We start from the raw sequence: 112,943 nt of genomic DNA, 5'->3' as shown, positions 1-112,943 counted from the left end.
GATAGTATCTTTTATCGTTTTATTTTTTTATATATCCAGGTGGTACTACTATGACTCAAGCGGTAGGTTTGGTCGGCTGGCGTGGGATGGTGGGCTCCGTGCTCATGCAGCGCATGCGCGACGAAGGCGATTTTTCCCTTTTTCAGCCGGTGTTTTTCTCGACTAGCAATGCTGGCGGCGCAGCTCCCTCGTGGGCTGACGGCGCTGGCCCTTTGCAGGACGCCCACGATATTCACGCTTTGAAAAAGCTGCCCATTATTGTGACCGCCCAGGGTGGAGATTACACAAGCCAGATCTATCCCAAGCTGCGTGCTGCCGGCTGGAATGGTTTGTGGATTGACGCGGCCAGCACGCTGCGCATGGACGAAAACTCCGTGATCGTGCTGGACCCGATCAACCGTCCTGTTATTGATGCGGCGCTGGCCAACGGTGGCAAGCAGTTCATCGGCGGTAACTGCACGGTCAGTTGCATGCTGATGGGCCTGGGTGGGCTGTTCAACCAGAATCTGGTTGAGTGGATGACCAGCATGACTTATCAGGCCGCTTCGGGCGGTGGTGCACAGCACATGCGCGAGCTGCTGACGCAGTTCGGTCTGATCAACCAGTCCGTCTCCAGCCTGCTGGACGATCCTGCATCGGCCATTCTGGATATTGACCGTGGTGTCTTGCAGACGCAGCGCGATCCTAATCTGCCTCAGAAAAACTTCGGCGTCCCCCTGGGCGGCAGTCTGATCCCCTGGATCGACTCCGACCTGGGCAATGGCATGACGCGTGAAGAGTGGAAGGGCGGCGTGGAAACCAACAAGATCCTGGGCCGTGGTGCACAGGATAAACATATTCCTATCGACGGTCTGTGCGTGCGTATCGGTGCCATGCGCTGCCACAGTCAGGCTCTGACCATCAAGCTGACTCGTGATGTGCCATTGGACGAGATCACCGATATCCTGGCTGAAGGTTCCAAGTGGGCCAAAGTCGTGCCCAACGAGCGTCAAGCCACAGTAGACTCGCTGACTCCGGTTGCCGTGACCGGCACACTGGACATCCCCGTGGGGCGTCTGCGCAAGCTGAACATGGGTCCCGAGTACCTGAGTGCCTTCACCGTTGGCGACCAGTTGCTGTGGGGCGCAGCTGAGCCGCTGCGTCGTATGTTGCGTATTGCTTTGGGCGAGCTCTAATCATGGCTGGCCGTCTGCATCCTGTACGTACGCTGGGTTCGGCCCTGCTCGTGGCCGGGATGCTGGCGGCTGCGCCGGTTTCCGCTTTGGAGATTGGTCATAGTCGTTTGGTGTCGGCTCCGAATCAGGTTTTCAAGCTGGATGTGGGCATTCGACAGATCAGCCCTGAGGAAAGCCTGTCCCTGAAAGTGGCGCCTGCCCCCTTGTCGGCCTGGCAACAGGCTGGCTTGACCCCTCCGGTTGATCTGAATTCTTTAAAAGCCGTGATCGAGCGTGACGCGCAGGGGCAAGTGCGGCGCATTCGGCTGTCCTCTGAGCAGATGTTCTCGGGGTCTGTGGCCGATGTGCTCTTGCAGATTCAAAGTGATAGTGGGCAGTTCCTGCATCAGGTCAGTGTTCTGGCTCCGGCCCCGGTGGCCGTGAAAGCGGTGACTCAAGCACGGGCAGGCCGTCAGGCGCCTGTGTCGGTACAGGTTTCCGGTTCGGCCACGCCATCCAATGGGCAGGCTCAAAGCACGGTACGCGTGAAATCAGGTGATACCTTGCATGCTTTGGCACGTCGCCATGCCAAGGACGGTGTCAGTGCCTATCAGTGGATGATGGCGGTTCAAAAGCAGAACCCGAATGCCTTCATCGATCAGAATATGCACCGCCTGAAAGCGGGCAAAACTCTACAGATTCCTGATGCGGCGACCATGTTGTCCATGGACGATTCCCAAGCCCGCCGCTTGTATGTTGATCAGGCCCAGGCCTTGCGTTCTGCTGCGCAGGAGGGGCAGGATCAGGCTGATGCTTCCCAGGGTGTGGCGCAAAGCGGTTCGAGCCAGTCGGGTACTCAGGCCCACGGCCAGGATCGTTTGCTCTTGTCGGCCGGGACGCAAGCCCGTGACGCCAAGCAGCAATTGCAGCATCAACTGCGCGAGACGGGCGATCGTGTGTCTCAATTGGAAGAGAATGTCTCCACCCTGGGCCGTGCCTTGCAGTCTCAAGGTGAAGCTGCTAAAGACTTAATCCTGGATTCGGCACAAGAGCTGGGTCTGGGCGATGCCGGCAGCGATGCTGCTACCGGCGATACGCATTCTGGCGCTGCAGGCGCCGCTTCTTCTGCCGCCGTGGCAGGAGCGATCTCCGTGCCATCCGAGCCCGAGCAGGGCACGATGGCCGGTGCAGTTAACAAGGCAAAAAAGACCGTGTCCTGGATTCAAGAACATATGTTGGCCGTGATGGCCGTAGTACTGGCGTTGATTGTGGCCCTGGTGACCTGGGTTTTGCGCCGTGCCAATACCGAAAATCGCCACGGCGATGATTCCCCCGCACCCGTCAGTGAAGCGATGGTTCGGGAAAAACTGGAAAAAATCAATTTGGATCTGGATCAGCCGCCTTCGGATGAGCCTCCCGTGCGTCAGTAAGGCAAACCCACCATGAGACGTATCGCACTGGGTGTCTGCTATGAAGGGACGCCTTGGCTGGGTTGGCAAAGTCAGGCCGGCGGCAACACCGTTCAAGATGTTCTGGAGCAGGCACTGGGCCGTTTTACGGCCCAGCCTGTTTCTACGATCTGCGCCGGTCGCACCGACACCGGCGTTCATGCTCTCAATCAAGTGGTTCACCTGGACACGGCTGCCGAGCGTAGCCTGGAGTCATGGGTGCGCGGCTTGAACGCCTTGTTGCCGGATTCCGTTGCCGTGCAATGGGCACGTGAAGTGCCGGAAGATTTTCATGCGCGCTTCTCGGCCCAAGGTCGTCATTACGTATACCTGTTGCGTCAGCATCGGGTGCGCTCTCCTTTATTGCATGGCCGTATTGCCTGGGTGTACCGCCCGTTGGATCTGGCCTTGATGCGCGAGGCGGCCCATCATCTGGTCGGTGAGCACGACTTCAGTGCATTTCGTTCCTCACAGTGCCAGGCGGCCAGTCCGGTGCGCACCATGTCGCAGATCCAGATTGAACAGCAGGGCGACTTTTTCCTGTTCCGTTTCAGCGCCAATGCTTTTTTGCATCACATGATTCGCAATCTGATGGGCATGCTGATTTATATCGGCCAAGGCCGTCAGCCGCCTGATTGGGTGTTGCATTTATTGGCACAGCGGGATCGCCGTCTATCGGCCCCGACGTTCGATGCCAGTGGCCTGTATTTGGCCGGGGTGGATTACCCTGAGCAGTTTGGGATTCCCGCCAGCAATCCCTACGATTTGCTCTATGAGTTAAGTGGATTGCGTTTTGGTGAAACGGCCTGAAAAAAAATGATGATTTAGCGTATTTCTAAAGGGTTTATCCCCGGTATCTGAACCGGCCTCACATGTTTCAATCGTATAAAATGTGAAGCCATTTTCTTCTCTTACATTCTTATCTGTATAAGGCCGACCACCTTCTGGCATTAGCCACAAGCGAATCCAGAAGGCGACCATATCCTGAGCAAGGCCATGAAATTTTTCTTACGATTGTCTAGTTTGATCGACCGTCTGAATACGGTCGTTGGTAAGTCCGTGACCTGGCTAACCCTGATCGTGGTGTTGGTCAGTGCGATTAACGCCATCGTTCGCAAGGTGTATGGCGTCAGCTCCAATCAGTGGCTGGAATTGCAGTGGTATTTGTTCGGTGCCATTTTCTTGCTGGCGGCTGGTTATACCTTCTTTGTGAATGAACATGTACGGGTCGATGCGTTAGCGGAACGTTTTCCGCCGCGTGTTCAGGTCTGGATCGATATTCTTGGCGTGATCTTTTTCCTTTTGCCCGCAACCTTGCTGATTTTTTGGCTCTCTATTCCGTTTTTTGAGCAGTCCTATGTACTGAACGAGCAGTCCTCCAATACGGGTGGCTTGGTGCGTTGGCCCGTCAAGTTACTGATCCCCGTCGGTTTTGCCCTATTGGCTTTGGCCGGTGTGTCCCACCTGATCAAATGCATAGGCTTTTTGCGTGGTGTCTGTCCCAACCCTTTAGTAAGGAATGGCGGGCTGAGCGCAGAAGAAGAGCTTGCCCAGGAAATTCGTCAGATTGCCCAGGCAAACGATGCAACAACCTCTGTTTCTAAGGGCCAGTAACAATGGAATTTCTGGTTGATAATCTGGCTCCGATCATGTTCTTTAACCTGATCGTGTTTTTGCTCTTGGGCTTTCCCGTTACCTTCACCTTGTCGGCAATCGGGATTTTATATGGTCTGGTCGCCATTGAACTGGACATGATGCAGCCGGCCTTATTCCAGGCCTTGCCTCAACGGGTATTTGGTATTGTCGAGAACGATACCTTGCTGGCAGTTCCGTTCTTTACCTTAATGGGGCTGATCTTAGAGCGATCAGGCATGGCAGAGGACCTGCTCGATACCATTGGCCAGCTATTTGGACCGTTGCGTGGTGGTCTGGCCATTGCCGTGGTGCTGGTCGGTGCCATGTTGGCTGCTACGACGGGTGTGGTGTCGGCCTCCGTGATCTCCATGGGCTTGATCTCTTTGCCCATCATGTTGCGCTATGGCTATGACCGCAAGTTAGCCACAGGGGTGATTGCAGCCTCGGGCACGCTGTCGCAAATCATCCCGCCTTCCATCGTACTGATTATTCTGGCTGACCAACTGGGGCGCTCCATCGGTGATATGTACCGAGGTGCCATGCTGCCCGGTCTGCTGTTGGTGGCGACCTATGTTCTGTACATTGTGGTGATGTCTTACATCAAGCCCAAGTCGGCTCCTGCCTTGCCGCCTGAGGCCCGTGTGTATGTGGAGCCTAATGGCAGCCGTGGTTTGACCTCGCTGATTGTCTTGAGCATGGTGGCATCGGCCGTGGCCTACTTTGGTTCGCAGCACTATTTTGCCACTCACCCCAATATCCCCATGGACGAGCACATCGTCGTGCTGATGCTGTTGTGGGGGGTAACGGCCTGGGTGATCGCGCTGATCAACAAGTTGCTCAAGTTCAATACACTTTCCAAGATCGCCGAGCGTGTGGTTTTTGTGATGGTGCCACCGCTGTTCCTGATCTTTCTGGTGTTGGGCACCATCTTTATTGGTGTGGCTACCCCTACCGAGGGTGGGGCAATGGGGGCGGTGGGGGCCATTATTATGGCCGTATCGCGTGGTCGCCTGTCCTGGAAGCTACTGCGTCAGGCTATGGAATCGACGACCCGCCTGTCCTGCTTTGTGGTCTTCATTCTGGTGGGCTCGACCGTCTTTAGCTTGAGCTTCCGTGGTATCAATGGCGATCTGTGGGTGGAGCACCTCTTGATCGACATGCCCGGCGGGGAATGGGGTTTCCTGATTATCGTCAGTATCCTGACCTTCCTGTTGGCTTTCTTTCTGGATTTCTTCGAGCTGGCCTTTATTATTGTGCCCTTGCTCGGGCCGATTGCCGACAAGATGGGCATTGACCTGATCTGGTTCGGTGTTTTGCTGGCGGTCAATATGCAGACTTCCTTCATGCACCCGCCCTTTGGTTTTGCCTTGTTCTTCCTGCGCTCGGTAGCCCCCAAAGAGGACTACACCGACAAGGTGACGGGCGAGCGGATCAAGCGTGTGTCTACGACTGATATTTACTGGGGCTCAGTGCCGTTTATTATCATTCAACTGTTGATGGTGGCCGCCGTTCTGACCTTCCCTGGTTTGGTCACGCATTACAAGCATGGTGAAGTGTTGCTGGATGAGTCGAAGATCCAGTTCGGTACGGAGTCGACGTATGGTTCCGACAGCTATGGGTTTGGAATGGATGATGCCGCCAGCAGTTTCCAGTAAGGACGCTGTATGATTCAAACGGGGGCATCTGGCCCCCGTTTTTTTATTCAAGGATGTGTGATGTTCAGCCGTACCCGAGTCAAGATTTGTGGTTTTACCCGAGCACAGGATATCGATGCTGCCGTGCAGTTAGGCGCGGATGCGGTGGGCTTTGTTTTTTATCCGAAAAGTGCGCGTATGTTGAGTACGGAGCAAGCCGTCGCCTTGCGCGCCCGTGTACCAGCATTTGTGCAGGCAGTCAGCCTGTTTGTGAATGCCTCGGAGAGTGTTGTGCGGGAAATTCTGGAACAGGTGCAGCCGGACTTGCTGCAATTTCACGGTGAAGAAAGCCCGCAAGAATGCCGTCGCTACGCACATCCTTATATCAAGGCTTTTCGAGTGGGCGCGCCTGGTCTGGATACGGTGGATGGCCTGCTGGAACAGTGTCTGAACTATCGCGATGCACGCGCCTGGTTAATGGATGGTTATCACGATGCCTACGGTGGAACAGGAACAGCCTTTGATCCCGCGTTGATTCAGGGTTTGCAAGCACGTCTGCAAGGCCAGGATGGGCTGCCCCCATTGGTTCTGGCCGGTGGCATGCGTATCGACAATGTGGCTGAGCGGATCGCCTTGCACAGCCCATATGCCATCGATGTCAGCAGTGGGGTGGAGTTGGAGCCGGGTATCAAGTGCCACACGAAAATGGGCCAATTCATGCAGATCTTGGGCAAGGCCTCCTGACTGAGGGAATCTTTTAGCCGCGCCGCTGTCTGTCCTTAGTGCCCCGACCCGCTTATGGCGGGTCTCTTTTTACTTGGTCTTGTCAGGATTGATGTTTATGCAAAGCATACAGCTCGGCCCCTTTACCTTTGCCACCTCTTTGTTTGCTTTTATGGTCGCGGCATTGCTGGGGCTGTTTCTGGCCGCGTGGCTGGATAGACGCAGGCAGACCCGAGCCGAATCGGTCTTGTGGCGGGCGATTATTCTGGGCGTGCTGGTTGGGCGTTTGGGTTTCCTTGTTCAGCAGTGGGAGTTCTACCAAAGTGAGCCCTTGCACTGGCTGGATCTGCGTGACGGTGGCCTGATGATCCCTGCCGCTGTGACGGCTGCTTGGTTTTATGTGCTGTGGCGCGTGCTGCGTGACAAGGCGGTGTTGCCGGCCGTATCGGGCGGGCTGGCCGTGGGTGTGGCCGCTTTTTCCTTGATCATGGTCGCTGCCGGTCGAGGCGGCGTAGAGCCGACCATGCCTTTACCCGAGATAGACCTGATCCCTATGCAAGCCAGTTTCAGTGCACCGGAGAGCCTGGATCAATATAAGGGGAAGGTGACAGTGGTTAATTTGTGGGCCAGTTGGTGTCCTCCTTGCCGCCGGGAAATGCCGGCTTTCAAACAAGTGCAGTCCACGCGCCCCGATGTGAATATCGTGTTCGCCAATCAGGGTGAGGAATTGAAGGTGATACAGCAGTATCTGAGTGAAGAAAACCTGGAGTTGGGCAATATGTGGCGCGATCCGCAAATGCAGCTAGGTCAGGCCGTACGTAGCCGAGGCTTGCCAACCACCTTGTTTCTGGACGAGCAGGGCCGCTTGGTGGATGTACGGGCAGGGGAGCTGTCGGCAGCAACGTTGAGTGACAAGATCAACAAGCTTCAGTAAAAATCGGCATTCTTCTGCGCGAAAAACAAGGGCCCGAACTTCATGTTGAAGTCGGGCCATTTGTTGAGCGATTCAGCAAAATCTGATCAGGCACCTTGCAGTTGTACTTTTTCCTCTGGTGTTTTTGGACGCTGTGCATATTTATTCGCAATGAATGCACAAGCCATCAATTGAATCTGGTGGAACAACATGATGGGCAGCAGAGCCGGGCCAATGGCCGCACCGGTAAACAAGACCTGTGCCATCGGAACGCCCGTTGCCAGGCTTTTCTTGGAGCCACCGAAAACAATCGCAATTTCGTCTTCTTTATTGAAGCCCAGTTTACGAGCCAGCCAAGTGGTCAGGAACAGGATGATGGCCAGCAGGACCAAGCAGACCACGGCCAGGATAGCCAGAGACTTGGGCGGCACGGTCTGCCACAGGCCCCCAATGACCGAGGCGCTGAAAGCGGTGTAGACCACCAGCAAGATCGAGGACTGGTCCACGCTACGTAGCCATTTGCGGTTGCGATCCATCCATTTGCCAATCAGGGGGCGCATCAGGTGGCCGACGACAAAGGGCAGCAACAACTGCAGGCTGATTTTTTTGATGGCATCCAGGGTCGAGGCGGCTGAGCCACCGTCAGCATCCAGCAAAAGCTTGAGCAACACGGGCGTAAGCACAATCCCGATCAGGCTGGAGGCTGACGCGCTACAAATGGCAGCAGGGACATTGCCACGAGCAATGGAGGTAAAGGCAATGGCCGATTGCACGGTGCCGGGCAGGGCACACATGTACAGAATGCCCACAAACAAAGGCATGCCCAGCAAGGGCAGCAAGATGGGCTTGGACAGCAGACCCAGCAGTGGAAATATGACAAACGTGCAGCCAAAAACCAGCAAGTGCAAACGCCAGTGGGTGGCTCCGGCAATGATGGCTTCGCGAGACAGCTTGGCCCCATGCATGAAGAACAGCAGGGCAATGGCCAGACCAGTGATCACATCGAAGATCACCGCGCCTTGGCCGTAGGCGGGAAAGAAACTTGCCAGTGCCACCACGCTGATCAGGATCAGGGTGAAGTTGTCAAAAAGCAGTCGCAGTTGAGAGAACATGGGTTTGTGAGAGGCTTGAAAGGCTTGTGTTATGAAAGGCCTCACTGTACCGTAGACTTTTTTGGGGGTTTATCGCTAAACGGATATGGATTATCGACAAACGGACATTCTGATGCCGGCGGAGCCAATTCCAGCGAGTTTGCAGCAGTTGCGCTACCTGCCCCGGCCTTTATATGGTCAGGAGCGCACCTTGCCTAATCAGGCTATTGCTCGCCCTCATCGACATCCCTGGGTGCAGTTTTCCTACGCGCTGACCGGGGTGATTGAAGTGCGCACGGCTAGCGGCCGCTTCATGGCACCGCCTCAGCAAGCGGTGTGGGTACCTGCGGGTATTGAGCATGGGGTGCGTAGCTCTCCCGATGCTCAGATTCGCAGTCTTTATATTGATGTCAGCGCCTTGCCCGAAGCACCAACGGCATGTCGCGTGGTAATCGTAGACCGTTTGTTGCGCGAGCTGATTCGCGAGTTCAGTCTTTTGCCGGTGTTGTATGAGCGCGAGGGAGCGCAGGGACGTCTGGTGCAGGTCTTGCTGGATCGTTTGCTGGCTGCACCGGAAAGTGGCCTGATTCTGCCTTGGCCGTCGGACCCGCGCCTCTTGCAGGTGTGTGAGCAATTGCAGGCTCACCCATCGGGCGACTGGAGCTTGCAGGATTTGGCAGAGCAACAGGGCTTGTCAGAAAAAACCTTGAGCCGTCTGTTTCGCCAGCAAACGGGGCTGACATTCCGGGTCTGGCGTCAGCGCCTGCGTGTCATGAGTGCCTTGCCTCTCTTGGAGCGGCACGAAAGGGTGACTGACGTGGCTCTGGCGTGTGGCTATGACAGTATGTCGGCCTTTGTCGCGGCGTTTCGGGACTTGATGGGTCAAACACCTGGCGAATTTTTCTGGCGTCCACAGGGGCCACTAGGCGAATAAGTCTGCACAAAATTGCACAGCAAACGATGGGCATCAGGCGTATCTTGAATAGGGTCTGCCAGGGCGTGCGGGTCTATACCCTGGGATCGCCAGGATTGAGCCTTGCGCAGCACGCAGTACCGTAGCAGACCGGGGAAAAACTCAGGATGAAACTGGATCGACCATTGAGCGGGGCCATACCGCAGGATTTGATAGGGATCGTGGGCGGAACTGCCCAGCACTTGCACATGGTCGGGCAAGCTCACCACACTTTGCTGGTGCGTGAGCAGGGCAGGGAACTGCATGGGTAGATTGGCCAGCAGCTCATGCTCGTGTGCCTGCTCAGACAGGTGGATGGGTAGACAGCCCACCTCGGCCCCGTTCGGGTGGTAATCGACGCGTCCGCCCAAGGCGTGAGCCATTAATTGATGACCGTAGCAAATACCCAGCAACGGTCTTTGCGCCTGATAGCGATCCCGAATCCAGGCGGCCAGATTCTCGCTCCAGTCCGGCTTGTCAGTGACCATGCTCCAGGAACCGCTGATCACGACAGGGTCCGGGCAGTCTGCTGCGGGCAGGGCCTTGTCCTGATGGACTCGCCAGGTGTGGATATTCACTTCCAGAGGCCGCAAGGCACGTTTGAACCACGCGTTCTGATTCCCGAAACGTTGCTCTACATCGGGTGGTGGGGAGCCGGCTTGCAGAAAATGCACGTCTATCATGCTTGTCCTCGCAGCAGTCCCCAGGTGGCCATGCCCAGACCCAGCATCAGCAAGGAGCCAACGACATGGATGGCGATGCCGCCCAAGGCCCAGATATAACGCTGTTGCATCATCAGGGTCATGATTTCGGCAGAGAAGGTAGAGAAGGTCGTCAGGCCGCCAAGGAAACCGGTCATGATGAACATCCGCCAGCCTTCGTGGCCCAGTCCCAGTCCGCTGAAGTAGGCCATGGCAATACCCATCAGATAGCCGCCAATCAAGTTAGCCAGCAAAGTACCAGGGGGCAGTGTGGGGAACAGGACATTGAGCGTTTGGCTCAGGAGCCATCGCAGTAGTGCGCCCAGGGCACCACCGGCGGCGATATACAGCATGGCTACGGGCATGAAGGGCCTTCAGGTAGGGGGCAAACTGTCAGCGAGCAGTCAGCCGGTCGCGATATATACCTTAGATAGCGTGTCATTATGCGCCTCTATGGCTGAAAAGGCGACCTTGCCCAAAGCGCCGTAGCCAGCTAATGTAAGAGCGCAATTATCAGACGGACCGCCGTGGATTTCGGTTAGCCCGCCTTTTTTGGAGACTTTGTGGTGAGTATTTACGATCAGGATTTGCCCCAGACAGACGCCAATTATCGTGTTTTGTCCCCGCTGGATTTCATCGAGCGCAGTGCTTTTGTCTACCCTGACTATCCGGCTCTGGTTTACGGGCCCGCCCAAAACGGCATCAAGATGAGCTGGTCGCAGCTTTATGCGCGTACCCGCCAGTTGGGCAGTGCGCTGTCCAAGGCCGGGGTTGGCAAAGGCGACACCGTGGCAGTGATGTTGCCCAATACTCCGCCCATGGTTCAGGCACACTTTGGCGTGCCCATGTGTGGTGCTGTACTGAACACCTTGAATACTCGTCTGGATGCCAGCACCATCGCTTATATGCTCGATCACGGCGAAGCGCGTGCGGTTTTGGTGGATAGCGAATTTGCCGCCGTCATGAAAGAAGCCTTGAGCCTGCGCGAAAGCAAAGAGCCCATTCTGGTTATTGACGTCGTGGACACTTATTTTGACACTGGCGCAGAGTGTATCGGCTCGCAAACCTACGAAGAGTTCGTGGATGGAGGCGACCCGGATTACGACTGGCAATTGCCCGCCAACGAGTGGGATGCCATTGCCCTGAACTACACCAGTGGTACCACCGGCAAGCCCAAAGGTGTGGTGTATCACCACCGTGGTGCGTATCTGGGCGCCTTGTCCAACGTCTTGGAATGGGACATGCCCAAGCATGCGGTCTATCTGTGGACCCTGCCCATGTTCCATTGCAATGGTTGGACTTTCCCCTGGGTGATCGCGGCCCGTGCTGGCGTGAACGTCTGTTTGCGCAAAGTGGAGGCCCAGGCCATGGTCGACAATATGGTCGATTACGGCGTTACCCACTATTGTGGTGCGCCGATTGTGCACTCTTTGCTGGTCAACTCCGACGAAGCCCTGAAGTCCCGCCTGCCCCAGGGCGTGTCAGCCATGGTGGCCGGTGCTGCGCCGCCCGCTACCATGATTGAGGGTATGGAGCGCATGGGCTTTGCTCTGACTCACGTTTATGGCCTGACTGAAACCTACGGGCCCGCCTCGGTCTGTGCACAGCATGCTCCCTGGAGTGGGCTGGATATTCAGGAGCGCGCGCAGCGCAATGCCCGCCAAGGTGTGCGTTATCACCTGCAAGGGGCTGTACAGGTTCTGGATCCACAAACCATGCAGCCTGTACCTGCAGATGGTCAGACCATGGGCGAGATCATGTTCCGCGGCAATATCACCATGAAGGGATACCTGAAGAACGCGCAGGCTACTCAGGAATCTCTGGGCGGTGGCTGGTTCCATACCGGCGACCTGGCCGTGTGCGAGCCGGATGGCTATGTACGCATCAAGGATCGCAGCAAGGACATCATTATTTCCGGGGGCGAAAATATTTCCTCCATCGAAATTGAAGATGTCATGTACCGCCATCCGGCCGTGCAGGCAGCCGCCGTCGTTGCCCAGCCTGACGAGCGTTGGGGCGAAGCGCCGCACGTGTACGTGGAGCTGCGTCCCGGCGCAGAAGTCACCGTGGAAGAACTGCGCGCGCATTGCCGTCAGTACTTGGCTGGCTTTAAAATACCGCGATATTTCAGCTTTATAGAGTTGCCCAAAACGGCAACCGGTAAAATACAGAAATTCGCGCTGCGTCAGCAGGCCAAGCAAGCCGCTTCGGACTAAGAGCAGCGTTTTCTAAAAAGCACACAGGTCGCTTGATGCGGCCTGTCTGCACTTAAGGAACAGGACGGTTAGGAATGCCATCTTTTGACGTTGTATCCGAGGTCAACACCCACGAGCTGCGTAATGCAGTTGAACAGGCCAGCCGCGAATTGGCCACCCGTTTTGACTTCAAAGGTACGGATGCCAAATTTGAACTCGAAGACGAGACCACCATTTTGCAATCGGCTCCCAGCGTGTTTCAGTTAGAGCAAATGATGCAGATTCTGCGTGGCCGTATTTCCGCCCGTGGTATTGACGTGCGTTGTCTGGACACCGAGAAGGTCTTGGAAAACGTGGCCGGTGCCCGCCAGAAAGTGAAGGTGCGCCAGGGCCTGGACCAGCCTACATCTAAGAAACTGATTGCCGCCATCAAGAATGCCAAGTTGAAAGTGGATACGCAGATTCAAGGTGAAAAACTGCGTGTAACCGGCAAGAAACGGGACGATTTGCAAGCGGCCATCGCGTTGCTGAAACAGACCGATGTGGAATTGCCGCTGCAATACGATAATTTCCGCGACTGACCTAGTGAAACGGCACGATGGTGGCGTGACGCTACCGTGTATCAGCTATGAATGTACGAATTGAATTAATGCAGGTGCACGATCTGAGTCAGGTGCTGGAAGTCCAGGCTGATGTGTATGATGCGGATCTTCTAGAGGACCGCAGCTTCTATCAGAACCGCTTGGAACTGGCACCGGAGAGCTGCTGGGTGGCACGTGATGGCGACAATCAAATGCAGGGTTACTTGGTGTCTTATCCGTGGGCGGGGCTTTTGCCGCCGTCCTTGGGCGATGCGCTGAACAGCCTGCCTTCGCCCGCAGACCAATGGTTTATTCACGACTGCGCAGTCATGCGCCGTGCGCAAGGCCGGGGTGTGGCTGGGGCCTTGTTGCACGCCGGTCGTCGCTACGCTTGGCAGCGTGGTCTGCGTCGTTGCAGCCTCGTGTCTTTAGGACCGGCAGTAGGGTATTGGCAGCGTCTGGGCTATAAGCCTATCGAGGGTGTACCTGCACCCGTGCTGGAAGCAAAGCTGCGTCAGTATGGGGAGCAAGCCAGTTTTATGGATTGTGTCGTGCATCCTGAGTGAGTGCTCTGACTGGTCGTTCCGCATTCCGTTAAGACCAAAAAGGCCGGGATAGCTCATAGTCCCGGCCTTTTTTTTCAAGGCCGCAGCCTGTAGCCCGTTTTGAAGATCCAGGCGGCGACGCCCAGAAACAGGCTTAAAAACAGTAGCGTCATCCCCAGGCTCAGCCACACATTGACATCGGCAAGATCAAAAAAACTCCAACGAAAACCGCTGATCAGGTAAAGCACAGGATTGAGCAAGGTTACTTTCTGCCAGAACTCGGGCAGCATGTCGATGGAATAGAAGGTGCCACCCAAAAAAGTGAGGGGGGTCAAAATCAGCATGGGCACAAACTGCAGCTTCTCGAAGTTGTCAGCCCAGATACCGATAATGAAGCCTAATAGGCTGAAGGTCAGGGCAGTCAGCGCCAGAAAGCACAGCATCCAGATAGGATGGGCAATCTCGTAAGGCACAAACAAGCGCGCCGTGATCAGGATAATGGCTGCCAGAAACAGCGACTTCGTGGCTGCTGCGCCCACAAAGGCCAGGGTCACTTCAAAGTGGGAAATGGGCGCTGACAGAATCTCGTAGATATTGCGGGTAAAGCGTGGAAAGTAGATCCCGAAAGCGGCGTTGGAGACACTATGTGTCAGCACCGAGAGCATGGTCAGCCCAGGCACAATAAAGGCACCGTAGGGCACGCCACCAATTTCATTGATGCGATGGCCAATGGCAGCCCCAAACACCACAAAATACAGGGCGGTAGAAATTACGGGTGCCACAATGCTTTGCAGTAAAGTGCGTCGGGTGCGCGACATTTCGTAGCGGTAAATGGCCAGAATGGCGTACCAATTCATGATTGTGCCCCTACAAACTCAACGTAGATATCTTCCAGACTGCGTTCACGGGTATGGATGTCGGTAATCGTCAAACCTGCTTGCCCAACCGCCGCCAGCAAGCTGCTCAAGTCATGGTCTTGGTCGCGATTGTTCAAGGGGTAGAGCAGGCTCATGCCGTCCGCGGAGGCCTGCAGGCCTAGTGAACCCAGCGAGGCGGGTAGGATGCTGACTGGCTCAGCCAAATGTAGACTCAGGGTTTTGCCGCCCAGACGGCGCATCAGATTATGTTTGGTCTCGACCAGTTGCAGGGAGCCTTTATTGATAAAGCCTATGCGATCAGCCATTTCCTGGGCTTCTTCGATGTAGTGGGTGGTCAAAATAATGGTGACCCCCTGATCGCGCAATCGCTTGACCAAGGCCCACATCCCTTGGCGCAAGGCTACGTCCACACCCGCAGTCGGCTCATCCAGGAAGAGAATGTCAGGTTCGTGAGACAGTGCTTTGGCAATGAGTACGCGGCGCTTCATGCCGCCCGAAAGCGTAATCAAGGGGCTGTCTTTTTTATCCCACAAGGACAAGTCTTTCAGAATCTGTTCAATCAGGGCCGGATTGGGCGCTTTGCCAAACAGACCGCGACTGAAACTGACAGTATTCCAGACGGTCTCGAAGGAATCGGCGCTCAGCTCTTGCGGTACCAGACCAATTTTCTGGCGGGCGCGCTTGTAGTCGGCGACATTGTCTGCTCCATCGACCAGCACGGTGCCGCTGCTGCGATTGACCAGTCCGCAGATAATGCTGATCAAGGTGGTTTTGCCTGCGCCGTTGGCGCCGAGCAAGGCAAAGATTTCGCCTCGCCAGATATCCAGGTCCAAAGCATGCAGGGCTTGATGCCCGTTTGCGTATTGTTTGCTCAGGCCTCGAACACGCAAAATAGCGTGAGAATCAGGAGTGTTCTGCATAGACAGTAAAATGACCCTTTTGCTGTGCCGACAGGGTTTGAATAACGCAATGGATTTGACGATGCCAACTAGCTTACCACCGCCAACAGAGAGTGATGTTTTGAGTGATGCTCAGGCAATGGCTTTAGCCCTGGAGCAGGCTCAACTGGCGGCCAGCATCGGCGAGGTGCCCGTAGGTGCCGTACTCTTGGACGCGGACGGCAGACTGCTGTCTGTAGGCTCCAATCGCACGGTTTGCGACCATGATCCCACCCAGCATGCCGAGATCGTGGCCTTGCGTGCCGCAACACGTAAAGTCGGTAATTACCGCTTGCCTGGCGCCAGCTTGTTTGTGACGCTGGAGCCTTGCATGATGTGTCTGGGGGCTTTGCTGCATGCGCGTTTGTCACGCGTAGTGTGGGCGGCAGCCGATCCCAAGACCGGGGTGTGTGGCAGTGTGGAGTCCTTGCATCTGCATCCCACTCTGAATCATCACACGCGTGTTTCGGGTGGCTTGATGTCCGAGGAGGCGGCCCAGGCCTTGCGGGATTTTTTCCGCGAACGGCGTGATCAAAAGAAGTTGCAAAAGCAGGCTAAAACAGTCCAATCGCCGCTGGATGGCACTCCTCAGTCTCGCTAAAATATCAGCACTTTATTTTCAAGGTTCATCATGAGCAGCCCCGAGCACGACCACCATCACCATCACCACGAACATGGCCAATGCCAGTGTGGGCAGCAGGACAGTTCGGGCATTTATCTGTTTTCGCCTTCAGGACAGATCCTTGAGCCCAAACGCCTGGAGCTGGCCAGCCAGCGCCTGAATCAGTTGGGCTTTGCCGTGGACATAGACCCGGACGCCCTGGCCGTGCAGGAACGCTTTGCCGGTACGGACGCCCAGCGTCTGGCCGCTGTGCAGCGCGCCTTGCAGCAGCCCCAGCCTATCGTGATGGCAACACGCGGCGGCTACGGTTTAAGCCGGCTTTTGGGTCAGATCGACTGGCGCGCGGTGGCCGATAGCGGCAAACGCTTTGTCGGTATGTCGGATTTCACGGCCTTCAATCTGGCCTTGCTGGCGCAAACAGGAGCCATCAGCTACACCGGCCCTACCGCGATTGCCGATTTCGGCGGCGATGAAACCGATGAGCTGACCACCGAGCTGTTTGGTGAATTGATGCGTGGCGAGCTGGAGCTGTTCAGCTTTGAGTCCGAGGGTTCGGATCCCGTCGATGGTCACGGTGTTTTATGGGGCGGCAATCTGGCCCTGGTCTGCTCCTTGCTGGGCACCCCCTATTTCCCACAGATCGACGGCGGCATCTTGTTCCTGGAAGATGTGGGCGAAGCCCCGTACCGGGTCGAGCGCATGTTGACGCAACTCTGGCATGCCGGCGTGCTGAGTCGTCAAATGGCCGTCGTGCTGGGCCGTTTCACGGCTTACAAGACAGGTGCCTCGGATAACGGCTTTGATATGGACTCGGTGGTGCGCTGGTTGCGTGAAACCGTCAAGGTTCCGGTCGTGACGGGCCTGCCTTATGGCCATGTGGACGTCAAGGTCAGCCTGCCTGTAGGCAAGGAAGTGGGCCTGGCCACCGAGGACGGCATGGCTTATCTGGTCCTGGATGAGCACGAGCACTAACGGATTTCGCGCCTGCTTGATACACTACTGGGTTGAACTCAACCTTTTTCAAAGTACGTTTACGTGATCTCCACCGCTAATTTAACGATCCAGTTTGGTGCCAAGCCTTTATTTGAAAACGTCAGTGTCAAACTGGGCGGAGGCAACCGCTATGGCCTGATTGGCGCCAACGGGTCGGGCAAGTCTACCTTCATGAAAATCATTGGCGGCGACCTGGAGCCAAGCGGGGGTAATGTATCGCTGGACCCGGGCGTGCGCCTGGGCAAGCTGCGTCAGGACCAGTTTGCCTACGAAGACAAACGTGTGCTGGATGTGGTGTTGATGGGCCACACCGAAATGTGGGGCACCATGCAAGAGCGTGATGCCATCTACGACAATCCAGAGGCCACCGAAGAAGACTATATGAAGGCCGCCGAGCTGGAGGCCCGTTTTGCCGAGTACGATGGCTACACCGCCGAGAGCCGTGCCGGTGAACTGCTGATGGGTCTGGAAATTCCGGTCGAACAGCATCAGTTGCCCATGAGCGAAATTGCTCCGGGTTGGAAACTACGCGTGCTGCTGGCACAGGCCCTGTTCTCCAACCCTGATGTTCTGCTACTGGATGAGCCAACCAACAACCTGGATATCAATACCATTCGCTGGTTGGAAGATGTGCTCAACAGCTACCAGAGCACGATGATCATCATCAGTCACGATCGTCACTTCCTGAATCAGGTGTGTACCCACATGGCTGACCTGGATTACGGTGAGTTGCGTGTTTACCCCGGCAATTATGACGATTACATGTTGGCTTCAGTACAGTCGCGCGAACGCGTGATGGCGGCTAACTCCAAGGCTAAAGAGCGTATTGGCGAACTGCAGGACTTTGTGCGTCGTTTTGCTGCCAACAAGTCCAAGTCCCGTCAGGCTACTTCGCGCTTGAAGCAGATTGGGCGTCTGAAAGCGGAAACGATCGAGGTCAAACCGTCCTCGCGCCAGAACCCGTTTATTCGCTTTGAACAGAAAAAAGTTCTGCATCGTTTGGCTGTCACTATCGAGGGTTTGAGCAAATCCTACGATCACCCCGTTATCAAGAATTTCTCGGCCATGATTGAAGCTGGCGAGAAAATTGCGATTGTGGGTGCAAACGGTGTGGGTAAAACCACCTTGCTGCGCTTGCTGGCTGGTGATTTGACTCCCGACAGTGGTTCGGTGGCCTGGTCTGAAAACGCCGATATCGGCTACATGGCTCAGGACGTGTCGGACGAGTTCGACACCGAAGACAATGTGTTTGACTGGATTAGTCAGTTCCGTCAGGCCGGCGACGATGATCAGTCTCTGCGCTCTGTGCTGGGTCGCATGCTGTTCTCGGCCGATGACATCATCAAGCCCGTGAAAGTGCTGTCCGGTGGCGAGAAGAACCGCATGACCTTCTCGCGCCTGATGCTGGGCCGTCATAACGTCATGTTGCTGGACGAACCGACTAATCACCTGGATATGGAATCGATCGAGTCCTTGCAGATGGCGCTGGAAAAGTTTGAAGGCACTCTGATCGTCGTGTCCCATGACCGCGAGTTCGTCTCTGGCGTGGCAACTCGCATTATCGAAGTGATGCCTGAGGGCCGTCTGGTCGATTACCGTGGTGGCTACGAAGACTACCTGGCCAGCCGCGAGCAGGGCTGAGGCTAGGGGTGGCTGTCTTTACCCTGTGTGAGCCCGCCAGCTTCGAGCAGGACATCAAAAAAAGCCGGTTTCTGGCACTGGCTGCGCCGGTAGACAGTGCCAGCCAGGCTTTGGCCTTTTTTCAGGCCAAGGGGGTACCCGATGCCACGCATAATTGCTGGGCCTACAAGATAGGGTCTGAATACCGTTTTAACGATGATGGTGAGCCCGGCGGCACCGCTGGGCGTCCTATTTTGCAAGCCATAGAAGGTCAGGATTGCGACCGTGTCGCCGTGCTGGTGATACGCTGGTTCGGGGGCGTCAAGCTGGGTACGGGCGGTCTGGTACGTGCCTATGGCGGCGTGGCTGCTCAGTGTCTGCGCCTTGCTGACAAGCAGGAACTGATTCCCATGGCCGCCTTGCGCTGCCGCTGCTCCTTTGCCGACCTGGCTTTGGTTCAATCCCGTTTCGACAGCTTTGGTGTTCAGGTTCAGAACGAACAGTTCGACGCTGAGGGCGTGCAGTGGGTATTGAATCTGCCGGTCGAGCATAAGGCGGAGTTTCAGCAGTCCTTTATCAATATGACACGCGGCCAGGGCGAATGTGAGCCCTTGGAGCAAGCGTAAGTCATTCTCTGTTCAGCCCAAAGTCCGCAATGGACCTCTTGCCGCCATCTGTCTTGATGGGGGTTTCTGGACGCAAAGGTATCTTTTCCAGACGATTGTCCCTTCGCGCCGTCCAGGCCGTGGTCATACTAAACACTTCCAATCCCCTCTAAGTCTGTATCCAGCCTGTGCGGGTATGATCGGGTTTAGCCAGCATTGCGGGTGTATGTCATGTCCTACGAGATCCATGCCAGTCAGTGGCTCAATACGAGCGCACCATTAAGCCTGTCATCCTTGCGTGGCCGCGTTGTGGTGGTCACTGCCTTCCAGATGCTTTGTCCGGGCTGTGTCATCAACAGCCTGCCGCAAGCCAAAAAGCTCGATACGCTGTTCTCGCGTGACGATCTGCGCATCATCGGTCTGCATAGCGTGTTCGAACATCACGACGTGATGGGCCCGGCCGCATTGCAAGCCTTCGCCCATGAGTACCGTCTGAATTTTCCCATCGCTATTGACCAGCCCTCAGACAGCGGCCCCTTGCCGCGCACCATGAAGGAGTGGGGCCTGGGCGGGACGCCATCCACCATTATTTTTGATCGTGATGGCAATCTGGCTTTGAAGGAGTTGGGCCATCTGGATGATTTGCGTCTGGGTGCGTTTGTTGGGCAGTTGATTGCTCGTCGCCCGACCCAAGAAAACAAGAAAGAGGGGATGATGGAAAAGGAAGGCTCGTCCTCTTGTGGGCCTACGTGTACCTATTAGGTGTTTTGCTGAAAAGGGTTTGTCATGAAGATTGCGGTGTTTGATACCTATGTTGTGCGTCCTGACGGGCGTCGTATGCACTTTGATATTTTGGTCAGCGACGATGCCAAGGATATGGACAAGGTCCTGAGTTATGGTCGGCGGTATCTCGAGGCTAAAGGGGTGAATGTAGAGAGTTTTACTGCACGCGAGTGCCGCTTTTGCCATACGGAAATGGCTTCGGCGCCGGTCGAGAACGAAATCAAACGTAGCGGTTTTGCGATTCTTGAATTGGAAAACTGCGAGTAAATTGAACGTATGCAAAAAAAACGCCAGACGGTTTGTCTGGCGTTTTTTCTGGGGCCGGGCTAATCAGGCCTGGTCAGGCTGCTGGTTTTGCTGGGCAGCAATTTCAGCGTGGACTTTTTCCATGTCCACGGCTTGGACTTGCTCGATCAGGTCGTCCAGTTGGGCAGCAGACAGGGCTCCGGCCTGCGAGAACAGCAGAACGCGCTCACGGAATACCATCAAGGTTGGAATGGAGCGGATACGCAGGCCCGCAGCCAGTTCTTGCTCTTCTTCGGTGTTGACCTTGGCAAAGGTCACATCGGGGTGCTTGGCCGCCGCGGCGTCAAAGACGGGGGCGAATTGGCGGCATGGGCCGCACCAAGGCGCCCAGAAGTCGATGATCAGGGGTTTGCCGTCTTCTACTGCAGCCTGGAATGTTTCTTCGTTCAGTTCGACGATGCTCATGGGGGAGCCTCCGCAATAAAAAAGCGGCTGATGGTGTTCAGCCGCTTCGTTAAACATGCAATCAGTGTACTCGTTTTCCAGACAGCCCTAAAGCGCCAAACGAGTTTAAGCTGCGCTTTTTCATTCCGTAGCGATGGCGTACTTGATCACAAACAAGATGGCGACAATCAGCGTGGCCAGGTGAATACTGCGCCAGCGGCCGGTTGTCAGTTTCAGGATCACGTAGCTGATAAAGCCAAAGGCCAGGCCGTTGGCAATCGAATACGTGAAAGGCATGGAAAAGGCCGCCAGAGCCGCAGGCACAGCCTCGGTCATGTCCTCCCATTCCACTTCAGTAATTTCACGCATCATCAAACACGCTACGTACAGCAAGGCGGGAGCAGTCGCGTAAGTGGGTACGGTTGCAGCCAGGGGCGAGAAGAACAGGGCCAGCAAGAACAGCACCCCAATGGTCAGGGCAGTCAGACCGGTACGGCCGCCGGCCTGCACACCCGAGGCGCTTTCCACGTAGGCAGTGGTACTGCTGGTACCCAGCATGGAACCGGCCACAATGGCGGTACTGTCGGCCAAAAGGGCGCGACCCAGGCGGTTGGGTTTGCCTTCTTCGATCAGCCGGGCACGTTTGGCAACGCCGATCATAGTGCCGGTGGCGTCAAATACTTCAACCAGCACCAGAACCAGAATCACATGGACAAAGCCGGTGTGCAGAGCACCCAGGATGTCCAGTTGCATAAAGGTGGGCATCAGAGAGGGCGGGGCGGAGACTACACCACCGAATTCGCTATGGCCGGTCAGCATGGACAAAATAGTCACGGCCAAAATGCCGATCAGAATCGCGCCACGTATTTTCAGCGCATCCAGGGCGGCAATAATGAAGAAACCTAAAATGGCATAGAGCGCGGCTGGTTGGGTCAGATCACCCAAAGTAATTTTAGTTTCGGGGTGGGCGACCACAACGCCCGAGTTCATCAGGGCAATCAGGCCCAGGAACATGCCGATACCGGCAGCAATCGCGCTTTGCAAGGATTTGGGAATGCCCCGAATCAGCCAGGATCGGATGCCTGTTACCGTCAGGATCAGGAAGATCACGCCGGAAATAAAGACCGCGCCCAGCGCCTGTTGCCAGGTATAGCCTAGGGAGGCGACTACGGTGAAGGCAAAAAAAGCGTTCAGGCCCATGCCCGGCGCCATGCCGATAGGCCAGTTCGCCACAAAGGCCATGATGAAGGTGCCCAGAGCGGCGGCCAGGCAGGTGGCTACAAAAATGGCATTGCGATCCATGCCTGTGGAGGACAGGATGTCTGGATTCACAAAAATAATGTAGGACATGGTCAGGAAGGTGGTAATACCTGCCAGGACCTCGGTACGAACGTTGGTGCCATGCTCAGAGAGTTTGAAGAGACGTTCAAACATGGGCAGCCTCCTTGTGATTATTAGGCGATCGGAGCTTGAGATTATCGATGCGGGATTTTAACCACGAGTGTGCCACGGCGTCGCCCCTCTTTGTCGCGATGTATCGGCACAACTTCGACACTATCGGCTTATTGTACTGAGGGGATAAATTCCTATTTTCCCCAATACAGCAGGCTAAAATAAGCGCCATGAATATTCTTGGATTTGAAAGTTCCTGCGATGAAACCGGTGTGGCGCTGGTCAGCACGGAACAGGGCTTGTTGGCCCATGCCTTGCACAGCCAGATTGCCATGCACCGTGAGTACGGTGGGGTGGTGCCTGAACTGGCCTCTCGCGATCATATCCGCCGTATCCTGCCTTTGACTCGTCAAGTGTTGGCTTCTTGCCATATGCAGCTCAATCAGGTCGATGCGATTGCTTATACCGCCGGTCCCGGTCTGGCCGGGGCCTTGCTGGTGGGGGCCAGTGTGGCGCAGTCGATTGCCTGGTCGCTGAAAAAACCGACGATTGCCATCCATCACCTGGAAGGCCACTTGCTCTCACCCTTATTGGCCGAACCATGTCCCGACTTTCCTTTTGTGGCCTTGCTGGTCTCGGGCGGTCATACCCAACTGATGCGCGTCGATGGCGTGGGCCAGTACGAATTGCTGGGCGAAACGCTGGACGATGCAGCGGGCGAAGCTTTTGATAAAAGTGCCAAGCTGATGGGCTTGGGCTATCCCGGTGGCCCGGCCTTGTCGCGGCTGGCCGAACAGGGCGACCCCAGCGTCTACGAGCTGCCGCGTCCCATGATGCACAGCAAGGATCTGGATTTCAGCTTCAGCGGTCTGAAAACCGCTGTGCTCACGCGCTTGCGCAAGCTGGAAGCAGAGCAGGGCGGCATCCAGGAACAGCAACGCGCTGATCTGGCCGCCGCGACCGAGGCCGCCATTGTGGATGTGCTGGCTGCCAAGGCCATCAAGGCTTTGAAACAAACGGGCTTGAGGCGTTTGGTGGTTGCTGGTGGTGTGGGGGCCAACCGCCACTTGCGAGCTCATTTACAAAAAGCCGTGGCGCGTTTGAAAGGCGAGGTGTTTTTTCCGCCGCTGGAATTCTGTACCGATAACGGTGCCATGATTGCGTTTGCGGCGGCCATGCGGGTCAAGCATGGTCTGGTGACCTTGGATGATCACCAGCATGGCTTTGCCATTCGGCCTCGCTGGGATCTGGCCTGCGTGAATCAGCCTGTCTCCCAGCAAGAACGTTAGTATTTATTTTTTCTTGGAACCGATCTTGCTTTCTTTGCCCGTCATCAGACGACGGATGTTCTCTTGGTGACGCCACAGCAAGAAAGCACTGATCAGGACCAGGGCGGTGGCAATGGACGCATTCATGGGCCAGACCACCCTGGCACCGAGCAGGTAAAACAAAGGGGCAAATACGGCACTGATGATGGCGGCTAGCGATGAGTAACGGCTGACATAGGCAATAATCAGCCAGGTGGCTGCGGTGGCCAGAGCCAGCCAGGGCAGTAGGGCCAGGATGACACCTAAGGCGGTTGCCACGCCTTTGCCGCCTTTGAAGCTCAGAAAGACCGGGTACAAGTGGCCCAAAAAGGCAAAAAAGGCGCTGACACCCAGTAACGTGGGTGTCCAGCCCCAGTAGCTGATGGCCTGTTGGGTCAGAAAGACAGCCAGCCAGCCTTTGAAGGCATCGCCCAACAAGGTCAGAATGGCTGCTTTTTTATTGCCGCTACGTAGTACATTAGTGGCTCCCGGATTTTTCGAACCAAAGGTGCGAGGGTCCTGCAAGCCCATGATTTTGCTGACGATGACGGCAAACGGCAAAGATCCCAGCAAGTAGGATAAAAGGGCGACCAGCGGTGCAGCCACAGCAAAAGAAACGGCGTTCATGAGGATTGAGCTCCACAATTATTGTTGCGCGGATTCTACCGGCCTTGCAGCAAAATACCAAAGGCAGCGGGTACAATTTGCTACCCCTGTTAGATTTTTAACGGAAAAGTAAGCATGCGTATTCTGGTCTCCAACGATGATGGCTATACAGCAGCCGGTATCGAGGCTTTGTATGAAGCCTTGCAAGGACTGGGTGAGCTGACTGTTATCGCCCCTGAGACCAATTGCAGCGGTGCCAGCAATTCCCTGACTTTGAATCGTCCCTTGTCGCTGCGCCAGGCCAGCAATGGCTTTTATTTTGTGAATGGTACACCGTCTGATTGTGTACACGTGGCGCTGACCGGCTTGCTGGATTTCCGCCCCGATTTGATTGTGTCTGGCATCAATAATGGCGCGAATATGGGTGATGACACCTTGTATTCGGGCACAGTTGCTGCCGCGATGGAGGGCCATTTGTTCGGCATTCCCGCGATTGCCTTTTCCCTGATCGAACGCGGCTGGAAAAACCTGGATAGCGCGGCGCGTGTGGCACGGGATTTAGTGGAGCGTTGTCAGAAACAGCCGCTGGCTGCCAATACCTTGTTGAATGTAAATATTCCTTGCCTGTCATACGATGCCCTGACGGGGACGCAAGTGACGCGGCTGGGCAAACGCCACCCCTCGGAGCCGGTGGTGAAAAGCCAGACCCCCTATGGCGAGCCCGTGTACTGGATTGGTCGTGTAGGGGGAGTCTCTGATAGCGAACAGGGAACGGATTTTGGAGCGGTTGAACGTGGCGCGGTGTCGATTACTCCCTTGCGGGCGGATTTGACCAATCATGAGCAACTGGCTGGTTTGCGGGATTGGGTGCGATGACGAACAAACCCGGCAAACGCTATCCTTTTGCGGATGGGACACGAAACCGGTTTGGCAAGTCCAGCCTGGGCAGTGGGCTGTCTGCCAGCAACAGCAATACGCGTATCGTGCAACGGGGGCAGTTACAACCGACACCGTCGGTGCATTTGTCACAGCAAGTGTCAACAAGTGTCAATCTGGGTTTGAACTCGGAACGCTCGCGTGGCATGATGATTGAGCGCCTACGACGACAAGGAATTACCGACGAACGGGTGTTGGCCGCCATGCAGGCCGTACCTCGTCATCAGTTTGTTGATCAGGGTTTGGCCAGTCGGGCCTATGAAGATGACGCTTTGCCTATTGGCTTTGCGCAGACCATCTCCCAGCCTTGGGTTGTGGCCCATATGATCAGCTTGGTATGTGACCAGAAAGTACCGAATAAAGTGTTGGAAGTGGGCGCTGGTTGTGGTTATCAGGCGGCTGTTTTGGCACAATTGGTCAAAGAAGTCTATGCCGTGGAGCGCATCAAAGGTTTGTGCGATATGGCACGTGATCACATGCGTCAATTAGGCCTGTCGCAACGGGCGCGAATAATGTTTGGTGACGGAATGCAAGGTTATCCTGCTGCTGCACCATATGATGCTATTGTTGTGGCGGCAGCCGGTCCGGTCATTCCCAGAACCTTATTGGAACAATTAACATTGGGGGGGAGGCTGATCGCCCCTGAAGGCACAACGCAACAGCGCCTGGTTTTGGTGGAACGCACCGGACAGGCCACATGGCGTCGTGAAGAACTTGATGCGGTTCGCTTCGTGCCGATGCGAGCCGGAACCCAGATTTAGTCAGATATTCTCAGGAGATTTATATGCAGCATGCAGTCAGGTTACCGTTAACCGCTGCTTCCACCGGTACACAGTGGTTCTTGACGCCCCGTCAGTGCCTGGTGGCGGCTGTGGTCACCAGTACCCTGCTGGCTGGTTGTGCAAGCCGTAACGAGCGTGCCCCAGTCACTGACCTGAGTTCTTCTTCGGCGGCGGGCAGCGTCAGCACGGCGACGGGTACCTATGTGGTCCGTCCTGGCGATACGCTTTACAAAATCGCCCAGGCGCACGGCATGGACGTGAACTCGCTGATCCAGTTGAACCAGATTACCGATCCTTCCATGCTGCGCGTGGGTCAAACCTTGCGTCTGGATGGCAATACCTCGATGGCGGCAGTCAACACTCGCCCAGCCGGTAGCGGTAGCACACAGACCTCGCCCGTCAGCCCGGCCACTCCAGTCAAGACTGAAACGCCCGTGTCTGCGCCTCGCGCCAGCGACGCGGCCCTGATCGCCTGGGGTTGGCCTGCCAGTGGCAAGATCATTCAGGGTTTCAATGCGTCGACCAAGGGTATTGATATTGAAGGCAAGGTGGGTGATCCCGTGGTTGCCGCTGCGGATGGCAAAGTCATGTATGCCGGTAATGGTGTGCGTGGTTTAGGTTCGATGGTGTTGGTCGGTCACAGCAATGGTTTTATTACCGCGTACGCCCATAACAGTGTCTTGCACGTTAAGACGGGCAATCCCGTGAAGAAGGGGCAGCGTATTGCCGATCTGGGTCAGTCTGACACCACATCGCCACGATTGCACTTCGAGATTCGTCGTTCCGGTACGCCGGTCAACCCGATCTCGTACCTGCCTGCGCGTTAAGCACGGTCTATGGATTGACAAAAAAGCGGCTTTTGGCCGCTTTTTTGCATGCCGTGTTTGGTTTTTCGGTGCTCAATAACCCGTTTGATAGCGATGGCACCCCAGGTTTTGGCGTTATGCTCGCCAGCTAGTCCGGGTGGCGTGGATTGAATCGTTTTGTTGAATCGCTATTGTCGCGTTTTGCTTGTTTTTACCCGTTGTGCTGAATGCTCATTGTAAAATCAGCGATTCGCCATCGTTTGCAGCAATGCAAGTGCGCCATTTTGCCTGGCAAGGACGCTTATTTAGGTTTTTATCGAATGTCTGACGTATTGTTAATTGAATCGCTGGATCTGGAAGGACGCGGCGTCGCCCACAAAGAGGGCAAAGTGGTGTTTGTGGAAGGGGCCTTGCCCGGCGAAGAAGTGCTGGCCGAGACGGTGCGCTCCAAGGATTCATACGATAAAGCCCGCATGACGGCTTTGTTGAAAGCCTCGTCGCAGCGTGCTGAACCTCCCTGTCCCAATTTTGGTGTCTGTGGCGGCTGTGCCATGCAGCATCTGGAGCCCTCGGCCCAGGTTGCCGTCAAGCAACGCGTACTGGAAGACTCTCTGGGCCATATTGGCAAAGTACAGCCAGGCCGCGTGCTGGCGCCTTTGCACGGCCCTTACTGGGGTTACCGTTATCGCGCCCGTTTCTCCATGCGCTACGTGCCTAAAAAGGGTGGGGTGCTGGTGGGTTTCCGTGAAAAGAATGGCCGCTATGTGGTGGATATGACGGAGTGTCGCGTGCTGCCTGCCAAGGTGTCTGCCTTGCTGGAACCCTTGCGCTCCTGTCTGGCTGGCCTGTCGCGCCCGGATCGCCTGCCGCAGATCGAGCTGGCCATGGGTGACAAGATCACGACCTTGACCTTGCGCCATATGGAGCCGCTGACCAGCGAGGATATCCAACGTTTGCAGAGCTTCGGTCAGGAGCACGACATTAGTTGGTGGCTGCAGCCCAAAGGCCCGGAAACGGCTCATCCTTTGCTGCGTGACGATGCGGACAAGCTGGCGTACGCATTGCCTGAATTTGATCTACGCATGCCGTATCGCCCTACGGATTTTACGCAGGTGAACCACGACATTAACCGCAGCCTGATCTCGCGTGCCTTGACCTTGCTGGACGTCCAGCCCGAGCATCGGGTGGCTGACCTGTTCTGTGGTCTGGGTAACTTCAGCCTGCCGCTGGCACGCCGTGCCGCCGAGGTGGTTGGCATTGAAGGCAGCAGCACTTTGACCGAACGTGCCGGTGAAGCAGCTTTGGCCCACGACCTGCAGGACAAGGCAAAATTCACAACGCTGAATCTGTTTGAGGTGGACGTGCAATGGCTGCGTGATCTGGGTCATTTCGACCGCATGTTGATCGACCCGCCGCGCGATGGAGCCTTCGCGGTCGCCACCGCCTTGTCGCAGTTGGAAAAGCACGAGCGCCCCGAACGTCTGGTATATGTGTCCTGTAGCCCAGGCACCCTGGCTCGTGACGCCGGTGTATTGGTTCACCAGGGGGGTTACACGCTGGAATCGGCCGGTGTGGTGAATATGTTCCCGCACACGGCACATGTGGAGTCGATTGCCGTCTTTACACGCTAAGTACCGCTAGGCAAGCTTGATATAAAACGCCCTGTAAACTGGACAGAGCTTCAGTTTGTGGGGCGTTTTGTTTTTCCTGGGGGCTTTGTCAGCTTGTTCGCCCAAGGTGCTGCCGCTTTCAATCCCGACCATTTCGGTGGTATCACGTTTTAAAGGCTGGCTGAAGGGTCAGTCGCGTTCAGGTGCGTTTCTCGAGATGTGAGCATGAGCCAGCCCGTGTCCTTGCCAGGGAGGCCGGCAGCTATATGCTTTTTAGAACCACGTTTGAAGGCTAGGCTGGCTGATCGGTTTTGTGTGTTTGATTCAATCCGTTGCTGGTTTTACCGCTTGGTGGCAGTCGTCGCCGCTTTACCCGCATGGGCAATCAAGCCCTCATGTATCAGCTCCATCATCATCTTGAATACCTGCTCGGACTGCAGGTGCACAAAGCGTGGCAGAATCTGGCGCAGCATGGGTACGTCCTCGGCAGGCCATTGCTCCAGTTCGCTTAGTTCTTCTTCTGTGACTGGGCGGATAAGTCCACCGAGCTCGCCCTGAATCAGTCCATATAAAGCGGCATACCAGCCCACACAGGCGGCGGGGATTTCGACATCGCTCAAACCGCCATCGCGCAAGGCTCGGTATACCTGCTCAAGAACCAGATAGTCAGCTTTGCCGGTATTTAGAAAACGCTGCATTTGCTGAAAAGTCTGTGGGTGACCCAAGGCCAGCTCACGATACTGTCGGGCCAATTCATACAAACGTTCTGTCCACGACAGGCCCGTATCCACGGCCTGAATGCGGCCTGTCAAATAATCCGCCATCGCGCGCAGCAAGCCTTCCTTGGACTTGAAGTGATACAGCACAGCCATTGGGTCGCAGCCCACTCGCTCCCCCAGTTTACGTAAGGAAAAGCCGCTGTCTCCGGCTTCCTCCATCAAGGTGACGGCGGCGATGACCAGCTCGTCCTTATTCAATTTGCGTGTGCGCGTGGCGGGTGCTTGGGCCAATAGAGTTCCTTTGTCGAACCAGATAGGGGAAAGGGCAGATTTGCCAAGTTTAACTCTACAGAGTAGAATAAATTAATTCTACAGCGTAGAAGAAGATCGTTCCACCCCGTTTTTACAGCGCGGTGTTGATAACGAGACAGAACGGAACGCCGCGTTGACGGGGCGTCACCGGAGCATTCCGCTCTGTGATCCAGGCGGCCAACAGGCCGTGACAGACACAGGACATTTATGCTTATTTCTAAACCCACTCTTTTAAACGATGTTTCCAGCGCAGAGAGCTTGCTGGTCAGTAATCCCCGATTGTGGAACTGGCGACAAGGTCATCTAAAGGAGACCGTCGCGCCCGCGACGTATTACGAAGCATCGCTTGCCCCCTGGACCCGCTTTGACCCCCTACAAACCGACACGCAATGTGATGTGCTGGTGGTAGGTGGTGGCTTGCTGGGTGCCTCGACCGCCTTGCATCTGGCCCGTTCCGGTCTGGACGTGGTGCTGGTGGAAAAGGACAGTATTGGCTCTGCCGCTTCGGGTCGAAATGGTGGTCAACTGACTCCTGGTCTGGCCCGTTGGGAAGCCGCAGACATGATTGCCCATCTGCCATTGGATGAGGCCCGTCGCTTGTGGCGCTTTGCCTCGCATGAAGCCATGGATCTGCTCGATCAGATTGCTCAGGACTACAAACTGGATTTTGATCGTCGTCGCGGCCATTTGACGGCGGCGGTTCATGCTGGACATATGGGTGCTCTGGTCGAGGGGGCGGATGCCCGTCGCTATCTGGGTGATACCAGCGTGGAAATTGTGGGTAGCTACGAGTTGGAACAGGAAATCCGCTCGCCGCTGTATCACGGTGCTGTAGTCGATACCTTGGGTGGTCAGCTACATCCTTTGGCGCTGTTGCGTGGTCTGGTTTATGGCCTGGTTCAGCAGGGTGGCCGTGTCTACGAAGGCAGCCCGGTTGAGGCCATCGAGCAGACCGACAAAGGCGCTTTGGCTATCACTCCCGGTGGCACGATTCTGGCGCGTCAGGCCTTGGTGCTGGCCGTGCATGACACGACCTCGCAGTTCTTGCCTACGCAGTCCAATACCACCGTCCCGTTTTACACCTATGTGGGTGTGACTGAACCCCTGGAGTGTCCAGTCAGCGAGCTGCTGCCAACGGATCGCGCAGTCTATGACACTCAGTTCCAGATTGACTACTACCGCGCCGTGCGTCAAAACCGCCTGTTGTTTGGTGGACAGGGCACCGGTACCAGTTGGTCGCCTGAACGTATCAATCATTACTTGTTAGATCGTATTCAGACGGTTTTCCCGCAGTTGGAGCAGGTGCAGTTGGACTTTTCCTGGAGCGGGATCAGTGACTTCACCCTGAACGGGGCGACCGATTCGCGCAAAACCGAGGATGCGGTTCCCGTCTACATGGTGCATGGCTGGAGTGGCCATGGTGTGGCGCAAACCGTGCGCATTGGTAAAGCCATTAGCGATGATGTGATGGGGCGCAACGAGGACTTTGCCATGTTGACGGATATTACCCATCGCAGCATTCCGTTAGGTCAGCAGTTGTCGGGCCTGGCGATTCCCGTGGTCAAGGCCGCCATTGGCATGATGAGTGCCGTGAATCCGGGTCGTTTGGTGTCCTTCTAAGTTCTTCCTGTATGCCCTGGTCTGAGAGTCGGACTAGGGCAAGCCCCCACTTGTTTTAAAACCGGATTGCTTTACATTGTGATTTCCTATTTGTATTGGTTTCAATATTTTAGGTTCATAATAATTTTCGGTATCATAAAAAAGGGGCAAGTATGCAGAAAGGGCTGGTTCGTTCAGGGCTTGTGGTTGCTGGTTTGATGTTTGGCTTGGCGGGGGCGCCGGCATTTGCTCAAGTGCAGTCGGTGGAGGTGATGCGCGACAGTTATGGCGTGCCGCATGTCTTTGCCGATAGTCACTATGGCTTGTATTACGGCTATGGTTATGCGGTCGCCCAAGACCGGATGTTCCAGATGGACATGGCGCGCCGCTCCTTTGTAGGCACAACAGCCGCTGTTCTGGGCCCTGGCGATCAGGATGTCTACGTCAAGTACGACATGCAGGTGCGGCAGAACTTCACGCCTGCCTCCATACAGCGGCAGATTGCGGCCTTGCCCAAGGATGAGCGCGACATTTTCCGTGGCTATGCCGATGGCTATAACGCCTATCTGGAACAGGTGCGCCGTCGTCCTGAGCTCCTGCCCAAAGAATATGTGGACTTTGACTTCCAGCCCGAGCCGCTGACGGACTTTGATGTGGTCATGATCTGGGTGGGCTCCATGGCCAACCGCTTCTCCGACACGAATCTGGAAGTGACGGCACTGGCCATGCGTCAGTCTCTGGAAAAACAGCACGGCCGGGAACGAGGCCGCGCCTTGTTTGATGAGCTGCTGTGGATCAATGACACAACTGCTCCTACCACCGTTCCAGCGCCCGCTGCCGAGCCCAAACCACAGGCGCAAGCAGGGACGCTGAATCTGGCCCATGTTTCTCCACCAGTGCTGGCTGCCGAGCTGGAGCGTCAGGACAAGCACTGGGGCGGTCGTGGCCCGGACTTTGCACCCAAGGCCAGCAATCTGTGGAGCACCCGCCCCGAGCGTGTTCAGAGTGGGTCTACCGTCCTGATCAACGGCCCGCAGTTTGGCTGGTACAACCCGGCCTATACCTACGGTATTGGTCTGCACGGCGCGGGCTTTGATGTGGTGGGCAACACGCCTTTTGCTTATCCGATTGTTCTGTTTGGCACCAATGGCGAGATTGCCTGGGGTGCGACGGCCGGTCCTCAGGACGTGGTGGATATGTACCAGGAGAAGTTGAATCCGGCGCGTGCCGATCAGTACTGGTTCAACAATGCCTGGCGCACGATGGAGCAGCGCAAGGAGCGCATCCAGGTGCGTGGTCAGGCTGATCGTGAAATGACGATCTGGCGTACCGTACACGGCCCCGTGATGCAGTTTGATTATGATCAGGGCACGGCCTACAGCAAAAAACGTAGCTGGGACGGCTACGAAGTACAGTCCTTGCTGGCCTGGTTGAACGTGGCCAAGGCACGCAACTGGACGGAGTTTCTGGATCAGGCCAGCAAGATGGCGATTTCCATTAACTGGTACTACGCCGACAAGCACGGCAATATCGGCTATGTCTCGCCTGCTTTTCTGCCCCAGCGTCCGGCCGATCAGGACATTCGCGTGCCTGCTAAAGGGGACGGCAGCATGGAATGGCTGGGCATCAAGAGTTTTGATGCGATTCCCAAAGCCTACAATCCGCCCCAGGGTTATCTGGTCAACTGGAACAACAAGCCTGCGCCGGACAAAACCAATACGGATACTTATTACTGGACCTATGGCGACCGCATGAACGAGTTGATCAGCCAGTATCAGGACAAGGACGTCCATAGCGTGCAGGAGATCTGGGAATTCAATAAAAAGGCGTCCTATAGTGATGTGAACTGGCGCTACTTCCGTCCACATCTGGAAAAGCTGGCGCAAAGTCTGCCTGCCAGTGATGCTGGTCAGGCGGCGTTGATAAGCTTGCTGGCCTGGGATGGCATGGAACATGATCAAGCTGGACAAAATGCCGGACCGGCACGGGTGCTGTTCAAAACCTGGCTGGAAGAAATGTACAAGCAGGTCCTGATGCCGGTGGTGCCTGAATCGCATCGCGCCATGTATAGCCAGACGGGTTTTGCCACGCAGCAAGGTCCCAACCCAGGTTCGATCAACTTGAGCATGGGCACCAAGGTTTTGCTGCGTGCGTTGGCGCTGGAAGCCAACCCTGATCCCAAGCGTGTGAATGTTTTTGGTGAGCGTTCGTCTCAGGAAATCATGCACACAGCTTTGCAAAATGCGCAGGCTCGTTTGAGCCAGGAGCAGGGCGCTCAGATGGAACGTTGGACCCTGCCGACCTCAGTGCATCGCTTCAGCGACAAGAACTTCACGGGAACCCCGCAAACGACGTCGGGCAATACCTTTGCCTTTACGGGCTATCAGAACCGTGGCACGGAAAACAACCGTGTGGTGTTCAATGCCCAGGGCGTGGAGTTCTGCGATGCCATGCCGCCCGGTCAAAGCGGTTTCACCGACCGCAATGGTGTGCGCAGCCCGCATTACGAGGATCAGTTGAAGTTGTACGAGAACTTCGAGTGCAAGACGATGGATGTGAGCCACTCGGACATTCGTCGTAATGCGCAAAGCAGCACGATGCTGTTGATTCAGCCTCAGCCTTAACGTTGAGTGCGGTACCTGCACTGTGGGGCGGTGCCGCTTCTTCGATTGCTGTTGGGGGGGTAGCAGGCTTGGAGATGTCGTTAGTAAAGGTAGCTTGCCAGTATCAGCAGCTAAGCTGAGTACGAAGTCTACGCTGCAAATCGGGGCAGGCAGGATTGGAATTAAGTCGAAGCGGTATAAATGTATTGACTCAGGTTGATGCGACAGACGCCGCCAGATTTATCGGGCGGAAAATGACCCAAAGCGGAACTTCACAGGCTGATTCACAATGTCCGATGAAGGCTAGAGCCGTCGGTCAGGTTTTGCAGCCTAGTGACAGCTGTTGCCGTAACCGGCCATTCGTCAAACGACGACATCGCTGCCATGAACCAGGCAGTACACGAAGCCAAGGTGAAGCTGGCTGAGTTCCGTGGTCGGCATCAGTTGAGCTGTATTCACATCTACATTAAGGTGCCCTCTGTTTTTGCTATGGCGCTTGACCACCGGCTCAATGGAATCGGTGTCATTCAGCTGTACGACTGGGACCAAGAGAAGTACAGACCCACGGTCCGGCTTTGATAAACGCCCTCAGTCCTTGGGCTTGACCAGGATTAAATCAGACTCCTCAATCCCGCTACGTAGATGGAGTTCCGGCGTCGACTCTTCTGGAATTCCCTCGAGCATCAAAGCATTTTTAGCTTGCTTGAACGCATTGGGAATCGATTTACCAAAACCAATAGCGGAATAGAACTGCGAGGCAAATACACGAGCTGCCGTGTCTCCAATCTCCTGATTCATACCGATGGCCGCATCTACGTATTGGGTGCAGGCAGCCGCTTGGTTGTATGAATGGCATGTGTTAAAGAACACCAGCCGAACAGAGTCAAAAAGCTCAAAAGTACCAACTAGGCTTGCTAGAGAAATGAAGGCTGCATCACCGTTGCGGTCCTGCAGAACAAGCTCATCTTGGTTGGTGCCATGCCCGCTAAAGTGGACAACCGTAGGTCCCAGCTCATTCATGTATTGAAGAATGTCTCCAGGCCGTAATGCCCAACGCGACTCTAGTTTGACGGCATCGCGGTGATCTGAAAGACGAATTTTTTGCTGAATCTCTCGAACCTCCTCGTCCAAAAGAAGTCTGCGGTCGGACGCTGTTGCCGGATCAGTAGCGAAGAACGCGACCACAATCTGCTCGGGCAGTGCGCTTAACCGATCAACACGTGCAATGGTCTCGCGATGAAGTATCTCGTGCTGCGTCAGACTTGATTTCATCGTTCGTAGCTGCATCTGCTGAGCATCCTGCTGGCGCTTTTGCTCTTCATTTCTTTTTTTCAGAGCTTTCGCGTCTTCGCTGTCCAGCCTCCCTTGAGCCGTCCCAAGCTTTTTCTGCTCGTCCGCGATCTTTTTCTCTAGCTTAGCCACCTCTCGCTCATGTTTAGCTTGCTCTTCAGCATATCGACTAGCCTCGCGTAATTTATTTTGAAGAGTTGAGGTAATGCTGGTTTTGCTCGCGGCAGTTCTTGCAGCAAGGGATTTTTTACCTGCGTCGGCAGCCTTTTGTACCTCCTTTGCCTTTTGGTCCATTGCTTTGGCAATGCCATCCCGAATCTGGGTGACCTGACGCCGGTACATATCCACACTCATTTACTCTCTCCTCTATGGTGCCTAGGCAACTCAAAGTTGAATGGGCTAGTCATTCCTATTCATAGCACTCAAGATACTATATATATCAATCTCTTTGCTCGGCCGCTTTGCTACAGTGATCAGTCGGTCACGTTGCAAACATGACAGACCGCAACCGCTGCAAAACAGACCTTCAATTGCTTTTTTTGAACTTCTGCTCCTGGCTGAAAGCAGTAATCCAGTTTTAACTCTAACTCAACTGACAAAAACACGTCAGATCAAATCTGAGTCAATACCTATAAAAAAAGCCGCTCCTGAAACAGGAGCGGCTTTTCTTACTTTCAACCGAAGCTCTTATCAGCCTTGAGTACGATCCAGAATACGCTGCGCTTCGATACGCACACGCTCGGGGGCGGTGCCGCCGATGTGTTTGCGCGAAGCGACCGAGCCTTCCAGCGTCAGCACGCCAAAGATATCCGATTCAATACGGCTATCGAACTTTTGCAGTTGTTCCAGGTTCAGATCGGCCAGGTCGCAACCCAACTGTTCACATTCACGCACGGCCAAGGCCACGGTTTCGTGGGCATCACGGAAAGGCAGACCTTTCTTGACCAGGTAGTCGGCCAGATCAGTAGCAGTCGCAAAACCTTGCAGCGCAGCGGCGCGCATGGCTTCAGGCTTGACCTTGATGCCAGCGATCAGGTCTACAAAAATGGTCAGGGTGTCGCGAATGGTATCAGCCGAATCGAACAGACCTTCCTTGTCTTCCTGGTTGTCCTTGTTGTAGGCCAGCGGTTGGCCTTTCATCAAAGTCAGCAGGGCAATCAGGTGACCATTGACGCGACCGGTCTTGCCACGGGCCAGCTCGGGAACGTCGGGGTTTTTCTTTTGCGGCATGATGGAGCTGCCGGTGCAAAAGCGGTCGGCCAGATCAATAAAGCCAACGCGTGGGCTCATCCACAGCACCAGCTCCTCGGAGAAGCGGGAGATGTGCGTCATGATCAGGGCAGCAGCGGCGCAGAATTCGATGGCGAAGTCGCGGTCCGACACAGCATCCAGCGAGTTGCGGCACACATCGTCAAAGTTCAGCAGCTTGGCAACCATTTCACGGTCGATCGGGTAGCTGGTGCCGGCCAGAGCGGCTGCGCCCAAAGGCAGGCGGTTCACACGTTTGCGGCAGTCTTGCAGACGCTCGGCATCGCGTTGGAACATTTCGGCGTAGGCCAGCAAATGGTGGCCAAAAGTAACGGGCTGTGCCACTTGCAGGTGGGTGAAACCGGGCAAAATAGTGTCTGCCTGAGCCAGTGCCAATTCAGCCAGCTTGTGCTGCATCTGGGCCAGCAGGTCCAGGGCAATGTCGATTTCATTGCGCAGCCACAGGCGGATATCAGTGGCCACCTGGTCATTGCGTGAACGGCCGGTGTGCAGGCGCTTGCCCGCATCGCCAATCAGCTCGACCAGACGTTTTTCAATGTTCAGATGCACGTCTTCCAGGTCCAGCAGCCACTGGAACTGGCCTTGGGCGATTTCGTCCAGAATCTGGCTCATGCCGCGTTCAATGTCGGCCTTGTCCTGCTCGGTTATCACACCGACGGCGGCCAGCATGCTGGCGTGTGCCAGGGAACCCTGAATATCAAAGCGGGCCATGCGCTTGTCAAAGTCCACCGATGCTGTGTAGCGTTTGACGAGGTCAGAGACGGGCTCGGAAAAGCGAGCCGACCAGGCCATGGCCTTATTGGCGAACTGGTCTTGGGAAGAGGAGGGGGTGTTTGATGACATAGAGGGCAATTATAGTGGATTGGACGGGCTGACGCAGGTCATCCAGTCCCGCAGGAAACAGACGCTGTGCAGTATATTAGATAGTTTTCAGACTCTAGGAAACCATGCGGGCCCCTTTTTGGGGCTGGCGGGATAAGGAAGAATACATGGAGCAAGACAGTACCTTTGCCGATTTGTTGGGATGGCAATGGATCGAAGCGTATTTACCGCAGGATCGCTGGGTACAGATATTGGCCGGTTTGGCGATGCTGACGGTGCTGGTCTGGGTTGTCAGTTGGTTGACCAGTTCCGTTCTCTCGCGCCTGGTACGGCGTTTGCTGAAAGTGGCGGGTAAGGATGACTGGGCACGAGCCCTGGTGAAAAAGCGGTTTGTACGCCATGTGGGTTATGCCGTGCCTTTGCTGGTGGTCAGCTCCAATCTGAGCCTGTTGCCCTTGGCCAAGACTTTGCTGGAAGTGGTCGAACGGGTGGCCCTGCTGGGCTTTCTGGTCTTTCTCATCATGGCGATTGTCAGTCTCCTGGGGGCGTGGCAAGAGGTCTATGCCAATTCCAGCAAGGGGCGCACCAAGTCGATCAAGGGCTATGTGGAAGTGGCCAAGATCGCGGTGTGGGCCATTGGCATTATTGTCATGATCTCTGTCATTCTGGATCAATCGCCCGTTCTGTTGCTCTCCGGTCTGGGTGCCTTGTCGGCAGTGCTGTTGCTGGTTTTTAAAGACACCTTGTTGTCACTGGTGGCCAGCACGCAAATGAGCACCAATGACATGTTGCGCATCGGTGACTGGATCGAGATGAAACAGGCTGGGGCAGACGGTTTCGTGATTGATATCGCCTTGCATACAGTCAAGGTCCAGAACTGGGACAAGACCGTCACGACTATTCCCACCTACAAGCTATTTTCCGAGAGCTATCGTAATTGGCGTCAGATGTTCGAGTCGGGGGGGCGACGTATCAAACGCACCTTGAGCATTGATGCTTCCAGTGTTCGTTTTTTGACTCCGGCGGAAGTCGATAACTTGTCGCGTTTTGCCTTGCTGCGTGATTATTTGACGGAGAAGAAAGAAGATCTGGAACGATCCAATCAGGAGCTGAGCCGTGCGGGTATGGATGCGGTCAATTATCGCCGCCTGACCAATCTGGGTACCTTCCGTGCCTATTGCACGGCCTATATCAAACGCCACGCTGAAATCCATCAGGACATGATCCAAATGGTGCGCATGATGGACCCTACAACCGAAGGTATCCCTATCGAGGTGTATTGCTTTACCAATAAAACCGCCTGGGTGGACTACGAGCGCATCCAGGGCGATATTTTTGACCATATTCTGGCCGTGCTGCCTGAAATCGGCTTGCGTCTGTTCCAGTCGCCTACTGGTCGGGATTTAAGCCTGGGCTTGAGTCTGGCAGCCGAAAGTCATCGCCCTTCTTTGCCGGACAGTACCAAAGATTCTCTTTAAATTTGACGTGCGAGTAACCATGAAACAAATTACGGCCATCATCAAACCCTTCAAGCTCGATGAAGTTCGCGAAGCTCTGGCAGAGCTGGACGTTAACGGCTTGACCGTGACGGAAGTGAAAGGCTTTGGTCGGCAAAAAGGCCATACCGAGCTGTATCGCGGTGCCGAATATGTGGTTGATTTTCTGCCCAAGATCCGTGTGGATATCGTCGTGGCAGCCGATCGCTGTGATTCGGTTATCGAAGCCATTATCAAAGCTGCCCATACCGGCAAGATTGGCGATGGCAAGATTTTTGTGACACCGGTCGAGCAGGCTATCCGTATCCGTACTTCGGAAAGCGGCCGCGACGCACTTTAAGACGGCTGCAGTTGGGCTGGCGTGGACAGTCGTTATGGAAGGACAAGCGGATGCGATATGAAAAACTCGGTTCAGCACCGCGTGTTTCGCGTGTGGGCCAGGGCAGTTGGTATGTCGAGCAGGCCGATGGGTCGCAAAGCAGGGCGGCTTTCCAGGCTGGCTTGGACGCGGGCATGAACCATATCGACACCGCCGAGATGTATGGTGACGGACAAGCAGAAACCTTGATCGGTCAGGCTCTGCAAGGTCGTCGCCACGAGGCTTTTCTGGTGTCCAAGGTCTTGCCCTTTAAGGCTAGCCGTCAGGGCGTGATCCGTGCTTGCGAGGCCAGCCTGAAGCGTTTGGGTACGGACTATCTGGATCTGTATTTATTGCACTGGCCCGGCCAGGTTCCTTTGGAGGAAACCTGCGCGGCCTTTGACCGGCTTGTGCAGCAAGGCAAGATCAGGCAGTGGGGCGTCAGCAATTTTGACGTGCCGGATCTGGAAGAGCTGTACGACATCGTGGGGCCGGGTGAAATTGCCTGCAATCAGGTCTTGTATCACCTGAACGAGCGCGCCATTGAACACGCGGTCATGCCCTGGTGTCGAGAGCATAAGGTCAGCGTGGTGGCGTATAGCCCTTTCGGTCACGATGATTTCCCCGAGCTGGATTCTGAAGGCGGGGCCGTGTTGACCGAGATTGCCAAGCACTATCAGGCCACCGCACGCCAAGTGGCTTTGGCCTTTTTGCTGCGTGACCCCAATGTGTTTGTGATTCCCAAGGCATCGCGTGCGGCTCATGCCCAGCAAAATGCGGCCGCCGGAGATTTGGTGCTGCAGCCCGAGCACATTCAAGCATTGGATGCCCAGTTTCCACGCGGCTCCAGGCCCGCTTATTTACCAATGATTTGAATGCACTAAAAACGGCCCCAAAACCTTGGGTTAATCCAGGCTTTGGGGCCGTTTTCCATGAACCGTCGCTGTGCGACTGTCGCTTTGCTTAAGTGGCGAAGTAGGGCTGACGCTTGTTCTTGAAGTACAACCAGGCCAACGCCAGCATCACCACTGCCGAGATCGGCAGCGTCCAGGTATTGACCCCATACCAGCCATACACAGCCAGCACGCGGCCTGACGTAAAAGAAGACAAGGCCACACAGGTAAAGATGATGAAGTCATTCAAGGCCTGCACACGGCCACGCTCTTCGGGGCGGTAACAGTCCACCACCATATTGGTGGCCCCGATGAAACCGAAGTTCCAGCCCAGACCCAGCAAAATCAGGCTGACCCAGAAGTGCGGCACGGTCATGCCCAGCAACGCCACTATGCTGGCCAGTCCCAGCAAGAGCACGCCTGCAAAGGTGACGGGGATTTTGCCAAAGCGTTTGATCAGATTGCCGGTAAAGAAGCTGGGGCCGAACATGGCCAGAATATGCCACTGAATGCCCAAGGTGGACTCTTTCAGGCTATGGCCGTGCATGACCATGGCCAAGGGCGAAGCCGTCATCAGAAAGTTCATCAGTACGTAGGAAGCTACCCCAGCGATGACCGCAATAATGAAGTAGCTATTGGAGGCAATCACGCGCAAGGGGCGTCCGGTGTAGGGGATCTTTTCTTGCTGATTCCGTGTGCCCGGTGCCAGGCGCAGGCTAAAGGCGAAGGGCAGGACCAGGGCTGCTAATGCCGCCTGTGCCAGAAAAGCAGCAGCGAACGGGTGTTCCGGCCAGATGTCCTGGGTGTGGATAATGGTCTGGGTGGCGATAATTGCTCCCAGCAGCCCTCCGGCCATGACCCATGAAATGGCCTTGGGGCGGAAGGCATCACTGGCGTCATCGGCAGCGGCAAAGCGATAGCTTTGTACGTAAGAGGCATACAGCCCGGCCAGCAGCGTGCCCACACAGAACATGACAAAGGACAGGCTGTAAATCCCGGCGGCGGCCAGCAGGCCTGCTCCTATGCCCAGCAAGGCACCGATGATGTAGCCACCCTGGCGTCCCAAGCGGCGCATCAGAAACGCTGCAGGCAAAATGCCTACTGCCAGACCCAGGTTGAAAATACCTACTGGCAAGGTCGCCAGGTCCGGGCTGCTGGCCATTTTTTGACCAACCAGACTACTGAGCGCCACCACCAGTGCCGGATTGGCCCCGCCCAATGCCTGCATTCCAGAAAGAACAAAGGCGTTGCGGCGGCTTGGGTCGGCTTGCGTGGACATGGTTTGGCTCGGCATATAACTTTGTTTTATTAACTAATACTGAATTTAAGCTAAGCCAGTGTAGCACCGCGTGCCCAGAAGGCCGGCATAAAGGATTCAGCGACCAAGAGGGGTTGACCGTGCCGCCAGAAGACGGAGCAACGCGACAGAATCTGCTGAGCCTGTGGAACCGGCTCGCCGCTGGGGGACAGGGCGCGCTCAATCGTGCGGAAAAAGCTCATGCCGCGTGTCAAACGACAGCTTAAAAAGGCCGATCGTTGTATCTGGGCATCGTTATACAGCATGTCGGCCAGCGGACGGCTGCGTAACCGGCGCATACCCTGCCAGACACTGTGTGAAGTAGGCAGGGGCGTGAAGCTGCGGGCAATCACACAACGGACTCCGTCTACGGACATGGACACTTCTCGTATCCAGGCCAGCGTGCCTGGCGGCTTTTGAATCAATGCGGCTTCTTGTGGGTTCAAGCGGCAAGCGTATTCGCTGACCACTTCCAGATCGACTTTGCCCAAGCAGCGTAAACCAGCGGTTAGAGCGCCGGGACGGTGTAGCCAGTACTTTTGAACAGGAGTGGCAGAGGGATGAACCCGCTCATGCCAGGGTTTTTTTGTGTTGGGGGGAAATTTCATGTCCTGTATTATCGCCAAAGCCATAAAATAGCGCTCATGGAAAAAGAACGTATCTCAAAATTAATGGCCCAGCGCGGCATGTGTTCACGCCGTGAGGCGGATGCTTTCATCGAGCGCGGCTGGGTGCGTGTGGACGGTCAAATCGTCTCTGAATTGGGGAGCAAAGCCTACCCCAATCAGAAAATCACACTGGAAAAACAAGCGCGTCAGCGTCAGACCCAACGTGCCACTATCTTGCTGCACAAGCCCGTAGGCTATGTGTCGGGGCAAGCCGAAGCCGGTTATCGCAATGCGGTTTCCCTGATCGGTGCCGCCACGCAGTACAAGGGTGGTCGCGGCAGTCAACGCTTTGACCCGGCGCATTTGCGTGGGCTGGCTCCGGCTGGTCGTCTGGATATTGATTCCACCGGCTTGCTGATCCTGACTCAGGATGGTCGTATTGCGCGGCAGATTATTGGCGAAGACTCGGTCATCGACAAGGAATATCTGGTGCGCGTAACCGGCAAGCTGAGCGAGCGCGGTCTGGAACTGCTGAACTTTGGTTTGAGCCTGGACGGTAAGCCCTTGCTGCCAGCCCAAGTGTCCTGGCAGAACGATGACCAGTTGCGTTTTATCCTGCGCGAAGGCAAGAAGCGCCAGATTCGCCGCATGTGTGAACTGGTCGGCCTGAAAGTGGTGGGTTTGAAGCGTGTGCGCATTGGCGAGCTGGTGCTGGGCGATCTGCCTATGGGCCAGTGGCGCTACATGAAAGAGTCCGAGCGCCTGGCCTAACGGCAAAGGGGTGGTTTACAGCCCCGAATGACGAAGTTGAAAGCTGGCCTTGTCATCCTGGGCCAGCGTTTTTGTTAACCACGGCATGCTTTGTTCCAGAGCCTTGAGCAGCGTCCAGGGAGGATTGCTGATGAACAGGCCACTGCCATGCAAACCCAAACCATTTTTGGCTGGAGTACGAACCGACAGGCTGACATGCAGCCAGGGCGTATCCAGTTGCTCCAGCCTGCGCTGCAAGGTCTGCACTTCGGGCCGCTGCACAATGGGATACCACACGACGATACAGGCTTGAGCAAATCGCTTGAGGGCGTTCTTGACGCTGTTCAAGACCTGCTGGTAGTCGGACTTGGCCTCGTAAGAGGGGTCCATCACCACGATGGCACGTCGTGACGGCGGCGGTAGCAAGCGGCCCAACTGTTCAAACCCATTTTCCGGATACAGACGCACCCGACGATTGCCTTGGGGGAACAATTGCGCCACGTTATCGCTCAGGACTTCAAATTCGGACGGGTGCAGTTCAAAGCCGTGAAAGCTGTCCTGCGTGCGCAAGCGTTCCAGTGCCAGCCAGGGCGAACCGGGGTAGAAGCGCGCCAGGCCGTCCGGGTTCAGGTCGGCAATGGCATCAATATAGTGCTCCACCAGCTCCGGGTAGTCGTCCTGCTGCAAGACCCGATCCAGGCCGTCGTAGAACTCGCCCTTGGTTTGCGCCCAGTCGTGTTCCAGATCATAGATACCGGCACCGCAGTGGGTATCGATGATGCTGAAGGCGCTGTCTTTTTGAGCGTAGTAATTAAAGATATGCAGCAAGGTGGCGTGCTTGAGCACATCCGCGTGATTGCCAGCATGAAAGGCGTGACGGTAACTGAACAAGAGAAATCCTGATGTTGCGGTTTAATTAAAGCGTATCGGGGCGAATGGTGGTGACTTTATCCGTGAAGATGCCATTGCATCCCCAATCCAGCAGCTCACGCACCCGCTCGGCATCGTTCACGGTCCAGACAGCCACGGTATAGCCTTTTTGCCGAATTGCCTGAACCAAGGCCTGGGTGACGAAGCGGTCGTTCAAATTCAGCCCCATGCAGCCCAGCCGCTCCAGACGTTCGGGCCAGTCTGCCGGAACCTCTTCTTCAATCAGCAGGGCGCGGGGCAGGGTAGGGACCGCTTGTTGTGCTGCTTCCAGGGCCACTTCGGAAAAGGACGACAGCAGGGGCGGCAAGCTGGCCTGTGCCCACAACGCCTGGGCCGCCAGAGCAACCTGTCGCCCTGTTTCGGCTTCGTCCCCGGTGGTAGGCTTGATTTCGATATTGCTGTGAACCTGATTGGCCAGGGTAAAGGCGGCGATCGAACTTAATGTGGGGATGGGCTCTCCGGCGTAGGCCGAGGAGTGCCAAGCACCGAAGTCCAGGGCGGACAGCTCGGCCAACGTCAGCCTGGAGGCCAGGCCCTGCCCATTGGACGTGCGCTCCAGATCGTCATCGTGCAGCAGCACGGGAACCGCATCGCGGCTTAGTTTGACGTCGTACTCCATCATGTGAAAACCGTTCTGGGCACCGACCCGCATGGCGGCCAGGGTGTTTTCCGGGGCAATCCTGCCGGCGCCACGGTGGGCGATCAAAGCGGGGTAGGGCCAATGATGATTCAGTGAAGGCATGGCGGACTCGCAAGAGGCGTGATAAAAAGCCAATGTACTATTTTAACCGGGGCTGTACACTGTACGGTTTTCATATACGGTATATTTTCAGGCCGAGCCGGCTCACCGGCCTGATGCGCCACCCGCAGCGCCCTGCTGCAAGCGAAAGTAGGTGATGATTAATGTTCGAGATTATCCGTAAGAACCAACGCGTCATGCAGCTGGTCCTGTTAGTGCTGATTTTGCCGTCTTTTGTATTGATTGGCGTCAGCGGCTATTCCAGCTACGTTTCTGGCGATAGCGATATTGTCAAAGTTGGCGATAGCGCCATTACCTCCCAGGAATTTGATCGTGCGCGCCGCATGCAGCTGGACGATATGCAGCGCAACAATCCTTCCGGTTTTGATCTGGCCCAGGCCGACAGCCTGGAAAGCCGTCGTGCATTGTTGGAATCCTTGATTGATCAGCGAGTACAAATTGAAGTGGCGACTGCTGCTCGCTTCAACGTTTCCGACATTGCCCTGCGCGACTACATCGCCACGATGCCGGAGTTTCAGGAAAACGGCGTTTTTTCACCCGCCCTTTACAGTCAGGTTTTGGCCTCGGCTGGTATCGATACCCGTGATTTCGAGCAAAGTCAGCGTGGTCAGTTAGCTCTGCAACGTGTGCTTGGCCCCGTCGCTGCCAGCACCTCGATGCTGCCCAGCGTCATGAACAAACTGGAAATCGCCCTGACCGAAGAGCGCGGTGTGCGCACTCGCAGTTTTCTGACCCGTGACTTTGAAGCTGGGGTTCAGATCAGCGATGCAGACCTGCAGGCTTGGTACGATGCCAACAAGCAATCGCTGGAGCTGCCACAGCAAGTCAAGGTGGAGTACCTGCTGCTGAATGAGGCCGCAGCGTTCAAGGATCTGCCTACCCCTACTGACGAACAGCTCAAGCAGTATTACGAGCAAAATAAGGCACGCTATGTGCAGGCTGGCCGCGTGAATATCAGCCATATTTTGGTGAACGTGCCAGCGGGCGCTTCTGATAGCGAACGCGAAGTGGCTCAGACCAAAGCTCGTGAGCTGGCTGAAAAAGCCCAGGCCAATAAAGAAGGCTTTGCCGACTTGGCGCGTGCCAATTCCCAGGATGAAGGCAGTGCCCGCGAAGGTGGCGAACTGGGTTGGATCAGTAAAGGTTCTTGGCCCAGTGTGTTGGAAAATGCCGTATTTGCCCTGAAAAAGGGTGATGTATCCGGCGTGATCGAAGGCCCCAACGGTTTCCATATTTTCAAGAGCAATGAGGTTCAGCCTGAGCAAGGCGAGTCTTTTGAGCAGGCCCGCAGCAAGGTGCAGGAAGAAGTGCGCAAGCAACTGGCCTCCGAACGCTTTGCTGATATGGCCAGCAAGCTGACCAACCTGGTCTACGACAATGAAGACAGTCTGGAGGCGGCGGCCAATGCTTTGGGTTTGACTTTGAAGCAAGCTGAAGGTATCAGCCGTCAAGGTTTGATTCCTGCGTCGCAAGTAGAAGGTGAGCTGGCTGCTGCCAATAGTCCCGATGTGGCCGTGCTGGATGATAACCGTGTGCGTCAGGCATTGTTCAATGCCGAGGCGCTGGCGTCACGCAAGAATGCGGGTGTTGTCGAAGTGTCTCCTGATACCTTGATTGCCCTGCGGGTGATCGACGTAACAGACGCCCATGTGCCCGCACTGGATAAAGTACGTACGATTGCTGAGGAAAACCTGCGCCGTGAAAAGGCCGCTGCCCTGGCGGTGCAAGCGGGTGAAGACTACCTGAAACAGTTGCAAGCCGGTAGCGAACCAGAAGATTTCTCGGCTCAGTTTGCCGTGAGTCGTGCTGAATTCCCGGAAATGGATGAAGCCTTGCTGAACAAGGTTCTGGCCAAGCCCGTGGACAAGCTGCCTGCATATGTGGGTGATCGTCAGCCCCAGGGTTACACCGTCGTGCAGATTCTGAGTCACCAACCTGGTAAGGCGGGCAATCCTGGTCTGGACATGTTGACGGCACAACTGACGCAAGCCATGGCTCGTACCGAGACCCAAGCTGTTCTGCAAGCGATGCGTGTGCAAGAGAAGGTACAGATTCTGCCTGAAGCGGAAAAAGAGTTGACCTCCAGCGGTGAGGATGAATAAAACGGCTTGAATCAGGGCCGGTAACCCTGGAGCTTCCAAGCTCCAGGGTGTTTTTCAAAGAGTATTCTGATGAATCACACTGATATTTCCCTGGTACGGCGGCGCCTTTTAGGCGCCGCAACTGTTTGGGGGCTGACCGCTCCGTGGCTGGCGCAGGCTGCGCCCCAGCAGGGCACGTTTATTGAGCGTACCTTGCATCGTCCTGTGCCGGGCGGGGTGGCGGTGCTGGATTTGGGCACGGGTGGCTCAGCCCCGGTGGTGCACTTCAATGGCAACCGTGTCCTGGTGATTCACGATGCTGACCAGCGATGGAAAGCCATTGTGGGGCTGGACCTGAAAACCCAGCCGGGCCAGCACAGCATCTCGGTACAGGGGCAGTCGGGTGTGGCCTTTCAGGTAGGGAGCAAGCGTTACCGAGAACAGCGCATTACCTTGAAAAACAAGTCTCATGTGAATCCAGACCCGCAGCAGCAGGCCCGTTTTGAGCGTGAGTATAAAGAGCAGATGGAAGCGTACGCCAGCTTCCGCACAGAAGGCCCCAGCAATGTGGTTTTTGAAAAGCCGGTGCCGGGTCGCCTGACCAGTCCTTTTGGCCTGCGCCGTTTCTTCAATGGCCAAGAGCGTAATCCGCATTCGGGTCTGGACTTTGCCGCAGCTACCGGCACGGCGGTCAAAGTCCCTGCTGACGGAATTGTCACCATCGTGGCGGACTACTTCTTTAACGGTAAAACCGTATTTGTGGATCATGGCCAGGGCCTGATCACCATGTTCTGCCACTTGTCGGCCTTTGACGTGCGTGTGGGTGATCGCGTCAGTAAAGGTGATGTCGTGGGGCGTTCCGGTGCGACGGGGCGTGCGACCGGCCCTCATTTGCACTGGAATGTCAGTCTGAATAACGCGCGGGTTGATCCCGCTATCTTTATTGGTGCATTCCAGGCCTAGGTGGGCGCGGCAAGGTTTTTCATGATCATCGGTTCGGCATATCGACGGGGCTTGCGAGACAGCGCCTCTATCGCTTTGGGCTATGTCCCTGTCGCGATTTCCTTTGGCTTGACGGCGGTGCATGCCGGCTTGTCGCCCTGGTTGGCAGTGATGGTGTCCCTGATTGTGTATGCCGGGGCCAGCCAGTTCATTTTGATCAGTCTGCTGGTCGCCGGCGCCGCCTATCCCAGTATTTTGGGCATTGTGCTACTGATGAACCTGCGTCATGTGTTCTATGGGCCGACCTTGATGGGCTTTTTTACCGGCCCCAGAACTGTGTCCAGTCTGTTTATGGCTCCTGGCCTGACCGATGAAGTCTTTGCCGCTTCCGCCGCTGGGGTGGCTCGCCAGCCAGCCCAGGAGCAGGAGTCCTGGTACTGTGGCTTGCAACTGGGTTCCTACCTGTCCTGGGTGCTGGGCACTGCCGTAGGGGCTTTCTTTGCCAGCGACTTGCTGGGTCAATCCCCCGTGTTGGAAAAGACTTTGGGGTTTGTCTTGCCCGCTTTGTTCTTCGCCTTGCTGTTGGAAATCCGCCGATCTGCCCCTTTGCCGGTACTGGTGGCTGCGGCTGTGGGGGCGGTGCTGGCCATGGCTTTCCTGCCCTCGTATCTGGCCATTATTGTGGGTATGCTGGCCGGTGGCTTGATGGCCCTGCGCCGCGCTTAAGGAGTAGAGATGGATTGGAGTTTTCTGCTCATGATTGTGCTGGCGGGCGTAGGCACATTTTTGATTCGTTACCTGCCTTTGCGTCTGGGTGGACGACAAGGCAAGGCGGACCCCAGTCGCGTTTCGATCTGGCCGCGACTGTTTGGAGCAATCGGCCCGGCAGGCGTGGTGTCTTTGCTGGTCGTGTCCCTGATCTCCTTGCTGCGCCCTGAGCAACTACCTCTGGACTTGCCGCCTTTGCTGGCGGGTCTGGCAGGGGTGCTGTTGGGCCGTCGTTGGCCGGGTGGCATTGCGGGTTCAACACTGACTGGCGTGCTCGCCTACGGCCTGTGCGTGGCTTATGTGGGGGTATAAGCCGCTTGTCGCCCTGTTGCTGCTGTTGTGAAATCAGAGCTCATGAGCCGGTAGGGAGGAGCTCATCTACGGACTGATCCAGCTCGTGTGCGAGGCTCTGGCATAGGGGGGCAGTGCAATGAGTTTTGTAAAAACGCCTGCTATTGAGCAGGCGTTTTTTGTACGGCTGAAAGCTGGTTTGCAACCGGGCTTAACCTTTCACACGCACAATCTTCTGAACTTGTGGTACATGGCGAATTGCTCGGATCACGCGGGCCAAGTGAGTACGGCTATCCACCTGAACGGTCAGATGTAGCACCGATGTTGCCGCTGATTCGTCCGGCATGGAAATATGCAGGATATTGGAGTCGGCATCGGTAATTTCAGCAGCCAGACGGCCCAGGACACCGCGCTCGTTGATGGCAGTGACATCCAGACGGGTAGACAGGTGGCGGGCGGTATTGCTATCCCACATTACTGGAACCCAACGCTCGGGCTCTTTGGCCTGGGCGCGTTGTGCCACCGCGCATTCAGCCATATGAACGACTAGGCCATGACCTAGACGGATGCCGCCAATAATGGCGTCGCCGGGCAGAGGACCGCAGCACGGTGCTAACTGTACGGCCTGACCCTCGTTCCCGTGGATCAGAATAGGTGCTGAGGTGTTGGCGCTGATTTCGTCAAATTCTGCGGCTGTGGTTTCCAGCAGGGAGCTTTCTGGCGCAAAACGACGAGCCACAACGGCAGCCAGACGCTTGCCTAAACCGATATCAGCCAGAATTTCTTCACGTGACGCTGCGCCCGAGCCCTTGGCCAGCTTGTCCCAATTGGGATCGTCGTCGGTGGCATGTGGCAGCCCCAGCTGATCCAATGCTTGATCCAGTAGGCGGCGACCAAAGGCGACGGATTCTTCGTATTTAACTGTGCGCAGGTAGTGGCGGATTTCCGAACGGGCACGGCCGGAACGCACGTAGTTCAGCCACTGAGCACTTGGGCGGGCAGCAGGGGAGGTAATGATCTCCACCGAGTCACCGCTTTTCAGCTCGGTGCGCAGCGGGGCAAACTCGCCATTGATCTTGGAGGCAACTGCGTGATTGCCGATGTCGGTATGGATGCTGTAGGCAAAGTCCACCGGTGTCGCGCCGCGTGGCAGGGAGATAATCTTGCCTTTGGGCGTATGGACGTAAACCGCATCGGGGAACAGGTCGACTTTGACGTGTTCCAGGAATTCTGTGGAGTCACCGGTCTGGCTTTGAATATCCAGCAGGGATTGCAACCAACGATGTGTGCGCTTTTGTAGATCGTTCAGGGTGACGTCGTCTTCTTTGTACAACCAGTGAGAGGCCACGCCTTCTTCGGCCACGTGGTCCATTTCGCGGGTGCGGAACTGGAACTCGACGGGGGTGCCGTAGGGGCCAATCAAGGTGGTGTGCAGGGACTGGTAGCCATTCACTTTGGGGATGGCAATGTAGTCCTTGAATTTGCCCGGTACGGGGCGATACAACTGGTGCAGCGTGCCCAAGGACAAATAGCACTCGGGTAGGGTATGCACAATGATGCGAAAGCCGTAAATATCCAGCACGTCCGAGAAGGACTTCTTCTGCTCGACCATCTTGCAGAAAATGCTGTAGAGCGACTTTTCTCGGCCAGAGATTTCAGCATCAATCCCGGCAGCAGGCAGAGCGATCTTGACGGCTTCAGTGATCTTGCCCAGCACTTCACGGCGGTTGCCTCGAGCGGCCAGCAAGGCCTTGTGCAGTACCTTGTAGCGATTGGGGTAGATGGCCTTGAAGCAGCGGTCCTGAAGCTCGCGGAACAGGGCGTTCAGGCCCAGGCGATGTGCAATCGGCGCGTAAATATCCAGGGTTTCCTGGGCTACGCGGCGGCGTTTTTCCGGCTTGACGGCGTCCAGCGTGCGCATATTGTGCAAGCGGTCAGCCAGCTTGATCAGGATGACGCGTACATCGCGCGACATGGCCAGCAGCATCTTGCGAAAGCTGTCGGCCTGTTGCTGCGTCTTGGTGGCAAATTCCAGGCGCTCCAGCTTGGACAAGCCGTCCACAATCTCGGCCACATCGGTACCGAATTTTTCAGCCAGTTCCTGCTTGGTGACGTCCTGGTCTTCGATCACATCGTGCAGCAGGGCCGACATCAGGGCATCGGTATCCAGCTTCCAGCCCGCACAGATTTCCGTGACGGCTATGGGGTGCGAGATATAGGGTTCGCCACTGGCGCGAAACTGCCCCAAGTGAGCCTGATCGGAGAAACGATAGGCCTCCCGTACCCGTTCTACATCTTTCGGGTCCAGGTACTGCGAGATGATCTTGGTGAGCGGAGCCAGCGAGGCAATAGGTGGGTTGGCACTTTCCTGAGCGGCTTGTGCCAGCGCCGGGGCGTTCTTTTCCTTAGGCTTGCGACGACCTAGCCGTGAACCTTTTTTAAGGACGGCCAACAGCCCAGACGATGCGCCCCGTAAACCTGAAAATGCCATACCGTGCTCCGCTTGTGCCTATCAGGTAGGAACTTTGCGCAGCATTTCCAGACCGGTCGCGCCGGAGGCGATTTCTCGCAGGGCGGTAACCGTAGGCTTGTTCTTGCTTTCCAGGCGTGGTTCGTGGCCTTGAGCCAGTTCGCGCGCACGGTAGGCGGCTGCCAAGGTGAGCTTAAAGCGATTGGGGACTTGCTCCAGGCAGTCCTCGATAGTGATGCGAGCCATAGTAGACCTGTTATCAAAAAGAAATAAGAAGGAGATCAGCCCTGATTCAGCAGGGCATCTGCGCCTAATTGTTGAAAGAGTTGGCGATGCCGTACTGACTGAGTGGCAGTGCGCAAACGACTGGCCTGCACAATACTCAATAGCTGCTGTAATGCCGTATCAAAATCCTCATTGATAATAGCATATTGACAGTCATGAACATGGGCGATTTCGTGCTCGGCGGCCTCGACGCGACGGGCAATGATCGCGTCACTGTCCTGTCCGCGTTTGCGCAAACGCGCCTCCAAGGTGGGCAAGGAGGGCGGCAGAATGAAAATGCCTACGGCTTCGGGGAAATGTTCGCGTGCCAAACGGGCGCCTTGCCAGTCGATTTCCAGCAACACATCACGGCCTACATTCAGGGCTTTCTGAATGGGCTCGCGGGGCGTGCCGTAGTAGTTGTCATGCACCTTGGCCCATTCCAGCATGGCGTTTTCTGCGACCATGCTTTCAAAGCGCGGCTTGTCCACAAAGAAGTAGTGCTCGCCATCGCTCTCGCCGGGGCGAGGGGCGCGGGTGGTGGCCGAGATGGACAGCATGATGTTGGAATCATTGGCCAAGAGGGCGTTGACCAGACTGGATTTGCCCGCCCCGCTGGGGGCGACAACCATAAAAACAGTGCCAGGATAGCTCGTGGACATGGAGAGCAGACTCTAGAGGTGAATTTTTATAAAAGAATTAATTACTGCTTGGGTCGGTTTGTCCGAACTCAGTCAAGACGGCCATGATGCTGGCCTGGTCCGCGCACAGAAAGACCACCGTGTCATTCGGGTTCATGGAAAACAGAACCTCTTCCACTTCTCGTGGGGCATCTTTGGACTGAGCAATGGCCATCACGTGAACATCGCCGCCGGCTTCGAATTGCTCGGGTGGGACAATATTGGCGACTGCATCCAGATCAGGTTCGCTGATGGCCAGATAGGCCCAGACCTTGTGTTCCTCTTCCAAGGTGATCTCAAGCACATAGGCTGAGTCAGTCTGCTCAATGATTTCGCTTTGAATTTGCATAATGAAATGAGTGTGTCAGCTAAAAGACAAGGTGGCGGTAACGGGCGCGTGGTCCGAAGGCTGTTCATTGGCACGTGGTTCGCGGTCAATATCGCAGGCCGAGCAACGGGCCTTGAGCTCGTCGGACAGCAGGGCGTGGTCAATACGCAGTCCGGCATCGCGGCGAAAGGCAAAACGACGATAGTCCCACCAGGTAAAAGGGCTGCCGCTTTGTTCAAACAAGCGGTAGGCGTCGTGCAAGCCTAGGGCCAGCAAACGCTCGAAGGCTGCCCGCTCGGGTGGGGAGACCAAAACATCATCAGCCCACTTCGCAGGGTCGTGAACGTCCTGGTCGGCTGGGGCAATATTATAGTCGCCCAGAATGGCCAGGCGGGGATACTGCTGCAATTCTTTTTCCAGCCAGTCGTGCAAGGCAGCAAACCATTCCAGCTTGTAGCTGTACTTCTCGCTCTCCAGCGATTGCCCGTTGGGGCAGTAGGCACAGATCACACGCACCGGGCCATCAGGAGAAGGGTAGGTGGCCGCCAGCAGACGCTGTTGCGGATCTTCGTAATTGGGCAGATTGCGTTGCACATCCGTGCCAGGCTCACGCGAAATCAGGGCCACACCGTTATAGGTTTTTTGACCCGCCCAGTGCGCGTGGTAGCCGATTTCCTGAAACGCCTCCAAAGGAAAACGCTCGTCGGGCAGTTTCAGCTCTTGAAGACACAGCACGTCTACGGGGTTGGCGGCCAGCCAGTCCAGAACTTGAGGAAGACGGACGTTCAGGGAGTTCACGTTCCAGGTAGTGAGTTTCATGGTGTCAGATAATTCAAATTGATCAGAGAAAGCCGCTGGAGCAGGGCTTTATCGATAGAGGTGGTGCAGAGGCGGCCATCAGCGTGTCGGAAACAGGCAAGAGGGCACTTGGCGTGCGCGAATGCCGCCATCATATCAGCGTCAGCCAGGGGCTGGTTTTAAAGCCAGCGATGCCACGAGGCTGAAAAGGATCATTGGGTTTCTCTTTGTTCTAGGTCGTAGTAAAAAACCGACATGTTCAGACAATCAATTTGCCCTCAAACCATTTGCATGTAACAGCTACAAAGTCCGGGCTCAAGACCTGAATGGCATTGAGGGCAGATTGATGTTTTTAGGGCACTAAAAAGAGGGTTTTTTGGGCAGGTCACGCGCCTGCTTGTGTTAAATTGCAGGCCAAGTTGGAACGGTAGGCCAAAATCGATGGAATTGCTTGGCCGCAGCGCGTAGTACAAGGATTTGCCGTGCAGGAAAAGGGAATAAAAAAATCGCCGTAATGGCGACTTTTTCTGTGTGATCAAAACCGGAAAGAAGGCCAGTTTTGTCTGTCTTGAATGCAAGCAAGATGGAGGCGTGTGCTGGAATCGAACCAACCTGAACGGATTTGCAGTCCGTCACATAGCCAATCTGTCACCACGCCTTTTGTTTTGTCCTGGGACATGTAGAATTATGCCCAAGGACGTAGGGAAAAGCAAGTGTCACATGACGGGACGTGAAAATCGGTACGATCTGCTGCACAAAAGCGACTGGCGTCCCTCCCTTTTTTTGCCGCCCCTGCGGCGCTCCCTTGTATTAAGGACATGGCATGCAATATCAATTCCCCATTGTGATCATCGATGAGGATTTTCGTTCTGAAAATGCGTCTGGTCTGAGCATTCGTGTATTAGCAGATGCGATCGAGGCCGAAGGCTTCGAGGTGTTGGGAACCACCAGTTATGGCGATTTGAGTCAATTTGCCCAGCAGCAAAGTCGTGCCAGCGCGTTTATTTTGTCCATCGATGATGAGGAGTTCACGCAAGATGGAGATAGCGCCCCGGCGCTGGTCAATCTGCGTGCCTTTATTCGGGCTGTGCGTCGTCGCAATACGGATGTGCCTATTTATGTGTATGGCGAGACTAAAACGGCTCGTCATATGCCAAACGATATCTTGCGTGAGCTGCAAGGCGTCATTCATATGTTCGAGGACACGCCCGAGTTCGTGGCGCGTCACATCGTGCGTGAAGCGCGCAGCTATGTGGAAGGTGTCAAGCCCCCGTTTTTGAAAGCCTTGCTCGATTACGCAGAGGACGGTTCCTACTCCTGGCACTGCCCTGGTCACTCGGGCGGTGTGGCCTTTCTGAAAAGCCCGGTCGGGCAGATTTTTCATCAGTTCTTTGGTGAGAACATGTTGCGTGCCGACGTGTGCAACGCCGTCGAAGAGCTGGGTCAATTGCTGGACCACAATGGGGCCATTGGGGCCAGTGAGCGCAATGCTGCACGTATTTTCAACGCTGATCACTGCTTTTTCGTGACCAACGGTACCAGCACCAGCAACAAGATTGTCTGGCACCACGCGGTGGCGCCGGGCGATGTGGTGGTTGTGGACCGCAACTGCCATAAATCCATTTTGCACAGCATTGTCATGACGGGCGCTATCCCCGTGTTTTTGCGTCCTACGCGTAACCACTTCGGGATTATTGGCCCAATTGCACGCAGTGAGTTTGATATCGAGACCATTCGCGAGAAGATCCGCAAGCACCCCTTGCTTTCGCACCTGGATGCCGACACGGTCAAACCCCGTGTGTTGACGCTGACTCAGTCCACCTACGACGGCATTATTTACGACACTCAAGAGATCAAGAATGCCGTGGACGGTTACGTGGAAGTGCTGCACTTTGACGAGGCCTGGATTCCGCATGCGGCTTTCCATCCGTTTTATGGTCAGTTCCATGCCATGGGCAAGAACCGTCCGCGTCCTCAGGAAACCATGGTGTTCTCCACGCAGTCCACACACAAGCTGCTGGCCGGTTTGAGCCAGGCCAGCCACGTGCTGGCGCAGGACTCGGTCACCCGTAGCCTGGACCGTCATTTGTTCAATGAGGCCTACCTGATGCACACCAGCACCAGCCCGCAGTACGCGATTATTGCGTCCTGCGATGTGGCTGCTGCCATGATGGAGCCACCCGGTGGCCGTGTGCTGGTTGAAGAAAGCATTATTGAAGCGTTGGACTTTCGTCGTGCCATGCGCAAGGTTGAGTCCCAGTTTGATGAGGACGACTGGTGGTTTAAGGTCTGGGGCCCGCCAACACTGACAGAGGACGGTGTGGGCAAGCCTGAGGACTGGATTATCACAGATGATGTTGAGCACAGCGAATGGCACGGCTTTGGCCCCTTGGCTGATGGCTTTAATATGCTCGATCCGATCAAGGCGACGATAGTTACCCCCGGCCTGGATCTGACGGGTACCTTTGGTGAAACCGGGATTCCGGCCTCCATCGTGACAAAGTTCCTGGCGCAGCGTGGCGTGATTGTGGAGAAGATTGGCTTGTACAGCTTCTTCATTATGTTCACCATTGGCATTACCAAAGGCCGTTGGAATTCCCTGGTGACGGCATTGCAGCAGTTCAAGGATGATTACGATCGTAACTTGCCTGTCTGGCGTGTTTTGCCGCAATTTGCACGTCAGTATCCTTGCTACGAAGAAATGGGCTTGCGTGATTTGTGCCAGCACGTGCACCAGCTTTACGCCAGGCACAACATTGCCCGCCTGATGACAGAAATGTATTTGTCAGATGTGGTGCCTGTCATGCGTCCAGCCGATGCGTTTGCCTGCATTGCGCAGCGTCGTACGGAACGGGTAGAAATTGATCAGTTGGAAGGTCGTGTGACCACCAACCTGATCACACCTTACCCGCCCGGTATCCCACTGTTGATTCCTGGCGAAGCCTTCAACAAGACGATTGTGGATTTTCTGAAGTTCTCGCGTGAATTGCATCGCCAGTGCCCTGGCTTTGGTACAGATATCCACGGTTTTGTCGAAGAGGTCGATGCTTCCGGTCAGAAGCGTTACTACGTGGACTGCGTGGCACAGTAATGCGGTTTGCTATCCAGGGCCGGGGCAGGGAGTCGGCCTTGGGATAGAGCAGAAAAGCAAGCGGGCCTGGTGATGGACCTTCAAGACTCTGGAAAACTTCCAGACTTGAAGTGTCTTTCATCAGGTCTTTTTTTATGGGCTGTCCGTCTGCTACACACTCGGCGCCGGTGTGTTCTGGTTGCAGGGTTGATCTACAGGCTTTGAGCCGTGCGCAAAGCACATTCCAGCAGCCGTGAAGTCAGTGCTTGGGGATCCCGGTCTGCCCGCAAGATCGCCACAACCCGCCGTTGCAGGGTAGGTTGCTCAATCGGGTATTTGTGCAGATTGTGCTCGTGCAACAAACTGTCGGGAATGCGGCTGGGCAAGATACAGTCCCCCAATCCTGAAGCGACCAGCCGCAACATGGCGTCGATGGTTTCGACTTCCGCTACAAATTCGGGATGCAGACCGCTGCGGTGAATCATGCGGCGCAAGGCGTAGTGGGGCGGAAAGCCGATCAAGCGCAAGGTTTGGTGACTTAAATCTGCATTGGGAAAAGACTCTTGCTTGGCGGAGATGCGGCACATTTGATCGTCAAACAAGGTGTGCGAGACTAGGCCGCCACAGTCCACTGCCGAGTCGTATACAAAGCCGATATCAGCCTTGCCACTTTCCACCAAGGCCACTACCTCGGGCGAGCTGCGCCCCAACAAGGACAAATTCACGGCTGGGTGTGAGCTCATGAAAGCGGCAGCGACATCGGACATGAAGTAGTAGCTTAATGTGTGTACGGTAGCCAGCCTCACCGTGCCCGAATTGACGCCATGATCCTGGCGCATGGCATGGACAGCACCGTCAATGCTGCTGTAAGCAGGCTCAATGGCTTGGCGCAACCGCTCGCCTGCATCATTCAGGGTGACTCCGCGTCCGGTGCGCGTAAACAGGGTTTGGCCCAGGCTCTGTTCCAGGGTGTTTAATTGTTTGCTCAGGCTGGATTGGCTTTGTTCCAAATCGTCAGCGGCTTTGCTGACCGAACCCAGTTGTGCGATGCGTAAAAAGTAGCGCAAGGAACGATCCAGATTGTCGATGGAGCGGAAATCATGCATGCCATTGTCTCTTTATTGTTTTACTTAACTGCGTGAAAAGTACTTTTTTCTGGGGGCTTGTGCTCGGGCAGGGAGCGGTATCTGCAGAACTGTTATTTTGGCTGGAGTTGTCTATGAAAAACCCTTGTTTTGAATTTCTCTTATTTCTCTTTAACGTCGGCTAATTTGCTTTCATAATGTGCTCATAGTATTGTTGAAATTGATTTGTGGTCTAATCATTGATATAATAAAGAAATCGGGGCGCTAAGGGCAGTGCCCCCTGGCGATATTGAGCAGGAGTTATTCGTGAGCAAATCGAAACCAGTACGTCGTAAACAGGCTTTTGAGGTTGAGCCCCTGAATTGGGTGGCTCCCAAGAAAGCAGTCGTAGAAACCGATCAGGAAGCCAAAGTGGACGCCTCCAGCGACCAGGCTCAGGACAGCTAAGTTCTGACTGAAGGGTTAAAAAGCGCAAGCCATGTTGCTTGCGCTTTTTTTATGCCTGTCCGTTTTGCATTAAGACCAGCGGCGATGAGCTTGGGTGGGGGGTAGATGCCCTTGTTCCAGCAACTGCAGGCTGGCTTGTTCAAACCGGTTCCACGTGGCTAGCGCCAGTTGTGAGCCTGTGCTGACACGGCGCACGCCTATGGCAGCCAAATCAGGGACGTTGAGCCCCGGATGAATCAGCAGCACATTGACGGGCGTAGGCGCCAGGGCCTGGACAACGAGAGCAATGTCGCCCAGTTCACGTAAACCGGGGGCATAGACTACATCGGCGCCCGCCTGAGCAAAGGCTTGCAGCCGGGTGATGGTTTGTTTCAGGTTCAACGTACCAATCAGCATGCCTTCACTGCGTCCTACTAATAGAACGTCCTCGCCGCTGTTGTAAATGGCTCGCTTGGCTGCTTGTATGCGAGCCACCGCCAGATCCAGCTCGTACAGCTTGTCTCCATGGCGATCTTCGATGGATAAACCTGCAATGCCGGTTTCAATGGCCAGGCGGACGTTTTCGGCGACCTGTTCCGGCTCATCGGCAAATCCGTTTTCAAAGTCGGCATTGAGCGGTAGATTCGTGCAGCCTGCCAGCTCCCGCAAATGCGCCAGCAGTGCATCGAGGCCCACTTCAAAATCTTCCAGGCCGTTTGACCAGGCAAAAGCTGCGCTACTGCTGGCAATCGCCTGAGCACCCAAACGTTCCAGGCGCTTGGCCCCGCCTATATCCCAAGGGTTGGGCAAAATCAGTAGGCCGCTTTCATGCAAAGCTCGAAAACGGCGACGTTTTTCCTGTGTGCTGATAGTCATGCGGAGCTCCCGAGAATAAAAAACGCAAACCGAAGTTTGCGTTTTGATGCCTGGCCATGTTTTATTTTTTCTTGGCTTTCTTGCGGATCACCAGTACGGGGATTTCCGAGTAGGTCAGGACGTGCTGGGTTTCGCTGCCCAAAAGCAGGCGCTTGTAGCCCTTGCGGCCATGCGAGGACATGATGATCAGGTCGGCGTTTTGTTTTTCAGCGGTAGAAATAATGGCGTCGGCCACCAGTTCCGATTTCACCACCAAGCTCTTGACCGACACACCAATGTCTTTACCGGCTTGTTTGACAGCCGCCAGCTCGGATTGCGCGTGCTCGAGCCAAGAGGCTTCGATACGGCTATCGAGCTTCTGGTCAATAATGGGGCCGCCCTCCAGGTAGCTTTGGCGATAGCGCGGGATGACGCGCAGGGCCAGCAATTTGGCGCCGCTGGTTTTGGCCAGATTCAGGGCATGGGTGACAGCGTGGGCGGACAGTTCTGAGCCGTCGGTGCAGACCAGGATACGCTCGTACATGAGGGGGAATCCTATAAAAAGGGTTATCAAGAACGTGTCTTGTGGGTAAGGTATCAAACCATACTGCGAATTACGGTCTTTGTGTCTGCTTTATGGTTTTCCATGGCAGCCGTGTATATTCGAGTGGACGTTTTTGTCAGCTTGGCTTTTTTATGCTGGTCATCATATCCCAATGGGATTGAGGGAGATTCATATGAAAGAAGTGCTTGTCGTCCAGGCATGCCGTACCGCGATTGGTGATTTTGGTGGTGGACTCAAGAATGTGTCGCCCATCGAAATGGGCGCCACGGTGTTGCGCGCGGTACTGGACAGAAGTGGCGTATCGGCGGCAGACGTTCAGCATGTCGTGATGGGGCAGGTTATCCAAACCGAGCCGCGCGATATGTACTTGTCGCGTGTGGCCTCGGTCCAGGCAGGCGTGGGACATGGAACACCAGCCATGAACGTCAACCGTTTGTGCGGCTCAGGTCTGCAAGCCATTGTGTCGGCCGCGCAGGGCATTCTGGTGGGTGATGCCAAGGTGGCCTTGGCAGGCGGAGCAGAGAGCATGAGTCGGGCGCCTTATATGTCCAGTGCGCATCGCTGGGGGGCTCGCATGGGTGACTCGGTCATGATGGATATGATGACCGGCGCGCTGACCGATCCGTTTGATCGTGTTCATATGGGCATCACAGCCGAAAATGTGGCCCGTCAATACGGCGTGACCCGTGCCGATCAGGATGAACTGGCACTGGAATCGCACCAGCGTGCGCGTCGCGCGATCGAGCAAGGCTACTTTAAAGAGCAGATCGTGCCTATTATCCAGAAAAGCCGCAAGGGTGAGATCGTGTTTGATCAGGACGAGCACGTACGTCTGGATGCCACGATGGAGAACTTTACCGGCCTGAAACCTGTGTTTATGCCTGAAGGCGGCAGTGTGACGGCAGGCAATGCCTCGGGCCTGAACGATGGTGCTGCTGCTGTCTTGCTGATGTGTGCGGAAGAAGCACGTCAACGCGGTCTGAAGCCGTTGGCCAAGCTGGTGTCCTGGGGGCATGCCGGGGTGGATCCCAGCATTATGGGTATTGGTCCTGTGCCAGCAACTCGTTTGGCTTTGGAGCGCGCCGGTTTGAGCGTGTCGGATCTGGATGTGATCGAGTCTAACGAAGCTTTTGCTGCCCAAGCGTGCGCGGTGGTGCGTGAACTGGGTCTGGATCCGGCACGTGTGAACCCCAATGGTAGTGGTATCAGTCTGGGTCACCCTATTGGCGCGACTGGTGCCGCGATTACGGTCAAGGCATTGCACGAATTGCAGCGTGTCCAAGGTCGTTATGCGCTGGTCACCATGTGCATTGGTGGCGGGCAGGGGATTGCGGCGATTTTCGAGCGCCCTTGAGTCTGAAAGATAGCGCCTCTCTGATGTAGCTCAGAGAACAAGAAAACCGGAAGTGGAGTCAAACCACTTTCCGGTTTTTTTTTGGCCTATGAAACACCGTAAAGATCAGGCTGCTGCCCAGCTTTTTAGGAACCGTTCAAAACGTCGACTTGATTATTTGTTGTTGTAGAGGCCCCTAAGTATCCCGCCAATTGCATTGAATTGTTTTAAAAATCATACGTGGCTTGTGTGGTTGAACACGAGGCCGTTGCTGTATCTCGTCAGAAAAAAGGAGATTCGTATGCAAAACGTTGTCCTGGTTCAGGCGTGTCGAACCGCGTTTGGTAACTTTGGTGGTTCGTTACGGAGTGTGCCCCCCGTTGAGATGGGCGCTGCTGTTATGCAGGAAGTGTTGGGCAGAAGCAAAGTCTCTGCCTCGGAGGTGGAGCAGGTGGTAATGGGGCAGGTGGTGCTGACTGAGCCTCAGGATATCTATTTGGCCCGGGCGGCCTCCATGAGGGTGGGGGTCGCTCATGAGGCGGTCGCCATGAGCGTGAATCGTTTATGTGCATCAGGTTTGCAGGCCATTATTTCGGCAGCACAAGCGATTGTATTGGGTGAGGCCCGGGTGGCCTTGGCTGGCGGTGTTGAAAGCACCAGTCGAATACCGTATATGGCGACGTCCCAGCGTTGGGGGAGCCGCATGGGTAATGTGGCCTTGGTCGATGTCCTGTCGGAAATCTTCATCAGCCCGTTGACTCGGGAGCATGTGGGGGTGACGGGGGAGAATGTCGCCAGAAAGTACGGTGTGTCTCGTTGTGAACAGGATCAGTTGGCCCTGGAGTCGCATCGTCGAGCGGCTCGCGCCATTGAGAACGGATACTTTAAAGAGCAGATCGTCTCGATGGCGGCTCATGATGGGACCATGTTCGAGCAAGATGAGCATGTTCGGCATGATGGCAGTCTGGAGCAGCTTGCCGCCTTGAAGCCTATTTTCCAGAGCGACGGGGGGACGGTGACGGCCGGTAATATCCTGGGTTTGGCGGATGCGGCGGCGGTGGTGTTGATGATGGAAGAGGGGCAGGCGCGTCGTCAAGGTTTGAAACCCATGGGCAAGCTCCGTTCATGGGCACATGCGGGCGTGGATCCACAGTTGGCGGGTATGGGGCCGGTGCCGTCGACTCGCTTGGCGCTCAAGAGAGCGGGACTGACGGTCGCTGATATTGATGTGATCGAGTCTAATGAAGCGTTTGCGGCACAGGTGTGCGCCGTTGCCAAGGAGCTGGATTTTGATCCAGAGCGTGTCAACCCGAATGGCGGCAGTATCAGTATGGGTCATCCCTTGGGGGCGACAGGGGCGGCACTGGTGGTCAAGGCTTTGCACGAGTTGCAGCGTATCCAGGGCCGGTATGCGCTGGTGACCATGTGTCATGGCGGCAGCGAGGGCGTGGCCCTGATTATCGAACGTCAGTGAGCCGTTCTCATCAAGTGATCGCTGTTATGATGGCGCCTTGCTAAACAACGCCGGAAGGGGCGCAGTGCCACCTCCGGCGTTGTTTTCTCTGTCTGCAGGGTATGTCCAGGTTCAGATTGCTGGGGGAAAGTTGCTTCTGCCTGAGCCGGGCCACCTGACTGATTTGCAAGGAAGAGTTTCATGGCTGGTGAGCAGGGGGACGATAGTCCTACGTTGTCAGAAAGCGAAGGGATCCGTTATCTGCACTTTGGTACGGAGTGGATTCAAGGTGCCATGCGTATACGCAAACCCGCTGAATTGGTCTTGGCCTACACACAACAAATGATGGCCTGGCTGCTATTTATGGAAGACCCCAAACCCGAACATAAACTGGCCATTCTGGGCCTGGGGGCGGGCTCCTTGCTACGTTTCTGTTTGAAGCAGACCCGCAGTCAGGTGCAGACGGTGGAATGGAACCCGTCAGTGATCGGCATGTGCAATGCCTTCTTCCGGCTGCCGCGCAGTCCGCGCTCCCTGATTGATCAAGCCGATGCCGGTATCTGGGTACAAGACAGTGATCAGCACAGCCAGTATCGCGCCTTGATGGTGGACTTGTATGATGCGCATGCGGAAGGCCCGGTGCGCGATAGTCTGGAGTTTTACCAGGATTGTCGCGCCATTCTGGACGATGAGGGCATCATGACCGTCAATCTTTTTGGCGCGCACCCCAGCTTCAAACATAATATTGACAACATCCGTGAGGCCTTTGATGGCAAAGTATTACTCTTGCCCGAAATGGATGAGGGCAATCAAGTGATTCTGGCCTTCAAGGGCAGCACACTGGAGATGACGGCCGGAGAGCTGTTGAATCGGGCCGAGCAGGTGCAGGCCGATTATGGGTTACCGGCCACACGTTGGGCCAGGGAACTGTTGTCGTTTCGTCGGCAGATGCTAGACCAGTAAGGTGGTAGGGCAGGGATTACCTCAAGGGTCAAAGTCTCGCTGTTCGCGTTAGACTTAACACCTAAAATTTTCGTTTTTTGCATCTAAGGAGTAATTGGATGAAGCTGATCAGATCGGTGCATCAGGTGGCGGCCGCGTTGGCTTGTGTGGGATTGATGTCGGGCGCTGCGGTTCATGCGCAATCTGTATCGGTATCGTCGATTGTGGAACATCCGGCCTTGGACGCCATTAAGGATGGGGTACACAAAGCACTGACCGATGCCGGTTACAACGAAGCCTCGGGTTTCAAATGGCAGTTTCAGACTGCGCAGGGCAACCCTGCCATTGCCGCCCAGATCGCTCGTAAGTTCGTTGGCGACAAGGCTGACGTGATTGTGGCGATTTCCACTCCTTCGGCTCAGGCCGTCGTATCAGCAACCAAAACCATTCCTGTGGTGTACTCGGCGGTGACTGATCCCGTGGTGGCGCATCTGGTGCCCAGCATGGAGCCGTCCGGCACCAACGTGACGGGTGTGTCTGACGCTCTGGCATTGGAAGCCCAGGTTGATCTGATCAAGAAAATCGTTCCCGATGCCAAGCGTGTGGGTATGGTATACAACCCCGGTGAAGCCAACTCGGCTGTGGTCGTCAAGGAAATGAAAGAGCTGCTGCCCAAGCACGGTATGACGCTGGTAGAGGCTACGGCTCCTCGTACTGTGGACGTCGGGGCGGCTGCCCGTAGCCTAGTGGGCAAGGTCGATGTGATCTACACCAATACTGATAACAACGTGGTGTCCGCTTACGAGTCCTTGGTCAAGGTCGGTAACGATGCCAAGGTGCCCTTGATTGCGTCGGACACGGATAGTGTGGCCCGTGGTGCAATTGCGGCTTTGGGTGTGAACTATTACGACCTGGGTCTGCAAACCGGTCAACAGGTGATCCGTATTCTGAAGGGTGAAAAACCTGGCGATATGGCCTCCGAGACCAGCAGCAATCTGGAACTGTATGTCAATCCGGGCGCTGCCAAGCGCCAAGGCGTTTCGCTTAACGAGGACTTCGTGAAGTCCGCTACAAAAATCGTCGAATAAGCCTGAGCTGACTGCTTCTTGCAGGTGGGTTGCCACAAGCTGCCCGCCTGTTTCTTTTGTATCCTAGACGTCCAACAATATGTCTATCTATTCAATGTGGGGGGCCCTGGAGATTGGTCTGATTTTCGGACTGGTTGCTCTGGGTGTTCTGATTTCCTTTCGCATCTTGCGATTCCCTGACCTGACGGTCGATGGCAGTTTTCCTTTGGGTGGGGCGGTTGCTGCCATCCTGATCAGCCAGGGCAATGATCCTTTCCTGGCAACCGTGGTGGCGACGTTTGCTGGCGCCATTGCCGGCACCATTACCGGCTGGTTGAATGTACGCCTGAAAATCATGGATCTGCTGGCCAGTATCCTGATGATGATCGCCTTGTATTCCATTAACCTGCGCATCATGGGTCGTCCCAATGTTCCTTTGATCATGGAACCGACGGTCTTCACGATTCTGCAGCCCGAAGCCATCGCTGACTATATTGCCCGTCCTTTGTTGTTGATTGGTTTGGTGATCATTGCCAAGCTGGCGCTGGACTGGTTTTTTGGTACGCAGACGGGTCTGGCCATGCGTGCTACTGGCGCCAATGCCCGTATGGCGCGTGCGCAAGGTGTGGCAACCGGCAATATGCTTTTGCTGGGCATGGCGATTTCCAACGCGCTGGTCGCCTTGGCGGGTGCCTTGTTTGCACAATCGCAGGGTGGGGCGGATATCTCTATGGGTATTGGGACCATCGTGATTGGTCTGGCTGCCGTGATTGTGGGTGAAAGCATCTTGCCCGCACGCAAACTGTTCTACGCCACCTTGGCCGTGGTGCTGGGTGCGATTCTGTACCGTTTCTTTATTGCATTGGCCCTGAATGCCGATGTGATTGGTCTGAAAGCACAAGACTTGAACCTGGTCACCGCTTTGTTGGTTACTGTGGCCTTGGTGATTCCATTGCTCAAGAAAAAGCGTGCTCGTAAACAGAAGGGGGCTCAGTAATGTTGGAAGCAAAAAATCTGTGCCTGACCTTTAACCCAGGTACGCCTATTGAAACCCGTGCTTTGCGCGGCTTGTCCCTGACCATTCCCGAAGGGCAGTTTGTGACCGTGATCGGTTCGAACGGCGCGGGCAAGTCCACCTTTCTGAATGCGATCTCGGGTGACCAGTCGGTCGACGAGGGACAAATCATGATCGACAACGTGGACGTGACGCGTCGTCCGGTCTGGGAACGCGCCAATTGGGTTGCCCGTGTGTTTCAGGATCCGATGGCCGGTACCTGTGAGGATCTGACCATTGAAGAAAATATGGCGCTGGCCACCTGCCGTGGCAGCCGCCGTGGTCTGAGCCGTGCCGTGCGTCACTCCATGCGTGCGGAGTTTGCAGAGCGTCTGGAAACGCTGGGCCTGGGTCTGGAAAACCGTCTGACAGACCGTATCGGTTTGTTGTCGGGTGGTCAACGTCAGGCGGTCAGTTTGTTGATGGCCGCCTTGCGTCCTTCCAAGATCTTGCTGCTGGATGAACATACCGCCGCATTGGATCCGCGTACGGCAGACTTTGTGTTGCAACTGACCAACCGTATTGTGCGCGAAGGTGGCCTGACCACCATGATGGTCACGCATAGTATGCGACAGGCTCTGGATGTGGGTGATCGAACCGTGATGCTGCATCAGGGCAAGGTCGTGCTGGATGTCAGCGGTGAGCAGCGCCAAGGCCTGGATGTACGCGATTTGCTGGAGATGTTCGAGAAGGTGCGGGGTGAAACACTGGCCGATGATAGTTTATTGCTAGGCTAGAAAGCACTATTCCGCATCTGGAAAACCGCGTCAACTCTAGGGGGTAAACGCGGTTTTTTTATATTAAAAAACCCCTAGGTATATGATAATACGTGTTCTTTTGGCGTAGGCGGACGACGGGGCAAGTGCAAGGGGGGAGCTGGCTAATCGTAGTCGCCAAACGATTGCAAGATCGAAATGCGTCTCATCGCAAATTTTCCTGTTTGATTTGGGCTTTTTCGACATATACTTTCTGCTTGTCCAAACCATACAATCCAGTCAGTTTAAGCGTTAAACTCCCATGCAACGCTTAGCTCAGGAGTTCTTCATGTCATTTAAAAGCTTGCTGGGTCGGCAGCCTTTGCGCATTGCTGCCTTCTCTTCCTTGGTTCTTCTGGCCGCGTGCGGTAATAAAGAGCCTCAAGCTCCGGCCGGCGGGATGAAGGTCCCGGTCAGCGTGATTACCGTCCAACCGACCTCTACCGAGTTGTTCTCCGAGCTGCCTGGACGAGTCGAAGCGATTAAAGATGCCCAAATTCGCGCCCGTGTTTCCGGGATCGTGGAAGAGATCAACTTTGAGCAGGGCGCTGATGTCAAACAAGACCAACTTTTGTTTACCATTGACCCGGCTCCGTATCGTGCCGTTCGCAATCAAGCGGCAGCCCAGTTGAAAAATGCTCAGGCTGAGGCACAAAGCGCCAGGCAATTGGCCCAGCGTTACGAGCGCCTGATCAAGGAAAATGCGGTTTCGCGTCAGGATTACGATAACGCCAAGGCCCGTGCGATGCAGGCCGATGCGGCGATTGCTGCTGCGCAAGCGACCTTGGAGAGCGCCAATATTGATTTAGGCTACACCAAGATTGTGTCGCCGGTGTCAGGTCGTATTGGCAAATCCTTCGTGACCGAAGGCGCATTGGTCTCGGCCACCAACGCCACACATATGGCAACGGTGCAGCAACTGGATCGCGTCTATATTGATGTGACCCGTTCCACGGCGGAGCTGACGCAGTTGCGTCGTGCCATGGCTGATGGCACCTTGAAGTCGGCTGGTGAGGCTCAGGCCAGAGCCAAAGTTGTGTTGGAAGATGGCTCTTTGTATGACCAGGACGGTGCGCTGCTGTTTAGCGGTGTCAGCGTCGATCCCTCCACTTCGCAAGTGACCTTGCGTGCCGTATTCCCCAACCCTGACGAGATCCTCTTGCCCGGCATGTACGTACGCGTTCGTCTGGAGCAGGGCGTGATTCCACAGGCCTTGCTGGTGCCCGCCCAGGCAGTTCAGTACACCTCGGATGGTGCTTCCAATATTTACGTGGTTCGTGAAGAGAAAGCCCAGTCCGTACCGGTCGTGTTGGGAGCTGAAAGCAATGGTCAGTATGTGGTCAACCAAGGCCTGCAAGCCGGTGACCAGATCATTGTCGAAGGCTTTCAGAAGATTCGTCCCGGTGCCCCTGTCCAGACGATGCCTTGGAAAGGTAACAAACCAGCCGCTGCGCCTGCCCCTGATGCGGCTCCCGCACAGGAACCGGCCGCTGTTGTTGAGCCAAACGAAGCCAAGCCTAGCGAGTAAGCAATATGCCTCAGTTTTTTATTGAAAGGCCCATTTTTGCGTGGGTCGTTGCCTTGGCGATCACGCTATTTGGCTTATTGGCCTTGCCCAATATGCCCGTAGCGCAGTATCCCGATGTGGCACCTCCTTCGGTCACCATCCGGGCGACTTACCCAGGTGCAACGGCGGAAGACGTTGCCAGCACGGTAGCCAGTGTGATCGAAGATCAACTGAACGGTGCCAAGGGCCTGCTGTACTACGAGTCCGTCAGTGATTCCTATGGCTCGACCGAAATCACCGCCACGTTCCGTCCTGGTACTGATCCTGATATGGCGCAGGTGGATGTCCAGAACCGTGTCAACAACATTACGGCCTCTTTGCCGACAGCCGTGATGGAGCAGGGACTGCACGTGGAGCAGTCCAGTACAGGCTTTCTGCAAGTGGTGACCTTGTCCTCTACGGACGGTAGCATGGATCAGACGGCGTTGGCTGACTACATCGTACGCAATATCAAGAACACGATTTCCCGTGTTCCTGGTGTGGCTCGCTTCCAGTTGTTTGCTGCTGGTCGTGCCATGCGTGTGTGGGTGGACCCTGCCAAGCTGGTTGGCTACCAGATGAGTCCTGCAGACGTGACCAATGCGATTCGTCAGCAAAACATGTTGGTGTCCGCAGGTATCCTGGGGGGGCCTCCTAATCAGGATAGCCAACGTGTAGCCGCGCCAATTACGGTTAATGGTCAGTTGGCAACCGTGGAAGAGTTTGAAAATATCATTCTGCGTTCGCAGCCTGATGGCTCGACCGTGCGTATCAAGGACGTGGCTCGTGTGGAGGTAGGGGCAGACAACTACCAGTTTGGTGCTCGTCTGAATAGCAAACCGACAGCGGCCTTTGCGATCTCCTTATTGCCTGAGGCGAACGCGCTGGATACGGCTGCGGCGATTAAAGCCGAAATGGAGAAGTTGGCCGAGTTCTTCCCGGAAAACATCCGCTACGACATTCCTTACGACACCTCGCCCTACGTGGACAAGTCCATCACCCAGGTGGTGTACACCTTGCTGGAAGCCATGGTGCTGGTGTTCATCGTGATGTATGTGTTCCTGCAAAACGTACGCTACACCCTGATCCCTGCATTGGTGGTGCCGGTGGCTATCCTGGGGGCGTTTGCGGTGATGCAGGTGATGGGCATGTCCGTGAACGTGCTGACCATGTTCGCCATGGTGCTGGCCATTGGTATTTTGGTGGACGATGCGATCGTGGTGGTGGAGAACGTCGAACGTATCATGGTCGAAGACGGGCTCTCGCCTAAAGAAGCCACCAAGAAAGCCATGCCGCAAATTAGTGGCGCTATTGTGGGTATTACGCTGGTGCTGTCAGCCGTGTTCTTGCCCCTGGCATTCATGGCCGGTTCGGTGGGTGTGATTTACCGTCAGTTCTCGGTGGCCATGGCCGTGTCGATTGCCTTCTCGGGCTTTCTGGCACTGACCTTTACGCCTGCTCTGTGCGCGACCTTGTTGAAACCGATTCCCAAGGGCCATCACGAAACCAAGCGTGGCTTCTTTGGCTGGTTCAACCGTGTCTTTACGCGTACCACCAACGGTTACGAAAGCTTTATTGGCAAGACCTTGCGTCGTGGCGGTCGGATGATGTTCATCTATCTGATCATGGTGCTGGTGCTGGGTTTCCTGTACATGCGTATGCCAACCGCGTTCTTGCCCGAGGAAGATCAGGGCTACGTGATTGCCAATATCGAACTGCCTGCCGGTTCGACGGCCAACCGTACGATTGAAACCATCTCCAAGGTCGAGGACTACTTCAAAGAACAGCCTCAGGTTGAAAACATCATTGCCGTGCAGGGCTTCAGCTTTAACGGTAGTGGTTTGAACTCGGCTATTGCCTTTGTGCCCTTGAAGGATTTCAACGAACGTAAAGGCGAGGAAAACTCGGCCCAAGCTATTTCCGGCAAGGCCATGGGCCAGTTGCTCTTCGGTTTGCCTGACTCCATGGTGATCGCGATTGTGCCTCCTGCTATTTCTGCTCTGGGTAACTCCTCGGGTATTGATATGCGTCTGGAAGATCGTGCTGGCTTGGGTCACGATGCCTTGATGGCCGCTGCGGATCAGTTGTTGGGGCTGGCCAAGCAAAGCCCAGTGTTTGATCCACAGAGCGTGCGCATCACAGGCTTGGGACCTGGCAAGCAGATTCGTCTGGAAATTGACCGTGACAAGGCGGCTGCCTTGGGGGTGAACTTCAGCGAGGCCTCTGCCCTGATCAGTGGCGCCCTGGGTTCGTCCTTCGTAGGTAAATTTACCAATCAGGGTCGTGTGCAAAATGTCTGGCTACAAGCTGATGCGCCTTACCGTATGACCATTGAGGATGTGCTCAAGCTGAATGCTCGCAACAATGAAGGCAAAATGGTTCCGTTGTCTGCCTTTGTGAGCCAGGAGACCGAACAAGGTCCGGTGCAGATCGTGCGCTACAACAGCTACGAGTCCGTTCGTATCAGTGGGGGGCCTGCTCCAGGCTATACCTCGGGTGAGGCCATGATCGAGATGGAAAACCTGATGAAGCAGTTGCCTAGCGGCTTTGGTGTGGACTGGACTGGCCTGTCCTACCAGGAACGTCAGGCGGCCGGTCAATCGGGTATCCTGATGGGCTTGGCTGTTCTGGTGGTGTTCATGCTGCTGGCTGCTTTGTATGAGAGCTGGGCGATTCCGCTGTCCGTGATGCTGGCTGTACCACTGGGTATGCTGGGTTCGGTCTTGCTGGTCTCTGGCTTGGGCATGCCTAATGACGTGTACTTCCAGGTGGGGCTCGTGACGGTAATCGGTCTGTCGGCCAAGAACGCGATTTTGATTGTGGAATTTGCCAAGGATGCCTACGCACGTGGAGCCACCTTGATTGATGCCACCTTGGAGGCCGCCCGCTTGCGTTTCCGTCCTATCTTGATGACTTCCTTCGCCTTTGTGCTGGGTGTGGTGCCTCTGGCTACCTCCACCGGTGCGGGTGCTGCCAGCCAGAACGCCGTGGGTCTGGGCGTGCTGGGCGGTATGTTGGCTGCAACGCCGTTGGCTGTCTTGATGGTGCCGACCTTCTTTGTCGTGATCCTCAAGCTCTTTAAAACCAAACCCCGTCTGTTTGGCGAAGCCGCCAAATTGCATGAGGAAGAACTGGCCAAGCAAGCTGCACAGCCGGCCGGTTCGCAAGGAGGACAGCACTGATGTCTAGTATGTTTTTACGTAGTCCCTTGGTGCTGGCTGTGGCGTTTGCCTTGTCGGCTTGCTCCTTGGCACCGAAGTACGAGCGTCCTGACTCTCCTGTGCCTGCACAATTCCCGCTGGCCCAGCAGGGCCAGGTGGATGCGGCACAGGTAGCGGATCTGGGTTGGCGCGAATTCTTTACCGATCCGCGTCTGCACGCCCTGATCGAGCAGGCCCTGGCAAACAATCGTGACTTGCGTATTGCCACCCAGCGCATCGAGGAAGCTCGGGCGCAGTATGGTGTGGCACGCAGTGACCAGTTGCCCAGCATCGGTGTGCAGGCGGCCCAGCAGGCCACCCATACACCGGCTGAATTACGTCCCGCTGGCCCAACCTCGGAGCCTGTGTCCCGTACGTATCAGGCCGGCGTTGGCATTACTGCTTTTGAGCTGGACTTCTTTGGTCGAGTGCGTGATCTGGCCCGTGCTGCTCGTGAACAGTACTTTGCCACCGAGCAGGCTCAGCGTACCGCCCACATCGCCTTGGTGGCGGGCACGGCTGAAGCCTACTTTAAAGTACGTGCTGCAGAAGAACTGCATGCTCTGATGAGCAACACCTTGCGTAGCCGGCAAGAGACATTGCGTCTGGTGCAGTCCTCTTATGATGCCGGTACGGTGTCCGCATTGGATTTGAATCAGGCCAAGGTGCAATACAACACCGTGCGTTCTGATATGCAGGCTGTTGAGCGTGATCGTCAGCGGGCGCTGAATGCCTTGCAGGTTTTGTTGGGACGTGAAATCCCCACAGATCTGCCAGCAGGCTTGCCCTTTACCCGTGCGCAACTGATGCCTAGCTTGCCCGTGGGGCTGTCGGCAGAACTGCTGGAGCGTCGTCCTGATATTCTGGCCGCCGAGCACGTTTTGCGTGGCTCCAACTACAGCATCGGTGCGGCACGCGCTGCCTTCTTTCCGCGTCTGAGCCTGACGGGCCTGCTGGGTTTCATGAGCCCCGAGCTGGGTGGTCTGTTCAGTTCGGGTAACCGTTACTGGCAGTTCCAGCCGCAAATCACCATGCCGCTGCTGTCGGGCAGCACCTGGGCCAATCTGGATTTGGCCGAGGCTCGTCGTGATATTGCGATCAGCCAGTACGAAAAAACCATTCAGGAAGCCTTCCGTGAAGTGGCTGATGCTCTGGCGGGCGAAGCCACCTATGGTCAGCAGATCGATGCCTTGCAAGAGGTTGATCAGGCTGCCAGCGAAAGCTTGCGTTTGGCCAAGCTGCGTTACGAAGTGGGTATAGACAGCTTCCTGCAGGTACAAACGGCGGAAGTCAGCCTGTACGGTACACGTCAAGCCTACATCCACACTGGCTTGGCATCTCTGATGAACCGGGTCGAGTTGTACAAGGCTTTGGGTGGCGGCTGGACAGCTGAAACCGTCAAGCCTGAAACAAAGACCCAGGCCACTGGGACAGCACCGGAGTAAACAGGCGATAATACGTCTGGTCATTCATCCCTGAAACTACGGAGGTCCTTGGGGAATGTTAGAACTGGGCGTCAATATCGATCATGTGGCGACGCTGCGCCAGCAGCGTCTGACCACATACCCTGATCCAATTCAGGCCGCTTTGCGAGCAGAAGAAGCCGGAGCGGACCTGATTACCTTACATCTGCGTGAAGACCGGCGTCATATTCAGGATGCCGACGTCGAGGCCCTGCGCCCCGTACTGCGTACCCGGATGAATCTGGAATGCGCCATCACCACCGAAATGCTGGACATTGCCTGCCGTATCAAACCGGACGATGTCTGCCTGGTTCCCGAACACCGTGCTGAACTGACGACCGAAGGTGGTCTGGATGTACTGGGCCGTCTGGACCAGGTCAAGGCCGCGGTGCAGCAATTGCAGGCCGCCGGTATTCGCGTCTCGTTGTTCATTGATGCCGACCCGGCGCAAATTCGCGCTGCCAGTGAAGTCGGCGCTACCGTGATTGAGCTGCACACTGGCGCCTATGCGGATGCTCAAACGCCTGAGCAGGCCGCCAGCGAACTGGAACGTATCCGTGCCGGTATTGCTCAAGGTGTGTCGCAAGGTCTGCGTGTGAATGCCGGTCACGGCCTGCACTACGGCAACGTACAAGCGATTGCCGCCTTGCCCGGGTTGACGGAGCTCAATATTGGTCACGCTATTGTTGCCCAGGCGGTCTTTGACGGCTGGGAAAAAGCCGTGCGCGACATGAAAGCCCTACTGGTACAAGCGGGCGCTCCTGCTCAATCCTGACTGAGCCCTGCCATCAGGGCAGGGCACGCTTAACTGATTCTGGAAGCACTATGAGTACTATTGATTCTTTATTGTCCCGTCGCTCCATCAAGCTGGTGCAAGGCCCCGGCCCGAACGAGCAGGAGCTGGATCTGATTTTGCGCGCGGCCATGGTCGCTCCTGACCATGGCCGTTTGCAGCCATGGCGCTTTTGCCTGATTCGTGGCGAAAACGTGCAGGCTTTGGGTGAACTGGCCATTGCCGCCAATGAGCGCGCTGGCAATCCCTTGACCGAGCAGAAAGCTGCCAGCGTCCGCGCCTGGCTGGCCAAAGTGCCCATGCTCATCGCCGTGGCCAGCCACATTGATCATGGCGAAGAAAAAATCCCTGAACTGGAACGTGTTTTGGCAACGGGCGCAGCCGTCAGCAATATGTTGCATGCGGCTCACCAGTTAGGCTTTGGTGCTTTCTGGAGCACTGGCCTGGGCACCTATGGTGAGGAAGTCCCGGAAGCCTTGGGCTTCGATTCCCTGGATTACCAGTTCCTGGGCTTTGTGTCGGTAGGTACGCCTATTCACAATCTGGGTCCTGCCCAGCGTCCTGAGCCACAAAAGTTTGTGACGGAGTGGCAGCCTGCCTAAGATTGTGCGATAGCTTGCATACGCCAAGTTCGCAGCCTTGTTTAAAAGGCCTGAGTCCGACGAGGAACTCAGGCCTTTTTTGTGTTTGTTCCGCCGTCAGGCATGGCTGATGCGATCATGATGGGTTGTTAAGGGAAGGATCTGTAGATTCTGTGTTTCACCTGCATCGTCATTTGTTGTGCCTTAAATGGCGCTAGGCGTTTGGGTGGCTTAAAACTTGCCCCTACTGGCGTTACGGTGGGCGGGATCATGTGAGTCTGCATTAGCCAAAGCGTCTGTATGACAGCATGCCCCCTCCAAACCATCCAGAATCGGACAATCAGGATGCTGGTTTCCCTGGCATTGTTCAGCCAGCACCCGCAGCTTGGCCGCCATGTCCAGTAAGAGGGCCGCGCGGCTTTCCAGATCCTTGATATGTGCCTGAGCCAGTTGCTTGACCTCGCTACTGGGGCGTTGCTGGTCGCGCCACAGGCTGGTCAGTTGCTGAATGTCCGCCAGATTGAAACCCAGGTCCTTGGCACGCACAATAAAATGCAAGGTATCCAGGTCCTGATCCTGATAGACGCGGTAGCCATTGGGGGCACGGTCACTATTCAAGAGTCCCAGATCTTCATAGTGCCGAATCATCTTGGGTGTCAGGCCGGTTAGGCGGGCCGCTTCACTAATCAGCATGGGCTTTCCTCGGGGCAGTGCAAGGGGACTGCGTTATGATTGAAAGAGTCAATTCTGTACATTGTAGAACGGGTGCTCGGGCAGGTCATCAGGCCCCTGATCGCCTTGGTATGGATTCAAGGAGCGGTTATGAAAGAAATTCAGTGTGATGTTGCCGTGATTGGAGCGGGGACAGCAGGCATGACAGCGTATCGTACGGCCAAACGCGCCGGTAAACGAACGCTGATGATTGAATCAGGCCCTTATGGCACCATGTGCGCGCGCGTTGGCTGCATGCCATCCAAGTTGTTGATCGCAGCGGCCGATGCTGCCCATCATGTTCGCCATACCGCTCCCTTTGGTGTTCACGTAGACGGCAATATCCGCGTTGAAGGCAAAGAGGTCATGGATCGCGTGCGTCGCGAGCGGGATCGTTTTGTACAGTTTGTGGTGGACGATGTGGAAGGCTTTGATGCTGAAGACAAAGTGCGTGGCCATGCCCGCTTTGTGTCCGAGCATGTGCTGGAAGTGGACGACCATACCCGTATCACTGCAGGACACGTGATTATTGCTACCGGTTCCACGCCGGTGCGCCCCAAGGAGCTGGAGCCGCTGGGGGCTTTGTTAATCAGTAACGAAGAGATTTTCGACTGGACGGATCTACCGGAAAGTGTGCTGGTCGTGGGCACCGGTGTCATTGGCCTGGAGCTGGGTCAGGCGCTGGCGCGTGTGGGCGTGAAGGTCTCTATCATCAACCGCAGCCAGAGTCTGGCGGGTCTTTCTGATCCCGAAGTGCGTGAAGCCGGACGAGCGATCTTTAGCCAGGAGCTGAACATTCGCGCTGATGTAGCCGTATTGGGTAGCGAAGTTGTCAATGGCAAGGCGCGCGTGCGTTTGCAGGTCAATGGCAAGGAGCTGGTTGAGGATTACGACTACGTGCTGGGAGCGGCAGGCCGCAAACCGCAGTTGGATAATCTGGGGCTGGAAAATACGCCGGCGCAATGGGATAGCAAAGGGCGGGTGGTGTTTGACCTGGATAGCTTACAACTGAAAGGCACTTCCATTTATCTGGCGGGTGATGTGAACCAGCGTGCGCCTATCTTGCACGAGGCCGCAGATGATGGTCGTCTGGCCGCTTTGCAGGCCGTCAGCAATGGCCAGGACAAGCCTATGGCGCGTCGTGCGCGCATGGCGGTGGTGTTTAGTGATCCGCAGGTGGCTGTCGTCGGTACGCCTTTTAAATCGTTGCCAGACGGGGCGGTGACAGGCAGCGTGAACTTTGGCAATCAGGGTCGTGCTCGCGTGATGCTGGTCAACCGTGGCTTGTTACACGTTTATGCGGACAAGGAGGGCAGGTTTTTGGGCGCCGAGATGGTGGGGCCTCAGGCTGAACATATTGCCCACTTGCTGGCCTGGTCCTTGCAGATGGGACTGACACTGGATCAGATGCTGGCCATGCCGTTCTATCATCCTGTCTTGGAAGAAGGTCTGCGTACGGCTTTGCGCCAGGCTCAGTCTGCCTTACGAGCCAAGTAGCTACTTTGGGTGCTTGTTGTGTTACCTATCACAATGCCCCGAAAAACAGGATCAGCATCCTGACTTTCGGGGCATTGTGTATTTATTTGATGAAGCCTTGCAGGGGCTGTTTTAGTGAAGCAGACTGCGCACCCCATCCGCCAGAACCTGCACTGATTCTGTATCGGGTGCCAGATACCGCGCTTTGCCTTGCTGATCGAAGATATACACGCCACGGCTGTGTGACACCTCGTAGTTCTCGGGTGCTGTGGGGTCGGGCTTTTCAATCTGGAATGCCACTCGATAACGACGAGCCAGGTCCGCTATCTGCTTTTCAGAGCCCGTCAGCCCCGTGGTGTGCTTGCCATCAAAGGCGGCGATATAACGGGCCAGGGAGTCGGGCGTATCGCGGTGGGGGTCCACACTGACAAAGATGATGCGTACCTGTTCGGCGTCGTTTCCCAGCGATTCCATAACCTGGCCCAATTGGGCCAGGGTGGTGGGGCAAATATCCGGGCAACTGGCATAGCCAAAGAACATCATGACGACGTTGTCTTTGAAGTCATCCTGGGTGACGGTTTTGGGGCCAGCGGCTTGTAGGGAAAAGCGTAGATCGGGCAGGAAGCCACGGACGGGATGCAGATTGGCAGCGGCAGCACTGCCCAGCAAGAACAGACCCAGCGCCAGTATCAGGCCACATTGTTTTAACAAGACAAGAATGGGCTTTACCGGGCTGCTGGGTATCATGGACGTCCTCTGGGTTCAGGCTGGCTCGGGAGTGAGCCCGCTGTGACGAAGCAGGGCAGTAATGGATGGGTCACGGCCACGGAAAGCACGGAAGGAGTCGGCCGCCGGGCGCTCGCCTCCTACAGACAGAATTTCGCGCCAGAAGCGATGGCCCGTATTGCTGTCCAGGGTATCACGCGCCCCATCCGAGTGGGTATAGGCTTTTTCCTCAAAGGCCGAGTAGGCATCAGCGGACAGGACTTCGGCCCATTTGTAGCTGTAGTATCCCGCGCCATAGCCACCCGCAAACAAGTGCGAGAACTGATGCGGAAAACGGTGCCACTCGGGCGGGAACAGCACGGCGACTTCCTGGCGTACCTGATCCAGAATCTCCATGACCGCATCAATGCTCATACCGCTGTCACGCGAGTGGATCAGCATGTCAAATAGGGAGAATTCCAGTTGACGCACCATTTGCATGCCACTTTGGAAATTGCGGGCCAGATTCAGCTTGTTGTAGAGCGCACGGGGCAGATGTTCGCCGGTTTCTACATGAGCGGTCAGCATCTGCACCACTGGCCATTCCCAGCAGAAATTTTCCATGAACTGCGAAGGTAGCTCGATGGCGTCCCATTCCACGGCGGAGAAGGCCGAGGCGGCGGGATCATCCACACGCGAGAGCAGGGTATGCAGGGCGTGGCCAGATTCGTGGAACAGAGTGATCACATCGTCGTGCGTGAGCAGGGCGGGGCGACCGGGCTGGGGTTCGGCAAAGTTGCACACCAGGTAGGCAATAGGCAGGCATAGCGCCTCACCCAGACGGCGACGGCTGCGTTCGCTATCCACCCAGGCGCCGCCTTGCTTGCCTTGGCGGGCGTGCAGGTCCATGTACAGATAGCCCAGAACCTTGCCATCCGAGGCAATGACTTCAAAAGGACGTACGGCTGGGTGCCAGACGGGGACGTCAGCGGCACGCAGGGTCACGTCAAACAAACGCTGGATGACTTTGAACAGGCCATTCAGAACGGCGGGTTCCGTAAAGTACTGTTTGACCTCGTCTTCCGAATAGGCGTAGCGCTGTTCGCGCAGGCGTTCGGCACTGAAAGGCACATCCCAGGCTTGCAGGGTTTCCAGGCCTAGCTCTTTCTGGGCAAAGGCTTGCAGCTCGTCCAGATCCTGGCGGGCGTAGGGGCGAGCCTTGATCGCCAGATCGCGCAAGAAGCTCATCACCTGTTCTGGGGTGTCGGCCATGCGGGTTTCCAGACGCATATGGGCGTAGCTGGCAAAACCCAACAGACCCGCTTCCTGGGCACGCAGGTCCAGTAAGGTTTCAATGGCCTGGGAGTTGTCAAATTGAGCATCGCCCTGATCGGAGGCGATGGTGGTGTAGGCCCGGTACATCAATTCACGCAAGGTCTGGTTGCGTGCATATTGCATGACAGGCAGGTAGCAAGGCATTTTCAGCGTCAGACGCCAGCCTGGCTGATCGTTTTCCTGGGCAGCGCGTTGGGCAGCAGCCAGAACGTCGTCCGGGATACCGTCCAGCTCGGCCTGATCGGTGACCAGGTAATGCCACTGATCAATGGCATCCAGTACATGCTCGGAGAATTGCTGTGAAGTCTGTGCCAGCTCTTCGGAAATACGGGCGTAGTCTTCACGCGCCTGACCTTCCAGTTGCACGCCGCTCAGGCGGAAATCGCGCAGGGCCAGAGTAATGATGCGTTGGCGCTGGGGCGTCAGGGCGGCAAAGGCCGGACTGTCGGCCAAAGCCTGATAACGCAGGAACAAAGGACGGTTCAAGCCCACCCAAGTCGAGAACTCGCTCATGCGCGGCAGGCACTGGTTGTACACCGTGCGCAGTTCGGGCGTATTGATGACCGAGTTCAGGTGACCGGCTACCGACCAGGCGCGATACAAGGTCTCGGTGGCGTCAGTGATGGGCTCGACGATGTTGTCCCAACTGGGTTCGCTATCGTCGTTGGAGACGGTGTCTACGGCTTGGCGGGCCAAGGCCAGCAGTTGGTCCACCGCCTGCTCGATATGCTCGGGCTGGATGGCGGGATAGTCAATAAGACTGTCGATAGGAACCAGTAAGGGATTTGTCGTCATAAACCGTTGATTACATTAAAGACTGATGTTGGCCGAGCGTTCGGCCGCTTCCAAGGTGTTGACCAGCAGCATGGCAATGGTCATGGGGCCGACGCCACCGGGTACGGGCGTAATAGCCGAGGCTACTTCGCTGGCACTGGCAAAGTCCACGTCACCGCATAGCTTGCCATCGGCACCACGATTGATACCGACATCAATCACCACTGCACCGGGCTTGACCATATCGCCAGTAATGATGCCGGGGCGGCCTACGGCAGCCACCAGCACATCGGCGCGGCGGGTCTGGGCGACCAGATCACGCGTTTTGGAGTTACAGAGGGTGACGGTCGCGCCTGCAGCCAGCAAAAGCATGGCCATGGGTTTGCCCACGATATTGCTGGCGCCCACCACCACGGCTTCCGCGCCACGCAGCGTCACGTTTTCGGACTCCAGCATCTTCATGACACCGTAGGGCGTGCAAGGCGCGAACAGCGGCTTGCCCGTCATGAGCATACCGGCATTGCTGACGTGGAAACCGTCCACGTCCTTGTGCGGAGCAATGGTTTCGATCACCTTGTGCTCGTCCAGATGGGCTGGCAGGGGCAGTTGAACCAGAATGCCGTGTACCGAGCTGTCCTGATTCAAACGAGTGATCAGGGCCAGCAGCTCGGTTTCGGTGGTGTCAGCAGGCAGGCGGATGATTTCGGATTTCAGACCGGCGGCTTCACACGCCAGGCCCTTGTTGCGTACATAGACCTGGGAGGCTGGATCTTCACCGACCAGCACCACGGTCAAACCGGCTTGAATGCCGTGGGTTTGTTTCAGCTTGGTAACACGTTCTGCAACGTCCGCCTTGATGGCGGTGGACAGCTTTTTTCCATCAATAATGCGAGCACTCATTTACGCATCCTCGGACTTGGTGAGGGCGATTTTCATGAGGTCGGCAACCGTAGTGACTTCCAGTTTTTCCATGATATTGGCGCGATGCGCTTCGACAGTTTTAATGCTGATGTTCAAGTCCCCGGCAATTTGCTTGTTCAGGCGACCGGCAACAATGCGCTCCAGCACTTGCTGTTCGCGTGCGGTCAGGCGGCCCAGGACTTCTTGTTGATCTTTTTGCGCCTGCGCTTGCGAGGCTCGAGTGGTGGCTTGTTCGATCATGCGGCTGACGATCATGCGCAGATCAGCTTCATTAAAGGGTTTTTCCAGAAAGTCGACTGCGCCTTTCTTCATGGTGCTCACCGCCATGGGTACGTCTCCGTGGCCGGTAATGAACACAATCGGGATCGTCGATTTGCGGGTGATCAAGGCTTCCTGCAGCTCCAGGCCGCTCATGCCGGGCATACGTACATCCACAATCAGAACGGCCACCTGAGTAGGGTCGTAGGCACTCAGAAACTCTTCGCCCGAAGCAAAGCAGCGGACCCGGTAGCCATTGGCTTCCAGGAGCCAGCGCAAGGAGTCCCGTACGGCTTCGTCGTCATCGACTACGTAAATGGTGCATGGCATTTGCGGGCTGGTCATTCGGGTATCTCCAGTTTGTTATCAAGGGTGTCCGCTACATCCGGGGCCGCACAAGGTAGGCTGAAACGGAAAATCGTTCCCCCCTCTGGATTGCCGACTGCCCATAGGCGGCCGTGATGCGATTCAATAATTGTGCGACAGATATTCAGGCCCATCCCAAGGCCTTCGGACTTGGTACTGTAAAACGGTTCAAAGAGGCGCTCGGGGTCTTTCAAGCCATGACCACGATCGATGACGGCCATCTCCAAAAGCGATTCTTGTTGGGTAATCACCAATTGAAGCACATGATGTTCGCTGTGTTCCATGGCTTCGATCCCATTTTTGAGCAGATTCAATAATACCTGTTCTATGAGAATGGGGTCGGCAATGACGTCAGGAACCGGATCAGGAATGCTCAATTCAATTTCAATTTGGCGCTTGCGGGCGTCGATTTCGGCAAAGCCGACGGCATTTTCCACAATACGCATGACCGTGACACGGGTGCGGCGTGGTTCGCTACGCTTCACAAATTCACGAATGCGGCTGATGATCTTGCCCGCGCGCTCGGCTTGCTGGGCCGCTTTTTCCAGCGCGGCCAGCAGGGTTTCAGGCTGGTAGCGACCGGATTTCAGCATGGCGACTGCGCCCATGCTGTAGTTATTGATGGCCGTCAGTGGTTGGTTCAATTCGTGCGCCAGCGAGGACGCCATTTCACCCATCGTGGTCAGGCGGCTGGTGAGCTGCACTTTTTCCTGCTGAATACGCGAGGCTTCTTCGTGTTTGCGGCGGTCGGTAATGTCGCGCGCTACTTGCAGACGGACCCGGCGGCCATCGGTCCAGGCCAGCATGCGGTGGTGTACTTCAAACCAGCGGGCGGCCGATTCAGAATAAATCTCTACCGTTTCATCGGTGAAACGTCCTAAGCGTCCACCCAGCAATTCAGCATGGCCATTGGACTGGGCACCAAAGAAGCGGCGATAGGTGCGGTTGGCAAACAGCAGCTCCAGACCATCTGATGTATCGGCCACCACGGAAATGGCATCATCCAGACCTTCCAGCACCGTCATGAAGCGTTCATGCGCGGCGGTCAGGGCTTCGCGGATACGCTTGGGCTCAGTAATGTCCGTCATGGACGTCATCCAGCCAATCTGCTCTCCATTGGGAGCACGCAAGGGGGAGACATACATACGGGCCGTAAAGCGCGAGCCATCACGGCGCTGAGCCTCGACTTCCAGACCGCTGCTGGGCGTACGGCCAGACAGCAAAAGGTCCAGGGTTTCCTGATGCTGTTGATGACGACCGGGTAACCAGTAAGGGAAGGGGGCGGTACGACCAACCAGATCGGCCTCATTCCAGCCAATCATTCGGCAAAAAGCCGGGTTCACATAGGCAATGCGGCCTTGCATGTCAAAAACGCGCATCCCCGTGGACATGGAGTTTTCCATGGCGCGCCGGAACCCGGTTTCGGCCGTCTGTGCTGCCTCGGCGTGGGTGCGAAAGCGGGTATAGCGCCATAGCGCCAGCAAGCTGACCACAATGACCAGGGACAGGGCGAGAATCACCATCATCAGGCGTTGCTGGCGTGTTTCCTGGTCGATGGTCACAAACATGACACTATCGTTTTGCAAACGCTGCAGCCACAGGAATACCCCCATGACACAGAGGTAGAGAAACAGCACGACAACCGGTGTCAGCCAATAGAATCCACGCCGATTCTGCTTAGCCTGATCATAGAAGGTTGAGGGGATCAGAGACTTTTTGGGATGAGTAGCCATAACAGCAAGAAAAGAAGTATGGCTGGATTGTAATGTAGGGCTATTTTTTTTAGTGATATTTCGTATTATGAAAACACATACCATAAAATGAAATTTTGCTTGAGCGTTTCAGTGTTCTTTCCTAGAATGGTTTGGTGCAGGCGTACCCCGCCTTGAACGCTCACAGTCCGCAATACCCGCTTCGGTCAGGATCGCTTTACTTCTTATTAGATGGGCGGCTCAGCGTCGAGCAAGACCGGACTACTACCACATATATGGAGACACTATATGTCCTCAACCCAAGACAATAGTTCGGCTCAGGTCAGTCAAGACCAAGCCCTAGAAACAAAAGAGTGGCTTGACGCCCTGGAGGCGGTGGTGGACCGTGAAGGCCCGGCCCGTGCCCATGATCTGATCGAAAAGCTGATCGACTTGGCCCGTCGCTCCGGCGCTCACATTCCGTTCTCGCCCAACACGGCTTACGAGAACACGATTCCTCCCGGTCTGGAACCTGCCCACCCTGGCAACCTGGTGCTCGAAGAGCGTATCCGTTCCTACATTCGCTGGAACGCCATGGCCATGGTGGTGCGCGCCAACCGCGAAACCCCTCCCGATGGCGGTGGTCTGGGCGGGCACATCGCCTCTTTTGCGTCGTTGGCCACCATGATTGGCTGCGGTCAGAACCACTTCTGGCACGCTGAAACCGAAGATCGCGGCGGCGACATGGTGTTCTTCCAGGGCCACTCCTCGCCCGGTATTTACGCCCGCGCCTTCATGGAAGGCCGTATCTCCGAAGATCAACTGAACAACTTCCGTCAGGAAGTCGATGGCAAAGGCTTGCCATCCTACCCGCATCCCAAGTTGATGCCCGAATTCTGGCAGTTCCCCACCGTATCCATGGGTCTGGGCCCATTGATGGCGATCTACCAGGCCCGTTTCCTGAAGTACCTGCATGCCCGTGGCATTGCCGATACCAGCGGTCGTAAGGTCTGGGTGTTCCTGGGCGACGGCGAGATGGACGAACCCGAATCCCTGGGCGCCATTGGTCTGGCTGCACGTGAAAAGCTGGACAACCTGATTTTCATCGTGAACTGTAACTTGCAACGTCTGGACGGTCCTGTACGCGGTAATGGCAAAATCATCCAGGAACTGGAAGGGACCTTCCGAGGTGCTGGCTGGAATGTGCTGAAACTGATCTGGGGCGGTTACTGGGATCCCTTGCTGGCCCGTGACAAGGAAGGCATCCTGCGTAAGGTCATGGAAGAAACCGTGGACGGCGAATACCAGGCCTATAAGGCCAACGACGGTGCCTATGTTCGCGAGCACTTCTTTGGCAAGCACCCCAAGCTGCTGGAAATGGTCAGCCGCATGAGTGACGAGGACATCTGGCGCCTGAACCGTGGTGGTCACGATCCTCACAAGGTGTACGCTGCCTTTGACGCCGCGACCAAGCACGAAGGTCAGCCTACCGTTATTCTGGCCAAGACCATCAAGGGCTACGGCATGGGCCACGTGGGCCAGGCCAAGAACCCCTCGCACCAACAAAAGAGCCTGGATCTGGACGCCGTGCGCGAATTCCGCGACCGTTTCAACATCCCGGTCCCTGACGACAAACTGGAAGAGCTGCCTTACTTCAAGCCAGCGGATGATTCTCCAGAAATGCAGTACCTGCATACCCGCCGTCAAGCATTGGGTGGTTACCTGCCCAAGCGTCGCACCAAGGCCGATGAGCAACTGACCGTGCCGACACTGGACGCGTTCAAGCCCATGCTGGAAGCCACTGCCGAAGGCCGTGAGATCTCCACGACACAAGCGTTTGTCCGTTTCCTCAACACCTTGCTGCGTGACAAGCAGGTGGGACCTCGTGCCGTGCCTATCCTGGCTGATGAATCTCGTACCTTTGGTATGGAAGGTTTGTTCCGTCAGATCGGTATTTACGCGCCGGAAGGCCAGAAGTACACCCCGGTCGATAAAGATCAGGTCATGTACTACCGTGAAACGGCCAATGGTCAGTTGTTGCAGGAAGGGATTAACGAGCAGGGTGCTTTCAGCTCCTGGATTGCGGCTGCCACGTCGTACTCCAACAACAACCGCATCATGATCCCGTTCTTCATCTACTACTCGATGTTCGGCTTCCAACGCTTTGGCGATCTGGCCTGGGCAGCGGGTGACATGAAGGCACGCGGTTTCGTGCTGGGCGGTACTGCCGGTCGCACTACCTTGAACGGCGAAGGTTTGCAGCACGAAGATGGTCACAGCCATATTCAATCCTCGCTGATTCCGAACTGCGTATCCTACGACCCTACCTTCGCTCACGAAGTGGCTGTCATCATGCAGCATGGTTTGAAGCGCATGGTTCAGGATCAGGAAGACGTCTACTACTACGTCACTTTGATGAACGAGAACTACGCTCAGCCAGGTCTGGTCGAAGGCGACGAGGACGGCATCCTGCGCGGTATGTACAAATTCAAGTCGGTTGCCAAGGACAGCAAGCTGCACGTTCAACTGATGGGTTCAGGCACGATTCTGCGCGAAGTGATCGCGGCACAGGAACTGCTGGAAAAAGACTGGGGCATTGGCTCGGATGTCTGGAGCGTGACCAGCTTTACCGAACTGCGTCGTGATGGTCTGGATTGCGAGCGTGCCGCACTGTTGAATCCCGAAGGCAAGGATCTGCCCGTACCGTACGTGACGGCTCAACTGGCCAAAACCGACGGTCCTATCGTGGTCTCTACTGACTATGTCAAGGCCTTTGGTGACCAGATTCGTCCGTTTGTGCCTAAGGATCGCAACTTCAAAGTATTGGGTACGGATGGTTTCGGTCGTTCTGACTATCGCTACAAGTTGCGCGAGCACTTTGAGGTTGATCGTCATTTCGTGGTGTTGGCCGCTCTGCGCGCTCTGGCTGAGGATGGCAAGATTCCGTTCAGTAAAGCGTCCGAGGCGATTGCCAAGTACGGCATCAATCCTTCCAAGGCCAACCCGCAGCACGCATAAGGGACTGAACCATGAGCAATATCATTCAAGTCAAAATCCCGGATATCGGTGCTGACGACGCAGTCGAAGTGATCGAAATCCTGGTCAAGGAAGGCGAGACCATTGAGGTCGAGCAAAGCCTGATTACGGTGGAGTCCGACAAGGCCTCCATGGAAATCCCATCGTCTGACGCTGGTGTGGTCAAGTCCATCAAGGTCAAACTGGGTGACAAGGTCAAGGAAGGCAGCTTGGTTCTGGAACTGGAAGCCGCCGAAGGCGCGCAGGCCGCGTCTGCCGCTGAGCCTGCCAAGGCCGAAACTGCGCCTGCTCCCAAGGCGGATGCTGCCCCCGCTGCGGCGGCAGCCGCCCTGACCGGTGGCGAACAGCAAGTGACGGTTCAGGTGCCGGATATCGGCGACGCCCGTGACGTGGACGTGATCGAAATCATGGTGCAAGTGGGTGACACCATTGAAGTGGATCAAAGCCTGATTACCGTGGAGTCGGACAAGGCTTCCATGGAAGTGCCGTCCTCTCACGCCGGTGTGGTTACGGCCATCAAAGTGAAACTGGGTGACAAGGTCAGCCAGGGTAGCGACATTCTGGAACTGACCGTGCAGGGTGCTGCTGCAGCTCCTGCGCCCGCCAAGGCCGAAGCCGCTCCCGCTCCCGCTCCTAAAGCTGAACCTGCCCCCGCAGCAGCGGCCGCTCCTGCTGCCAGCTCTTCGGTGGTGGTCGGTGCTGGTGCGCCGGCTCCAGAGCGTGTTTCGCCTACGGCTTCCTTTGCCGAGGCGGAAGGCTCCCTGCGCAATCTGCCTCACGCTTCGCCTAGCGTACGCAAGTTCGCTCGCGAGCTGGGTGTGGATCTGACCAAGGTTCATGGCTCGGGTGATAAAGGTCGTATTACGGCTGACGACGTGCGGGGCTTTGTGAAGCAGGTTATGGCGGGCGGCGCTGCCCCTGTTATTGCTGCTGGTACGGCTGCTCAAGTTGGCGGTCTGGATGTGTTGGCTTGGCCCAAGGTCGATTTTGCCAAGTTTGGTCCAGTTGAAACACAGGCTCTGTCGCGTATCAAGAAGATTTCGGGTGCCAACCTGCATCGCAACTGGGTCATGATTCCTCATGTCACCAATAACGATGTGGCGGATATCACCTCTCTGGAGGCGCTGCGCAAAGAGCTGAATGAGGAATACAAGAAGTCCGGCGCTCGCGTCACCATGCTGGCTTTCGTCATCAAGGCAGCCGTCGCTGCCCTGAAGAAATTCCCCGAGTTCAATGCCTCGCTGGACGGCGACAATCTGGTGCTCAAGCAGTACTACCACATCGGTTTTGCGGCGGATACGCCCAACGGTCTGGTGGTGCCCGTGATCCGTGATGCTGACAAGAAAGGCATTCTGGATATCGCTCGTGAAACGGGCGAACTGGCTGCCGCTGCCCGTGACGGCAAGCTGAGCGCCGCTCAGATGCAAGGTGGTTGCTTTACCATTTCCTCGCTGGGTGGGATCGGCGGTACGGACTTCACACCCATCATCAATGCGCCCGAAGTGGCCATTCTGGGTCTGTCGCGCTCCTCCATGCAGCCCATCTGGAATGGCAAGGAATTTGAGCCACGCCTGATGCTGCCTCTGTCCTTGTCCTACGACCACCGCGTTATCGATGGTGCCGCCGCCGCCCGTTTCAATGCCTTCCTGGCAACGATGCTGGCCGACTTCCGTCGCATCGCACTGTAAGGAGTTGTCATGAGTCTGATTGATCTGACGGTCCCGGATATCGGTGACTCCGGAGAGGTGGATGTTATTGAAGTGCTGGTGCAGGTTGGCGATACGGTCGAAGTCGAGCAAAGCCTGATCACCGTGGAGTCCGACAAGGCTTCCATGGAAATTCCTGCCGCTCAGGCAGGGGTGATCAAGGAATTGCTGGTCAAAGTGGGTGATAAGGTCTCCCAGGGTTCGGCCATTGCCAAGATTGAAGCGTCGGAGAGCCAAGCCGCTCCTGCTGCTGCACCCGCTAAACAAGAAGAAGCGCCTAAAGCAGCGGCGGCTCCTGCCGCTGCCGCTCCGGTCGCGGCGCCTGCTCCGCAGGCCGCCAGCCATCAGGGTGGCGCGGATGATTCCGTGGATGTGGTCGTTCTGGGCGCTGGCCCAGGCGGTTACAACGCCGCCTTCCGTGCGGCTGACCTGGGCCTGAAAGTGGCGCTGGTCGAGCGTTACAGCACCTTGGGTGGAGTGTGTCTGAACGTGGGTTGTATTCCCTCCAAGGCCTTGCTGCACACCGTTGCGGTCTACGAGGAAGCCAAGTCCCTGGCAACACACGGCATCAAGTTCGGTGAAGCGCAAATCGATATCGACGCGCTGCGCGATTACAAGAACAAGGTGATCGGCAAGTTGACCGGCGGCCTGGCCGGTATGGCCAAGGGCCGTAAGGTTCAGGTTGTGGTCGGTAACGGCCAGTTCCTGGACCCCAACCACATCGAAGTGACCGCCAACGACGGCACCAAGAAAGTGATCAAGTTCGGTTCGGCCATTATTGCGGCCGGTAGCCAGTCGGTAAAACTGCCATTCTTGCCTGACGATCCACGCGTGGTGGACTCCACCGGCGCGCTGGAACTGAAGTCTGTGCCCAAGCGCATGCTGATTGTGGGCGGTGGCATCATCGGTCTGGAAATGGGTACGGTGTACTCGGCTCTGGGCGCACGCCTGGACGTGGTGGAAATGCAAACTGGTTTGATGCCGGGTGCAGACCGCGACGTGGTCAAGGTCTGGGAGAAGATGAACAAGCATCGCTTCGACCACATGATGCTGGAAACCAGCACCGTGGCCGCCGAAGCCCGCGAAGACGGCATCTGGGTCACCTTCGAAGGCAAGAACGCGCCGGCCGAGCCGCAGCGTTATGACCTGGTTCTGCAAGCCGTGGGCCGCTCGCCCAATGGCAAGAAGATCGGTGCCGAGAAAGCCGGTGTGCAGGTTACAGACCGTGGCTTCATCCAGGTCGACAAGCAACAGCGTACCAACGTGCCGCACATCTACGCGATTGGCGACATTGTGGGTCAGCCCATGCTGGCACATAAGGCCGAACATGAAGCGCACGTGGCTGCTGAAGTCATTGCCGGTGAAAAATCCTTCTTTGATGCCCGCGTGATTCCTTCGGTGGCTTACACCGATCCGGAAATCGCCTGGGTGGGTCTGACAGAAGATCAGGCCAAGAAAGACGGTATCAAGGTCGAGAAGGGCGTGTTCCCATGGGCTGCCTCGGGTCGTGCCATTGCCAACAACCGCGACGAAGGCTTTACCAAGGTTCTGTTCGATGCTGAAACCCACCGTATCGTGGGTGGCGGTATCGTCGGCACCAATGCGGGCGAGCTGATTGGCGAGCTGGTGCTGGCTATCGAAATGGGCGTGGACCCGGTCGATCTGGCCAAATCCATCCATCCACACCCGACCTTGTGCGAGTCCGTCAGCAAGGCGGCTGCCGTCGCAGAAGGGACGTGCACGGACTTGCCTCCCACACGTCGCAAGTAATACCAGTATTGGCCTGATCGTTAAGGCGTATTGGATCACGGCAGGTGCTATCATCAGCGCCTGCCGTTTTTATTTTGTAATTGGTGTTGTCCATGACTCATCCTGTTCTGAAAGCCGACTCCTCGCTGAGCGATTGGCTGTCCTATCTGGAAACTTTGCATCCCTCGGCCATTGATCTGGGCCTGGGCCGGATTCGCGAGGTTGCCCAACGTCTGAACATCAAACTGGATTCCGTTGTCATTACGGTGGGGGGCACCAACGGCAAAGGCTCGACCTGCGCCATGCTGGAAGCGATTTTGCTGGCGGCGGCCTACAAGGTGGGCGTGTATGCCTCACCGCATCTGGTGCGCTACAACGAGCGCATTCGCTTGAATGGCGAGATGGCCGAGGATGCTCAGATCACGGCCCAGTTTGCCCGTATCAACGAAGCCCGTGGCGATCTGACACTGACTTACTTCGAGTTTTCCACGCTGGCCGCCTTGTTGCTGTTCCAGGAGCAGCGGGTTGATGTTGCCGTGCTGGAGGTGGGGCTGGGTGGTCGACTGGATGCCGTCAATATCATTGATGCGGACTGCTCCATCATTACCAGCATTGATATCGACCATGCTGAATACCTGGGCAACACCCGTGAGCAGGTCGCCTGGGAGAAAGCCCATATTTTCCGTGCTGATCGTCCTGCGATCTGTGCGGATCCCGTACCGCCACAGACCATGCTGGATTACGCCCAGGAGATTGGCGCCCAATTGTGGCTGTTTGGCAAAGATTTCAACTATTCGGGCGACCGCCAGCAATGGGCTTATGGTGGTCGTAACCAGCGCCGCGCCGCACTGGCTTACCCGGCCTTGCGTGGAGCGAACCAGCTGCTGAATGCCTCCGCGGCATTGGCTGCGCTGGAGTCGCTGCACCCACGTCTGGCTGTGCCTGCGCAGGCTGTACGCGCTGGTTTATTGCGTGCCCACATGCCTGGCCGCTTCCAGATTCAACCCGGCCAGCCTTGTGTGATCTTTGACGTGGCCCACAATCCGCATGCGGCCGCTGCCCTGGCACAGAACCTGGACAATATGCCGCCGTACCCCAAGACGATTGCCGTCGTGGGCATGTACAAGGACAAGGATGTGGATGGTGTGATTGCCCGTATGGCTACCCGTATCGACCACTGGATGTGTGCCAGCCTGGAAGGCCCGCGCAGCCTGTCGGGCGAGGAGTTGGCCAATCACGTTCGTTCTGTGCTGGCCAGCGGGGAGACACCTGATGATGTGCTGGCACCCGAAGCCGAATCCAGTTCGCATCGCCCGGGCGTTCGACCCGTTGCGCGTGCTTCAGTCAGTAAAGCGTCAGCAGTCGTATCCAGTTACAACAGTCCTCAGCTCGCTTACGAGGCGGCATTAAAAGAGGCCAGTGACAATGATAGAATTGTCGTGTTTGGCTCGTTTGCGACAGTAGGGCCGATACTTGAAGCCGCAAACGACCGTTCTTCTTCCTGAATATCGGTAAGACTGCTTATTTCATAGGTCTAGGGCTCATGGGTTTATTTTCACGTAACGATACTTCCTCATCGTCGGGTCGCCGCGGCAGTGCTTCCAGCGATTCACAATTATCGGAACTGCGTGGACGGGCTCGTCGCCGTCTGATCGGTGCGCTGGCTCTGGTTTTGGCCGTGGTTGTGCTGGTGCCCATGCTGACTGCCGACAAAACCCCGCCCGAGCCCGAGCAGTCTCTGGCGTTGGGGCCGATTGGCCAGACAACGGGGCAGGGCACGGTGCAAACTCGCCCTGGCGAGCTGGTGGTGCAAGAGGGCACGCCCGCTCCTGTTATCGAGCAACCTGACGAGCCGCTGGTCGCTGATCCTTCCACCAGTACTGATGGTGGCCTGGCTGTGGTCAATCCCGGTCTGGAAACCGATCCTGCACATGTGACTACGCCAAGCACCCCAACTGAACCGCCGCCTGTGACCACCCGTCCAGAGCCGCCCAAGCCGGTTGAAAAACCCAAGCCTGTCGAAAAACCCAAGCCAGCCCCAGCGCCTGCACAAAATGGCCGTACGGATGACGGCTCCTACGCGCTGGCTCTGCTGGAAGGCCGTGTACCGAACAAACCTGCCCCTGCTGCTGCCAAGCCGGCTGCGCAGCAAGGCAACTTCATTTTGCAGATTGTCGCCTATTCCAACCAGAACGATGCCCAGTCGCGTCGTGATCAGCTGGTATCGGCCGGTGTGACCAATGCCTATGTAGAGACGGCACAAAGCGGTGGGAAGCCAACCTATCGTTTGCGTGTGGGCCCATTCCCCACTCGTGAAGCGGCACAGGCAGCCCAGGCCCGCTTGCGCTCGCTCGGTTACGAGAACAGTTTTATCTCGGCTAAGTGAGCAGCTTCGACTATATCGTCCTTGGAATTGTGGGTGTGTCAGGCCTTCTGGGCCTGATACGCGGATTGATCAAGGAAGTTCTTTCGCTCAGCGCCTATTTGCTGGCTTTCATGGCCGCAATCTGGTGGGGGCCACGCACATCAGGCTGGATACAAGTCTGGGTAGAAAACGGCTTATTACGTACGGCTTTGGCCTACGGAGCCGTTTTTTTTATGGTCTTGCTGCTGGTGGGCCTGTTGAACATGCTGCTGGCCAGCCTGATCGAGCAAACGGGTTTGACGCCTGCCGATCACGGACTGGGTGGCCTGTTTGGCCTGGCTCGCGGGGTGTTGCTGGTGCTGATACTGGTCATTCTGGCCGGGCATACCGATTTACCTAAAGAACCGTGGTGGGAGCAGGCCAAGCTGGCCGAACCTGCGATCCGCGCGGTGCAGTCGATTAAGGCCATGCTGCCGCCGTCTCTGGCAGAATGGCTGCCTTATTGAGAACACACTAACGGGAACCAATCATGTGTGGAGTTGTAGGGGTTGTTGCGCGCAGCCCTGTAAATCAGTTGATCTATGACAGTTTGCTCTTGCTGCAGCATCGCGGGCAGGATGCAGCGGGGCTGGCGACCTGGCATGACCAGTTCTTCAGCATGCACAAGGCATTTGGCCTGGTGCGGGACGTATTTCGTACCCGCAACATGCGCTCCTTGCCGGGCAATAGCGGTATTGGCCACGTGCGTTACCCCACTGCAGGCTCCAGCCAGAGCGTGGAGGAGGCGCAGCCGTTTTACGTCAATGCCCCCTTTGGTCTGAGCTTTGTGCACAACGGCAATCTGACCAATTGGCGTGAGCTGCGTGAAGAACTGTTCACCATTGATCGTCGCCACATCAACACCAACTCGGACTCCGAGGTTCTGCTGAATGTGTACGCGCACGAATTGCAACGTGCCGCCACGGGCCCCGAGCTGTCTCAGGACGACGTGTTTGAGGCCGTGGCAGCCGTGCACCGTCGTGCCCGTGGTGCTTACGCCGTGGTGTCGCAAATTGCGAACTTTGGTCTGGTTGCCTTCCGCGATCCAAACGGGATTCGTCCTTTGTGCCTGGGTCGCAACGTGACCCCCAAAGGCGAAGAATGGATGGTTGCCTCCGAGTCCGTGGCCTTGACCGGTTGCGGCTTTGAGCTGGTTCGTGATGTTGAGCCCGGCGAGGCCATCATCATTGATCTGGACGGCAATCTCAGCAGCCGCCAGTGCGCCGAGAACCCGCGCCTGAACCCCTGTGTCTTTGAATATGTGTACTTTGCTCGCCCAGACTCCACGGTCGATGGTGTGTCGGTGTACGACGCCCGTCTGCTGATGGGGGAGTACCTGGCCGAGAACGTCGCCAAGAACCTGCGTCTGGCTGATATTGATGTGGTGATGCCCATCCCCGACTCGGCCCGCCCATCGGCCATGCAGTTGGCGGCGCATCTGAACCTGAACTACCGTGAAGGTTTCATCAAGAATCGCTACGTAGGCCGCACCTTCATCATGCCCGGCCAGGAAGTGCGCAAGAAGTCGGTGCGTCAGAAGCTGAGCGCCATTCCCATGGAGTTCCAGGGCAAGAATGTACTGCTGGTGGACGACTCCATCGTTCGTGGTACCACTAGCCGCCAGATCGTGGACATGGCTCGTGCAGCAGGTGCAAACAAGGTGTTCTTTGCCTCGGCAGCGCCACCCGTGCGTTTTCCGAATGTCTACGGTATTGACATGCCTACCGTGTCCGAGCTGATCGCCACGGGTCGCGATTCGGATCAGGTTGCCAAGGAAATTGGTGTGGATGGTCTGGTCTACCAGGAACTGCACGATCTGGAGCAATCCTTGCGAGACTTGAACCCACGTTTTGCTGGTTTCGAGTCCTCCTGCTTTAGCGGCGAGTACGTGACAGGCGATGTGGACGAGGCGTATCTGAATCTGTTGGCAGAAGGCCGCAAAGGCGGTCGTGAAGTGCCGGATGTGACGGATTGATTGCTTAAGCACGTAGTTGAGTAGAAAACCCGCTTTTCTGAACGGCACCCCAAACCTTGGATACCAGCCTAGGCTTTGGGGTGTTCTCATTGATGGCCTTGTCCAAGCGTAAAGAGGGTCGGTATGGCGGTACCACAGAACAAGCAGGAATTGCTGGATGCCATTCGCACCACCTATCAGAAACTGATGGCGGATCTCGCCAGTGTGCCGCCTGAGTATGCGCGTGAGGCAACGCTGGTGGGGCATGTGCAAGGCACGCAGATGAGTGTGTCCGATTTGGTGGCTTATTTGATCGGATGGAATCTGTTGGTGCTGAAATGGTGTGCTGGCAAGGCAAAGGGGCAGCCGGTCGATTTTCCTGAAACTGGCTATAAGTGGAACGAGTTAGGCAGGCTGGCGCAAAAATTTTATGCCGATTACGCAGGCTTGCCCTATGCTGACTTGCTGCGGCTATTCGCGGATGGGCATGCCCGCATTGTGGCGCTTGTTGAGCAGGAAAATGATGCATCGCTGTATGGCATGCTTTGGTATGAGAAGTACACCCAAGGTCGGATGATCCAGTTCAACACATCATCACCCTATGCCAATGCCCGATTACGTTTACGCAAGTGGAAGAAAGCGAACGCCATCACTTGATCATTCTATGTTCTTGGCGTGCTGGCGCGCGGTCTGGCCGGGCTGTCACACCACGCCTGAAGCATGTGGCCGCCAATGCTAAGCACCATGACGCTTGAACAAGGTCAGCAGCAAGCCCAGGCCCAGAACGACAAACAGCGCCAGGCTCCAGTACGCATATTCAATCCCCAGCAGTGGTTGACGTGCGTCCATGCAGGAGGCATAGATGCCAAACAACCAGGGCAGGCCGCTTTCCAGGCCGGACTGGGTAATGAAGCGATCAGCAAAGGTCTGGTCGCAACTGAACAAATGCTGTGCCACAGAAACCTGATACCAAGCGGCCAGAATGCCACCTACAGAGGTAGCCAGACCCAGCAAGCTGGCTACGGTAGAACTGCGCTGATGGCCTAGTTGATGCAACACACCGGCGACCAGGCTGAACACGCCCAGCACGATAAAAATCAGGCGTTGCAGGACGCACCAGGCGCAGGGCGGGATGCTGAATACATGCTGGGAAAGCAGCGCAATACCAACGCCTGAGAAGGCGAGCAGGGCGATCAGATAATAGGGTGCAGCGGACTGGCGGGAGGTTGCGGCCATGGTATCAAGAGGAACTTAAAGAATAAAAGGTAGAGGCTTCGTGCAGCAAACCCAGGAAAAGTTCATGGAAACCGGCCCAAGTAATCTGCACGCCCAGGCACAAGAGGATGAAGGCGGACAGGCGCATCACGACAGCGGTGCCATTCTTACCCAGTTTGTACAGAAATTGGGATGCAAAACGTAAGGCCAGAAACACAATAAAACTGGCCGCAGCAATAGCAGGCAGTGCACCAGCCAGTTTGCTCATGGTGCCGGTGACCGAATTGTCATGCAAGGTCGCCCCTACCGTCAGCGCGGCGGACAAGGAGCCGGGGCCGCAGAGCATGGGGAAGGTCAGGGGATAGAAGGCTTTGGAGCGAATCTGTTCCCAGGAGTAGGACTCGGCCATGTTCTGGGCGTGCGCCGCATCAAAGTCCGAGGCGTTGATCAATCGCCAGGCCGTGCCTATGACGAGCAAGCCCCCGCCAATACGAATGATGGGCAGGGAAATGCCAAAGAAATTCAGCACGATATTGCCTGCGACCATGGCAATGGCCAGCATGATGAAAATATTGATGGCAACTTTCTTGGCCAGGCGGGCACGATCAGGCACGCTGGCGCCTTCGGTCAGGGTCAGAAAGATGGGGGCGGCCGCAGGCGGGTTCAGCATGGGCAATAGCGTCGCCAATGCAAACAGGAAGCTGCGGCTGACATCAGCAAAGACAGAGGAGAGTTCCATTAAGACGGGGTAGCTTGTTGAGAGAGGGCTAAACGTACATCGCGCTCCAGACGCAATTGATGACGGTTGTGTTCCAGTGCGGCACCACTCAGGATGAAGACGTCTTCCACGCGGTCACCCAAGGTCATGACTTTGGCCGAGCGCAGTCGCACATCATGGTGCTCGAATACTTGGGCGAGACTGTACAACAAACCACGCCGGTCTGTAGCACTTAAGGTCAAAATCCAGTCCTGCCCCTGCTCATCCGGACGCAGATCCACGGTGGGTTGAATAGGGAATACCCGGGCCCGGCGCGAGCGTATGTCGCGATAGGGATCGTGAGGATGCTCGTTGGGGAGCCAATCCTGCTGTAGTGCCTGGCACAGCTCGGTTTCGATCAGCAAGGGATCACGCCGCAGGGCGTGATCGTAGGTCGGGAGCATCACGACAAAGCTATCCAGTGCCCAGCCGTGGCGGGTGGTATAAATGCGTGCGTCCTGGATGCTGACGGCCTGGCTGTCAAAGTAACGACAGATACGTAAAAACAGGCGGCTGGCGTCCTTGCTGTAGACCAGCACCTGCAGGGCGTCGGTTTGTCCGGCGGGGCGTATGCGCACAACAGGGGTCAGACTGTGGGACTGGTGATACAACTGAATGGTGTGCCAGGCGATCTCGCTGGCGTCGTGACGCAAAAAATAGGGCTTGTCCAGCCATTGCCAAAAGTCTTCACGCGCATCGTCCAGCAGACCGGCCAGGCGTATTTCACCGGCGGCGTCACGCTTGCGCTGATCCAGCACGGAAACACCGTCCTTGGCGTCGCGACCTAAGGCTGCCAGCGTCAGGTTGTACAGGTCTTCCAGCAGCTTGCCTTTCCAGGAGTTCCAGACGGTGGGACTGGTGGCGCGAATGTCAGCGACGGTCAGCAGGTACAGGGCGGTCAGGCGGCGTTCGGTGCCGACGGTTTGCAGGAACTGGAAAATCACATTCGGGTCGCTCAAATCGCGTTTTTGAGCGACTTGAGACATGCTCAGGTGTTCTCGGACCAGAAACACCACCAGTTCTGCGTCCACGGGCATCAGGCCGTGATCCTGGCAAAAGGCCAATGCGTCCTGGGCTCCCAGCTCGGAGTGATTCCCGCCGCGTCCCTTGGCAATGTCGTGAAAGAGGGCGGCGATATACAGCAGCCAGTGGCGATCAAAACCGCTCATTAGCTGGTTGGCCATGGACAACTCTTCGCTGTGCTCGGCCATGGTGAAGCGGCGTAGATTGCGTATGACTTTCAGTGTGTGCTCGTCCACGGTGTAGGCGTGGAACAGGTCGTGCTGCATTTGTCCGACGACACGTCGAAATACCGGCAAATAGCGGGGCAGCAGGTTCAGCAAATTCATCAAACGCAAGGTATGCACGATCCCTTTGTTCTGCTGCAGAATTTCCAGAAAAAGACGTCGATTCCCAGGTTCGGCTCGGAACTTGGCATCGATCAGGCGGCGGGCGTGCCAGAGAGCACGCAAGGTATCGGCTTTCAGGCCACGCAGATTAGCTTGTTGCTGCAAATGCAGCATGGCCACAAAAATGAGAGAGGGGTCTTGCTCGAAGCCATCCGGCTGACGTAGTTCCAGTTGTCCATGATGAATCTGGAAGTGGCTGTCCAACACCAGCGGTTCCTGATCAGTTTGCGGAAACAAGTGTTCCTCGATGCTGCGCATCAAGATCAGATTCAGCTGACTGACAATCTTGGCGGCCCAGTAGTAACGCTGCATCAGCAGTTCGCTGGCGCGTCGGGTGGCGGTGGGGTGAAAACCGTAGATTTCTGCCAGACGCGGCTGCAAGTCAAATAGCAATCTGTCCTCAGCGCGGCCGGTCAGTAGATGAAGCTCGATACGCAGACGCTTGAAGGCGGCTTCCACGCGTTGCAGGGCCTTGAGCTCGGACGCGGTCAGTAGCTCGGATTGTGCAACATCCAGCCAGGTGCGCCCCAAACCGGCTGCCCGTGCCATCCAGAGCAGCACCTGCAAGTCACGCAAGGCACCAGGCGATTCTTTGCAATTGGGCTCCAGAGAATAGGGCGTGTCTTGCAGGTGCGCATGACGCTGTTGCTGTTCGGCCTGTTTGGCTAAAAAGAAAGCCTGCGGGTCCATCTGGCTTTGCAATTGCCGTTGGGTATGGCGCAGCAGCAACTGGGAACCCGCCAACCAGCGGCTTTCCAGCAAGGCGGTTTCGGTGGTGATGTCCTGGCTGGCCTGCTCCAGGCATTGGGCAGGCGTGGCGACATTGTGGCTGGGGGCCAGACCAATGTCCCACAAGGCAGCAACCAGTGCCTGAATCCGGTCTATGTCCTCTGCGTTTGGTTCGCGCTGCAGCAGGATCAGCAGATCTACATCCGAGTGCGGATACAGTTCCCCGCGACCATATCCGCCCAGGGCCGCCAAGCTGGCTTGGCGGGGCAGGGGGTAACGATCCAGAAGTTCGCGCAGGCCTTGGTCGCAAATCTGGCACAGGCTTTTGAGCAAACGATTGCAATGCAGGTCTTGCCTGAAGCGTGCGTAGGCCCGAGCCCGGCGGCAAGCAATTCTGTCGCGAAGCTGGGCCAGGAAGGACATGGTTCAGCTCTTGTTGATGATGGCGGGAGGGGCAGGCATGCCAGGCGAGACGGTCAGCACTTCATAGCCGGTATCCGTGACCAGCACCGCGTGTTCCCATTGGGCCGACAGGCTGTGATCTCGGGTCACCACGGTCCATTGGTCAGCCAGGGTACGCAGTTCGCGACGGCCAGCGTTGATCATGGGTTCAATGGTGAAGATCATGCCCGCTTCCAGCTTCACGCCTGTGCCGGGCTTGCCGTAATGCAGCACTTGTGGATCCTGGTGGAATTTTCGGCCCACACCGTGTCCGCAGTATTCGCGCACTACGGAAAAACCTTGTTTTTCAGCGTGTTGCTGAATGGCGTGGCCCACGTCACCCAAGGTGGCGCCGGGTTTGACCTGGTCAATGCCCAACCACATGCATTCGTAGGTGGTTTCGGTCAGGCGGCGGGCCAGGATGCTGGGTTCACCCACATAGAACATGCGGCTGGTATCGCCAAACCAGCCGTCTTGAATAATAGTGACATCCATATTCAGAATGTCGCCATTTTTCAACACTTTATCGCCGGGAATGCCGTGACAGATAACGTGGTTGACGGAGGTGCAAATAGAGCCTGGAAAGGGCGGGTAGCCAGGGGGGGCGTAACCCACGGTGGCCGACTTGACTCCCAGCTCATTGATGCGCTCCATGCACAGGCGATCCAGTTCGCCGGTTGTGATACCTGCTTTGACAAAGGGAGTCAGGTAATCAAGGATGGATGCCGCGGTCTGGCACGCAGCGCGCATTTTTTCGAGATCAGTGGGGTCTGTGACGAGAATACTCATGGCAACTTGAACAGGTCTATTGAAAAATAGTAGAATTATAGGCTTTTGTGAATTTTGCAGTTACGCACAGTCCCGTTTGGGGCGATCTGGCGGCTGTCCCAGCAAGGCGGTGCAGGCAGCGCAAGACGCTGTTTACCGCATTAAATCTAGGTTCTCCTGGTTTGGCTGGCTTTTCTCAGGCCTTCTGAATCTTCAGAACGGATGAGTCAAGCAAGAGGTCAGGCCAGTCTGCTCCAAGATTGAAGAAAACGCTTCAGGGCGCTGCGAGCCAGCAAAAACACGCAAAATTCACAACGAATACAGGGTCAGCATGATCACAAGCGTTGCAAAAGCAACATGGGCAACAGCCCGGTTCGTGTTCGACAGAGGCTGACCAGGCAATCCTCTAGGATACACCTGCAAACAGTGCGCTGTATGCAGGCGGTAGCCAGAAAAGTTTCAGGCCCGGGCCCGGACGGCAGATATCCAGTCTGCCCACAGGCGCGAGTCCGTTGTAGTGCAGGCGTTCGCCCATGTTGGGCCACGTTTTTATGTTTTATGTTGTAAATCGCGTGACTGTCCGTCTCGGGGTGTCTGGAATGCAGCACAGGCTGCGGCCCTTACCGGATACCGGGCAGTTACAAGACCAAACCCTTGGAGAACTTTATGTCTTTAATGCGTGAAATGCTGGAAGCCGGTGTGCACTTTGGCCACCAAACCCGTTACTGGAACCCCAAGATGGCTCCGTTCATCTTCGGTCAGCGTAACAACATCCACATCATCAACCTGGAAAAAACGGTTGTTCAGTACGAAGAAGCAACCAAATTCGTGCGTCAACTGGCTGCTCGTGGCGGCAACGTACTGTTCGTCGGCACCAAGCGTGCTGCTCGCGAACTGGTGGCCGAACAAGCCGAACGTTGCGGCATGCCTTACGTTGACAGCCGTTGGCTGGGTGGCATGATGACCAACTTCAAAACGGTCAAGACTTCCATCAAGCGTCTGAAAGAAATGGAAGGTCAGATGGCGGAAGGCCGTCTGGAAACTATGAGCAAGAAAGAAGCCTTGATGTTCGAGCGCGAGCTGGAAAAGCTGAACAAGGCCATCGGCGGTATCAAGGACATGAACAACCTGCCTGACGCTTTGTTCGTGATCGACGTCGGCTACCACAAGATTGCTGTGGCCGAAGCCCGCACGCTGGGTATTCCCGTTGTGGCCGTGGTTGATACCAACCACTCGCCAGAAGGTTTGGACTACGTGATTCCTGGTAACGATGACTCGGCCAAGGCTATCGCTCTGTACGCCCGTGGCATGGCTGACGCCGTGCTGGCTGGCCGCGAACAGAACCTGAACGGTCTGGTTGAAGAAATCGCCGCTGACGAAGAGTTCGTCGAAGTTCAGGCTGACACCCAGGAGTAACAGGTTCACTGCTGTCTGCCAGACACCATCAGTTGTCATGGCAGACAGCTACAGTGACCTTTCGTATCGCCCCGGCTTGCCGGGGCATGTTCTACAGAATTGGAGAAAACCGTGGCTCAAATCACCGCATCGATGGTTAAAGAATTGCGCGAGAAAACCGACGCGCCCATGATGGAATGCAAAAAAGCACTGACCGAAGCCGACGGCGATATGGCACGTGCTGAGGAACTCTTGCGCGTGAAGCTGGGTAGCAAGGCTAGCAAAGCAGCGACCCGCGTTACCGCTGAAGGCCTGGTTTCCGTTTACATCGCTGACGATGCCAAGACGGGTGCTGTGGTTGAAGTTAACTGCGAAACCGACTTTGTTGCCAAGAACGATGATTTCATCGGCTTTATCAACGACGTCGCGCAACTGGTCACCAAGCACAACCCAGCCGATCTGGCTGCTCTGGCTGAACTGCCATTGGCCGACAGCAATGTCGAGACTGTGCGCGCAGCTCTGGTTGGCAAGATTGGTGAAAATATCTCGGTTCGTCGCTTCCAGCGTTACGAAACAGCCGGCCAACTGGCCAGCTACGTTCACGGTGGCAAGATCGGCGTATTGGTTGATTTTGCCGGTGGCGACGAAGAAGTGGGCAAAGATCTGGCCATGCACATCGCTGCAACTCGTCCTAAAGCGATGGATGCTTCGGGTGTTGACGCGGCTGAAATCGAAGCTGAACGTTCCGTGGCGGCTCAGAAAGCCGCTGAATCCGGCAAGCCTGCTGACATCGTCACCAAAATGGTTGACGGCGCTGTTGCCAAGTTCCTGAAAGAAGTGACTCTGCTGAGCCAACCTTTCGTCAAGAACGACAAGCAAAGCGTGCAGCAAATGCTGGACGAGAAAAAAGCATCGATCGCTGGCTTTACCCTTTACGTTGTGGGTGAAGGCATTGAAAAGCGTGTTGAGGATTTCGCCGCTGAGGTAGCGGCTGCTGCCGGCCAAGCTTAATCCAGTTGGTTTTTTCAGGGCAGGCACCGTAGTGGCGGTGCCTGCCCTGCTGCTTTACACTCTCTTCTGTCTTCGTCACTTGGAATCCCACCCATGACTACCCCTCATTACAAACGTGTTCTGTTAAAGCTCTCCGGCGAGGCGCTGATGGGCGAGGACTCGTTCGGTATTAATCGCAGCACAATCATTCGCATGACGGAGGAGATCGCCCAGGTTGCCCAGTTGGGGGTACAACTGGCTATCGTGATTGGTGGGGGCAATATCTTTCGTGGCATCGCTCCAGGTGCTCAGGGCATGGATCGTGCGACAGCCGACTACATGGGCATGATGGCCACCGTCATGAACGCGTTGGCCTTGCAAGATGCCTTGAAGCACCGTGGCCTGGATGCCCGTGTGCAATCTGCCTTGAACATTGAGCAGGTCGTAGAGCCTTACATTCGTCCCAAGGCACTGCGTTACCTGGAAGAAAACAAAGTTGTTATTTTTGCAGCCGGTACGGGCAATCCGTTTTTTACCACCGATACGGCAGCGGCCTTGCGCGGCGCCGAAGTGGGTGCGGAAATCGTGCTGAAAGCGACCAAAGTTGATGGCATCTACAGTGCCGACCCTAATAAAGATCCAGGCGCGACCCGCTACTCGCGTATCAGCTTTGACGAGGCCATTGTGCGTCGTCTGGAAGTGATGGACGCGACCGCCTTTGCGCTGTGCCGCGATCAGAAGCTGCCGATCAAAGTGTTCTCCATCAACAAGCCCGGTGCCTTGACGCGTGCGGTCTCTGGTGAGGACGAGGGCACCCTGGTTCACGTTTAACGTTATAGGAATTTAGTCCATGAGTCTCTCCGAGATTAAAGCATCGACCGACAGCCGGATGGGTAAGTCCCTCGAGTCTCTGAAGGTGGGCCTGGCCAAAATTCGCACTGGCCGTGCAACTGCAGGCTTGCTCGATCATATTCAGGTTGAGTACTACGGTTCCATGGTGCCTGTCAGTCAGGTGGGCAATATCACGGTGGTGGATGCTCGCACGCTGAACGTACAGGTGTGGGAAAAGCATATGGCTGGGCCGATTGAAAAAGCCATTCGCGACAACGAACTGGGTTTGAACCCCATCTCGATGGGCGAGAGCATTCGTGTGCCCATGCCCGCCTTGACCGAAGAGCGCCGTCGCGATTTGGCCAAAGTGGTGCGTAGCGAAGGCGAAGACGCTAAGGTTGCCATTCGCAATCTGCGTCGCGATGCTAATGACACGCTCAAAAAGCAAGTCAAAGACAAGGAAATTTCCGAGGACGACGAGCGTCGTGCCCAGGATGAAGTCCAGAAGCTGACTGACAAGTATGTGGCTGAGGTCGACAAGCTGATCGCGCAGAAAGAAGCCGAGATCATGACGGTCTAAGGGCTTGTGCACAGGTGGCTAGGTGATATCTTTCAGTTCTACCCAAACTATTCCGGAACACGGTCAGGTTCCTGGCCACCTGGCAATTGTCATGGACGGCAATGGACGATGGGCGACCCGTCGTCTGTTGCCACGCACGGCAGGGCATTTGCGGGGTGTGCAAACTGTGCGGCGCATAGTCGAGGCTTGTGGCGAGCTCGGCGTGCGTTATTTGACCCTGTTTGCGTTCAGCTCCGAGAACTGGCGACGCCCTCCCGAGGAAGTCTCCCTGTTGATGGGCTTGTTCGTCAAGATGCTGCAAAAAGAAGTGGCAACACTGAAAAAAAACGGCGTCCGACTTCATGTCATTGGTGAGCTCTCCGCATTTAGCGACGAGCTGCGCGGCCTGATTGCCAATGCAGAGGAACAAACGCGTGATAACGACACCTTGCATTTGACGATTGCCGCCAACTACGGTGGCCGTTGGGATATTTTGCAAGCGACCCAAAAGGCGCTGGCCGCTAATCCTCATTTGGTCGATCATCCCGAGCAACTGGATGAGGCCATGTTCAGTCCCTATTTAGCGATGTCTTACGCCCCCGAGCCGGATCTGTTTATCCGCACGGGTGGGGAGCGTCGCATTTCCAATTTCTTGATCTGGCAGATGGCCTATACCGAGCTGTACTTTACAGACGCGTACTGGCCGGATTTTGACCGCGCGCAACTGGAGCAAGCCTTCGAGTGGTATCGTGGGCGCGAGCGGCGCTTTGGGCGCACCAGTGCGCAGGTGCAGGGTAGTCCCGCGCCTTGACGGAGCCTTATCTATGTTGAAACAACGCGTCATCACCGCCGTGATCTTGCTGGTCATTCTGGGTGCGGCCATGCTTGCCCCCGTGCGCTGGCCATTGCTGGCTATCTTTGTCCTGATGAGTACGCTGGCTTGCTGGGAGTGGGAACGCCTGAGTCTGTCTCAGGACCAGCAGCGTTGGGCATGGCCCTTGGCCTTGCTGAACGGTGCCTTGATGTTGTGGCTAAGCGTGTATTGGTATGACACCGGCCCCCAAGGGCAGGCTGCTGACCTGGTTTACCGTGCGCTGGTGCCCTTGATGGCGGCACTGTGGATTGTGGGGGCGACGAGTCTGGTGCTGCAAGGCCAGGCGACGCAGCGTGCACAAGGTGTCTTGCTCAGTGTGATGGGCGTGCTGGCTCCCTTGGCCGCCTGGGCCAGCCTGTCTCTTTTCTTGTACACGCAGGGCATTGTGTATGTGCTCACCCTATTGGTTTTGATCTGGGCGGCGGACATCGCAGCCTACTTCGCGGGTCGTGCTTTTGGTAAGGCCAAACTGGCCCCGCGTGTCAGTCCCGGCAAGACCTGGGCCGGAGCGGTGGGCGGTATGGCCGCGGCGGCTGTATGGATGGTGATCAGCGCGAATTGGGCTGGCAGCTTTGGTGCCGACGTGCAACAGCGGTGGGGGTGGGTTGCCACGGCTGTTTTGGGTATTGCCCTGGCGGCCTTGTCGATTGTAGGGGATTTGTTTGAGTCCCTGCTCAAACGCCGTGCCGCTGTTAAGGACTCCAGTCAGTTATTGCCCGGCCATGGTGGGGTGTACGATCGCATCGATGCCCTGCTACCGGTTGCTCCCGTAGCCTTGTTGTTAAGTGGGGCGTGGCTCTTTTAGTCCTGCGTGGAACTAAGGTGTTTGCGTCAAGGAAGAATTCATGAGTTTCCAGCATGTTTGTGTGTTAGGGGCCACTGGCTCTATAGGTATCAGCACACTGGATGTGATTGCGCGTCATCCGGAGCGGATGGCGGTTTATGCCGTGAGCGGCCACACTCGTATGGAGCTGCTGGCCGAGCAAGCTCGTGACAGCGCAGCCCGTGTTGTGCTTGTGCCGGATGACGCCGCACGTAGCCGCTTTCTGGCGGCGTGGCAGGGCGGCACCTTGCCGGAGATTCGAGTAGGCGCACAGGCGCTGGTCGATACGGTTGCGGACCCGCAAGTGACCACTGTGATGGCCGCCATTATTGGTGCTGCGGGCTTGCCTTCGGCTTTGGCCGCAGCACGCGCAGGCAAACGTGTCTTACTGGCCAATAAAGAGGCGCTGGTCGCTGCAGGTCGTATCTTCATGCAGGCCGTGCAAGAGGGGGGGGCGCAATTGATGCCTATCGACTCCGAGCACAGCGCCATCTACCAATGCCTGGCCGGTGAGCTGCCTGCGCAACCGGGTCAGCCCGTTGCGGCTTTGCGCCGTCTTTTGGTAACGGCTTCCGGTGGGCCTTTTCGTTCGCGTAGCTTGTCCGAGCTGGATGGCGTGACCCCCGAGCAAGCTTGCGCGCATCCTAACTGGAGCATGGGCCGCAAGATTTCGGTGGACTCGGCCACCATGCTGAATAAAGGCCTGGAAGTGATCGAGGCGCACTGGCTGTTCTCGGTGCCCGTTGATCAGATTGATGTGGTGGTGCATCCGCAAAGCGTGATTCACTCCATGGTCGAGTACATCGACGGTTCGGTCATGGCGCAGTTAGGGCAGCCCGACATGCGTACGGCAATTGCGTATGGTCTTGGCTTCCCAGAGCGCCTGTATAGCGGCGTGGGCTTGCTGGATCTGGCCACAATGGGTCGCCTGGATTTTGAGCAACCCGATTTTCAGCGTTTCCCCTGTCTGCGACTGGCTTATGATGCCTTGCGCAGCAGTCAGGCGGCCTGTGTAACCTTGAATGCCGCCAATGAAATCGCTGTGGACCGCTTCTTGGAGCGGCAGATTGGCTATACTCAGATTCCGGCAGTGATCGAGCATTGTCTGGACAAGCTCAATGGCCGTGCCAGCCAGGCTTTGAACGCCCTGGATGGGGTGCTGGAGCTAGATAGCGAAACCCGTTCGCTGGCGCTGGATTACTGTCGAAGTTCGGCGCGTATTTAACAGGAATTAACAATGCTCTTCACCGTTCTGGCGTTCTTGGTCGCCTTGGGCGTGCTGGTGACGTTTCACGAGCTGGGCCACTACTGGGTGGCCCGTCGTTGTGGGGTGCGTGTCGAGCGTTTCTCTATCGGTTTTGGCAAGGTGCTGTACCGACGTTTTGACAAGAACGGTACCGAATGGGCTGTCTCGGCCTTGCCCCTGGGCGGTTACGTCGCCATGCAAAATGATCCGCCTGCTCATGCCACGCAGGCACAGGTCGACGAGTCCTTCAATCACAAACCCTTGCGGCAACGCGCCGCGATTGTGCTGGCTGGCCCGATGGCCAACCTGATTCTGGCCGTGGTGATCTACGCCTTTGTGGGTTTGCTGGGTACCCAAGAGCCCATTGCCCAAATTGGCCCCGTCCCAGAAGGGACACCGGCTGCACAAGCTGGCTTCCAGGCTGGAGATCGATTGGTCTCGGTGGATGGCAAACCGGTGGACTCCTGGTTGCAGGCGCGCTGGGCCTTTATGGATGCCTTGTCCTCGGGTGGCGAGCTGCAAGTGGGCGTCAAGGACCTGCTGGGACGGGAAGAAAATCGTTACCTGACATTACCGGCTGGGGAAATCTTGCCGGATGGGCAGGACTTGATGGCCCAGGCAGGGCTGGTGTTGCGCCCGGCGCGATCGGTTGTTCAAGAGGTGTTTAAAGATACCGCAGCTGAGCAAGCGGGCCTTCAAAAAGATGACCTGATTATCCGGCTGGATGATTTGCTCGAGCCGGGCATTACGGCGTTCGTTCAAAAGGTGCAACAATCTGCGGGCAAGACACTCGAACTTGAGGTGCTGCGCCAGGGCGAAATTCAACGCCTGCTGCTCACGCCCGAAGGCGATGCCAATGCGCCGGGGCGTATTGGCGCCCAAGTGGCCATGGATATGCCCATGACGCTGGTGCGCTACGGGCCAATCGAGAGTGTGGAGCGCGGATTTACCCGTACCGGGCAAACCTTCTGGTTCTCTTTGAAGATGATCGGACGCATGATTACGGGGGAAGTCTCTGTACGTAATGTCAGCGGGCCGGTTACTATTGCGGATTATGCAGGCCAGACAGCACGTATCGGCTTTATTGCCTACCTGAATTTCTTGGCCTTGATCAGTATTAGCATTGGTTTACTGAATTTATTGCCCGTACCTATGCTGGACGGGGGGCATCTACTGTACTATGCCATCGAAGCTGTGCGCGGCAAGCCGGCTTCGGAGCGTATGATGCTTGTCGGACAGCGCCTGGGCCTGGCCTTGTTGGCCGTGCTGATGAGTATTGCTTTTTTTAATGACATCACCCGCCTTTTCAGTTGAGAGCGGGTGGCATACAATTTCCAACCATTTGACCGACCAAGGATTGTCCAGGATGTCGTTTAGCCGGAAACCTACTTTTGCGTTGCGTGTTCTGCCCGTATTGGTGGCAAGTCTGCTTGCCCCCGCCTTGGCGAATGCATTTGCACCGTTTGTCGTGCGCGATATTCAAGTCAATGGCATCCAGCGGGTCGATCCCGGTGCCGTGTTCTCGTCCTTGCCAGTCAAGGTCGGTGAGTCCTTCTCGGAAGAGCAGGCTGCAGACGCGATTCAACGCTTGTACGCCACGGGCTTTTTCAGCGACGTGCAAATTGACACCAGCACCAATGTGCTGATCGTTAACGTCAAGGAGCGTCCCACCATCGCCTCCGTGTCCTTTAATGGCATGCGTGAGTTCGACTCCAAGAATATTATCAACTCCCTGGCCCAGGTAGGCTTTGGAGAAGGCCGGGTTTTTGACCGTTCCATGTTGGAACGAGCGGAATTCGAGCTGAAACAGCAGTACTTGTCCAAGGGCAAGTATGGTGTGGAAATCACGCCTATCATCACGCCTTTGCCTCGTAACCGTGTCGGTGTCAGCTTTGACATCTTTGAGGGGGGCTTGGCCAAGATCAAGGAAATCCGTATTGTCGGTACGGAAGCCGTCTCGCAGAGTGACTTGCTCGACGAGATGGAGCTGACGACCTCGGGCATGATGACCTGGTATACCGGCACCGATAAATACTCCCGTGAAAAACTGGAAGGGGATATGGAGCGTATCCGCTCCTACTACCTGAATCGTGGTTTTCTGGAGTACTCGGCTGAAGCTCCCCAGGTATCGATTTCACCTGATCGCAAAGACATTTTCATTACCCTGACCATTCACGAAGGCCAGCCCTACACCTTGAGCAGCGTGAAATTGGCCGGCGATCTGCTGGGTCTGGAAGACCAGATCGAGCCGATGGTGCAGCAAAAAGAAGGCGAGGTGTTTTCCTCGGACAAGACCAGTGCTACCGTCAAATCGATTACGGAATACTTGGGTGGCCTGGGTTATGCCTTTGCCAACGCCAACCCGAACCCGGTGCTGGACCGCGAAAATCACACGGCTGACTTGACCTTCTACGTCGATCCCGGTCGTCGCGTGTATGTGCGCCGTATCGAGGTAGGCGGAAACGTCCGTACCCGTGATGAAGTGGTACGTCGTGAAATGCGCCAGCAAGAAGCGGCCTGGTATGACTCGGACGCCATCAAGTTCTCACGTGACCGTATTGATCGTCTGGGCTACTTCAATGAAGTGGATGTGAACACCAAGCCTGTCCCTGGCTCGCCTGACCAGGTCGATGTGAACGTGGATGTGAAAGAAAAGCCCACCGGCTTGGTTAACCTGGGTATTGGTTACGGCTCCACTGACAAGTTGATGTTGTCGGCCGGTATCAGCCAGGACAACATCTTTGGCAGTGGCAATAGTCTGTCCTTGCAGGTCAATACCAGTAAGGTGAACCGTGCAGCAGTGATCAGCCACACTGATCCTTTCTGGACGGGCGACGGCATCAGCAAAACCACCTCGATTTACTACCGTCGTACCACGCCTTATCAGTCCAATGATGGTTGGGGTGATTACCAGAACACCGCCATCGGTGCTGGCCTGAACTTCGGTGTGCCTATTTCCGAGTACGACCGTGTATTCATGGGTGTGAACTTCGAGCACAACAAGCTCTCGCGCTTGAGCCCGCAGTACACACCCCAAGCCTACCAAGATTACGTAAAAGAGTACGGCGAAGGCACCAACACCTTTATTTTCAATCTGGGGTGGTCCAAAGATACCCGCGACAGCGCGATTGCTCCCAACAAGGGTAGCTTGACGAGCTTGTCGGCCGATCTGGGTACGATGGACTTGCGCTACTACATGCTGCGCGCCAGCCACCAGCATTACATTCCATTGGGCCGTGCCTATACGCTGGCCTTGAATGGCGCGATTGATTATGGGCGTAGCATTGGTGGCAAGAGCTTCCCGGTGATCAAGAATGTGTATGCCGGCGGTATCGGTTCGGTACGCGGCTATGAAGGCGCGTCCCTGGGTGGTCGCGATATCCTGACGGGTGACTACCTGGGTGGTTCGCGTCGAATGATCGCCAACGCTCAGTTGTACCTGCCATTCCCCGGCGCCACGCGTGACCGTACGCTGCGTTGGTTCGTCTTTGCCGATGCCGGTAAAGTGGACAACACCAGCGGTGGTTGCCCAATGGGTCGTCCTGACCGTCTGTCGGAGGATCCATGCGGTTGGAAGTACGCCGCAGGTCTGGGCTTGTCGTGGGAATCCCCGCTCGGTCCGCTGCAGTTGTCCTACGGTCGCGCCTTGCGCGCCAAGGAAGGCGACGATAAACAAGCCTTCCAGTTCCAGATTGGTACCGCTTTCTGATGTTCGTGTTTAGTGGCACAATTGCACTATTCTGCAGCCTAATTAGCAAGGTAGATTTTTCATGAAGTCAAACATCGCATTAAAACTTACAAACATCGCCCGCAGCTTGTCGCGTGGCAATAACGCGCTCGTTCTGGCTGCCGCGCTGGGTGTCGGCGCCATGACCGCTGCTCCTGTTGTTCAGGCCCAGACCAAAATTGGTTTTGTCAGCACAGAGCGCATTTTGCGTGATTCCAAGCCAGCCAAAGCGGCCCAAACCAAAATCGAAGCAGAATTCAAGCGTCGTGACGAAGAGCTGGAGCGCATGGCCAACAACCTGCGTTCGCAGGCTCAAAAGTTCGACAAGGATGCGCCTGTGCTGTCCGAGTCCGATCGTGTGAAGCGTCAGCGTCAACTGGCTGATCTGGATTCCGATCTGCAGCGCAAGCGTCGTGAATTCCAGGAAGACTTCAACCGTCGCCGCAACGAAGAGTTCTCGGCCATTGTTGAGCAGGCTGATGCCGCCATCAAACGTATTGCTGACTCTCAAGGCTACGACCTGATCATTCAGGATGCCGTTACGGTCAGCCCACGTGTGGACATCACCGAGGAAGTTCTGAAAGCACTGGGCGGTTGATGCACTATGCCGGTATTGCTGAACGTTGATCAGGCTGTACAGCTGTCTGAACTCATAGACGCCATCAACAAGACCGGACTGGATTGCAAGCTGCCAGAAGGCATTAAAGAGCCTATGCTCCGGATTCGGGGCCTAGGCTCTTTGCTTTCTGCAGGCCCGGAGGAAATCAGCTTTCTATCCAATCCCAAGATGCAGGATTTGCTGGAGCAGACCGGTGCGGCGGTGGTGATTCTGACGCCGCAAGTCTACGAAGGTCTGGGCTTTGCACCGTCCTTTATCCCGGTTTTGTGCTCACAGCCTTATCTAATGTATGCGCTGCTGGCGCAGCGTTTTGATCAGGTGCGCATGGCCGAGTTGCCTACGGGTATTCATCCAAGTGCGGTGATTGATCCGGGCGCTCAATTGGGCGAGGGCGTGTCGATTGGGCCATTTTGTGTGGTCGAGGCCGGCGTCAAGATCGGACGTGGCACCCGTTTGGGCGCGCATTGCGTGATTGGTGCAGGTTCTACCCTGGGGCCAGACTGTCTGCTGCATGCGCGTGTCACTCTGTACCACCAGGTGCATATTGGTGCTCGCGCCATTCTGCATTCAGGGGTGGTGCTGGGCGCTGACGGTTTTGGTTTCGCGCCGGACCCGGTAAAAGGGAAGGGGGCATGGGCCAAGATTGCGCAAATCGGGCACGTACGTATTGGTGACGACGTTGAGATCGGCGCCAATACCACGGTGGATCGGGGTGCATTGGATGACACGGTGTTGGCTAATGGTGTCAAGCTGGACAACCAGATCATGATTGGGCACAACGTACAGGTCGGCGAACATACGGCCATGGCGGCATGTGTGGGGGTGGCTGGTTCTACCCAGATCGGGGCACGTTGTACGATTGCGGGGGCAGCGATGCTCTCGGGCCATCTGGTTCTGGGCGATGATGTACACGTCTCCGGCGGTACGGCTGTCACCTCCAACATTAGCCAGCCTGGACGTTATACCGGGGTTTATCCCTTTGCTGGACACCAGGACTGGCAGAAAAATGCTGCCGTGTTGGGCCAATTGAGCGGTTTGCGCCGTCGCCTGCGTTCTTTGGAACGTCAGCAGGTGGATGGGGCAAATGAATCATCTGAACATATCAATAAACAAAAATAAGCAGGACAGGACATGGAACTCGACATTCGACAAATTATGGATCGCCTCCCTCATCGTTACCCGATGTTGCTGGTCGATCGCGTCTTGGAACTGGTGCCCGGCAAGAGCATCGTTGCCATCAAGAACGTGTCGATGAATGAACCCTTTTTTACGGGCCACTTTCCGCACATGCCGGTGATGCCTGGGGTCTTGATCATTGAAGCCATGGCTCAGGCAGCCGCGCTGTTCTCTTTTACCGATCCCGAGGATCCGTACGCCAAAGTGGACAACAAGCTGGCCTATTACCTAGTCGGTGTGGACGGAGCGCGTTTTCGCAAACCCGTCATGCCAGGCGACCAATTGCGTCTGGAAGTGACGGCTGACCGCATCAGCCGCGCTTTGTGCAAGTACACAGGTCGCGCCTTGGTTGATGGCCAAGTGGTTGCCGAAGCCAAAATCATGTGTGCTATCCGTCAATTGGAAGAATAGTTTATGCGTATTCATGAAACGGCCATCATCGAAGCAGGCGCCCAGCTTGCCGATGATGTTGAGGTTGGGCCGTACAGCATCATCGGACCCAATGTCACGATCGGTGCGGGTACCAAAGTGGGCCCTCACTGTGTGATTGATGGCGTGACCACGATTGGTCGCAACAACCATTTCTACCGTTTCTGCTCCATCGGGGGTATGCCGCAAGATAAAAAATACGCTGATGAACCGACTCGTCTGGAAATCGGCGATGGCAATATGGTTCGTGAATACGTCACCATCAACACTGGCACGGTGCAAGATGTGGGCGTGACCCGTGTGGGCAATGACAACTGGATCATGGCCTATACCCATATTGCTCACGATTGCCAGATCGGCAATCACACGATTATTGCCAATAGCGTTCAGTTGGGCGGCCATGTGCATATTGGCGACTGGGCGATTCTGGGCGGTTTGACGGCTGTACACCAGTTCGGTCGTATCGGTGCGCACAGCATGATTGGTGGTACCAGCTCGGTGCGTCAGGACATTCCGCCTTACGTCATCGGCGCAGGCGATCCTTTCCGTCCTGTCGGTGTGAATAGCGAAGGTCTGGGCCGTCGCAACTTCTCGGCTGAAGCGATTTCGGCTGTGAAGGAAAGCTACAAGTTGCTGTATCGTCGCAAACTGACGGTGGAGCAGGCGGTAGAGCAAATGCAAGCCTTGCAGCAAACGCAGCCTGAATGCCGTGCAGCGGTTCAGGTCATGATCGACTTTCTGAATGACTCCAGCCGGGGTATTTGCCGACCATGAGCAGCGCCTCCAGCCCATTAGCGGCACGTGTAGACGGGTCGGGGCAAACAGGGGCCAAGCGGGATCTGCGTATAGGAATGGTAGCGGGTGAGCCGTCGGGCGATTTGCTGGCGGCTCGCATTATTCAAGGGCTGCGTCAGGGCAATCCTGGCGTGCAGGTAGAAGGCATAGGCGGCCCCGAGATGGCCGCCCAGCAATTTCACCAATACTATCCCATGGACGCCTTGACGGTATTTGGTTACGTCGAGGCGCTCAAACGCATTCCGGGTCTGGTCTCCACCTATTTGGGCATGCGCAATCAATGGTTGCGGCAGCGTCCCGATGTGTTTGTGGGCATTGACGCCCCGGACTTCAATTTGCGCCTGGAGCATCGTTTGCGTCAGGCCGGTGTGCCCACGGTACATTTTGTGGGGCCCTCGATCTGGGCGTGGCGCTACGAGCGCATCCATAAAATCCGCGAAGCGGTGTCCCATATGCTGGTACTGTTTCCTTTCGAGACCGAGATCTACGAAAAGGAAGGTATTCCAGTGACCTATGTGGGTCACCCCTTGGCGGCGAATATTCCCTTGCAGCCGGATAAGGTTGACGCGCGTCGTCGCCTGGGTTTGCCCGAGAGTGGCCGTATTTTGGGCGTGTTGCCAGGTAGCCGCTCCTCCGAGGTCAAGATGCTGTCGCCGCGCTTCTTGCAGGCCGTACAGATCTTGCAGGACCAGGATCCGGCTCTGATGATTCTGGTGCCCATGGTCAATCCCAAGCGCCGTCAGGAGTTTGAAGAGGCGCTGGCTCAGCATCCCATCCGTAATTTGCACATTATTGATGCCAATACAGCGGGTATTCGTCAGCCGGACTCGGAAGGGGTGGTCCGTCCACCCGCCTGGACGGTCATGGAAGCCAGTGACGCGGTTTTGGTTGCCAGTGGTACTGCTAGTCTGGAAACGGCCTTGTACAAGCGTCCTATGGTTATTTCGTATGTGCTTAGCCCCATGATGGAGCGCATCATACGTTGGAAGTCTGGCCAGGATCGGCCTTATGTGCCCTGGGTCGGCTTGCCCAATGTGCTGGCACGCGACTTTGTCGTGCCCGAACTGCTGCAAGAAGATGCCGAACCTCAGAAGCTGGCGCAGGAATGCTGGAAAGCCTTGAGCGATCAGAGCTATGTGGCTCATATCGAGCAGGTCTTTACCGAGATGCATTTGACCTTGCGTCGGGACACACCCTCCTTGGCGGCTGAGGTCATTTTGAATATGGCGCGCGCATGAAGCAGCTTGATTTAGTAGTCAGTGATGTCTCGGCAGGTTTGGTAGCGGGGCTGGACGAAGCCGGGCGTGGCCCCTTGGCCGGCCCTGTTTTTGCCGCAGCCGTCATTTTAGACCCGAACAATCCCATTGACGGTCTGAACGACTCCAAGAAACTGAGCGCCAAGCGACGTGAAGCCTTGGCTGTGTTGATCAAGGACAGAGCGTTAGCCTGGGAAATTGCCAGCGCCAGTGTGGCAGAAATTGATGACATCAATATCTTGCATGCTGCCATGTTGGCGATGCAACGAGCCTGTAATGGCCTGAGCGTCAAACCCGAACAAGCCTTGGTGGATGGCAATCGCATTCCAACCGGCCTGTGTTGTCCGGCAAAAGCCATCATCAAAGGTGACGCCAGTCATGCCGCCATTGCGGCGGCCTCGATTTTGGCCAAAACAGCGCGGGATGCAGTCTGTCTGGAATTGCATCGAGACTATCCCGAATACGGTTTTGACCAGCACAAAGGCTACGGGACGGCCTTGCATCTGGAACGTTTGTCCCAGTACGGGCCTTGCCCCGAGCATCGTCGTAGTTTCGCGCCGGTACGCGCATCTCTAAGTAGGTAAGTTGAATAATGAGGCTGATTGAATCCAAAGATAATGCACTGTTCAAACGAGTGCAGCGTCTGGCTCACGATAAACGCGAGCTGGACGGGGGTGATCAGTTGATTTGGTTGGAAGGCATTCATCTGTGCCAAATGTGGCTGGAACGCCGTGGCTTACCGGAATTGGCTGTTTTTGAGATGGACCGCCATTCGGATGAGCTGTTGGAACTGGCTCGCTTCTTGCCCGGCCATAGCAGCGTCACCTTCAATGCCACTTTGATGAATGCCGTCTCTCAGGTCGGTCAGGGGCAGGGCATCGGCTTTATTGTTCGCGTGCCTCGTGGGCAGGCCTGGACAGTTCCCACGAAACGGGCCATCTTGCTGGATCAGGTTCAGGATCCGGGCAATGTGGGGACGGTCTTGCGGACCGCAGTGGCAGTGGGTCTGGAAGCAGTGTATTTGACACCGGGCTGTGCCAGCGTTTGGTCGCAAAAAGTGCTGCGTAGCGCACAGGGTGCCCATTTCTCCATTCAAATCCATGAGCAGGTCGATGGCGTGGCGCTGCTTGAAAAAGCCGCCTTGCCGGTGTTGGTAGCTTCT

105 protein-coding genes and 1 tRNA gene (2 of these 106 cut by a window edge) are annotated in these 112,943 nt (G+C 56.1%); 72 read left to right on the top strand and 34 right to left on the bottom strand.

Going from position 1 to position 112,943, the window contains the following annotated elements:
- From leuB to ACDI13_RS00785, 8 genes are all read left to right on the top strand, one after another.
- Positions 1 to 5 carry the 3' end of a 3-isopropylmalate dehydrogenase gene (gene leuB / locus ACDI13_RS00820; RefSeq protein ID WP_316988659.1) on the top strand. Its footprint begins 1,072 nt before the window's first position, so 5 of the gene's 1,077 nt are visible here — the last part of the coding sequence; its start codon lies off the left edge, out of view; it ends in the stop codon at positions 3 to 5.
- A gap of 45 nt (positions 6 to 50) precedes the next feature.
- The gene (asd, locus tag ACDI13_RS00815) at positions 51 to 1,175 is read left to right on the top strand and encodes an aspartate-semialdehyde dehydrogenase (RefSeq protein WP_316988658.1); all 1,125 of its coding nucleotides are present in this window, start codon (positions 51 to 53) and stop codon (positions 1,173 to 1,175) included.
- Between the two features lie 2 nt (positions 1,176 to 1,177).
- Positions 1,178 to 2,584 (top strand): FimV/HubP family polar landmark protein, encoded by a 1,407-nt coding sequence (locus ACDI13_RS00810; RefSeq protein ID WP_316988657.1) that lies wholly within the window; start codon positions 1,178 to 1,180, stop codon positions 2,582 to 2,584.
- A gap of 12 nt (positions 2,585 to 2,596) precedes the next feature.
- The gene (gene truA / locus ACDI13_RS00805; protein WP_316988656.1) at positions 2,597 to 3,412 is read left to right on the top strand and encodes a tRNA pseudouridine(38-40) synthase TruA; all 816 of its coding nucleotides are present in this window, start codon (positions 2,597 to 2,599) and stop codon (positions 3,410 to 3,412) included.
- Positions 3,413 to 3,598: 186 nt separating this feature from the next.
- Positions 3,599 to 4,216 (top strand): TRAP transporter small permease subunit, encoded by a 618-nt coding sequence (locus ACDI13_RS00800; RefSeq protein WP_316988655.1) that lies wholly within the window; start codon positions 3,599 to 3,601, stop codon positions 4,214 to 4,216.
- A 2-nt stretch (positions 4,217 to 4,218) separates the two neighbouring features.
- Entirely contained in the window at positions 4,219 to 5,892 is a 1,674-nt protein-coding gene (locus tag ACDI13_RS00795) for a TRAP transporter large permease subunit (protein WP_316988654.1), read from the top strand.
- A gap of 60 nt (positions 5,893 to 5,952) precedes the next feature.
- Positions 5,953 to 6,615: a phosphoribosylanthranilate isomerase gene (locus ACDI13_RS00790; RefSeq protein ID WP_316988653.1), complete on the top strand. Its 663-nt coding sequence runs from the start codon at positions 5,953 to 5,955 to the stop codon at positions 6,613 to 6,615.
- A 97-nt stretch (positions 6,616 to 6,712) separates the two neighbouring features.
- Positions 6,713 to 7,528, top strand: a complete 816-nt coding sequence (locus ACDI13_RS00785) for a TlpA disulfide reductase family protein (protein WP_316988652.1) — start codon at positions 6,713 to 6,715, stop codon at positions 7,526 to 7,528.
- Between the two features lie 86 nt (positions 7,529 to 7,614).
- On the opposite strand, the gene ACDI13_RS00780 is transcribed toward ACDI13_RS00785, so the two are convergent.
- Complete coding sequence (locus ACDI13_RS00780) at positions 7,615 to 8,619, bottom strand: bile acid:sodium symporter family protein (protein WP_316988651.1); 1,005 nt, start codon at positions 8,617 to 8,619, stop codon at positions 7,615 to 7,617.
- A gap of 85 nt (positions 8,620 to 8,704) precedes the next feature.
- Here ACDI13_RS00780 and ACDI13_RS00775 point away from each other — a divergent pair, with 85 nt between their 5' ends.
- Positions 8,705 to 9,532 (top strand): helix-turn-helix transcriptional regulator, encoded by an 828-nt coding sequence (locus tag ACDI13_RS00775; RefSeq protein ID WP_316988650.1) that lies wholly within the window; start codon positions 8,705 to 8,707, stop codon positions 9,530 to 9,532.
- On the opposite strand, the gene ACDI13_RS00770 is transcribed toward ACDI13_RS00775, so the two are convergent.
- A complete protein-coding gene (locus ACDI13_RS00770; RefSeq protein ID WP_316988649.1) occupies positions 9,481 to 10,233 on the bottom strand; it encodes a glutamine amidotransferase in 753 nt (250 codons plus the stop codon). The two genes, ACDI13_RS00775 and ACDI13_RS00770, sit on opposite strands and share 52 nt — an antisense overlap.
- On the bottom strand, positions 10,230 to 10,616 hold the full coding sequence (crcB, locus tag ACDI13_RS00765) for a fluoride efflux transporter CrcB (protein WP_316988648.1): 387 nt from the start codon (positions 10,614 to 10,616) through the stop codon (positions 10,230 to 10,232). The genes ACDI13_RS00770 and crcB overlap by 4 nt, the downstream gene beginning before the upstream one ends.
- A gap of 198 nt (positions 10,617 to 10,814) precedes the next feature.
- On the opposite strand from crcB, the gene ACDI13_RS00760 reads away from it, so the two are divergent.
- The 3 genes from ACDI13_RS00760 to ACDI13_RS00750 all read left to right on the top strand — a co-directional run bounded on the left by ACDI13_RS00760 (position 10,815) and on the right by ACDI13_RS00750 (position 13,593).
- Complete coding sequence (locus tag ACDI13_RS00760; protein ID WP_316988647.1) at positions 10,815 to 12,467, top strand: acyl-CoA synthetase; 1,653 nt, start codon at positions 10,815 to 10,817, stop codon at positions 12,465 to 12,467.
- Between the two features lie 74 nt (positions 12,468 to 12,541).
- On the top strand, positions 12,542 to 13,027 hold the full coding sequence (locus tag ACDI13_RS00755; RefSeq protein ID WP_316988646.1) for a YajQ family cyclic di-GMP-binding protein: 486 nt from the start codon (positions 12,542 to 12,544) through the stop codon (positions 13,025 to 13,027).
- Positions 13,028 to 13,074: 47 nt separating this feature from the next.
- Entirely contained in the window at positions 13,075 to 13,593 is a 519-nt protein-coding gene (locus ACDI13_RS00750) for a GNAT family N-acetyltransferase (protein WP_372372595.1), read from the top strand.
- Between the two features lie 74 nt (positions 13,594 to 13,667).
- Here the strand turns inward: ACDI13_RS00750 and ACDI13_RS00745 are convergent, their stop codons facing one another.
- Together ACDI13_RS00745 and ACDI13_RS00740 are read right to left on the bottom strand one after the other, a co-directional pair.
- Positions 13,668 to 14,429, bottom strand: coding sequence for an ABC transporter permease (locus ACDI13_RS00745; RefSeq protein WP_316988645.1), 762 nt, complete (start codon positions 14,427 to 14,429; stop codon positions 13,668 to 13,670).
- Positions 14,426 to 15,370, bottom strand: a complete 945-nt coding sequence (locus tag ACDI13_RS00740; protein WP_316988644.1) for an ABC transporter ATP-binding protein — start codon at positions 15,368 to 15,370, stop codon at positions 14,426 to 14,428. The genes ACDI13_RS00745 and ACDI13_RS00740 overlap by 4 nt, the downstream gene beginning before the upstream one ends.
- Before the next feature lie 61 nt (positions 15,371 to 15,431).
- Here ACDI13_RS00740 and tadA point away from each other — a divergent pair, with 61 nt between their 5' ends.
- The 6 genes from tadA (at position 15,432) to ACDI13_RS00710 (ending at position 20,278) form a co-directional block, all read left to right on the top strand.
- Positions 15,432 to 15,989 (top strand): tRNA adenosine(34) deaminase TadA, encoded by a 558-nt coding sequence (tadA, locus tag ACDI13_RS00735; protein WP_316988643.1) that lies wholly within the window; start codon positions 15,432 to 15,434, stop codon positions 15,987 to 15,989.
- Positions 15,990 to 16,019: 30 nt separating this feature from the next.
- Complete coding sequence (locus tag ACDI13_RS00730; protein WP_316988642.1) at positions 16,020 to 16,982, top strand: LD-carboxypeptidase; 963 nt, start codon at positions 16,020 to 16,022, stop codon at positions 16,980 to 16,982.
- 63 nt (positions 16,983 to 17,045) lie between these two features.
- Entirely contained in the window at positions 17,046 to 18,644 is a 1,599-nt protein-coding gene (locus ACDI13_RS00725) for an ABC-F family ATPase (protein WP_316988641.1), read from the top strand.
- Positions 18,645 to 18,652: 8 nt separating this feature from the next.
- Entirely contained in the window at positions 18,653 to 19,249 is a 597-nt protein-coding gene (locus ACDI13_RS00720) for a YigZ family protein (protein WP_316988640.1), read from the top strand.
- Between the two features lie 210 nt (positions 19,250 to 19,459).
- Positions 19,460 to 19,990: a redoxin family protein gene (locus ACDI13_RS00715; RefSeq protein ID WP_316988639.1), complete on the top strand. Its 531-nt coding sequence runs from the start codon at positions 19,460 to 19,462 to the stop codon at positions 19,988 to 19,990.
- Positions 19,991 to 20,014: 24 nt separating this feature from the next.
- Positions 20,015 to 20,278, top strand: a complete 264-nt coding sequence (locus ACDI13_RS00710) for a DUF2024 family protein (protein ID WP_316988638.1) — start codon at positions 20,015 to 20,017, stop codon at positions 20,276 to 20,278.
- Positions 20,279 to 20,341: 63 nt separating this feature from the next.
- On the opposite strand, the gene trxA is transcribed toward ACDI13_RS00710, so the two are convergent.
- Together trxA and ACDI13_RS00700 are read right to left on the bottom strand one after the other, a co-directional pair.
- Positions 20,342 to 20,722: a thioredoxin gene (gene trxA / locus ACDI13_RS00705; protein WP_094196895.1), complete on the bottom strand. Its 381-nt coding sequence runs from the start codon at positions 20,720 to 20,722 to the stop codon at positions 20,342 to 20,344.
- A gap of 120 nt (positions 20,723 to 20,842) precedes the next feature.
- The gene (locus ACDI13_RS00700) at positions 20,843 to 22,135 is read right to left on the bottom strand and encodes an NCS2 family permease (protein ID WP_316988623.1); all 1,293 of its coding nucleotides are present in this window, start codon (positions 22,133 to 22,135) and stop codon (positions 20,843 to 20,845) included.
- 188 nt (positions 22,136 to 22,323) lie between these two features.
- Between ACDI13_RS00700 and tsaD the strand changes: the two genes are divergently transcribed.
- A complete protein-coding gene (tsaD, locus tag ACDI13_RS00695) occupies positions 22,324 to 23,382 on the top strand; it encodes a tRNA (adenosine(37)-N6)-threonylcarbamoyltransferase complex transferase subunit TsaD (RefSeq protein ID WP_316988622.1) in 1,059 nt (352 codons plus the stop codon).
- A 3-nt stretch (positions 23,383 to 23,385) separates the two neighbouring features.
- Here the strand turns inward: tsaD and plsY are convergent, their stop codons facing one another.
- Complete coding sequence (gene plsY, locus ACDI13_RS00690) at positions 23,386 to 24,027, bottom strand: glycerol-3-phosphate 1-O-acyltransferase PlsY (protein ID WP_316988621.1); 642 nt, start codon at positions 24,025 to 24,027, stop codon at positions 23,386 to 23,388.
- A gap of 114 nt (positions 24,028 to 24,141) precedes the next feature.
- Between plsY and surE the strand changes: the two genes are divergently transcribed.
- The 4 genes from surE (at position 24,142) to rlmD (ending at position 28,161) form a co-directional block, all read left to right on the top strand.
- Complete coding sequence (gene surE, locus ACDI13_RS00685; RefSeq protein ID WP_316988620.1) at positions 24,142 to 24,882, top strand: 5'/3'-nucleotidase SurE; 741 nt, start codon at positions 24,142 to 24,144, stop codon at positions 24,880 to 24,882.
- Complete coding sequence (locus ACDI13_RS00680) at positions 24,879 to 25,703, top strand: protein-L-isoaspartate(D-aspartate) O-methyltransferase (RefSeq protein WP_316988619.1); 825 nt, start codon at positions 24,879 to 24,881, stop codon at positions 25,701 to 25,703. Before surE ends, ACDI13_RS00680 begins: the two co-directional genes overlap by 4 nt.
- Positions 25,704 to 25,726: 23 nt before the next feature.
- Positions 25,727 to 26,551, top strand: a complete 825-nt coding sequence (locus ACDI13_RS00675) for a peptidoglycan DD-metalloendopeptidase family protein (protein ID WP_316988618.1) — start codon at positions 25,727 to 25,729, stop codon at positions 26,549 to 26,551.
- Between the two features lie 299 nt (positions 26,552 to 26,850).
- Positions 26,851 to 28,161: a 23S rRNA (uracil(1939)-C(5))-methyltransferase RlmD gene (rlmD, locus tag ACDI13_RS00670; RefSeq protein WP_316988617.1), complete on the top strand. Its 1,311-nt coding sequence runs from the start codon at positions 26,851 to 26,853 to the stop codon at positions 28,159 to 28,161.
- Positions 28,162 to 28,481: 320 nt separating this feature from the next.
- Here the strand turns inward: rlmD and ACDI13_RS00665 are convergent, their stop codons facing one another.
- Positions 28,482 to 29,150 (bottom strand): TetR/AcrR family transcriptional regulator, encoded by a 669-nt coding sequence (locus tag ACDI13_RS00665; protein WP_316988616.1) that lies wholly within the window; start codon positions 29,148 to 29,150, stop codon positions 28,482 to 28,484.
- A gap of 228 nt (positions 29,151 to 29,378) precedes the next feature.
- Between ACDI13_RS00665 and ACDI13_RS00660 the strand changes: the two genes are divergently transcribed.
- From ACDI13_RS00660 to ACDI13_RS00650, 3 genes are all read left to right on the top strand, one after another.
- Positions 29,379 to 30,791 carry an FAD-binding oxidoreductase gene (locus tag ACDI13_RS00660; protein ID WP_316988615.1) on the top strand — a complete coding sequence of 471 codons (1,413 nt, stop codon included), beginning with the start codon at positions 29,379 to 29,381 and terminating at the stop codon, positions 30,789 to 30,791.
- A 152-nt stretch (positions 30,792 to 30,943) separates the two neighbouring features.
- Positions 30,944 to 33,394 carry a penicillin G acylase gene (locus tag ACDI13_RS00655; RefSeq protein ID WP_316988614.1) on the top strand — a complete coding sequence of 817 codons (2,451 nt, stop codon included), beginning with the start codon at positions 30,944 to 30,946 and terminating at the stop codon, positions 33,392 to 33,394.
- Positions 33,395 to 33,757: 363 nt separating this feature from the next.
- Positions 33,758 to 33,952, top strand: coding sequence for a hypothetical protein (locus tag ACDI13_RS00650; protein WP_372373143.1), 195 nt, complete (start codon positions 33,758 to 33,760; stop codon positions 33,950 to 33,952).
- A 9-nt stretch (positions 33,953 to 33,961) separates the two neighbouring features.
- On the opposite strand, the gene ACDI13_RS00645 is transcribed toward ACDI13_RS00650, so the two are convergent.
- Together ACDI13_RS00645 and argH are read right to left on the bottom strand one after the other, a co-directional pair.
- Positions 33,962 to 35,017, bottom strand: coding sequence for a CHAT domain-containing protein (locus ACDI13_RS00645; RefSeq protein WP_316988613.1), 1,056 nt, complete (start codon positions 35,015 to 35,017; stop codon positions 33,962 to 33,964).
- Between the two features lie 336 nt (positions 35,018 to 35,353).
- Positions 35,354 to 36,775: an argininosuccinate lyase gene (gene argH, locus ACDI13_RS00640; RefSeq protein ID WP_316988612.1), complete on the bottom strand. Its 1,422-nt coding sequence runs from the start codon at positions 36,773 to 36,775 to the stop codon at positions 35,354 to 35,356.
- 104 nt (positions 36,776 to 36,879) lie between these two features.
- On the opposite strand from argH, the gene ACDI13_RS00635 reads away from it, so the two are divergent.
- Genes ACDI13_RS00635 through ACDI13_RS00625 form a run of 3 tightly spaced genes read left to right on the top strand, consistent with a single transcriptional unit; the run spans position 36,880 to position 39,483 of the window.
- A complete protein-coding gene (locus ACDI13_RS00635; RefSeq protein ID WP_372372594.1) occupies positions 36,880 to 38,232 on the top strand; it encodes a mechanosensitive ion channel family protein in 1,353 nt (450 codons plus the stop codon).
- Between the two features lie 19 nt (positions 38,233 to 38,251).
- Positions 38,252 to 38,590 (top strand): P-II family nitrogen regulator, encoded by a 339-nt coding sequence (locus ACDI13_RS00630; RefSeq protein ID WP_316988611.1) that lies wholly within the window; start codon positions 38,252 to 38,254, stop codon positions 38,588 to 38,590.
- 50 nt (positions 38,591 to 38,640) lie between these two features.
- A complete protein-coding gene (locus ACDI13_RS00625; RefSeq protein ID WP_316988610.1) occupies positions 38,641 to 39,483 on the top strand; it encodes an aldo/keto reductase in 843 nt (280 codons plus the stop codon).
- Positions 39,484 to 39,571: 88 nt separating this feature from the next.
- On the opposite strand, the gene ACDI13_RS00620 is transcribed toward ACDI13_RS00625, so the two are convergent.
- Positions 39,572 to 40,780: an MFS transporter gene (locus ACDI13_RS00620; protein ID WP_316988609.1), complete on the bottom strand. Its 1,209-nt coding sequence runs from the start codon at positions 40,778 to 40,780 to the stop codon at positions 39,572 to 39,574.
- A gap of 50 nt (positions 40,781 to 40,830) precedes the next feature.
- Positions 40,831 to 41,406, bottom strand: coding sequence for a chorismate lyase (locus ACDI13_RS00615; protein ID WP_316988608.1), 576 nt, complete (start codon positions 41,404 to 41,406; stop codon positions 40,831 to 40,833).
- Between the two features lie 36 nt (positions 41,407 to 41,442).
- Here ACDI13_RS00615 and ACDI13_RS00610 point away from each other — a divergent pair, with 36 nt between their 5' ends.
- The gene (locus ACDI13_RS00610; RefSeq protein ID WP_316988607.1) at positions 41,443 to 42,177 is read left to right on the top strand and encodes a pseudouridine synthase; all 735 of its coding nucleotides are present in this window, start codon (positions 41,443 to 41,445) and stop codon (positions 42,175 to 42,177) included.
- A gap of 15 nt (positions 42,178 to 42,192) precedes the next feature.
- On the opposite strand, the gene ACDI13_RS00605 is transcribed toward ACDI13_RS00610, so the two are convergent.
- Both ACDI13_RS00605 and ugpQ read right to left on the bottom strand, forming a co-directional pair.
- The gene (locus tag ACDI13_RS00605) at positions 42,193 to 43,047 is read right to left on the bottom strand and encodes a 23S rRNA (adenine(2030)-N(6))-methyltransferase RlmJ (protein WP_316988606.1); all 855 of its coding nucleotides are present in this window, start codon (positions 43,045 to 43,047) and stop codon (positions 42,193 to 42,195) included.
- 25 nt (positions 43,048 to 43,072) lie between these two features.
- Positions 43,073 to 43,828 carry a glycerophosphodiester phosphodiesterase gene (gene ugpQ, locus ACDI13_RS00600; protein ID WP_316988605.1) on the bottom strand — a complete coding sequence of 252 codons (756 nt, stop codon included), beginning with the start codon at positions 43,826 to 43,828 and terminating at the stop codon, positions 43,073 to 43,075.
- 161 nt (positions 43,829 to 43,989) lie between these two features.
- Between ugpQ and ACDI13_RS00595 the strand changes: the two genes are divergently transcribed.
- From ACDI13_RS00595 to ACDI13_RS00580, 4 genes are all read left to right on the top strand, one after another.
- Entirely contained in the window at positions 43,990 to 45,948 is a 1,959-nt protein-coding gene (locus tag ACDI13_RS00595) for a SurA N-terminal domain-containing protein (protein WP_316991189.1), read from the top strand.
- 69 nt (positions 45,949 to 46,017) lie between these two features.
- The gene (locus ACDI13_RS00590) at positions 46,018 to 46,890 is read left to right on the top strand and encodes a peptidoglycan DD-metalloendopeptidase family protein (RefSeq protein WP_316991188.1); all 873 of its coding nucleotides are present in this window, start codon (positions 46,018 to 46,020) and stop codon (positions 46,888 to 46,890) included.
- 21 nt (positions 46,891 to 46,911) lie between these two features.
- A complete protein-coding gene (locus ACDI13_RS00585; protein ID WP_009457111.1) occupies positions 46,912 to 47,595 on the top strand; it encodes an AzlC family ABC transporter permease in 684 nt (227 codons plus the stop codon).
- Between the two features lie 9 nt (positions 47,596 to 47,604).
- Positions 47,605 to 47,949 carry an AzlD domain-containing protein gene (locus tag ACDI13_RS00580; protein ID WP_316991187.1) on the top strand — a complete coding sequence of 115 codons (345 nt, stop codon included), beginning with the start codon at positions 47,605 to 47,607 and terminating at the stop codon, positions 47,947 to 47,949.
- Positions 47,950 to 48,139: 190 nt separating this feature from the next.
- Here ACDI13_RS00580 and ACDI13_RS00575 read toward each other — a convergent pair whose 3' ends face one another.
- The 6 genes from ACDI13_RS00575 to ACDI13_RS00550 form a co-directional block, all read right to left on the bottom strand.
- Entirely contained in the window at positions 48,140 to 50,419 is a 2,280-nt protein-coding gene (locus ACDI13_RS00575) for a bifunctional (p)ppGpp synthetase/guanosine-3',5'-bis(diphosphate) 3'-pyrophosphohydrolase (protein ID WP_316991186.1), read from the bottom strand.
- Between the two features lie 21 nt (positions 50,420 to 50,440).
- Entirely contained in the window at positions 50,441 to 50,644 is a 204-nt protein-coding gene (gene rpoZ / locus ACDI13_RS00570) for a DNA-directed RNA polymerase subunit omega (RefSeq protein ID WP_003799665.1), read from the bottom strand.
- A gap of 35 nt (positions 50,645 to 50,679) precedes the next feature.
- Positions 50,680 to 51,324 (bottom strand): guanylate kinase, encoded by a 645-nt coding sequence (gene gmk / locus ACDI13_RS00565; protein WP_372372593.1) that lies wholly within the window; start codon positions 51,322 to 51,324, stop codon positions 50,680 to 50,682.
- Positions 51,325 to 51,361: 37 nt separating this feature from the next.
- Entirely contained in the window at positions 51,362 to 51,691 is a 330-nt protein-coding gene (locus ACDI13_RS00560; RefSeq protein ID WP_372372592.1) for a hypothetical protein, read from the bottom strand.
- A 15-nt stretch (positions 51,692 to 51,706) separates the two neighbouring features.
- The gene (gene xth, locus ACDI13_RS00555) at positions 51,707 to 52,489 is read right to left on the bottom strand and encodes an exodeoxyribonuclease III (protein WP_372372591.1); all 783 of its coding nucleotides are present in this window, start codon (positions 52,487 to 52,489) and stop codon (positions 51,707 to 51,709) included.
- Positions 52,490 to 53,052: 563 nt separating this feature from the next.
- Positions 53,053 to 53,126: transfer RNA gene (locus ACDI13_RS00550), tRNA-Cys, on the bottom strand.
- 165 nt (positions 53,127 to 53,291) lie between these two features.
- On the opposite strand from ACDI13_RS00550, the gene ACDI13_RS00545 reads away from it, so the two are divergent.
- Positions 53,292 to 55,559, top strand: coding sequence for an arginine/lysine/ornithine decarboxylase (locus tag ACDI13_RS00545; protein WP_316988581.1), 2,268 nt, complete (start codon positions 53,292 to 53,294; stop codon positions 55,557 to 55,559).
- Between the two features lie 191 nt (positions 55,560 to 55,750).
- Here ACDI13_RS00545 and ACDI13_RS00540 read toward each other — a convergent pair whose 3' ends face one another.
- Positions 55,751 to 56,644, bottom strand: a complete 894-nt coding sequence (locus ACDI13_RS00540) for a LysR family transcriptional regulator (protein WP_316988578.1) — start codon at positions 56,642 to 56,644, stop codon at positions 55,751 to 55,753.
- A 285-nt stretch (positions 56,645 to 56,929) separates the two neighbouring features.
- On the opposite strand from ACDI13_RS00540, the gene ACDI13_RS00535 reads away from it, so the two are divergent.
- Entirely contained in the window at positions 56,930 to 57,070 is a 141-nt protein-coding gene (locus tag ACDI13_RS00535; RefSeq protein ID WP_021446543.1) for a hypothetical protein, read from the top strand.
- Between the two features lie 69 nt (positions 57,071 to 57,139).
- On the opposite strand, the gene ACDI13_RS00530 is transcribed toward ACDI13_RS00535, so the two are convergent.
- Positions 57,140 to 57,925 carry an isocitrate lyase/phosphoenolpyruvate mutase family protein gene (locus tag ACDI13_RS00530; RefSeq protein ID WP_316988579.1) on the bottom strand — a complete coding sequence of 262 codons (786 nt, stop codon included), beginning with the start codon at positions 57,923 to 57,925 and terminating at the stop codon, positions 57,140 to 57,142.
- Positions 57,926 to 57,986: 61 nt separating this feature from the next.
- Positions 57,987 to 58,448, bottom strand: a complete 462-nt coding sequence (locus ACDI13_RS00525) for a universal stress protein (protein ID WP_316988580.1) — start codon at positions 58,446 to 58,448, stop codon at positions 57,987 to 57,989.
- A gap of 193 nt (positions 58,449 to 58,641) precedes the next feature.
- Between ACDI13_RS00525 and ACDI13_RS00520 the strand changes: the two genes are divergently transcribed.
- The 11 genes from ACDI13_RS00520 (at position 58,642) to ACDI13_RS00470 (ending at position 72,677) form a co-directional block, all read left to right on the top strand.
- The gene (locus ACDI13_RS00520) at positions 58,642 to 59,823 is read left to right on the top strand and encodes an acetyl-CoA C-acyltransferase family protein (protein ID WP_316988180.1); all 1,182 of its coding nucleotides are present in this window, start codon (positions 58,642 to 58,644) and stop codon (positions 59,821 to 59,823) included.
- A gap of 280 nt (positions 59,824 to 60,103) precedes the next feature.
- Complete coding sequence (locus tag ACDI13_RS00515) at positions 60,104 to 61,276, top strand: acetyl-CoA C-acyltransferase (RefSeq protein ID WP_316988181.1); 1,173 nt, start codon at positions 60,104 to 60,106, stop codon at positions 61,274 to 61,276.
- A 180-nt stretch (positions 61,277 to 61,456) separates the two neighbouring features.
- The gene (locus tag ACDI13_RS00510) at positions 61,457 to 62,218 is read left to right on the top strand and encodes a spermidine synthase (protein ID WP_316988182.1); all 762 of its coding nucleotides are present in this window, start codon (positions 61,457 to 61,459) and stop codon (positions 62,216 to 62,218) included.
- Between the two features lie 98 nt (positions 62,219 to 62,316).
- Positions 62,317 to 63,285 (top strand): ABC transporter substrate-binding protein, encoded by a 969-nt coding sequence (locus tag ACDI13_RS00505; RefSeq protein ID WP_372372588.1) that lies wholly within the window; start codon positions 62,317 to 62,319, stop codon positions 63,283 to 63,285.
- 79 nt (positions 63,286 to 63,364) lie between these two features.
- The gene (locus ACDI13_RS00500; protein WP_094196861.1) at positions 63,365 to 64,261 is read left to right on the top strand and encodes an ABC transporter permease; all 897 of its coding nucleotides are present in this window, start codon (positions 63,365 to 63,367) and stop codon (positions 64,259 to 64,261) included.
- A complete protein-coding gene (locus ACDI13_RS00495; protein ID WP_316988183.1) occupies positions 64,261 to 65,055 on the top strand; it encodes an ABC transporter ATP-binding protein in 795 nt (264 codons plus the stop codon). Before ACDI13_RS00500 ends, ACDI13_RS00495 begins: the two co-directional genes overlap by 1 nt.
- A 307-nt stretch (positions 65,056 to 65,362) precedes the next feature.
- Positions 65,363 to 66,601 (top strand): efflux RND transporter periplasmic adaptor subunit, encoded by a 1,239-nt coding sequence (locus ACDI13_RS00490; RefSeq protein ID WP_316988184.1) that lies wholly within the window; start codon positions 65,363 to 65,365, stop codon positions 66,599 to 66,601.
- A 5-nt stretch (positions 66,602 to 66,606) separates the two neighbouring features.
- Entirely contained in the window at positions 66,607 to 69,801 is a 3,195-nt protein-coding gene (locus ACDI13_RS00485; RefSeq protein ID WP_316988185.1) for an efflux RND transporter permease subunit, read from the top strand.
- Positions 69,801 to 71,264 carry an efflux transporter outer membrane subunit gene (locus tag ACDI13_RS00480; RefSeq protein ID WP_316988186.1) on the top strand — a complete coding sequence of 488 codons (1,464 nt, stop codon included), beginning with the start codon at positions 69,801 to 69,803 and terminating at the stop codon, positions 71,262 to 71,264. The genes ACDI13_RS00485 and ACDI13_RS00480 overlap by 1 nt, the downstream gene beginning before the upstream one ends.
- Before the next feature lie 55 nt (positions 71,265 to 71,319).
- Positions 71,320 to 72,057, top strand: coding sequence for a pyridoxine 5'-phosphate synthase (gene pdxJ, locus ACDI13_RS00475; RefSeq protein WP_316988187.1), 738 nt, complete (start codon positions 71,320 to 71,322; stop codon positions 72,055 to 72,057).
- 50 nt (positions 72,058 to 72,107) lie between these two features.
- Positions 72,108 to 72,677 carry a nitroreductase gene (locus ACDI13_RS00470; RefSeq protein WP_026483308.1) on the top strand — a complete coding sequence of 190 codons (570 nt, stop codon included), beginning with the start codon at positions 72,108 to 72,110 and terminating at the stop codon, positions 72,675 to 72,677.
- A gap of 210 nt (positions 72,678 to 72,887) precedes the next feature.
- On the opposite strand, the gene ACDI13_RS00465 is transcribed toward ACDI13_RS00470, so the two are convergent.
- Positions 72,888 to 73,349, bottom strand: a complete 462-nt coding sequence (locus ACDI13_RS00465; RefSeq protein WP_316988188.1) for a MerR family transcriptional regulator — start codon at positions 73,347 to 73,349, stop codon at positions 72,888 to 72,890.
- A gap of 129 nt (positions 73,350 to 73,478) precedes the next feature.
- Between ACDI13_RS00465 and ACDI13_RS00460 the strand changes: the two genes are divergently transcribed.
- A complete protein-coding gene (locus ACDI13_RS00460; protein ID WP_316988189.1) occupies positions 73,479 to 74,864 on the top strand; it encodes a dihydrolipoyl dehydrogenase in 1,386 nt (461 codons plus the stop codon).
- 111 nt (positions 74,865 to 74,975) lie between these two features.
- On the opposite strand, the gene ACDI13_RS00455 is transcribed toward ACDI13_RS00460, so the two are convergent.
- From ACDI13_RS00455 to ACDI13_RS00435, 5 genes are read right to left on the bottom strand one after another with little or no spacing between them, the layout of a single operon-like run.
- On the bottom strand, positions 74,976 to 75,590 hold the full coding sequence (locus ACDI13_RS00455) for an SCO family protein (protein WP_316988190.1): 615 nt from the start codon (positions 75,588 to 75,590) through the stop codon (positions 74,976 to 74,978).
- A gap of 15 nt (positions 75,591 to 75,605) precedes the next feature.
- Positions 75,606 to 77,678 (bottom strand): M3 family metallopeptidase, encoded by a 2,073-nt coding sequence (locus tag ACDI13_RS00450; protein ID WP_316988191.1) that lies wholly within the window; start codon positions 77,676 to 77,678, stop codon positions 75,606 to 75,608.
- Between the two features lie 15 nt (positions 77,679 to 77,693).
- Positions 77,694 to 78,557 carry a bifunctional methylenetetrahydrofolate dehydrogenase/methenyltetrahydrofolate cyclohydrolase FolD gene (folD, locus tag ACDI13_RS00445; RefSeq protein ID WP_316988192.1) on the bottom strand — a complete coding sequence of 288 codons (864 nt, stop codon included), beginning with the start codon at positions 78,555 to 78,557 and terminating at the stop codon, positions 77,694 to 77,696.
- On the bottom strand, positions 78,558 to 79,181 hold the full coding sequence (locus tag ACDI13_RS00440; protein ID WP_316988193.1) for a response regulator transcription factor: 624 nt from the start codon (positions 79,179 to 79,181) through the stop codon (positions 78,558 to 78,560).
- Positions 79,178 to 80,935: a PAS domain S-box protein gene (locus ACDI13_RS00435; protein WP_372372583.1), complete on the bottom strand. Its 1,758-nt coding sequence runs from the start codon at positions 80,933 to 80,935 to the stop codon at positions 79,178 to 79,180. Before ACDI13_RS00435 ends, ACDI13_RS00440 begins: the two co-directional genes overlap by 4 nt.
- Before the next feature lie 267 nt (positions 80,936 to 81,202).
- On the opposite strand from ACDI13_RS00435, the gene aceE reads away from it, so the two are divergent.
- The 8 genes from aceE to ACDI13_RS00395 all read left to right on the top strand — a co-directional run bounded on the left by aceE (position 81,203) and on the right by ACDI13_RS00395 (position 92,399).
- Positions 81,203 to 83,911 (top strand): pyruvate dehydrogenase (acetyl-transferring), homodimeric type, encoded by a 2,709-nt coding sequence (gene aceE, locus ACDI13_RS00430; protein ID WP_316988438.1) that lies wholly within the window; start codon positions 81,203 to 81,205, stop codon positions 83,909 to 83,911.
- 11 nt (positions 83,912 to 83,922) lie between these two features.
- Complete coding sequence (aceF, locus tag ACDI13_RS00425; RefSeq protein WP_316988437.1) at positions 83,923 to 85,617, top strand: dihydrolipoyllysine-residue acetyltransferase; 1,695 nt, start codon at positions 83,923 to 83,925, stop codon at positions 85,615 to 85,617.
- Between the two features lie 9 nt (positions 85,618 to 85,626).
- On the top strand, positions 85,627 to 87,405 hold the full coding sequence (gene lpdA, locus ACDI13_RS00420; RefSeq protein ID WP_316988436.1) for a dihydrolipoyl dehydrogenase: 1,779 nt from the start codon (positions 85,627 to 85,629) through the stop codon (positions 87,403 to 87,405).
- A gap of 92 nt (positions 87,406 to 87,497) precedes the next feature.
- Positions 87,498 to 88,889 carry a bifunctional tetrahydrofolate synthase/dihydrofolate synthase gene (folC, locus tag ACDI13_RS00415; RefSeq protein ID WP_197313966.1) on the top strand — a complete coding sequence of 464 codons (1,392 nt, stop codon included), beginning with the start codon at positions 87,498 to 87,500 and terminating at the stop codon, positions 88,887 to 88,889.
- A gap of 38 nt (positions 88,890 to 88,927) precedes the next feature.
- Entirely contained in the window at positions 88,928 to 89,770 is an 843-nt protein-coding gene (locus ACDI13_RS00410) for an SPOR domain-containing protein (RefSeq protein WP_042480806.1), read from the top strand.
- On the top strand, positions 89,767 to 90,255 hold the full coding sequence (locus tag ACDI13_RS00405) for a CvpA family protein (protein WP_009457028.1): 489 nt from the start codon (positions 89,767 to 89,769) through the stop codon (positions 90,253 to 90,255). Before ACDI13_RS00410 ends, ACDI13_RS00405 begins: the two co-directional genes overlap by 4 nt.
- A 23-nt stretch (positions 90,256 to 90,278) precedes the next feature.
- Complete coding sequence (purF, locus tag ACDI13_RS00400) at positions 90,279 to 91,763, top strand: amidophosphoribosyltransferase (protein ID WP_316988435.1); 1,485 nt, start codon at positions 90,279 to 90,281, stop codon at positions 91,761 to 91,763.
- Positions 91,764 to 91,886: 123 nt separating this feature from the next.
- The gene (locus ACDI13_RS00395; protein ID WP_316988434.1) at positions 91,887 to 92,399 is read left to right on the top strand and encodes a ClbS/DfsB family four-helix bundle protein; all 513 of its coding nucleotides are present in this window, start codon (positions 91,887 to 91,889) and stop codon (positions 92,397 to 92,399) included.
- A 78-nt stretch (positions 92,400 to 92,477) separates the two neighbouring features.
- On the opposite strand, the gene ACDI13_RS00390 is transcribed toward ACDI13_RS00395, so the two are convergent.
- Genes ACDI13_RS00390 through map form a run of 4 tightly spaced genes read right to left on the bottom strand, consistent with a single transcriptional unit; the run spans position 92,478 to position 97,082 of the window.
- Positions 92,478 to 92,978 (bottom strand): disulfide bond formation protein B, encoded by a 501-nt coding sequence (locus ACDI13_RS00390; RefSeq protein WP_316988433.1) that lies wholly within the window; start codon positions 92,976 to 92,978, stop codon positions 92,478 to 92,480.
- A gap of 4 nt (positions 92,979 to 92,982) precedes the next feature.
- Positions 92,983 to 93,696: a MarC family protein gene (locus ACDI13_RS00385; RefSeq protein ID WP_086059974.1), complete on the bottom strand. Its 714-nt coding sequence runs from the start codon at positions 93,694 to 93,696 to the stop codon at positions 92,983 to 92,985.
- Entirely contained in the window at positions 93,696 to 96,275 is a 2,580-nt protein-coding gene (locus ACDI13_RS00380; protein WP_316988432.1) for a [protein-PII] uridylyltransferase, read from the bottom strand. The genes ACDI13_RS00385 and ACDI13_RS00380 overlap by 1 nt, the downstream gene beginning before the upstream one ends.
- Positions 96,276 to 96,278: 3 nt before the next feature.
- Entirely contained in the window at positions 96,279 to 97,082 is an 804-nt protein-coding gene (gene map / locus ACDI13_RS00375; RefSeq protein ID WP_316988431.1) for a type I methionyl aminopeptidase, read from the bottom strand.
- Positions 97,083 to 97,727: 645 nt separating this feature from the next.
- Here map and rpsB point away from each other — a divergent pair.
- The 16 genes from rpsB to ACDI13_RS00295 all read left to right on the top strand — a co-directional run.
- Positions 97,728 to 98,477, top strand: coding sequence for a 30S ribosomal protein S2 (gene rpsB / locus ACDI13_RS00370; protein ID WP_316988430.1), 750 nt, complete (start codon positions 97,728 to 97,730; stop codon positions 98,475 to 98,477).
- Between the two features lie 111 nt (positions 98,478 to 98,588).
- The gene (gene tsf, locus ACDI13_RS00365) at positions 98,589 to 99,467 is read left to right on the top strand and encodes a translation elongation factor Ts (RefSeq protein WP_316988429.1); all 879 of its coding nucleotides are present in this window, start codon (positions 98,589 to 98,591) and stop codon (positions 99,465 to 99,467) included.
- A 93-nt stretch (positions 99,468 to 99,560) separates the two neighbouring features.
- Positions 99,561 to 100,277, top strand: coding sequence for a UMP kinase (gene pyrH / locus ACDI13_RS00360; RefSeq protein ID WP_003799741.1), 717 nt, complete (start codon positions 99,561 to 99,563; stop codon positions 100,275 to 100,277).
- Between the two features lie 19 nt (positions 100,278 to 100,296).
- Positions 100,297 to 100,857 carry a ribosome recycling factor gene (gene frr / locus ACDI13_RS00355; protein WP_316988428.1) on the top strand — a complete coding sequence of 187 codons (561 nt, stop codon included), beginning with the start codon at positions 100,297 to 100,299 and terminating at the stop codon, positions 100,855 to 100,857.
- A 25-nt stretch (positions 100,858 to 100,882) separates the two neighbouring features.
- Positions 100,883 to 101,647, top strand: a complete 765-nt coding sequence (uppS, locus tag ACDI13_RS00350; protein WP_316988441.1) for a polyprenyl diphosphate synthase — start codon at positions 100,883 to 100,885, stop codon at positions 101,645 to 101,647.
- A 13-nt stretch (positions 101,648 to 101,660) separates the two neighbouring features.
- Positions 101,661 to 102,515: a phosphatidate cytidylyltransferase gene (locus tag ACDI13_RS00345; protein WP_316988427.1), complete on the top strand. Its 855-nt coding sequence runs from the start codon at positions 101,661 to 101,663 to the stop codon at positions 102,513 to 102,515.
- 40 nt (positions 102,516 to 102,555) lie between these two features.
- A complete protein-coding gene (locus tag ACDI13_RS00340; RefSeq protein WP_316988426.1) occupies positions 102,556 to 103,758 on the top strand; it encodes a 1-deoxy-D-xylulose-5-phosphate reductoisomerase in 1,203 nt (400 codons plus the stop codon).
- A gap of 12 nt (positions 103,759 to 103,770) precedes the next feature.
- Positions 103,771 to 105,093, top strand: a complete 1,323-nt coding sequence (gene rseP / locus ACDI13_RS00335; RefSeq protein ID WP_316988425.1) for an RIP metalloprotease RseP — start codon at positions 103,771 to 103,773, stop codon at positions 105,091 to 105,093.
- Positions 105,094 to 105,145: 52 nt separating this feature from the next.
- On the top strand, positions 105,146 to 107,488 hold the full coding sequence (gene bamA, locus ACDI13_RS00330) for an outer membrane protein assembly factor BamA (RefSeq protein WP_316988424.1): 2,343 nt from the start codon (positions 105,146 to 105,148) through the stop codon (positions 107,486 to 107,488).
- A gap of 61 nt (positions 107,489 to 107,549) precedes the next feature.
- On the top strand, positions 107,550 to 108,104 hold the full coding sequence (locus tag ACDI13_RS00325) for an OmpH family outer membrane protein (RefSeq protein WP_094196813.1): 555 nt from the start codon (positions 107,550 to 107,552) through the stop codon (positions 108,102 to 108,104).
- 6 nt (positions 108,105 to 108,110) lie between these two features.
- Entirely contained in the window at positions 108,111 to 109,244 is a 1,134-nt protein-coding gene (gene lpxD, locus ACDI13_RS00320) for a UDP-3-O-(3-hydroxymyristoyl)glucosamine N-acyltransferase (RefSeq protein ID WP_316988423.1), read from the top strand.
- Positions 109,245 to 109,256: 12 nt separating this feature from the next.
- A complete protein-coding gene (gene fabZ, locus ACDI13_RS00315) occupies positions 109,257 to 109,712 on the top strand; it encodes a 3-hydroxyacyl-ACP dehydratase FabZ (RefSeq protein WP_003799758.1) in 456 nt (151 codons plus the stop codon).
- Positions 109,713 to 109,715: 3 nt separating this feature from the next.
- A complete protein-coding gene (gene lpxA / locus ACDI13_RS00310; protein ID WP_316988422.1) occupies positions 109,716 to 110,504 on the top strand; it encodes an acyl-ACP--UDP-N-acetylglucosamine O-acyltransferase in 789 nt (262 codons plus the stop codon).
- Between the two features lie 77 nt (positions 110,505 to 110,581).
- Positions 110,582 to 111,763 carry a lipid-A-disaccharide synthase gene (gene lpxB / locus ACDI13_RS00305; protein ID WP_316988440.1) on the top strand — a complete coding sequence of 394 codons (1,182 nt, stop codon included), beginning with the start codon at positions 110,582 to 110,584 and terminating at the stop codon, positions 111,761 to 111,763.
- Complete coding sequence (gene rnhB / locus ACDI13_RS00300; RefSeq protein WP_316988421.1) at positions 111,760 to 112,365, top strand: ribonuclease HII; 606 nt, start codon at positions 111,760 to 111,762, stop codon at positions 112,363 to 112,365. The genes lpxB and rnhB overlap by 4 nt, the downstream gene beginning before the upstream one ends.
- Positions 112,366 to 112,373: 8 nt before the next feature.
- Positions 112,374 to 112,943, top strand: the 5' portion of a protein-coding gene (locus ACDI13_RS00295) for a TrmH family RNA methyltransferase (protein WP_316988420.1). 213 nt of this gene lie beyond the right edge of the window; the window shows 570 of its 783 coding nt (coding positions 1–570); the start codon lies at positions 112,374 to 112,376; its stop codon lies beyond the right edge, outside the window.

The sequence above is a fragment of the Alcaligenes faecalis genome (assembly GCF_041521385.1).
Taxonomy (GTDB): domain Bacteria; phylum Pseudomonadota; class Gammaproteobacteria; order Burkholderiales; family Burkholderiaceae_B; genus Alcaligenes; species Alcaligenes faecalis_E.
This window is presented reverse-complemented; position numbering and strand designations above follow the sequence as displayed.

What these genes read in the sequence shown, in the direction of transcription:
- asd (WP_316988658.1), top strand. Translation starts at nt 51, where the DNA reads ATGACTCAAGCGGTAGGTTTGGTCGGCTGGCGTGGGATGGTGGGCTCC.
- ACDI13_RS00810 (WP_316988657.1), top strand. Translation starts at nt 1,178, where the DNA reads ATGGCTGGCCGTCTGCATCCTGTACGTACGCTGGGTTCGGCCCTGCTC.
- truA (WP_316988656.1), top strand. Translation starts at nt 2,597, where the DNA reads ATGAGACGTATCGCACTGGGTGTCTGCTATGAAGGGACGCCTTGGCTG.
- ACDI13_RS00800 (WP_316988655.1), top strand. Translation starts at nt 3,599, where the DNA reads ATGAAATTTTTCTTACGATTGTCTAGTTTGATCGACCGTCTGAATACG.
- ACDI13_RS00795 (WP_316988654.1), top strand. Translation starts at nt 4,219, where the DNA reads ATGGAATTTCTGGTTGATAATCTGGCTCCGATCATGTTCTTTAACCTG.
- ACDI13_RS00790 (WP_316988653.1), top strand. Translation starts at nt 5,953, where the DNA reads ATGTTCAGCCGTACCCGAGTCAAGATTTGTGGTTTTACCCGAGCACAG.
- ACDI13_RS00785 (WP_316988652.1), top strand. Translation starts at nt 6,713, where the DNA reads ATGCAAAGCATACAGCTCGGCCCCTTTACCTTTGCCACCTCTTTGTTT.
- ACDI13_RS00780 (WP_316988651.1), bottom strand. Translation starts at nt 8,619, where the DNA reads ATGTTCTCTCAACTGCGACTGCTTTTTGACAACTTCACCCTGATCCTG.
- ACDI13_RS00775 (WP_316988650.1), top strand. Translation starts at nt 8,705, where the DNA reads ATGGATTATCGACAAACGGACATTCTGATGCCGGCGGAGCCAATTCCA.
- ACDI13_RS00770 (WP_316988649.1), bottom strand. Translation starts at nt 10,233, where the DNA reads ATGATAGACGTGCATTTTCTGCAAGCCGGCTCCCCACCACCCGATGTA.
- crcB (WP_316988648.1), bottom strand. Translation starts at nt 10,616, where the DNA reads ATGCCCGTAGCCATGCTGTATATCGCCGCCGGTGGTGCCCTGGGCGCA.
- ACDI13_RS00755 (WP_316988646.1), top strand. Translation starts at nt 12,542, where the DNA reads ATGCCATCTTTTGACGTTGTATCCGAGGTCAACACCCACGAGCTGCGT.
- ACDI13_RS00750 (WP_372372595.1), top strand. Translation starts at nt 13,075, where the DNA reads ATGAATGTACGAATTGAATTAATGCAGGTGCACGATCTGAGTCAGGTG.
- ACDI13_RS00745 (WP_316988645.1), bottom strand. Translation starts at nt 14,429, where the DNA reads ATGAATTGGTACGCCATTCTGGCCATTTACCGCTACGAAATGTCGCGC.
- ACDI13_RS00740 (WP_316988644.1), bottom strand. Translation starts at nt 15,370, where the DNA reads ATGCAGAACACTCCTGATTCTCACGCTATTTTGCGTGTTCGAGGCCTG.
- tadA (WP_316988643.1), top strand. Translation starts at nt 15,432, where the DNA reads ATGCCAACTAGCTTACCACCGCCAACAGAGAGTGATGTTTTGAGTGAT.
- ACDI13_RS00730 (WP_316988642.1), top strand. Translation starts at nt 16,020, where the DNA reads ATGAGCAGCCCCGAGCACGACCACCATCACCATCACCACGAACATGGC.
- ACDI13_RS00715 (WP_316988639.1), top strand. Translation starts at nt 19,460, where the DNA reads ATGTCCTACGAGATCCATGCCAGTCAGTGGCTCAATACGAGCGCACCA.
- ACDI13_RS00710 (WP_316988638.1), top strand. Translation starts at nt 20,015, where the DNA reads ATGAAGATTGCGGTGTTTGATACCTATGTTGTGCGTCCTGACGGGCGT.
- trxA (WP_094196895.1), bottom strand. Translation starts at nt 20,722, where the DNA reads ATGAGCATCGTCGAACTGAACGAAGAAACATTCCAGGCTGCAGTAGAA.
- ACDI13_RS00700 (WP_316988623.1), bottom strand. Translation starts at nt 22,135, where the DNA reads ATGTTTGAACGTCTCTTCAAACTCTCTGAGCATGGCACCAACGTTCGT.
- tsaD (WP_316988622.1), top strand. Translation starts at nt 22,324, where the DNA reads ATGAATATTCTTGGATTTGAAAGTTCCTGCGATGAAACCGGTGTGGCG.
- plsY (WP_316988621.1), bottom strand. Translation starts at nt 24,027, where the DNA reads ATGAACGCCGTTTCTTTTGCTGTGGCTGCACCGCTGGTCGCCCTTTTA.
- surE (WP_316988620.1), top strand. Translation starts at nt 24,142, where the DNA reads ATGCGTATTCTGGTCTCCAACGATGATGGCTATACAGCAGCCGGTATC.
- ACDI13_RS00680 (WP_316988619.1), top strand. Translation starts at nt 24,879, where the DNA reads ATGACGAACAAACCCGGCAAACGCTATCCTTTTGCGGATGGGACACGA.
- ACDI13_RS00675 (WP_316988618.1), top strand. Translation starts at nt 25,727, where the DNA reads ATGCAGCATGCAGTCAGGTTACCGTTAACCGCTGCTTCCACCGGTACA.
- rlmD (WP_316988617.1), top strand. Translation starts at nt 26,851, where the DNA reads ATGTCTGACGTATTGTTAATTGAATCGCTGGATCTGGAAGGACGCGGC.
- ACDI13_RS00660 (WP_316988615.1), top strand. Translation starts at nt 29,379, where the DNA reads ATGCTTATTTCTAAACCCACTCTTTTAAACGATGTTTCCAGCGCAGAG.
- ACDI13_RS00655 (WP_316988614.1), top strand. Translation starts at nt 30,944, where the DNA reads ATGCAGAAAGGGCTGGTTCGTTCAGGGCTTGTGGTTGCTGGTTTGATG.
- ACDI13_RS00650 (WP_372373143.1), top strand. Translation starts at nt 33,758, where the DNA reads ATGAACCAGGCAGTACACGAAGCCAAGGTGAAGCTGGCTGAGTTCCGT.
- ACDI13_RS00645 (WP_316988613.1), bottom strand. Translation starts at nt 35,017, where the DNA reads ATGAGTGTGGATATGTACCGGCGTCAGGTCACCCAGATTCGGGATGGC.
- argH (WP_316988612.1), bottom strand. Translation starts at nt 36,775, where the DNA reads ATGTCATCAAACACCCCCTCCTCTTCCCAAGACCAGTTCGCCAATAAG.
- ACDI13_RS00635 (WP_372372594.1), top strand. Translation starts at nt 36,880, where the DNA reads ATGCGGGCCCCTTTTTGGGGCTGGCGGGATAAGGAAGAATACATGGAG.
- ACDI13_RS00630 (WP_316988611.1), top strand. Translation starts at nt 38,252, where the DNA reads ATGAAACAAATTACGGCCATCATCAAACCCTTCAAGCTCGATGAAGTT.
- ACDI13_RS00625 (WP_316988610.1), top strand. Translation starts at nt 38,641, where the DNA reads ATGCGATATGAAAAACTCGGTTCAGCACCGCGTGTTTCGCGTGTGGGC.
- ACDI13_RS00620 (WP_316988609.1), bottom strand. Translation starts at nt 40,780, where the DNA reads ATGTCCACGCAAGCCGACCCAAGCCGCCGCAACGCCTTTGTTCTTTCT.
- ACDI13_RS00615 (WP_316988608.1), bottom strand. Translation starts at nt 41,406, where the DNA reads ATGAAATTTCCCCCCAACACAAAAAAACCCTGGCATGAGCGGGTTCAT.
- ACDI13_RS00610 (WP_316988607.1), top strand. Translation starts at nt 41,443, where the DNA reads ATGGAAAAAGAACGTATCTCAAAATTAATGGCCCAGCGCGGCATGTGT.
- ugpQ (WP_316988605.1), bottom strand. Translation starts at nt 43,828, where the DNA reads ATGCCTTCACTGAATCATCATTGGCCCTACCCCGCTTTGATCGCCCAC.
- ACDI13_RS00595 (WP_316991189.1), top strand. Translation starts at nt 43,990, where the DNA reads ATGTTCGAGATTATCCGTAAGAACCAACGCGTCATGCAGCTGGTCCTG.
- ACDI13_RS00590 (WP_316991188.1), top strand. Translation starts at nt 46,018, where the DNA reads ATGAATCACACTGATATTTCCCTGGTACGGCGGCGCCTTTTAGGCGCC.
- ACDI13_RS00585 (WP_009457111.1), top strand. Translation starts at nt 46,912, where the DNA reads ATGATCATCGGTTCGGCATATCGACGGGGCTTGCGAGACAGCGCCTCT.
- ACDI13_RS00580 (WP_316991187.1), top strand. Translation starts at nt 47,605, where the DNA reads ATGGATTGGAGTTTTCTGCTCATGATTGTGCTGGCGGGCGTAGGCACA.
- ACDI13_RS00575 (WP_316991186.1), bottom strand. Translation starts at nt 50,419, where the DNA reads ATGGCATTTTCAGGTTTACGGGGCGCATCGTCTGGGCTGTTGGCCGTC.
- rpoZ (WP_003799665.1), bottom strand. Translation starts at nt 50,644, where the DNA reads ATGGCTCGCATCACTATCGAGGACTGCCTGGAGCAAGTCCCCAATCGC.
- gmk (WP_372372593.1), bottom strand. Translation starts at nt 51,324, where the DNA reads ATGTCCACGAGCTATCCTGGCACTGTTTTTATGGTTGTCGCCCCCAGC.
- ACDI13_RS00560 (WP_372372592.1), bottom strand. Translation starts at nt 51,691, where the DNA reads ATGCAAATTCAAAGCGAAATCATTGAGCAGACTGACTCAGCCTATGTG.
- xth (WP_372372591.1), bottom strand. Translation starts at nt 52,489, where the DNA reads ATGAAACTCACTACCTGGAACGTGAACTCCCTGAACGTCCGTCTTCCT.
- ACDI13_RS00545 (WP_316988581.1), top strand. Translation starts at nt 53,292, where the DNA reads ATGCAATATCAATTCCCCATTGTGATCATCGATGAGGATTTTCGTTCT.
- ACDI13_RS00540 (WP_316988578.1), bottom strand. Translation starts at nt 56,644, where the DNA reads ATGCATGATTTCCGCTCCATCGACAATCTGGATCGTTCCTTGCGCTAC.
- ACDI13_RS00530 (WP_316988579.1), bottom strand. Translation starts at nt 57,925, where the DNA reads ATGACTATCAGCACACAGGAAAAACGTCGCCGTTTTCGAGCTTTGCAT.
- ACDI13_RS00525 (WP_316988580.1), bottom strand. Translation starts at nt 58,448, where the DNA reads ATGTACGAGCGTATCCTGGTCTGCACCGACGGCTCAGAACTGTCCGCC.
- ACDI13_RS00520 (WP_316988180.1), top strand. Translation starts at nt 58,642, where the DNA reads ATGAAAGAAGTGCTTGTCGTCCAGGCATGCCGTACCGCGATTGGTGAT.
- ACDI13_RS00515 (WP_316988181.1), top strand. Translation starts at nt 60,104, where the DNA reads ATGCAAAACGTTGTCCTGGTTCAGGCGTGTCGAACCGCGTTTGGTAAC.
- ACDI13_RS00510 (WP_316988182.1), top strand. Translation starts at nt 61,457, where the DNA reads ATGGCTGGTGAGCAGGGGGACGATAGTCCTACGTTGTCAGAAAGCGAA.
- ACDI13_RS00505 (WP_372372588.1), top strand. Translation starts at nt 62,317, where the DNA reads ATGAAGCTGATCAGATCGGTGCATCAGGTGGCGGCCGCGTTGGCTTGT.
- ACDI13_RS00500 (WP_094196861.1), top strand. Translation starts at nt 63,365, where the DNA reads ATGTCTATCTATTCAATGTGGGGGGCCCTGGAGATTGGTCTGATTTTC.
- ACDI13_RS00495 (WP_316988183.1), top strand. Translation starts at nt 64,261, where the DNA reads ATGTTGGAAGCAAAAAATCTGTGCCTGACCTTTAACCCAGGTACGCCT.
- ACDI13_RS00490 (WP_316988184.1), top strand. Translation starts at nt 65,363, where the DNA reads ATGTCATTTAAAAGCTTGCTGGGTCGGCAGCCTTTGCGCATTGCTGCC.
- ACDI13_RS00485 (WP_316988185.1), top strand. Translation starts at nt 66,607, where the DNA reads ATGCCTCAGTTTTTTATTGAAAGGCCCATTTTTGCGTGGGTCGTTGCC.
- ACDI13_RS00480 (WP_316988186.1), top strand. Translation starts at nt 69,801, where the DNA reads ATGTCTAGTATGTTTTTACGTAGTCCCTTGGTGCTGGCTGTGGCGTTT.
- pdxJ (WP_316988187.1), top strand. Translation starts at nt 71,320, where the DNA reads ATGTTAGAACTGGGCGTCAATATCGATCATGTGGCGACGCTGCGCCAG.
- ACDI13_RS00470 (WP_026483308.1), top strand. Translation starts at nt 72,108, where the DNA reads ATGAGTACTATTGATTCTTTATTGTCCCGTCGCTCCATCAAGCTGGTG.
- ACDI13_RS00465 (WP_316988188.1), bottom strand. Translation starts at nt 73,349, where the DNA reads ATGCTGATTAGTGAAGCGGCCCGCCTAACCGGCCTGACACCCAAGATG.
- ACDI13_RS00460 (WP_316988189.1), top strand. Translation starts at nt 73,479, where the DNA reads ATGAAAGAAATTCAGTGTGATGTTGCCGTGATTGGAGCGGGGACAGCA.
- ACDI13_RS00455 (WP_316988190.1), bottom strand. Translation starts at nt 75,590, where the DNA reads ATGATACCCAGCAGCCCGGTAAAGCCCATTCTTGTCTTGTTAAAACAA.
- ACDI13_RS00450 (WP_316988191.1), bottom strand. Translation starts at nt 77,678, where the DNA reads ATGACGACAAATCCCTTACTGGTTCCTATCGACAGTCTTATTGACTAT.
- folD (WP_316988192.1), bottom strand. Translation starts at nt 78,557, where the DNA reads ATGAGTGCTCGCATTATTGATGGAAAAAAGCTGTCCACCGCCATCAAG.
- ACDI13_RS00440 (WP_316988193.1), bottom strand. Translation starts at nt 79,181, where the DNA reads ATGACCAGCCCGCAAATGCCATGCACCATTTACGTAGTCGATGACGAC.
- ACDI13_RS00435 (WP_372372583.1), bottom strand. Translation starts at nt 80,935, where the DNA reads ATGGCTACTCATCCCAAAAAGTCTCTGATCCCCTCAACCTTCTATGAT.
- aceE (WP_316988438.1), top strand. Translation starts at nt 81,203, where the DNA reads ATGTCCTCAACCCAAGACAATAGTTCGGCTCAGGTCAGTCAAGACCAA.
- aceF (WP_316988437.1), top strand. Translation starts at nt 83,923, where the DNA reads ATGAGCAATATCATTCAAGTCAAAATCCCGGATATCGGTGCTGACGAC.
- lpdA (WP_316988436.1), top strand. Translation starts at nt 85,627, where the DNA reads ATGAGTCTGATTGATCTGACGGTCCCGGATATCGGTGACTCCGGAGAG.
- folC (WP_197313966.1), top strand. Translation starts at nt 87,498, where the DNA reads ATGACTCATCCTGTTCTGAAAGCCGACTCCTCGCTGAGCGATTGGCTG.
- ACDI13_RS00410 (WP_042480806.1), top strand. Translation starts at nt 88,928, where the DNA reads ATGGGTTTATTTTCACGTAACGATACTTCCTCATCGTCGGGTCGCCGC.
- purF (WP_316988435.1), top strand. Translation starts at nt 90,279, where the DNA reads ATGTGTGGAGTTGTAGGGGTTGTTGCGCGCAGCCCTGTAAATCAGTTG.
- ACDI13_RS00395 (WP_316988434.1), top strand. Translation starts at nt 91,887, where the DNA reads ATGGCGGTACCACAGAACAAGCAGGAATTGCTGGATGCCATTCGCACC.
- ACDI13_RS00390 (WP_316988433.1), bottom strand. Translation starts at nt 92,978, where the DNA reads ATGGCCGCAACCTCCCGCCAGTCCGCTGCACCCTATTATCTGATCGCC.
- ACDI13_RS00385 (WP_086059974.1), bottom strand. Translation starts at nt 93,696, where the DNA reads ATGGAACTCTCCTCTGTCTTTGCTGATGTCAGCCGCAGCTTCCTGTTT.
- ACDI13_RS00380 (WP_316988432.1), bottom strand. Translation starts at nt 96,275, where the DNA reads ATGTCCTTCCTGGCCCAGCTTCGCGACAGAATTGCTTGCCGCCGGGCT.
- map (WP_316988431.1), bottom strand. Translation starts at nt 97,082, where the DNA reads ATGAGTATTCTCGTCACAGACCCCACTGATCTCGAAAAAATGCGCGCT.
- rpsB (WP_316988430.1), top strand. Translation starts at nt 97,728, where the DNA reads ATGTCTTTAATGCGTGAAATGCTGGAAGCCGGTGTGCACTTTGGCCAC.
- pyrH (WP_003799741.1), top strand. Translation starts at nt 99,561, where the DNA reads ATGACTACCCCTCATTACAAACGTGTTCTGTTAAAGCTCTCCGGCGAG.
- frr (WP_316988428.1), top strand. Translation starts at nt 100,297, where the DNA reads ATGAGTCTCTCCGAGATTAAAGCATCGACCGACAGCCGGATGGGTAAG.
- ACDI13_RS00345 (WP_316988427.1), top strand. Translation starts at nt 101,661, where the DNA reads ATGTTGAAACAACGCGTCATCACCGCCGTGATCTTGCTGGTCATTCTG.
- ACDI13_RS00340 (WP_316988426.1), top strand. Translation starts at nt 102,556, where the DNA reads ATGAGTTTCCAGCATGTTTGTGTGTTAGGGGCCACTGGCTCTATAGGT.
- rseP (WP_316988425.1), top strand. Translation starts at nt 103,771, where the DNA reads ATGCTCTTCACCGTTCTGGCGTTCTTGGTCGCCTTGGGCGTGCTGGTG.
- bamA (WP_316988424.1), top strand. Translation starts at nt 105,146, where the DNA reads ATGTCGTTTAGCCGGAAACCTACTTTTGCGTTGCGTGTTCTGCCCGTA.
- ACDI13_RS00325 (WP_094196813.1), top strand. Translation starts at nt 107,550, where the DNA reads ATGAAGTCAAACATCGCATTAAAACTTACAAACATCGCCCGCAGCTTG.
- lpxD (WP_316988423.1), top strand. Translation starts at nt 108,111, where the DNA reads ATGCCGGTATTGCTGAACGTTGATCAGGCTGTACAGCTGTCTGAACTC.
- fabZ (WP_003799758.1), top strand. Translation starts at nt 109,257, where the DNA reads ATGGAACTCGACATTCGACAAATTATGGATCGCCTCCCTCATCGTTAC.
- lpxA (WP_316988422.1), top strand. Translation starts at nt 109,716, where the DNA reads ATGCGTATTCATGAAACGGCCATCATCGAAGCAGGCGCCCAGCTTGCC.
- lpxB (WP_316988440.1), top strand. Translation starts at nt 110,582, where the DNA reads ATGGTAGCGGGTGAGCCGTCGGGCGATTTGCTGGCGGCTCGCATTATT.
- rnhB (WP_316988421.1), top strand. Translation starts at nt 111,760, where the DNA reads ATGAAGCAGCTTGATTTAGTAGTCAGTGATGTCTCGGCAGGTTTGGTA.